The 110,214-nt window shown below is 68.0% G+C and carries 100 protein-coding genes, 2 tRNA genes, 1 pseudogene and 1 riboswitch (1 of these 104 only partly in view); of the genes and pseudogenes, 60 read left to right on the top strand and 43 right to left on the bottom strand.

Features of this window, described 5'->3' with window-relative positions; genetic code table 11:
• The 5 genes in view from FBY21_RS22890 to FBY21_RS22910 are tightly spaced (at most 32 nt apart) and all read left to right on the top strand, a layout consistent with a single transcriptional unit that may run on beyond the window.
• On the top strand, positions 1–113 hold the final stretch of the coding sequence (locus FBY21_RS22890) for an acyl-CoA dehydrogenase family protein (protein ID WP_142013879.1). 1,048 nt of this gene lie to the left of the window's left edge; the window shows 113 of its 1,161 coding nt (coding positions 1,049–1,161); its start codon lies off the left edge, out of view; it ends in the stop codon at positions 111–113.
• Between the two features lie 10 nt (positions 114–123).
• Positions 124–2,211 carry an acetate--CoA ligase family protein gene (locus FBY21_RS22895; RefSeq protein WP_142013883.1) on the top strand — a complete coding sequence of 696 codons (2,088 nt, stop codon included), beginning with the start codon at positions 124–126 and terminating at the stop codon, positions 2,209–2,211.
• A gap of 32 nt (positions 2,212–2,243) precedes the next feature.
• The gene (locus tag FBY21_RS22900) at positions 2,244–3,863 is read left to right on the top strand and encodes a 5-guanidino-2-oxopentanoate decarboxylase (protein WP_142013887.1); all 1,620 of its coding nucleotides are present in this window, start codon (positions 2,244–2,246) and stop codon (positions 3,861–3,863) included.
• Between the two features lie 15 nt (positions 3,864–3,878).
• Entirely contained in the window at positions 3,879–5,099 is a 1,221-nt protein-coding gene (locus FBY21_RS22905; RefSeq protein ID WP_142013891.1) for a pyridoxal phosphate-dependent aminotransferase, read from the top strand.
• Positions 5,096–5,806 (top strand): NAD(P)H-dependent oxidoreductase, encoded by a 711-nt coding sequence (locus tag FBY21_RS22910; protein WP_142013895.1) that lies wholly within the window; start codon positions 5,096–5,098, stop codon positions 5,804–5,806. The genes FBY21_RS22905 and FBY21_RS22910 overlap by 4 nt, the downstream gene beginning before the upstream one ends.
• Before the next feature lie 53 nt (positions 5,807–5,859).
• Here the strand turns inward: FBY21_RS22910 and FBY21_RS22915 are convergent, their stop codons facing one another.
• A complete protein-coding gene (locus FBY21_RS22915; protein WP_074970584.1) occupies positions 5,860–7,296 on the bottom strand; it encodes a TolC family outer membrane protein in 1,437 nt (478 codons plus the stop codon).
• A gap of 207 nt (positions 7,297–7,503) precedes the next feature.
• Positions 7,504–7,610: riboswitch (TPP riboswitch) on the top strand.
• 90 nt (positions 7,611–7,700) lie between these two features.
• Between FBY21_RS22915 and thiC the strand changes: the two genes are divergently transcribed.
• The gene (gene thiC / locus FBY21_RS22920; protein WP_107329283.1) at positions 7,701–9,584 is read left to right on the top strand and encodes a phosphomethylpyrimidine synthase ThiC; all 1,884 of its coding nucleotides are present in this window, start codon (positions 7,701–7,703) and stop codon (positions 9,582–9,584) included.
• Between the two features lie 131 nt (positions 9,585–9,715).
• Positions 9,716–11,005 (top strand): putative hydroxymethylpyrimidine transporter CytX, encoded by a 1,290-nt coding sequence (cytX, locus tag FBY21_RS22925; RefSeq protein WP_142016583.1) that lies wholly within the window; start codon positions 9,716–9,718, stop codon positions 11,003–11,005.
• Here the strand turns inward: cytX and FBY21_RS22930 are convergent.
• Positions 10,974–11,723, bottom strand: coding sequence for an RsiV family protein (locus tag FBY21_RS22930; RefSeq protein ID WP_142013901.1), 750 nt, complete (start codon positions 11,721–11,723; stop codon positions 10,974–10,976). The genes cytX and FBY21_RS22930 overlap by 32 nt on opposite strands.
• Before the next feature lie 180 nt (positions 11,724–11,903).
• Between FBY21_RS22930 and FBY21_RS22935 the strand changes: the two genes are divergently transcribed.
• The 9 genes from FBY21_RS22935 to FBY21_RS22975 all read left to right on the top strand — a co-directional run bounded on the left by FBY21_RS22935 (position 11,904) and on the right by FBY21_RS22975 (position 21,124).
• A complete protein-coding gene (locus tag FBY21_RS22935) occupies positions 11,904–12,521 on the top strand; it encodes an NUDIX domain-containing protein (protein WP_044401072.1) in 618 nt (205 codons plus the stop codon).
• Positions 12,512–12,967, top strand: a complete 456-nt coding sequence (locus tag FBY21_RS22940; protein WP_069560628.1) for a DUF1249 domain-containing protein — start codon at positions 12,512–12,514, stop codon at positions 12,965–12,967. Before FBY21_RS22935 ends, FBY21_RS22940 begins: the two co-directional genes overlap by 10 nt.
• Before the next feature lie 119 nt (positions 12,968–13,086).
• Positions 13,087–13,902 (top strand): 3',5'-cyclic-AMP phosphodiesterase, encoded by an 816-nt coding sequence (cpdA, locus tag FBY21_RS22945; protein ID WP_074970576.1) that lies wholly within the window; start codon positions 13,087–13,089, stop codon positions 13,900–13,902.
• 59 nt (positions 13,903–13,961) lie between these two features.
• On the top strand, positions 13,962–14,579 hold the full coding sequence (locus tag FBY21_RS22950; protein ID WP_142013904.1) for a YqiA/YcfP family alpha/beta fold hydrolase: 618 nt from the start codon (positions 13,962–13,964) through the stop codon (positions 14,577–14,579).
• A gap of 14 nt (positions 14,580–14,593) precedes the next feature.
• Positions 14,594–16,483 carry a DNA topoisomerase IV subunit B gene (gene parE, locus FBY21_RS22955; RefSeq protein WP_044401084.1) on the top strand — a complete coding sequence of 630 codons (1,890 nt, stop codon included), beginning with the start codon at positions 14,594–14,596 and terminating at the stop codon, positions 16,481–16,483.
• Positions 16,480–17,463 carry an esterase-like activity of phytase family protein gene (locus FBY21_RS22960; RefSeq protein ID WP_044401086.1) on the top strand — a complete coding sequence of 328 codons (984 nt, stop codon included), beginning with the start codon at positions 16,480–16,482 and terminating at the stop codon, positions 17,461–17,463. The genes parE and FBY21_RS22960 overlap by 4 nt, the downstream gene beginning before the upstream one ends.
• Positions 17,460–17,984, top strand: a complete 525-nt coding sequence (locus tag FBY21_RS22965) for a TIGR02281 family clan AA aspartic protease (RefSeq protein ID WP_044401089.1) — start codon at positions 17,460–17,462, stop codon at positions 17,982–17,984. Before FBY21_RS22960 ends, FBY21_RS22965 begins: the two co-directional genes overlap by 4 nt.
• 7 nt (positions 17,985–17,991) lie before the next feature.
• Positions 17,992–20,250 carry a DNA topoisomerase IV subunit A gene (gene parC, locus FBY21_RS22970; RefSeq protein ID WP_074970568.1) on the top strand — a complete coding sequence of 753 codons (2,259 nt, stop codon included), beginning with the start codon at positions 17,992–17,994 and terminating at the stop codon, positions 20,248–20,250.
• A gap of 157 nt (positions 20,251–20,407) precedes the next feature.
• Positions 20,408–21,124: a membrane integrity-associated transporter subunit PqiC gene (locus FBY21_RS22975; RefSeq protein ID WP_044401095.1), complete on the top strand. Its 717-nt coding sequence runs from the start codon at positions 20,408–20,410 to the stop codon at positions 21,122–21,124.
• 73 nt (positions 21,125–21,197) lie between these two features.
• On the opposite strand, the gene FBY21_RS22980 is transcribed toward FBY21_RS22975, so the two are convergent.
• Together FBY21_RS22980 and FBY21_RS22985 are read right to left on the bottom strand one after the other, a co-directional pair.
• Positions 21,198–21,746: a metal-dependent hydrolase gene (locus tag FBY21_RS22980; protein ID WP_142013908.1), complete on the bottom strand. Its 549-nt coding sequence runs from the start codon at positions 21,744–21,746 to the stop codon at positions 21,198–21,200.
• 23 nt (positions 21,747–21,769) lie between these two features.
• The gene (locus FBY21_RS22985) at positions 21,770–23,296 is read right to left on the bottom strand and encodes an AhpA/YtjB family protein (protein ID WP_142013911.1); all 1,527 of its coding nucleotides are present in this window, start codon (positions 23,294–23,296) and stop codon (positions 21,770–21,772) included.
• A 133-nt stretch (positions 23,297–23,429) separates the two neighbouring features.
• On the opposite strand from FBY21_RS22985, the gene serB reads away from it, so the two are divergent.
• Positions 23,430–24,644, top strand: a complete 1,215-nt coding sequence (serB, locus tag FBY21_RS22990) for a phosphoserine phosphatase SerB (protein ID WP_142013916.1) — start codon at positions 23,430–23,432, stop codon at positions 24,642–24,644.
• A gap of 62 nt (positions 24,645–24,706) precedes the next feature.
• On the opposite strand, the gene FBY21_RS22995 is transcribed toward serB, so the two are convergent.
• The 5 genes from FBY21_RS22995 to FBY21_RS23015 all read right to left on the bottom strand — a co-directional run bounded on the left by FBY21_RS22995 (position 24,707) and on the right by FBY21_RS23015 (position 32,119).
• A complete protein-coding gene (locus tag FBY21_RS22995) occupies positions 24,707–26,776 on the bottom strand; it encodes an EAL domain-containing protein (protein WP_044401107.1) in 2,070 nt (689 codons plus the stop codon).
• A gap of 63 nt (positions 26,777–26,839) precedes the next feature.
• Positions 26,840–28,654: a molecular chaperone gene (locus FBY21_RS23000; RefSeq protein ID WP_142013918.1), complete on the bottom strand. Its 1,815-nt coding sequence runs from the start codon at positions 28,652–28,654 to the stop codon at positions 26,840–26,842.
• A 191-nt stretch (positions 28,655–28,845) separates the two neighbouring features.
• Positions 28,846–29,709 carry an archaetidylserine decarboxylase gene (gene asd / locus FBY21_RS23005; protein WP_074970556.1) on the bottom strand — a complete coding sequence of 288 codons (864 nt, stop codon included), beginning with the start codon at positions 29,707–29,709 and terminating at the stop codon, positions 28,846–28,848.
• Between the two features lie 24 nt (positions 29,710–29,733).
• Positions 29,734–30,549, bottom strand: coding sequence for a thiosulfate sulfurtransferase (gene rhdA / locus FBY21_RS23010; RefSeq protein WP_142013921.1), 816 nt, complete (start codon positions 30,547–30,549; stop codon positions 29,734–29,736).
• A 46-nt stretch (positions 30,550–30,595) separates the two neighbouring features.
• Positions 30,596–32,119: an HDOD domain-containing protein gene (locus FBY21_RS23015; RefSeq protein WP_142013925.1), complete on the bottom strand. Its 1,524-nt coding sequence runs from the start codon at positions 32,117–32,119 to the stop codon at positions 30,596–30,598.
• A 117-nt stretch (positions 32,120–32,236) separates the two neighbouring features.
• Between FBY21_RS23015 and motA the strand changes: the two genes are divergently transcribed.
• On the top strand, positions 32,237–33,088 hold the full coding sequence (gene motA / locus FBY21_RS23020; RefSeq protein ID WP_074970550.1) for a flagellar motor stator protein MotA: 852 nt from the start codon (positions 32,237–32,239) through the stop codon (positions 33,086–33,088).
• A gap of 13 nt (positions 33,089–33,101) precedes the next feature.
• Positions 33,102–34,163 carry a flagellar motor protein MotB gene (gene motB / locus FBY21_RS23025; protein WP_142013928.1) on the top strand — a complete coding sequence of 354 codons (1,062 nt, stop codon included), beginning with the start codon at positions 33,102–33,104 and terminating at the stop codon, positions 34,161–34,163.
• A 52-nt stretch (positions 34,164–34,215) separates the two neighbouring features.
• Here motB and rsgA read toward each other — a convergent pair whose 3' ends face one another.
• Positions 34,216–35,247, bottom strand: a complete 1,032-nt coding sequence (gene rsgA / locus FBY21_RS23030) for a small ribosomal subunit biogenesis GTPase RsgA (RefSeq protein WP_044401129.1) — start codon at positions 35,245–35,247, stop codon at positions 34,216–34,218.
• A gap of 85 nt (positions 35,248–35,332) precedes the next feature.
• Between rsgA and FBY21_RS23035 the strand changes: the two genes are divergently transcribed.
• On the top strand, positions 35,333–36,115 hold the full coding sequence (locus FBY21_RS23035; protein ID WP_142013931.1) for a class I SAM-dependent methyltransferase: 783 nt from the start codon (positions 35,333–35,335) through the stop codon (positions 36,113–36,115).
• Between the two features lie 41 nt (positions 36,116–36,156).
• A complete protein-coding gene (gene orn, locus FBY21_RS23040) occupies positions 36,157–36,699 on the top strand; it encodes an oligoribonuclease (RefSeq protein WP_044401136.1) in 543 nt (180 codons plus the stop codon).
• A gap of 4 nt (positions 36,700–36,703) precedes the next feature.
• On the opposite strand, the gene queG is transcribed toward orn, so the two are convergent.
• On the bottom strand, positions 36,704–37,774 hold the full coding sequence (gene queG, locus FBY21_RS23045; protein ID WP_074970543.1) for a tRNA epoxyqueuosine(34) reductase QueG: 1,071 nt from the start codon (positions 37,772–37,774) through the stop codon (positions 36,704–36,706).
• Positions 37,775–37,843: 69 nt separating this feature from the next.
• Between queG and FBY21_RS23050 the strand changes: the two genes are divergently transcribed.
• From FBY21_RS23050 to FBY21_RS30380, 14 genes and pseudogenes are all read left to right on the top strand, one after another.
• The gene (locus FBY21_RS23050; RefSeq protein ID WP_074970541.1) at positions 37,844–39,343 is read left to right on the top strand and encodes an NAD(P)H-hydrate dehydratase; all 1,500 of its coding nucleotides are present in this window, start codon (positions 37,844–37,846) and stop codon (positions 39,341–39,343) included.
• A 26-nt stretch (positions 39,344–39,369) separates the two neighbouring features.
• The gene (gene tsaE, locus FBY21_RS23055) at positions 39,370–39,798 is read left to right on the top strand and encodes a tRNA (adenosine(37)-N6)-threonylcarbamoyltransferase complex ATPase subunit type 1 TsaE (RefSeq protein WP_243899028.1); all 429 of its coding nucleotides are present in this window, start codon (positions 39,370–39,372) and stop codon (positions 39,796–39,798) included.
• Positions 39,799–39,806: 8 nt separating this feature from the next.
• Positions 39,807–41,246, top strand: a complete 1,440-nt coding sequence (locus FBY21_RS23060; RefSeq protein ID WP_142013936.1) for an N-acetylmuramoyl-L-alanine amidase — start codon at positions 39,807–39,809, stop codon at positions 41,244–41,246.
• A 5-nt stretch (positions 41,247–41,251) separates the two neighbouring features.
• Positions 41,252–43,135, top strand: coding sequence for a DNA mismatch repair endonuclease MutL (gene mutL / locus FBY21_RS23065; protein WP_044401396.1), 1,884 nt, complete (start codon positions 41,252–41,254; stop codon positions 43,133–43,135).
• 1 nt (position 43,136) lies between these two features.
• Positions 43,137–44,111, top strand: coding sequence for a tRNA (adenosine(37)-N6)-dimethylallyltransferase MiaA (gene miaA, locus FBY21_RS23070; RefSeq protein WP_142013941.1), 975 nt, complete (start codon positions 43,137–43,139; stop codon positions 44,109–44,111).
• 97 nt (positions 44,112–44,208) lie between these two features.
• The gene (hfq, locus tag FBY21_RS23075; protein WP_003453015.1) at positions 44,209–44,463 is read left to right on the top strand and encodes an RNA chaperone Hfq; all 255 of its coding nucleotides are present in this window, start codon (positions 44,209–44,211) and stop codon (positions 44,461–44,463) included.
• A 12-nt stretch (positions 44,464–44,475) separates the two neighbouring features.
• Entirely contained in the window at positions 44,476–45,777 is a 1,302-nt protein-coding gene (hflX, locus tag FBY21_RS23080) for a ribosome rescue GTPase HflX (RefSeq protein ID WP_044401176.1), read from the top strand.
• Positions 45,778–45,874: 97 nt separating this feature from the next.
• The gene (gene hflK / locus FBY21_RS23085) at positions 45,875–47,035 is read left to right on the top strand and encodes an FtsH protease activity modulator HflK (protein WP_107329348.1); all 1,161 of its coding nucleotides are present in this window, start codon (positions 45,875–45,877) and stop codon (positions 47,033–47,035) included.
• Positions 47,035–47,901 (top strand): protease modulator HflC, encoded by an 867-nt coding sequence (gene hflC / locus FBY21_RS23090; RefSeq protein ID WP_142013944.1) that lies wholly within the window; start codon positions 47,035–47,037, stop codon positions 47,899–47,901. Before hflK ends, hflC begins: the two co-directional genes overlap by 1 nt.
• Before the next feature lie 105 nt (positions 47,902–48,006).
• A complete protein-coding gene (locus FBY21_RS23095) occupies positions 48,007–48,192 on the top strand; it encodes a DUF2065 domain-containing protein (RefSeq protein WP_044401399.1) in 186 nt (61 codons plus the stop codon).
• 34 nt (positions 48,193–48,226) lie between these two features.
• Positions 48,227–49,411: an ATP phosphoribosyltransferase regulatory subunit gene (locus FBY21_RS23100; protein ID WP_044401182.1), complete on the top strand. Its 1,185-nt coding sequence runs from the start codon at positions 48,227–48,229 to the stop codon at positions 49,409–49,411.
• A gap of 52 nt (positions 49,412–49,463) precedes the next feature.
• The gene (locus FBY21_RS23105) at positions 49,464–50,759 is read left to right on the top strand and encodes an adenylosuccinate synthase (protein ID WP_044401184.1); all 1,296 of its coding nucleotides are present in this window, start codon (positions 49,464–49,466) and stop codon (positions 50,757–50,759) included.
• Positions 50,760–51,792: 1,033 nt separating this feature from the next.
• Positions 51,793–52,053, top strand: a pseudogene (locus FBY21_RS30375) (HAMP domain-containing protein); the annotation flags it as partial.
• Positions 52,027–52,911, top strand: a complete 885-nt coding sequence (locus FBY21_RS30380; RefSeq protein WP_371320944.1) for a methyl-accepting chemotaxis protein — start codon at positions 52,027–52,029, stop codon at positions 52,909–52,911. The pseudogene FBY21_RS30375 and the gene FBY21_RS30380, both read left to right, overlap by 27 nt.
• A 55-nt stretch (positions 52,912–52,966) precedes the next feature.
• Here the strand turns inward: FBY21_RS30380 and FBY21_RS23115 are convergent.
• Together FBY21_RS23115 and FBY21_RS23120 are read right to left on the bottom strand one after the other, a co-directional pair.
• Positions 52,967–53,053, bottom strand: a tRNA-Leu gene (locus tag FBY21_RS23115).
• 108 nt (positions 53,054–53,161) lie between these two features.
• Positions 53,162–53,248: transfer RNA gene (locus FBY21_RS23120), tRNA-Leu, on the bottom strand.
• Positions 53,249–53,451: 203 nt separating this feature from the next.
• Here FBY21_RS23120 and rnr point away from each other — a divergent pair.
• The 8 genes from rnr to alr all read left to right on the top strand — a co-directional run bounded on the left by rnr (position 53,452) and on the right by alr (position 61,988).
• On the top strand, positions 53,452–56,241 hold the full coding sequence (gene rnr, locus FBY21_RS23125) for a ribonuclease R (protein ID WP_142013951.1): 2,790 nt from the start codon (positions 53,452–53,454) through the stop codon (positions 56,239–56,241).
• Positions 56,238–57,005, top strand: coding sequence for a 23S rRNA (guanosine(2251)-2'-O)-methyltransferase RlmB (gene rlmB / locus FBY21_RS23130; protein WP_044401189.1), 768 nt, complete (start codon positions 56,238–56,240; stop codon positions 57,003–57,005). The genes rnr and rlmB overlap by 4 nt, the downstream gene beginning before the upstream one ends.
• 222 nt (positions 57,006–57,227) lie before the next feature.
• Positions 57,228–57,647 (top strand): 30S ribosomal protein S6, encoded by a 420-nt coding sequence (gene rpsF / locus FBY21_RS23135; protein ID WP_044401190.1) that lies wholly within the window; start codon positions 57,228–57,230, stop codon positions 57,645–57,647.
• A 29-nt stretch (positions 57,648–57,676) separates the two neighbouring features.
• A complete protein-coding gene (rpsR, locus tag FBY21_RS23140; RefSeq protein ID WP_003452992.1) occupies positions 57,677–57,907 on the top strand; it encodes a 30S ribosomal protein S18 in 231 nt (76 codons plus the stop codon).
• Between the two features lie 34 nt (positions 57,908–57,941).
• A complete protein-coding gene (locus FBY21_RS23145; RefSeq protein WP_044401192.1) occupies positions 57,942–58,817 on the top strand; it encodes a hypothetical protein in 876 nt (291 codons plus the stop codon).
• Between the two features lie 21 nt (positions 58,818–58,838).
• Positions 58,839–59,285 (top strand): 50S ribosomal protein L9, encoded by a 447-nt coding sequence (gene rplI, locus FBY21_RS23150; RefSeq protein ID WP_044401193.1) that lies wholly within the window; start codon positions 58,839–58,841, stop codon positions 59,283–59,285.
• A gap of 144 nt (positions 59,286–59,429) precedes the next feature.
• Complete coding sequence (dnaB, locus tag FBY21_RS23155) at positions 59,430–60,824, top strand: replicative DNA helicase (RefSeq protein WP_044401194.1); 1,395 nt, start codon at positions 59,430–59,432, stop codon at positions 60,822–60,824.
• 87 nt (positions 60,825–60,911) lie between these two features.
• Positions 60,912–61,988 (top strand): alanine racemase, encoded by a 1,077-nt coding sequence (alr, locus tag FBY21_RS23160; protein ID WP_074970522.1) that lies wholly within the window; start codon positions 60,912–60,914, stop codon positions 61,986–61,988.
• Positions 61,989–62,006: 18 nt separating this feature from the next.
• Here the strand turns inward: alr and FBY21_RS23165 are convergent, their stop codons facing one another.
• Positions 62,007–63,893, bottom strand: coding sequence for a diguanylate cyclase domain-containing protein (locus FBY21_RS23165; protein ID WP_142016586.1), 1,887 nt, complete (start codon positions 63,891–63,893; stop codon positions 62,007–62,009).
• 234 nt (positions 63,894–64,127) lie between these two features.
• Here FBY21_RS23165 and FBY21_RS23170 point away from each other — a divergent pair, with 234 nt between their 5' ends.
• Positions 64,128–66,422 (top strand): YgiQ family radical SAM protein, encoded by a 2,295-nt coding sequence (locus tag FBY21_RS23170; RefSeq protein WP_142013956.1) that lies wholly within the window; start codon positions 64,128–64,130, stop codon positions 66,420–66,422.
• Positions 66,423–66,501: 79 nt separating this feature from the next.
• Here FBY21_RS23170 and FBY21_RS23175 read toward each other — a convergent pair whose 3' ends face one another.
• From FBY21_RS23175 to FBY21_RS23210, 8 genes are all read right to left on the bottom strand, one after another.
• On the bottom strand, positions 66,502–67,434 hold the full coding sequence (locus FBY21_RS23175) for a transglutaminase N-terminal domain-containing protein (RefSeq protein WP_142013960.1): 933 nt from the start codon (positions 67,432–67,434) through the stop codon (positions 66,502–66,504).
• Complete coding sequence (locus tag FBY21_RS23180) at positions 67,434–69,929, bottom strand: circularly permuted type 2 ATP-grasp protein (protein ID WP_142013963.1); 2,496 nt, start codon at positions 69,927–69,929, stop codon at positions 67,434–67,436. Before FBY21_RS23180 ends, FBY21_RS23175 begins: the two co-directional genes overlap by 1 nt.
• A 27-nt stretch (positions 69,930–69,956) precedes the next feature.
• On the bottom strand, positions 69,957–73,238 hold the full coding sequence (locus tag FBY21_RS23185; protein ID WP_142013967.1) for a DUF2126 domain-containing protein: 3,282 nt from the start codon (positions 73,236–73,238) through the stop codon (positions 69,957–69,959).
• A 355-nt stretch (positions 73,239–73,593) separates the two neighbouring features.
• The gene (locus FBY21_RS23190) at positions 73,594–74,715 is read right to left on the bottom strand and encodes an SO2930 family diheme c-type cytochrome (protein WP_142013971.1); all 1,122 of its coding nucleotides are present in this window, start codon (positions 74,713–74,715) and stop codon (positions 73,594–73,596) included.
• Complete coding sequence (locus FBY21_RS23195; RefSeq protein WP_074970510.1) at positions 74,712–75,953, bottom strand: parallel beta-helix domain-containing protein; 1,242 nt, start codon at positions 75,951–75,953, stop codon at positions 74,712–74,714. Before FBY21_RS23195 ends, FBY21_RS23190 begins: the two co-directional genes overlap by 4 nt.
• A 91-nt stretch (positions 75,954–76,044) precedes the next feature.
• A complete protein-coding gene (locus FBY21_RS23200; protein WP_142013975.1) occupies positions 76,045–76,497 on the bottom strand; it encodes a GNAT family N-acetyltransferase in 453 nt (150 codons plus the stop codon).
• Positions 76,498–76,500: 3 nt separating this feature from the next.
• Positions 76,501–76,875, bottom strand: a complete 375-nt coding sequence (locus FBY21_RS23205) for a thiol-disulfide oxidoreductase DCC family protein (RefSeq protein WP_074970506.1) — start codon at positions 76,873–76,875, stop codon at positions 76,501–76,503.
• Positions 76,876–76,947: 72 nt separating this feature from the next.
• Positions 76,948–77,535 (bottom strand): TIGR00730 family Rossman fold protein, encoded by a 588-nt coding sequence (locus FBY21_RS23210; protein WP_044401235.1) that lies wholly within the window; start codon positions 77,533–77,535, stop codon positions 76,948–76,950.
• 358 nt (positions 77,536–77,893) lie between these two features.
• Between FBY21_RS23210 and azu the strand changes: the two genes are divergently transcribed.
• The gene (gene azu, locus FBY21_RS23215; RefSeq protein ID WP_074970504.1) at positions 77,894–78,343 is read left to right on the top strand and encodes an azurin; all 450 of its coding nucleotides are present in this window, start codon (positions 77,894–77,896) and stop codon (positions 78,341–78,343) included.
• 189 nt (positions 78,344–78,532) lie between these two features.
• On the opposite strand, the gene FBY21_RS23220 is transcribed toward azu, so the two are convergent.
• Positions 78,533–79,558: a DUF1338 domain-containing protein gene (locus FBY21_RS23220; protein WP_142013978.1), complete on the bottom strand. Its 1,026-nt coding sequence runs from the start codon at positions 79,556–79,558 to the stop codon at positions 78,533–78,535.
• 80 nt (positions 79,559–79,638) lie between these two features.
• Positions 79,639–80,550, bottom strand: a complete 912-nt coding sequence (locus FBY21_RS23225; RefSeq protein ID WP_142013981.1) for a LysR substrate-binding domain-containing protein — start codon at positions 80,548–80,550, stop codon at positions 79,639–79,641.
• Between the two features lie 131 nt (positions 80,551–80,681).
• Here FBY21_RS23225 and FBY21_RS23230 point away from each other — a divergent pair, with 131 nt between their 5' ends.
• From FBY21_RS23230 to FBY21_RS23270, 9 genes are all read left to right on the top strand, one after another.
• On the top strand, positions 80,682–82,172 hold the full coding sequence (locus FBY21_RS23230; RefSeq protein WP_074970500.1) for an aldehyde dehydrogenase family protein: 1,491 nt from the start codon (positions 80,682–80,684) through the stop codon (positions 82,170–82,172).
• A gap of 33 nt (positions 82,173–82,205) precedes the next feature.
• Complete coding sequence (locus FBY21_RS23235; RefSeq protein WP_044401250.1) at positions 82,206–83,489, top strand: NAD(P)/FAD-dependent oxidoreductase; 1,284 nt, start codon at positions 82,206–82,208, stop codon at positions 83,487–83,489.
• 438 nt (positions 83,490–83,927) lie between these two features.
• Entirely contained in the window at positions 83,928–85,049 is a 1,122-nt protein-coding gene (locus tag FBY21_RS23240; protein ID WP_142013985.1) for a branched-chain amino acid ABC transporter substrate-binding protein, read from the top strand.
• A gap of 275 nt (positions 85,050–85,324) precedes the next feature.
• On the top strand, positions 85,325–86,239 hold the full coding sequence (locus tag FBY21_RS23245) for an ABC transporter permease subunit (RefSeq protein WP_044401255.1): 915 nt from the start codon (positions 85,325–85,327) through the stop codon (positions 86,237–86,239).
• A gap of 2 nt (positions 86,240–86,241) precedes the next feature.
• Entirely contained in the window at positions 86,242–87,519 is a 1,278-nt protein-coding gene (livM, locus tag FBY21_RS23250) for a high-affinity branched-chain amino acid ABC transporter permease LivM (protein ID WP_142013989.1), read from the top strand.
• Complete coding sequence (locus FBY21_RS23255) at positions 87,516–88,391, top strand: ATP-binding cassette domain-containing protein (RefSeq protein WP_074970495.1); 876 nt, start codon at positions 87,516–87,518, stop codon at positions 88,389–88,391. Before livM ends, FBY21_RS23255 begins: the two co-directional genes overlap by 4 nt.
• Complete coding sequence (locus FBY21_RS23260) at positions 88,388–89,104, top strand: ABC transporter ATP-binding protein (RefSeq protein ID WP_074970493.1); 717 nt, start codon at positions 88,388–88,390, stop codon at positions 89,102–89,104. Before FBY21_RS23255 ends, FBY21_RS23260 begins: the two co-directional genes overlap by 4 nt.
• A 96-nt stretch (positions 89,105–89,200) precedes the next feature.
• Positions 89,201–90,130: an ornithine cyclodeaminase family protein gene (locus tag FBY21_RS23265; RefSeq protein ID WP_142013992.1), complete on the top strand. Its 930-nt coding sequence runs from the start codon at positions 89,201–89,203 to the stop codon at positions 90,128–90,130.
• 1,022 nt (positions 90,131–91,152) lie between these two features.
• On the top strand, positions 91,153–91,917 hold the full coding sequence (locus FBY21_RS23270) for an SDR family oxidoreductase (RefSeq protein WP_142013995.1): 765 nt from the start codon (positions 91,153–91,155) through the stop codon (positions 91,915–91,917).
• On the opposite strand, the gene FBY21_RS23275 is transcribed toward FBY21_RS23270, so the two are convergent.
• The 6 genes from FBY21_RS23275 to FBY21_RS23300 form a co-directional block, all read right to left on the bottom strand.
• Positions 91,895–92,809, bottom strand: a complete 915-nt coding sequence (locus tag FBY21_RS23275; RefSeq protein WP_142013999.1) for a glycerophosphodiester phosphodiesterase — start codon at positions 92,807–92,809, stop codon at positions 91,895–91,897. The two genes, FBY21_RS23270 and FBY21_RS23275, sit on opposite strands and share 23 nt — an antisense overlap.
• A gap of 464 nt (positions 92,810–93,273) precedes the next feature.
• On the bottom strand, positions 93,274–93,846 hold the full coding sequence (locus FBY21_RS23280; RefSeq protein WP_142014004.1) for a HupE/UreJ family protein: 573 nt from the start codon (positions 93,844–93,846) through the stop codon (positions 93,274–93,276).
• A gap of 18 nt (positions 93,847–93,864) precedes the next feature.
• Positions 93,865–94,479 carry an urease accessory protein UreG gene (gene ureG, locus FBY21_RS23285; protein WP_044401282.1) on the bottom strand — a complete coding sequence of 205 codons (615 nt, stop codon included), beginning with the start codon at positions 94,477–94,479 and terminating at the stop codon, positions 93,865–93,867.
• Between the two features lie 9 nt (positions 94,480–94,488).
• On the bottom strand, positions 94,489–95,160 hold the full coding sequence (locus FBY21_RS23290; protein WP_074970679.1) for an urease accessory protein UreF: 672 nt from the start codon (positions 95,158–95,160) through the stop codon (positions 94,489–94,491).
• Between the two features lie 17 nt (positions 95,161–95,177).
• Positions 95,178–95,678 (bottom strand): urease accessory protein UreE, encoded by a 501-nt coding sequence (gene ureE / locus FBY21_RS23295; protein WP_074970484.1) that lies wholly within the window; start codon positions 95,676–95,678, stop codon positions 95,178–95,180.
• A 171-nt stretch (positions 95,679–95,849) separates the two neighbouring features.
• On the bottom strand, positions 95,850–96,485 hold the full coding sequence (locus tag FBY21_RS23300; protein ID WP_044401292.1) for a TetR family transcriptional regulator: 636 nt from the start codon (positions 96,483–96,485) through the stop codon (positions 95,850–95,852).
• Between the two features lie 177 nt (positions 96,486–96,662).
• On the opposite strand from FBY21_RS23300, the gene FBY21_RS23305 reads away from it, so the two are divergent.
• Both FBY21_RS23305 and FBY21_RS23310 read left to right on the top strand, forming a co-directional pair.
• Positions 96,663–97,769, top strand: coding sequence for a ferredoxin reductase (locus FBY21_RS23305; protein ID WP_142014006.1), 1,107 nt, complete (start codon positions 96,663–96,665; stop codon positions 97,767–97,769).
• Between the two features lie 11 nt (positions 97,770–97,780).
• Complete coding sequence (locus tag FBY21_RS23310; protein WP_142014009.1) at positions 97,781–98,863, top strand: fatty acid desaturase family protein; 1,083 nt, start codon at positions 97,781–97,783, stop codon at positions 98,861–98,863.
• A 2-nt stretch (positions 98,864–98,865) separates the two neighbouring features.
• Here the strand turns inward: FBY21_RS23310 and FBY21_RS23315 are convergent, their stop codons facing one another.
• Both FBY21_RS23315 and FBY21_RS23320 read right to left on the bottom strand, forming a co-directional pair.
• Positions 98,866–99,087, bottom strand: coding sequence for a hypothetical protein (locus FBY21_RS23315; RefSeq protein WP_142014012.1), 222 nt, complete (start codon positions 99,085–99,087; stop codon positions 98,866–98,868).
• Between the two features lie 210 nt (positions 99,088–99,297).
• Positions 99,298–99,771, bottom strand: a complete 474-nt coding sequence (locus FBY21_RS23320; RefSeq protein WP_142014015.1) for a hypothetical protein — start codon at positions 99,769–99,771, stop codon at positions 99,298–99,300.
• A gap of 275 nt (positions 99,772–100,046) precedes the next feature.
• Between FBY21_RS23320 and FBY21_RS23325 the strand changes: the two genes are divergently transcribed.
• A complete protein-coding gene (locus FBY21_RS23325) occupies positions 100,047–102,098 on the top strand; it encodes an AsmA family protein (protein WP_142014018.1) in 2,052 nt (683 codons plus the stop codon).
• Positions 102,099–102,113: 15 nt separating this feature from the next.
• Here FBY21_RS23325 and FBY21_RS23330 read toward each other — a convergent pair whose 3' ends face one another.
• From FBY21_RS23330 to FBY21_RS23355, 6 genes are all read right to left on the bottom strand, one after another.
• Positions 102,114–102,560, bottom strand: coding sequence for a GyrI-like domain-containing protein (locus FBY21_RS23330; protein ID WP_044401319.1), 447 nt, complete (start codon positions 102,558–102,560; stop codon positions 102,114–102,116).
• A gap of 83 nt (positions 102,561–102,643) precedes the next feature.
• Positions 102,644–103,180 (bottom strand): bacterioferritin, encoded by a 537-nt coding sequence (locus FBY21_RS23335; RefSeq protein ID WP_044401322.1) that lies wholly within the window; start codon positions 103,178–103,180, stop codon positions 102,644–102,646.
• Between the two features lie 114 nt (positions 103,181–103,294).
• Positions 103,295–103,636, bottom strand: a complete 342-nt coding sequence (osmE, locus tag FBY21_RS23340) for an osmotically-inducible lipoprotein OsmE (protein WP_142014022.1) — start codon at positions 103,634–103,636, stop codon at positions 103,295–103,297.
• Positions 103,637–103,784: 148 nt separating this feature from the next.
• Positions 103,785–104,129: an osmotically-inducible lipoprotein OsmE gene (gene osmE, locus FBY21_RS23345; RefSeq protein WP_044401327.1), complete on the bottom strand. Its 345-nt coding sequence runs from the start codon at positions 104,127–104,129 to the stop codon at positions 103,785–103,787.
• Positions 104,130–104,246: 117 nt separating this feature from the next.
• Complete coding sequence (locus FBY21_RS23350; RefSeq protein ID WP_107331835.1) at positions 104,247–104,459, bottom strand: hypothetical protein; 213 nt, start codon at positions 104,457–104,459, stop codon at positions 104,247–104,249.
• Between the two features lie 95 nt (positions 104,460–104,554).
• Entirely contained in the window at positions 104,555–105,820 is a 1,266-nt protein-coding gene (locus FBY21_RS23355; RefSeq protein ID WP_044401333.1) for an Hsp70 family protein, read from the bottom strand.
• Positions 105,821–105,951: 131 nt separating this feature from the next.
• Here FBY21_RS23355 and FBY21_RS23360 point away from each other — a divergent pair, with 131 nt between their 5' ends.
• Positions 105,952–106,221: a PsiF family protein gene (locus FBY21_RS23360; RefSeq protein WP_044401336.1), complete on the top strand. Its 270-nt coding sequence runs from the start codon at positions 105,952–105,954 to the stop codon at positions 106,219–106,221.
• Between the two features lie 25 nt (positions 106,222–106,246).
• On the opposite strand, the gene FBY21_RS23365 is transcribed toward FBY21_RS23360, so the two are convergent.
• Together FBY21_RS23365 and FBY21_RS23370 are read right to left on the bottom strand one after the other, a co-directional pair.
• Entirely contained in the window at positions 106,247–106,684 is a 438-nt protein-coding gene (locus tag FBY21_RS23365) for a YqaA family protein (RefSeq protein ID WP_074970468.1), read from the bottom strand.
• 40 nt (positions 106,685–106,724) lie between these two features.
• Positions 106,725–107,042: a hypothetical protein gene (locus FBY21_RS23370; protein ID WP_107331337.1), complete on the bottom strand. Its 318-nt coding sequence runs from the start codon at positions 107,040–107,042 to the stop codon at positions 106,725–106,727.
• A 250-nt stretch (positions 107,043–107,292) separates the two neighbouring features.
• On the opposite strand from FBY21_RS23370, the gene FBY21_RS23375 reads away from it, so the two are divergent.
• Positions 107,293–108,162 carry an oxaloacetate decarboxylase gene (locus FBY21_RS23375; protein WP_069560558.1) on the top strand — a complete coding sequence of 290 codons (870 nt, stop codon included), beginning with the start codon at positions 107,293–107,295 and terminating at the stop codon, positions 108,160–108,162.
• Between the two features lie 105 nt (positions 108,163–108,267).
• Positions 108,268–108,534 carry a DksA/TraR family C4-type zinc finger protein gene (locus tag FBY21_RS23380; RefSeq protein WP_044401346.1) on the top strand — a complete coding sequence of 89 codons (267 nt, stop codon included), beginning with the start codon at positions 108,268–108,270 and terminating at the stop codon, positions 108,532–108,534.
• A gap of 7 nt (positions 108,535–108,541) precedes the next feature.
• On the opposite strand, the gene FBY21_RS23385 is transcribed toward FBY21_RS23380, so the two are convergent.
• The 3 genes from FBY21_RS23385 to FBY21_RS23395 form a co-directional block, all read right to left on the bottom strand.
• Positions 108,542–109,132 carry a hypothetical protein gene (locus tag FBY21_RS23385; protein WP_044401348.1) on the bottom strand — a complete coding sequence of 197 codons (591 nt, stop codon included), beginning with the start codon at positions 109,130–109,132 and terminating at the stop codon, positions 108,542–108,544.
• A gap of 17 nt (positions 109,133–109,149) precedes the next feature.
• Positions 109,150–109,551: a DUF3592 domain-containing protein gene (locus FBY21_RS23390; RefSeq protein ID WP_142014025.1), complete on the bottom strand. Its 402-nt coding sequence runs from the start codon at positions 109,549–109,551 to the stop codon at positions 109,150–109,152.
• 132 nt (positions 109,552–109,683) lie between these two features.
• Positions 109,684–110,028: a DUF805 domain-containing protein gene (locus FBY21_RS23395; protein ID WP_107331331.1), complete on the bottom strand. Its 345-nt coding sequence runs from the start codon at positions 110,026–110,028 to the stop codon at positions 109,684–109,686.
• Positions 110,029–110,214: the final 186 nt, after the last annotated feature.

Raw genomic sequence — 110,214 nt, forward strand, 5'->3', positions numbered from 1 at the left:
GGCCGGTGGAGCGCATCTGGCGCAACGCGCGCATCGAGCGCATCTGGGAAGGCACCTCGGAGATCCAGCGCCACATCATTTCCCGCGAACTGTTGCGTCCGCTGCTGCGCTGAGGCCCGTGCCATGAAACGCGAAAACCTCCAGCGCCTGCTGGCGCCCCGTCACCTCGCCTTCATCGGCGGCCGCAGCATGGCGCGCGCGCTCAAGCGCTGCGCCGAAGGCGGCTTCGCCGGGCCGATGTGGCTGGTCAACCCGCAATACGACGAACTCGAAGGCGTGCCCTGCATACGCACCATCGCCGACCTGCCCGAAGGGCCGGACGCGGTGTTCGTCGCCACCAATCGCGAGCTGACCCTGCAGGCCGTTGTCGAACTGGCCGCCAAGGAGGCCGGTGGCGCCATCTGCTACGCCTCCGGCTTCGCCGAGACCGGCGCCGAAGGCGAAGCCCTGCAGCGCCGCCTGCTCGCCAGCGCCGGTGACATGGCCCTGCTGGGCCCCAACTGCTACGGCCTGCTCGACTACCTGCACGGCGCCGCGCTGTGGCCGGTGGCCCACGGCGGGCAGCGGGTGGAGAAGGGCGTGGCGGTGCTCACCCAGAGCGGCAACTTCGCCTACAACCTGTCCATGAGCGACCGCTCGCTGCCCATCGCCTACATGGCATCGGTGGGCAACCAGGCGCAGCTGGGCGTGGCCGAGCTGATGGACGTGCTGCTCGACGAACCGCGCGTGACCGCCATCGGCCTGCACCTGGAAGGGCTGAGGAACGTTCCCGGTTTCGCCCGCGCGGCCTACAAGGCGTTGCAGAAAGGCATCCCGGTGATCGCCCTGAAGACCGGCGTGTCGCAGATCGGCGCCGAACTGGCGCTCAGCCACACCAGCTCCCTGGCCGGCTCCGACGCCCTGTACGACGCGCTGTTCGAGCGCCTCGGGGTGATCCGCGTCAGCGGCCCGGTGAGCTTCATCGAAACCCTCAAGGCGGCCGCCTGCGGCAACCTGCCGGCCGGTCCGCGCCTGGCGGCGCTGGCCTGCTCCGGTGGCGACGCCGGGCTGATCGCCGACTACGCCGAGCGCAACGGCCTGGCCCTGCCCAAGTTGGTCGACGCCCAGCGCGCCGAGCTGGCCCAGGTGCTGCCGGACTACGCCAACATCGCCAACCCGCTGGACTTCACCACTGCCATCTGGGGCGACGGCCCGGCGCTGGAACGCATGCTCGACAGCGCCCTGCAGACCGACGCCGATGCCGCCCTGCTGGTGCTGGACTACCCCGGCGAGGAAACCGGCGAGCGCCCGCAATGCGACCTGCTGCTGGCGCTTTACTGCGCGGCGCTGGAGCGCCACGGCAAGGTGGGCTTCATCGCCTCTGCGTTGCCGGAGCTGCTGCCCAGGCCGGCCCGTGAACGGCTGCATGCCCACGGCGTCGCCGCGCTGCAAGGCGTGGAAGACGGCCTCGCCGCCTGGGGGCGCATCGCCCATTACCGCCAGCGCCGCGACGCGCTGCTGGCCCGTGGCGAAGCGGCGCTGGTGCCACTTTGCCCGCAGGCGCTGGAAGGCGAAGGCCGCTTGCTGGACGAGTGGCAATCCAAACAGGCGCTGAAGGCCTTCGGCCTGCCGCTGCCGCGCGCGGCGTTGAGCACCCCGATGCAAGCCCGCGAAGCGGCCGCCGATGTCGGCTTCCCATTGGCGCTGAAAGTGGTCAGCGCGCAGCTGCCGCACAAGACCGAAGCCGGCGGCGTGGCGCTCAACCTGCGTAACGAGGCCGCGCTGGAAGCCGCGCTGTTCGACATGCGCGCGAACATCGCCCGCCACGCGCCCGGCGTGCCCTTCGAGCAGGTGCTGCTGGAGCGCATGGCCAACCCGCCGTTGGCCGAGCTGATCGTCGGCATCAAGCGCGAGAACGGCTTCGGCCTGGCGCTGGTGCTGGGCGCTGGCGGCATCCTCGTCGAGTTGCTCAAGGACAGCCGCAGCCTGCTGCTGCCCACCACCGATGCGGCGATCCGCGATGCCTTGCTCAGCCTGCGCAGTGCGCCGCTGCTCACCGGCTTCCGCGGCCGCCCGGCGGTGGACCTGGAGGCGCTGGTGGAAGCCATTCGCGCGGTGGCCGACTACGCCTGCGAACACGTGGACAGCCTGCTGGAGCTTGATGTGAACCCGCTGCTGGCGGACGCCGAAGGCGCCGTGGCGGTGGATGCACTGATCCGCCTCGCCGAATGACCGTCACGCTTCAGCCCTTGGGGAGACCACCCATGCAACAGACCACACCTCTCACCGGCGGCCAGGCCCTGGTCCGCCTGCTGGCCAACTACGGGGTCGACACCGTGTTCGGCATCCCCGGTGTACACACCCTGGAGCTGTACCGGGGCCTGCCCGGCAGCGGCATCCGCCACGTGCTGACCCGTCATGAGCAGGGCGCCGGCTTCATGGCCGATGGCTATGCGCGGGTCAGTGGCAAGCCGGGCGTGGCCTTCATCATCACCGGGCCGGGGGTGACCAACGCCGCCACCGCCATCGGCCAGGCCTACGCCGACTCCATCCCGCTGCTGGTGATCTCCAGCGTCAACCACACCGCCAGCCTCGGCAAAGGCTGGGGTTGCCTGCACGAGACCCAGGACCAGCGCGCGATGACCGCGCCGATCACCGCGTTTTCCGCCGTCGCCCTGAGTGCCGAGGATTTGCCCGAGCTGATCGCCCGCGCTTTCGCCGTGTTCGACAGCGAGCGCCCGCGCCCGGTGCACATCTCCGTGCCGCTGGACGTGCTCGCCAACCCGGTCGCCCGCGACTGGACCCATGAGGTGGTGCGCCGTGCCGGCCGTGGCCAGCCTTGCGCCGCCGCGCTGCGGCAGGCTGTGGATAAACTCCAGGCCGCCCGGCGCCCGATGATCATCGCCGGCGGCGGTGCGCTGCAGGCCGCCGATGCCCTGGCCGCGCTGAGCGAGCGCCTGGCCGCGCCGCTGTTCACCAGCGTCGCCGGCAAGGGCCTGCTGGCCCCGGAAGCGCCGCTCGCCGCGGGTGCCACCCTGTGCACCCAGGCCGGTTGGGACATGATCGCCGAGGCCGATGTGGTGCTCGCCATCGGCACCGAGATGGCCGACACCGATTACTGGCGCGAGCGCCTGCCGCTGACCGGCGAGGTGATCCGCGTCGACATCGATTCGCGCAAGTTCAACGACTTCTACCCGTGCGCCGTGGCGCTGCTGGGGGATGCGAAGGCCACCGCCGAGGCGTTGCTCGCCGCGCTGCCGGCTGCCGCGCGGGATGCGGCCAGCGCCCGTGAGCGCATCGGCCGGCTGCGTGAGCAACTGGAGGCCAGCCACGCCCCGCTGCAGCGCATCCACCAGGCGATCCTCGAACGCATCGCCCAGGCGCTGCCGGACACCGCCTTCATCGCCAGCGACATGACCCAACTGGCCTACAGCGGCAACTACCTGTTCCCCAGCCGGGCGCCGCGCAGCTGGCTGCACCCCACCGGCTACGGCACCCTCGGCTACGGCGTGCCGGCCGGCATCGGCGCCAAGTTCGGCGCGCCGGAGCGCCCCGGCCTGGTGCTGGTGGGCGACGGCGGCTTCCTCTACACCGCCCAGGAGCTGGCCACCGCCACCGAGGAGCTGGACAGCCCGCTGGTGGTGCTGCTGTGGAACAACGATGCGCTGGGGCAGATCCGCGACGACATGCTCGACCTGGACATCGAGCCCATCGGCGTGCTGCCGCGCAACCCGGATTTCGCCCTGCTCGGCCGCGCCTACGGCTGCGAGGTGCGCCAGCCGCAGAGCCTGGACGCGCTGGAGCAGGACCTGCGCGAGGGCTTCCGCCATCCAGGGGTGACCCTGATCGAGCTGAAACACGCCTGCGCCCAACAGGCCCGCTGACCCAAGGAGCTGCCCATGCGCTACTCGAACTTCACCCAACGCATCGCCGGAGACGGTGCCGCCGCCTGGGACATCCATTACCGCGCCCTGGCGCGTATGGAGCAGGGCGACGACATCCTGCTGCTGTCGGTGGGCGATCCGGACTTCGACACGCCGGTGCCCATCGTGCAGTCGGCCATCGACAGCCTGCTGGCCGGCAACACCCATTACGCCGACGTGCGCGGCAAGCGTTCGCTGCGCGAAGCCATCGCCCGTCGTCACAGCCAGCGCAGCGGCCAGGCCGTCACCGGCGATGACGTGGTGGTGCTGGCCGGCGCCCAGTGCGCGCTCTACGCCGTGGCGCAATGCGTGCTCAACCCCGGCGATGAAGTGATCGTCGCCGAGCCGATGTACGTCACCTACGAGGCGGTGTTCGGGGCCTGTGGCGCCACTATCGTGCCGGTCCCGGTACGCTCCGAGCACGGCTTCCGCGTGCAGGCCGAGGACGTGGCCGCGCGGATCACCCCGCGTACCCGCGCCCTGGCGATCAACAGCCCGCACAACCCCTCCGGCGCCAGCCTGCCGCGCACTACTTGGGAAGCACTCGCCAAGCTGTGCGTGCAGCACGACCTGTGGATGATCTCCGACGAGGTCTACAGCGAGCTGTTGTTCGAGGGCGAGCACATCAGCCCCGCCAGCCTGCCGGGCATGGCCGAGCGCACGGCGACCCTCAACAGCCTGTCGAAGTCCCACGCCATGACCGGCTGGCGCGTGGGTTGGGTGGTGGGCCCGCGCGCGCTCTGCGGGCACCTGGAGAACCTGGCGCTGTGCATGCTCTACGGCTCGCCGGACTTCATCCAGGACGCTGCCTGCACCGCGCTGGAGGCGCGCTTGCCGGAGCTGGAGGCCATGCGCGAGGCCTACCGCCAGCGCCGCGACCTGGTGCTCGACTGCCTGGCCGACTGCCCCGGCGTGCGCGCCCTGCGGCCGGACGGGGGCATGTTCGTGATGGTGGACATCCGCGCCACCGGGCTCTCCGCCCAGGCTTTCGCCGACCGGCTGCTGGACGGCCACGGGGTCTCGGTGCTGGCCGGCGAGGCCTTCGGCCCCAGTGCGGCGGGGCACATCCGCCTGGGCCTGGTGCTGGGCGCCGAGCCCCTGCGCGAGGCCTGCCGCCGCATCGCACGTTGCGCGGCCGAGGTGCTGGAGCAGGGCGCGTCCTCTTCCAATGACCCAGCGCGACGGGAGTTCGCATGAATGTATTGATCGTCCACGCCCACAACGAACCGCGCTCCTTCTGCGCCGCGCTGTGCCGACTCGCCGAGCAGACGCTGCGGGAGCAGGGGCACGCGGTGAAGGTGTCGGACCTTTATGGGATGAACTGGAACCCGGTGGCCAGCGAGGCGGACTTCCTCGAACGGCGCAACCCGGACTACCTGGTGTACGCCCTGGAGCAGCGCGAGGCGGTGACGGCCCAGACCCTGGCCGCCGACATCCGCGAGGAGCTGGACAAGCTGCTGTGGGCGGACCTGGTGATCTTCAACTTCCCGGTCTACTGGTTCTCCGTGCCGGCCATCCTCAAGGGCTGGTTCGACCGGGTGCTGGTCTCCGGCATCTGCTACGGCGGCAAGCGCTTCTACGACCAGGGCGGGCTGGCGGGCAAGCGCGCCTTGCTGACCCTGACCCTGGGCGGGCGCGACCACATGTTCGGCCCGGGTGCGATCCACGGCCCGCTGGAGGATATGCTGCGACCGGTCCTGCGCGGGACGCTGGCCTACACCGGCATGACGGTGCTGCCGCCGTTCGTCGCCTGGCACGTGCCCTATGTGAGCGACGACGTGCGGGCCGGTTACCTGCAGGCGTACCAGGCGCGGCTCGCCGGGATCGAGCAGGACACACCGCTGGTCTTCCCCCGCCTCGACCAGTTCGACGCGCGGCTGTACCCCTTGCCCGCAGAGGGCTGAATGGCTCAGGAACGAAAAAGCCCGGCATGTGCCGGGCTTTTTCATGGGGCCTGTCAGTTGGCCTTGTTGCGCAGGCTGGCTTCCGCCGCCTTGGCCAGGTCCGGGGGCAGGAAGTCCTTGTCCGGGTCGTAGTCCGCCTTGAGGAAGCCGGCCAGGGCTTCCAGGTCGGCCGGGCTCAAGGTGCCGGCGGCCTGCTTCAGGCGCAGGTTGTCGAGGATGTAGTCGTAGCGGGCGTTGTTGTAGTCGCGCACCGAGCTGTACAGCTGACGCTGGGCGTCCAGCACGTCGACGATGTTGCGGGTGCCGACCTGGTAGCCGATTTCGGTGGCTTCCAGGGCGCTCTGGTTGGAGATGATCGACTGCTTGCGGGCCTTGACCTGCTCGACGTCGGTGTTCACCGCGCGGTGGTAGTTGCGGGTGTTCTGCACCACCTGGCGGCGCAGGCTTTCGCGCTGCTGCTCGGTCTGGCTCAGGCGCTGGTAGGACTCGCGCACCTGGGAGCTGGTCAGGCCGCCGCTGTAGATCGGGATGTTCAGCTGCAGGCCGATGGTGCGCTGCTCGACATCGCTGCCGTAGCGCACGGGGCTGGTGCCGCTGTTGGTGAAGCCGAGGCTGTCGTTGTCACCCTTCTGATACTGGGCGACGGCATCCAGGGTCGGGGCGTGGCCGGATTTGCGCTGGCGCAGGGTTTCCTCGGCGGCATCCACGGCGTGGTTGCTGGCCTGCAGGTTGAGGTTCTGCTGGGCGGCGGTGTCGACCCAGGCCTTGGCGTCGTTCGGGCTGGGCACCACCACCGGCAGGGTGTGCTGGATGCCTTCGATGGCGCCGTATTCACGGTTGGTCAGGGTGGTCAGCGCCTGGAAGGCGTCTTCCACGTTGCGCTCGGCGATCATCCGGTTGGCGCGGGCGGTGTCGTAGCCGGCCTGTGCTTCGAGCACGTCGGTCTTGTCCGAGAGGCCCACGTCGAAGCGCTCGTTGGCCTGGTCGAGCTGGCGCTTGAAGGCCGCTTCCTCGGCCTTGGTGGAGGCGAGGTTGTCCTGGGCGCGGAGCACGGCGAAGTAGCCTTCGGCGGTCTGCAGGATCAGGTTCTGCTGGGTCGCGGAGAACTCCAGGGACGCCTGTTCGGTGCTGGCCTCGGCGGCCTTGAGCTGGAACCAGCGGTCAGCGCGGAAGATCGGCTGGCTGAGGCTGGCCTGGTAGACGATGCCGCTGCGCGAGCTGGTGGCCGAGGGCTGGTCCAGCTTGGTTCGGGTGTCGTTGGCGCTGGCGCCGCCATTGATCTGCGGCAGCAGGCCGGCACGTGCCTGGGGCACGGCCTCGCGCTGGGCTTCGAAGTTGGCGCGGGCGGCGGCGAGGTCGGCGTTGTTGTCGACCGCGTCCTTGTACACGGTTACAAGGTCCGTCTTGGCTGACAGCGGGGCGTTGGCTGCCCAGGCGGTTCCGGCGAATGCGGAGGCCACGGCAACAGCCAGTGAGAGTCTGCGCAGCATGATCAATCCTGGATTCAGTGGGGTCGGGCAAGGCTACGGGTGCCGTGGTACGCGGTCAAGACAACCGCCAGGCGGGCTGAGTGTAGTTTGCCGGACGTTATGTTGCCTGCCCGGAACAATACTGTTTTCAGCGGATTTCCTGACGCGCGGGTCATTTATTTACCGGCGCGGGCTTGGTTTGTGGCGGCGGGCTTGATTAGACTGCGCGAGTTCTTGTCGGGGTGCCTCGAATCGGAGGCTGAGATCGGAAAGTTCCGGATCCCGTTGAACCTGATCAGGTTAAGGCCTGCGTAGGGAACAAGATGTGCCTCTCCCGCCTTGCACTCCGGAGAGGTCCCTCTCGGCACCGGCCCCGGTGCACTCTGCCTTTCAGGTTCGCTCCGACATCACCCAGGAGCCTGCCGATGACCGCAAAACAACAACGAAACCTGAGCGAGAGCGCCCAGGTCGATCAGCAATCCGTCCAGCCGTTTCCCCGTTCCCACAAGGTCTATGTACAGGGCTCGCGCCCCGATATCCGCGTGCCCATGCGCGAGATCGCCCTGGACGTGACCCCCACCGCCTTCGGTGGCGAGATCAACGCGCCGGTGACCGTCTACGACACCTCCGGCCCCTACACCGACCCCGCCGTGCAGATCGACGTGCGCAAGGGCCTGGCAGACATCCGCAGCCCCTGGATCGATGACCGCAACGACACCGAACGCCTGCCGGGCCTGACCTCCGAGTTCGGCCAGCGCCGCCTGGCGGACGCCGAGCTGTCGGCCATGCGCTTCGCCCACGTGCGCAACCCGCGTCGGGCCAAGGCCGGGCACAACGTCACGCAGATGCACTACGCGAAGAAGGGCATCATCACGCCGGAGATGGAGTTCGTCGCCATCCGCGAGAACATGAAGCTGGCCGAGGCCCGCGAGGCCGGCCTGCTGAAGGAGCAGCACCCGGGGCACAGCTTCGGCGCTGCCATTCCGAAGGAGATCACCCCCGAGTTCGTTCGCGAGGAAGTCGCCCGCGGCCGCGCCATCATCCCCGCCAACATCAACCACGTGGAGCTGGAGCCGATGATCATCGGCCGCAACTTCCTGGTGAAGATCAACGGCAACATCGGCAACTCGGCCCTGGGCTCCTCCATCGAGGAAGAGGTGGCCAAGCTGACCTGGGGCATCCGCTGGGGCTCGGACACGGTGATGGACCTGTCCACCGGCAAGCACATCCACGAGACCCGCGAGTGGATCATCCGCAACTCGCCGGTGCCCATCGGCACCGTGCCGATCTACCAGGCCCTGGAGAAGGTCGGCGGCATCGCCGAGGACCTGACCTGGGACCTGTTCCGCGACACCCTGATCGAGCAGGCGGAGCAGGGTGTGGACTACTTCACCATCCACGCCGGTGTGCTGCTGCGCTATGTGCCTCTGACCGCCAAGCGCGTCACCGGCATCGTTTCCCGCGGCGGTTCGATCATGGCCAAGTGGTGCCTGGCGCATCACCAGGAGAATTTCCTCTACACCCACTTCGAGGAAATCTGCGAAATCATGAAGGCCTACGACGTGTCCTTCTCGCTGGGCGACGGCCTGCGCCCCGGCTCCATCGCCGACGCCAACGACGCGGCCCAGTTCGGTGAGCTGGAGACCCTCGGCGAGCTGACCAAGGTGGCCTGGAAGCACGACGTGCAGACCATGATCGAAGGCCCCGGCCACGTGCCCATGCACCTGATCAAGGAGAACATGGACAAGCAGCTGGAATGCTGCGACGAGGCGCCGTTCTACACCCTCGGCCCGCTGACCACCGACATCGCCCCCGGCTACGACCACATCACCAGCGGCATCGGCGCTGCGATGATCGGCTGGTTCGGTTGCGCCATGCTCTGCTACGTCACGCCCAAGGAGCACCTGGGCCTGCCGAACAAGGATGACGTGAAGACCGGGATCATCACCTACAAGATCGCCGCCCACGCCGCCGACCTCGCCAAGGGCCACCCCGGGGCGCAGATCCGCGACAACGCCTTGAGCAAGGCGCGCTTCGAGTTCCGCTGGGAGGACCAGTTCAACCTCGGCCTGGACCCGGACACCGCCCGCGCGTTCCACGACGAGACGCTGCCCAAGGAGTCGGCCAAGGTGGCGCACTTCTGCTCCATGTGCGGGCCGAAGTTCTGCTCCATGAAGATCACCCAGGAAGTGCGCGACTACGCCAAGGAGAACGGGCTGACCGACGAACAGAAGGCCATCCAGGCCGGGTTCGCCGAGCAGTCCGGGCGGTTCCGCGAAGAAGGCTCGGTGATCTACAAGCAGGTCTGACCGAGCCGGGCCCGGCGTGCCCCAGGCATCGCCGGCGCCCCGATCCACCCTCTTTCGCAAGCCGGGCCTGATGCCCGGCTTCGCGGTTTGTGGGCCAATCCTTGCCACCGTCCAACCAGGGCATCCGCCACGTGAACACCTCGCCTCGCTACTCGCCGTCCATCCCGGTCGCTTTCGACCAGCGCGTTCTCGGCACGCGCGACCTGTTTTCCTTCTGGTTCTCCCTGGGCCTCGGCCTGATGGTGCTGCAGACCGGTGCGCTGCTGGCGCCCGGCCTGGGTGGGAGCGATGCGCTGCTGGCGATCCTCCTGGGCACCGGCGTCGGTGTGCTGCTGCTGGGGGCTGCGGCGCTGATCGGCAGCGACACCGGGCTGTCGAGCATGGCGGCGATGAAGCTCAGCCTCGGCTCGGCCGGCGCGTCCCTGCCGGCGCTGCTCAACCTGCTGCAACTGGTGGGCTGGGGTGCCTTCGAGATCATCGTCATGCGCGATGCCGCGAGCCTGCTGGCCAGCCGCAGCTTCGGCGAGCAGGGCGCCTGGACCTCGCCGCTGCTCTGGACGCTGGTCTTCGGCGGCCTGGCGACCCTGCTGGCAGTGGCCGGCCCGTTGGCTTTCGTGCGGCGCATCCTGCGGCGCTGGGGCATCTGGCTGCTGCTGGGGGCCTGCCTGTGGCTGACCTGGGACCTGCTGCGCCGTGCGGACCTGGGCGCCATCCTGGCCAAGGCTGGCGACGGTTCGATGGGCTTTGCCCTGGGCTTCGACATCGCCATCGCCATGCCGCTGTCCTGGCTGCCGCTGATCGCCGACTACACGCGCTTCGGGCGGCGGGGCTCGGGGGTGTTCGTCGGCTCGGCCCTGGGCTTCTTCGTCGGCTGCCTGTGGCTGATGAGTCTGGGCGTGGCCTACACCCTGGCGTTCGCCGAGGGCAGCGATGCCAACGCCCTGCTGCTGGCCCTGGCCGGTGCCGGGATGGGCATTCCGCTGTTGCTGGTGCTGCTGGACGAGTCGGAGAAGGCCTTTGCCGACATCCATTCGGCGGCCGTTTCGGCGGGCATCCTGCTGCCGCTGAAGGTGGAGCAGCTGGCCCTGGCCATCGGTGTGCTGTGCACCCTGATCGCGGCCTTCGCGCCGCTGGCGGAGTACCAGAACTTCCTGCTGCTGATCGGCTCGGTGTTCGCGCCGCTGTTCGGCGTGGTGCTGGTGGATCACTTCATCCTGCGCCAGCGCCGTGCGGAGCTGGCGCCGCGCCGTGTGCTGCGCTGGGACACCCTGGTGGCCTGGGGCTGCGGTGTGGCGCTGTACCACCTGCTGGCCGCCCGCTGGCCGGAGCTGGGGGCGACCCTGCCGGCGCTGCTGGCGGCCGGCGTGCTGCAGTGGGGGCTCGGGCGGATCAGCCTCGGCCGGGGAAATACTCCGGCTTGAGGATGCCGTTGAGCTGCGGGTAGGGGATGGTCAGCTCCGGGTGTCCGCTGGCGTAGGGGGCGATGCTGTAGACGTCGTACTTCAGCAGCATCGCGCCACGGGCCAGAGCCACGTGCTCGGTGCGCTGGAAGGGCCAGGTGCTGGCGAAGTCGGCATCCTGGTCCAGCTTGTTGGCCGCCAGCCAGCGCTGGTGCGCCGCTTCCGCCAGCTTCCAGAAGGCTTCTTCCTGGCCGGGCAGCAGCATGTCGCGCAGGGTCAGCGCCTGCTCGCGCTTGCGGTCGTAGGTGATGAGGCCGCGCCCCGGCATGCCGTGGGCACCGCCGGTGGCCAGGTAGCTGGAGAGTTCGATGATCGTCAGTTGGTCATGCTGCTCGCGTACCTTGGTCTGCAGGTAGCTGGCCCAGCCGGGCTCGGCGCGGGCGAGGAAGTCCCGTTCGTAGGAGGCCAGCGAGGCCGGCAGCGGTGTGCCGGGGGCGTCCTGGGTCATCTGCAGCAGCCGGCGGGTGACCAGGCTTTCCAGCGCCGGTGCGTCGGGGAAGTGCACCACGTCGATGTTCACCAGCGGGCAGCTCTCGCCCTGGCAACCAGGCTTGAGGTGTTCCCAGGCCTGGCGTTCGACCTTCAGGCCGGTGTCGGGCGCAAGGCTCTGGCAGGCGCCGAGCAGGAGGGTGAAGGCGGCGAGCGCCAGTTTTTTGCGCAGGGAGAGGGAATCGGTCATCGGATCGGCTGTCTGCTGGACGGTGCGGTTTTCGACTGTTCCCGGCGCCATGAGTTCGCGGCGCCGGGCAGGAGGGGACGCATGATCCCAGTCCCCGGCCCGCCTGCAAAGAGGCTGCGCAAAGCCGAAACGGCGGAGTAGGATGCGCGGACGCAGAACCACCCGAAAGAGCGAGATGCAATGACAGACACCTTCAAACCCGGCCCTGATGCGATCGACGTGATTGAGCGCGAGGTGTGTTTCCGCGGCTTCTACCGCCTGGACCGCCTGCGCCTGCGTCATCGGCAGTTCTCCGGGCAGATGGGCCCGGAGCTCAGCCGCGAGCTGTTCGTGCGCCACGATGCCGTCTGCGTGCTGCCCTACGATCCGCAACGCGACGAGGTGGTGCTCATCGAGCAGTTCCGTGTCGGCGCCATGGAGAAGAGCCAGAACCCCTGGATGCTCGAACTGGTGGCCGGCCTCATCGACAAGGCCGAGGAACCGGAAGAGGTGGCCCGACGCGAAGCCGTCGAAGAGGCTGACCTGACATTGACTTCCCTCTGGCCCATCACCGCCTACTATCCTTCACCCGGTGGCTCCGACGAATTCGTGCATTTGTACGTAGGCCGTTGCACCGCAGAGGGTGCCGGTGGCGTACACGGCCTGGCGGAGGAGGGGGAGGACATCCGTGTCCACGTGCTGTCCTTCGCCGATGCCCTGGCCGCCCTGCGCGAGGGGCGCATCATCAACGCTGCCGCCATCATTGCCCTGCAATGGCTGGCGCTGAACCGCGACGAAGTACGGGGGATGTGGACGTGAACCTGTTGCGCGACCGCTACCGGGTGGACCTGGCCGGGCTGCAAGCCGCCTGTGAGGCCAACTACGCCCGGCTGATGCGGTTGCTGCCCCAGATGCGCGAGGCCCAGGCCTCGCGCCGCGTGGCCCTGAGCCAGGGCGAGCACCTGCTTGGGGTGTTGGCGCTGGACGTGGTGGAGGCATGCCCCTACACCACCACGCTGAAGGTGCGCCAGGAGCTGCCGCTGCCCTGGCTGCCGTCCCCGCAGCTGGAGGTCCGCGTGTACCACGACGCGCGCATGGCCGAGGTGGTCGCCGCCGAGAACGCACGGCGCCTGCGCAGCTTCTATCCCTACCCCAATGTCGACATGCACCAGCCGGACGAGAAGAGCCAGCTGAACCTCTTCCTGGGTGAGTGGCTGTCCCACTGCCTGGCCTGTGGTCACGAAGTCGAACCCGTCGTCTTGTAGGAAACTTCTTTCCGCCCATCTCCCGGGGCGCGCTAACTGTGAACCATTCCCGGTTCTCGGGTTTACCGCGTCACGCTTGTGCCACCATAATTCGTGGCATTCACCCCCAGGAGACTGTCTTGTCCAGCGCGAACCGCCACGCCGCTGCTCCTTCGGTCCTGCTCGTGCAGTTGTCCGACAGCCACCTCTTCGCCGAAGAAGAAGGACGGCTGCTGGGCATGAATACGCACGATAGCCTGAGCCGCGTCATCGACCAGGTGCTGGAGGAACAGCCCGCCATCGACCTGGTGCTGGCCACGGGTGACCTGTCCCAGGACGGCAGTCCCGAGTCCTACGTCCATTTCCGTGATCTCTGTGCCCGCATTCCCGCGCCGTGCCGCTGGTTCCCCGGCAATCACGACGAGGTCCAGGTGATGGAGCAGGTGTGCCGCGACAGCGACCTGCTGCAACCGGTGATCGACTTCCCCGCCTGGCGCGTGGTGCTGCTGGATTCCACCATCGGCGGTGCCGTGCCCGGGCATTTCCCGCCCGCCCAGCTGGCCCTGCTGGAGCAGGCGCTGAGCGAAGCCGGCGATCGCCATGTGCTGGTGAGCTTCCACCACCACCCGGTGCCCATCGGCTGCCGCTGGATGGACCCCATCGGCATCCGCAACCCGGACGCCCTGTTCGAGGTGCTGGCGCGCTTCAGCAATGTGCGCGGCGTGCTCTGGGGCCATGTGCACCAGGAGTTCGACCAGCTGCGCGACGGCGTACGCCTGCTGGCCTCGCCTTCCACCTGCGTGCAGTTCGCGCCGGGGAGCGAGGAGTTCCAGGTCGGCGGCGAGGCCCCGGGCTATCGCTGGCTCAGGCTGCACGGCGATGGCCGCCTGGAGACCGGCGTATCGCGGGTCACCGGAATCGATTTCGAAGTGGACTACAGCGTCAAAGGTTATTGACCTTGGCGCCGAGGCACGGCAAGAAGTACGACTGCCAGCCACACACTCCAGGACGCCACGTGCCCACCGCCGCCCCCGCCATCCTCTATATCCACGGCTTCAACAGCTCACCCGACTCCCGCAAGGCCCTCCAGCTCAGTGCCCTGATGCAGCGCATGGGGCTGGCCGAGCGGCTGCGCGTGCCGGCCCTGCACCATGGCCCGCGCCAGGCCATCGAACAGCTGGAGACGGCCCTCGCCGAGCTGGGCCGGCCGGTGCTGGTCGGCAGCTCACTGGGCGGCTACTATGCGACCCACCTTGCGGAGCGGCACGGGCTCAAGGCCATCCTGATCAACCCGGCGGTGAACCCGCACCGGCTGTTCGAGGGCCGCCTCGGGCCGCAGAAGAACTATTACAGCGGCGAGGAATGGGAGCTGACCCAGGCCCATGTGGACGCCCTGGCAGCGCTGGAAGTGGCACCTCCGCAGGACGCCAGCCGCTACCAGGTCTGGCTGCAGACCGCCGACGAAACCCTGGACTACCGCGAAGCCGAGCGCTTCTACCGTGCCTGTGCCCTGCGCATCGAGGCCGGCGGCGACCATGGGTTCCAGCGCTTCCCCGCCCATTTGCCGGCCCTGCTGGCGTATGCCGGTTTCCCCGCCCAGCAGTGGCGGGACATCGATTTTTCCGACCTTTGAACGAAAGGGAATCCATGGCCACTTACAACGCGGATGCCATTGAAGTCCTCTCCGGCCTGGACCCGGTGCGCAAGCGCCCGGGCATGTACACCGACACCAGCCGGCCCAACCACCTGGCCCAGGAAGTCATCGACAACAGCGTCGACGAAGCCCTGGCCGGCCATGCCAAGAGCGTCCAGGTGATCCTCCACGAGGACAACTCCCTGGAAGTGATCGACGACGGCCGCGGTATGCCCGTCGACATCCACCCCGAGGAAGGGGTGCCCGGCGTCGAGCTGATCCTCACCAAGCTCCATGCCGGCGGCAAGTTCAGCAACAAGAACTACCAGTTCTCCGGCGGCCTCCACGGCGTGGGCATCTCGGTGGTGAACGCCCTGTCCACCCGTGTGGAGGTGCGCGTCAAGCGTGAGGGCAACGAATACCGCATGGCCTTCGCCGATGGCTTCAAGGCCAGCGACCTGGAAGTCATTGGCACCGTCGGCAAGCGCAACACCGGCACCAGCGTGCACTTCTGGCCGGACGCCAAGTACTTCGACTCCCACCGCTTCTCCGTCAGCCGGCTGAAGCACGTGCTCAAGGCCAAGGCCGTGCTCTGCCCGGGCCTGCTGGTCACCTTCGAGGACAAGGCCGCCGGCGAGCGCGTCGAATGGCACTACGAGGACGGCCTGCGCTCCTACCTGGTGGACGCCGTCAGCGAATACCTGCGCCTGCCCGACGAGCCATTCGTCGGCAGCCTGGCCGGTGACAAGGAAGCGGTGGACTGGGCCCTGCTGTGGCTGCCCGAGGGCGGCGAGTCGCTGCAGGAGAGCTACGTCAACCTGATCCCTACGGCCCAGGGCGGCACCCACGTCAACGGCCTGCGTCAGGGCCTGCTGGACGCCATGCGCGAGTTCTGCGAGTTCCGCAACCTGCTGCCACGCGGGGTCAAGCTGGCCCCCGAGGACATCTGGGAGCGCATCGCCTTCGTCCTCTCGATGAAGATGCAGGACCCGCAGTTCTCCGGGCAGACCAAGGAACGCCTGTCTTCCCGCGAGGCGGCCGCCTTCGTCTCCGGCGTCGCCAAGGACGCCTTCAGCCTCTGGCTCAACGCCCACCCCGAGCTGGGCCTGCAACTGGCTGAACTGGCCATCAGCAACGCCGGCCGCCGCCTCAAGGCGGGCAAGAAGGTCGAGCGCAAGAAGATCACCCAGGGCCCGGCGCTGCCCGGCAAGCTGGCCGACTGCGCCGGCCAGGACCCGATGCGTGCCGAGCTGTTCCTGGTGGAAGGTGATTCCGCCGGCGGCTCCGCCAAGCAGGCCCGGGACAAGGAATTCCAGGCGATCATGCCGCTTCGCGGGAAGATCCTGAACACCTGGGAAGTCGACGGCGGCGAAGTGCTCGCCAGCCAGGAGGTCCACGACATCGCCGTGGCCATCGGCATCGATCCCGGCTCCAGCGACCTGTCCCAGCTGCGCTACGGCAAGGTCTGCATCCTCGCCGACGCCGACTCCGACGGCCTGCACATCGCCACGCTGCTCTGCGCCCTGTTCGTGCGTCACTTCCGCCCGCTGGTGGAAGCCGGCCACGTCTACGTCGCCATGCCGCCGCTGTACCGCATCGACCTGGGCAAGGAGGTCCACTACGCCCTCGACGACGCCGAGCGCGACGGCATCCTCGACCGCATGGCGGCCGAGAAGAAGCGTGGCAAGCCCCAGGTCACCCGCTTCAAGGGCCTGGGCGAGATGAACCCGCTGCAGCTGCGCGAAACCACCATGGACCCGAACACCCGGCGCCTGGTGCAGCTGACCCTCGACGACGGCAGCCTGACCCACGAGATGATGGACATGCTGCTGGCCAAGAAACGCGCCAGCGACCGCAAGAGCTGGCTCGAATCCAAGGGCAACCTGGTCGAGGTCCAGGTGTGAGGGCGGGCCTGTTCCTCGCCCTGCTGCTGTCCGCCCCGTCGTTGTGGGCCGCTGCCCCGGTGGAAGAGCTGCGGCTGGTGGCCGAGTACCCGGTGGCGGGCATGGACGGCGGCAACCTGTCCGGCCTGGCAGTCTGCGGCAAGGCGCTGCAGAGCGTGTCCGACCGGGTGGATGACCGTCTGTTCGTGCTGGAACCGGTGGATGGCGTCCTGCAGGCGCGCGCGGAAGCCTTCGAGGCGCCGCCGCCGCCGCCCAGCGGCCTGCCCTGGGGCGTGCGCACGCGCACCTGGTTCATGAACCTGTTCCGTGGCAACGAACTGGACCTGGAAGGCATCACCTGTGATGCCGCCGGCAACCGCTACCTGCTCAGCGAAGCCCATGCCGCCGTGCTGCAGGTTCGCCCGGAAGGCACCGCCGACTGGCTGCGCCTGCCGGACAGCCTGGTCCGCCAGGCCCGCGCCAGCGGCATGCTGCTGCACTTCAATGCGCTGCTCGAAGGGATCGCCATCGACCCCGCCGGGGAGCGCCTGTGGCTGGCCGCCGAACGCGAGCGCCGTGGGCTGATGGTGGTGCACCGCAAGCAGTCCACCTGGTCGTGCTCCGGGGGCTGCGTGATCTTCAGCGAGGCCGGCGAGGACACCCCGCCGCCGACCCTGGGGCGTGCGGTGCCGATGGCCAAGGACTTCGCCGACCTGTCGCTGTACAAGGGCAAGCTGTTCACCCTGGAGCGCCATGCCCATAAGGTCTGCCGCCGCGATCCGGCCAAGGGCCTGGTGGAGCGCTGCTGGTCGTTCGCTGCCGAAGCCCTCACCGAGCCCCGTCGCTATGACGTGGACTGGGGCATGGCCGAGGCGCTGGTGGTCGACGCCGACGGCGCCTGGATCGGCGTCGACAACGGCTCCAGCGTGCGCGCCGACGGCGAGTCGCGCCCGATCGTGTGGCGCTTTGCCAAGCCGACCGGAGGCTGGGAAGCACCATGACCCAGCAGGCGCCGGGCAAGCGTGTGGGCCGGGTGATGCTGGTGCTCGCCTGGGGCATTGCCATGCTCCTGGCCACACACTTCTTCGGACGCTGGGAAGACGGCAAGCGCAATCCCAACCAGGCGCCCACCTCCACCCGTGGCGATGGCTATGTGGAAGTGCGCCTGGCCAGTGGCAGCCAGGGGCATTACCTCGCCAATGGCCGTATCGATGGGCAGGCCGTGACCTTTCTGCTGGACACCGGCGCCACCGCCGTTGCCGTACCTGAAGCGCTGGCCCGGCGCCTGGCGCTCAAGCGCGGCGAGCCCATCACCCTGAGTACCGCGAATGGCCGCACCACCGGCCATCGCACCCATCTGGACGAGCTGCAGCTGGGCGACATCCACCTTGCCCAGGTGCCCGCCATCATCGCCCCCGGCATGGATGGCGACGAGGTGCTGCTCGGCATGAGCGCCCTCAAGCAACTCGAATTCACACAGCGCGACGGCACCCTGGTGCTGCGCCAACACCTGACACCGTGAGGCACGCATGAGCGAAACCCTCGATCTCTCCCTGGAAGGCGTGGAACGCCGTTCCCTGGCCGAGTTCACCGAGCAGGCCTACCTGAACTACTCCATGTACGTGATCATGGATCGCGCCCTGCCGCACATCGGCGACGGCCTGAAGCCCGTGCAGCGGCGCATCATCTACGCCATGAGCGAGCTGGGCCTGGATGCCGACTCCAAGCACAAGAAGTCCGCCCGTACCGTGGGCGACGTGCTCGGCAAGTACCACCCCCACGGCGACTCCGCCTGCTACGAAGCCATGGTGCTGATGGCCCAACCCTTCAGCTACCGCTACACGCTGGTGGACGGCCAGGGCAACTGGGGTGCGCCGGACGATCCCAAGTCCTTCGCCGCCATGCGCTACACCGAAGCGCGGCTGTCCCGTTATGCCGAGGTGCTGCTCTCCGAACTGGGCCAGGGCACCGTGGACTGGGGCCCCAACTTCGACGGCACCATGCAGGAGCCCCTGACCCTTCCGGCGCGCCTGCCCAACCTGCTGCTCAACGGCACCACCGGCATCGCCGTGGGCATGGCCACCGACGTGCCGCCGCACAACCTGCGGGAAGTGGCCAGTGCCTGCGTGCACCTGCTGGACGAGCCCTCGGCCACGGTCGAGCAGCTCTGCGAACACGTGCTCGGCCCGGACTTCCCCACCGAGGCGGAGGTCATCACCCCGCGTGCCGACCTGCTGAAGATCTACGAAACGGGCCGTGGCTCGGTGCGCATGCGCGCCGTGTACCGCGTCGAGGACGGCGACATCGTCGTCACCGCGCTGCCCCATCAGGTCTCCGGCGCCAAGGTGCTGGAGCAGATCGCCGCGCAGATGCAGGCCAAGAAGCTGCCCATGGTGGCCGACCTGCGCGATGAGTCGGACCACGAGAACCCCACCCGCATCGTCATCATCCCGCGCTCCAACCGCGTGGATGCCGACGAGCTGATGCAGCACCTGTTCGCCACCACCGACCTGGAGTCCAGCTACCGGGTCAACATGAACGTCATCGGCCTCGACGGGCGTCCCCAGGTCAAGGACCTGCGCACCCTGCTCACCGAGTGGCTGACCTACCGCGTCGGCACTGTGCGCCGCCGCCTGCAGTTCCGCCTGGACAAGGTGGAGAAGCGCCTGCACCTGTTGGATGGCTTGCTGATCGCCTTCCTCAACCTCGACGAGGTGATCCACATCATCCGCACCGAGGACCAGCCCAAGCCAGTGCTGATGGAGCGCTTCCAGCTCAGCGAAGCCCAGGCCGACTACATCCTCGACACCCGTCTGCGCCAACTGGCCCGCCTGGAAGAGATGAAGATCCGTGGCGAGCAGGACGAGCTGCTGAAGGAACAGAAGAAGCTGCTGGCCCTGCTGGGCAGCGACGCCAAGCTGAAGAAACTGGTGCGCGAGGAGCTGATCAAGGACGCCGAGACCTACGGCGATGCGCGCCGCTCGCCGATCGTCGCCCGTGCCGAGGCCCGCGCCCTGTCGGAAACCGAACTGATGCCCACCGAGCCGGTCACCGTGGTGCTCTCGGAGAAGGGCTGGGTGCGCTGCGCCAAGGGCCACGACATCGACGCCACCGGGCTTTCCTACAAGGCGGGCGACGGCTTCAAGGCCTCTGCGCCGGGCCGCTCCAACCAGTTCGCGGTGTTCATCGACTCCACCGGCCGCAGTTACTCCCTGGCGGCGCATTCGCTGCCGTCCGCCCGTGGCCAGGGCGAGCCGCTCACCGGCCGCCTGACGCCGCCGCCGGGGGCCACCTTCGAATGCGTACTGCTGCCGGACGACGACGCGCTCTACGTGATCGCCTCGGACGCGGGCTACGGCTTCGTGGTCAAGGGCGCCGACCTGCAGGCCAAGAACAAGGCCGGCAAGGCGTTGGTCAGCCTGCCGGAAGGTTCGCGGGTGATGGCGCCGCGTCCTCTCGGCAGCCTGGAGGAGGACTGCCTCGCCGCCGTGACCACCGAAGGGCGCCTGCTGCTGTTCAAGGTTGCGGACCTGCCGCAGCTGGCCAAGGGCAAGGGCAACAAGATCATCGGCATCCCCGGCGAGCGCGTTGCCAGCCGCGAGGAATACCTGGCCGACCTGGCCGTGCTGCCCGCTGGCGCCACCCTGGTGTTGCAGGCCGGCAAGCGCACGCTGTCGCTCAAGGCCGACGACCTGGAGCACTACAAGGGCGAGCGCGGACGGCGTGGCAACAAGCTGCCCCGTGGCTTCCAGCGGGTCGATGCACTGCAGGTGGAGCTGCCGGGCTGACCGCCCGGCGGCGCCTTGGCGCCTGCCATTCGACGCGCGAGGCTGGAGTCGTCCGCCGCATTGGCGGATGATAGTGCCCCCTGACGGCCCCGCCATGGCGGGCGCCCCGAGATGAATTCGAACAGGGCCGCCGCGTGCGGCCCGGAAGAGCAGACAGATGAACGTCGTACGACTTCCACTCCTGGCGCTGCTGACCAGCCTCCTGGGGCTGGCGGGTTGCGTCCACACCCCACCCGCGCCGCTCTACCAGCTGGAGACCGGCAACTCCGAGCTGCCCTCCCAGGCTGCCGGCATGGCCGTGCTGCTGGGCCCAGTGTCCGTGGCGGACTACCTGCAGCGCGAAACCCTTCTGCAACGCCAGCCCGACGGCAGCCTGACCGCCTCCACCGAGGGGCGCTGGGCCGGCAGCCTGGCCGGCGACATCGACCAGCTTCTGCTGCGCCAACTGGCCTGGCGCCTGGACAGCCAGCGCCTGGTGCTGGCCCCTGCCAACCCGGGTTTCACCCCGGATGCCCAGGTGCTGCTGAGCATCAACCGCCTGGACTCCGGCCCCCAGCGCCCGGCGGTGCTGGAAGCCCAGTGGCGGGTGCTGGACAAGGCCGGCCAACTGCGTGACAGCCGCCTGGTGCGCCTGGAGCAGCCCCATGACGGTTCGGCGGGCGATCAGGTTCGCGCCCAGAGCCAGTTGCTGCAGCAACTGGCCGAGCAACTCGCGGGCGCCGTGAAACCCCTGGAGGGCCAGGCCTCCGCGCCCGCTGCCGGGGAGACGCGCAAGCCCAGTCCCGCGCCCGCGCGCAACAGCCGGGAGCCGGCGCAACCGAAGATCCCGATGGCGGCTCCGGTGCGTACCGATGTGGAGGTGTTCCGCTTCTAGCGGTGTGCCGTTCCACCTGTGAAAACGCCGCGCATCCCCAGGGAGCGCGGCGTTTTTCATTTCAGCCAGGCGTTCAGGCGTGGTCGCGTTGCGGCGAGCGCAGCAGCAGGTGGCGCAGGGTGAAGCCGGACAGCGCGACAGCCAGGCAGGGCAACCAGACCCAGTGGGCTTCCGAAGCCAGCACGGCCAGGCCGCGGGCGCTGAAGAAGCCCTTGATGAAGGGCGAGACCTCGATGGGGCGCCAGGGCAGGAAGTAGCGCTCCTGGCTCCATGGCCAGAACCAGGCGACACCCAGGCCGCCGTTGGTGAGTGCGTCCAGGGCGCTGTGGCTGAGGGCCGCCAGGCCGACGAACAGGCCCGACTTCAGGGGACCGCAGCGCAGCGGGCGACAGAGCAGGGCGGCCAGTGCGGCGCAGAGCGCGGCGAACAGCAGCGAATGGCTGAATCCCCGGTGGCCGAAGGCATCGGCATAGGCGATGCCCAGCTTGAAGGCGAGCACGTCGGCGTCCGGCAGGCAGGCGGCAATCAGGCCGGCCAGCAGCAGGCGCGGGGGAATGACCCGGCTGCCCAGGGCGATGCCCACGGCGAGCACCGGCAGGGGATGGGTGATCAGTGTGGTCATGTTGCCGTTCCGTGGCGCCCGGCTCAGTGCCGGGCTTCGTGCATGCGGGCCAGCTGGCGTTCCAGCAGCGAAGGGTAGGGTTCCAGCAGGCGCTCGACGCAGCAGGCGCCTTCGGGGCTGGCGATGGCGCGCACACGCGCTCGCTGGCGCACCAGCGCGTCATCGGCGATGGCGCGGTCCACCAGCAGCAGGTTGCGGCTGTGCTGGCTGAGGGCGAGGGCGGCCTGGGTCACGTCGTCCAGCAGCAGGTCGCCTTGGCTCATGCCGGCCAGGCTGTCGCCGAGGGTCAGGCCCAGCTGCAGCTGGAGGGTGATGCCGCTGTCGGCCACCTCGATCTGCAGGGCGTGGCCCAGGGCACGCAGCAGCTCGCCGCAGCACAGCGCATGGGTGAGGTGGTCCTCGCCGCTGTCGAGGCTGTGGAACAGCATCAGGCTGCTGCCGTCGTTGAGGGTGTGCAGCTCGCCCTGGTAGAGGGTGGCAGCCTGGTCGAGGCAGTCGCGGTAGCGTTGCAGCAGGTCCAGCAGGCGCGAGCGCGGCAGGCGGCGCAGCTGGTCCTGGGCGCCCAGTTGCACTGCGAGCACGGCGCTGCGCTGGGGCACGCTGGGTTGCACCGGTGCGGGTGGCTCGACGGCCGGCGCACGGGGAGGCTCCTCCACCGGACGCAGTTCGGCGAAGGGGTCGTCATTGTCCGGGGTGAACAGGCGGCTGGGCAGCTCGTCCTCGACGTCGTAGCGGGTGTCGCGCAGGTCGCGGACCTCGAAGCCGTCTTCTTCGTCTTCCAGGCCCGGCTCGGGCTGGAGGTCTTCATCTTCGAGTTCCGGGTAGTCCGGCTCGGGCTCGGGTTCCGGCTCGGGCTTCTCCGGCACCAGGCGGGCCTGGAGCTGGCGAGCGAGGTCGCCCAGCTCGTCCTGGCGACCGGCACCGGGGGCGGGGTCGTCCGGGTCACGCAGCCACACCCGCAGTTGCAGCAGCGGCGTGGACAGGTGGCGACCCAGGCGCAGGCTGAGGGACAGCGTCAGGGCCAGCAGGATGAGGCTCAACAGGCCCATGCTCTGCAGGCTGATGGTCATCGGCTGCTGGAACTGCTGCATGTCCAGGCTCAGGCGCAGGTGCCCGGCGATGACTTCCTGGAAGGTGATGGGGGTGGAGTACAGCCCGGTGGTTTCGCCCAGCAGGCCTTGCTTGGGCCGCGAGCCGGCCTCGGCGAGGATGCGGTTGTCCACGCTGTAGATGGCGGCGTGGGCCACCAGCGGGTTCTTCACCAGGTTGTTGAGCAGGACGTTGAGGCTGAGGATGTCGTTGGACACCAGCAGCTCGGTGGCGGACGCGGCCGTCTGCGCGGTGAGGCTCTGGCCGAGGGCGTCGGCCTGCTGCTGCATGGCCTGGCGGAACTGCATGCCCATCACCCAGGCGTAGATCACCAGCGCCAGGGCAACCAGGAGCAGGCTGTGGCTGGCGATGCGCAAGGCGATCGGCACACGGCGCTGGCGCAGGGCGTTGAAGATCAGCAGGAAGAAGTTGTCGGGTTTGACGGACGTGGGCCGGTTCACAGAGCTCGGCTCTTCTCGGACGGAATTGGGGCGCAGTATAGCGAGCGCCCCCCGCAGGGCAAAGCGGCCGGCATGCTCGCCGGGCCGGGAAAGTGGGTAGAATGTGCGCCTTTTCCACTGCAGGAGGTGCGCCTTGCGCGAAATAGTCCTGATCAACATCACCGGTGAGGATCGGCCCGGTCTGACCGCGGCGATCACCGGCGTCCTGGCGCAGGGTGGCGTCAACATCCTCGACATCGGCCAGGCCGTCATCCACGACACCCTGTCGTTCGGCATCCTGGTGGAGATCCCCGGGACCGAGCAGGCCTCGTCGGTGCTGAAGGACGTGCTGTTCACCGCCTACAAGCTGGACCAGCAGGTGCGCTTCACGCCGGTGTCGGAAGCCGACTACCAGACCTGGGTCGGCGGCCAGGGCAAGGCCCGCCACATCGTCACCCTGCTGACCCGCAAGGTCACCGCCGAACAGCTGCAGCGTGTCAGCGCCATCACCGCGAAGTACGACCTGAACATCGACCACATCGACCGCCTGTCCGGGCGCATGCCACTGGACATGCCCGACAGCCAGGGCAAGGGCTGCATCGAGTTCTCCGTGCGCGGTGAGCCGGCCGACCCGGCAGCGCTGCGGGCCGAGTTCCTCAGCGTGGCCCAGGAGCTGAACGTCGACATCGCCTTCCAGCGCGATTCGGTGTTCCGCCGCAACCGCCGCCTGGCGGTGTTCGACATGGACTCGACGCTGATCGAGGCGGAGGTCATCGACGAACTGGCCAAGGCGGCCGGGGTGGGCGATCAGGTGGCCGAGATCACCGAGCGTGCGATGCGCGGCGAGCTGGATTTCCGCGCCAGCTTCAAGGAGCGCCTGGGGCTGCTCAAGGGGCTTTCCGAAGACGTGCTGCAGGAAATCGGTGCCTCCCTACGCCTGACCGAGGGCGCCGAGACGCTGTTCGCCGAGCTCAAGCGCCTGGGCTACAAGACCGCGATCCTCTCCGGGGGCTTCACCTATTTCGCCAAGCAGCTGCAGGTCAAGCTGGGCATCGACTACGTGTTCGCCAACGAGCTGCAGATCGTCGACGGCAAGCTGACTGGCGTGGCGGTGGAGCCCATCGTCGACGCCCAGCGCAAGGCTGACCTGCTGCGCGAGCTGGCCGAGCGCGAGGGGTTGCGCCTGGAGCAGACCATCGCCGTGGGCGACGGCGCCAACGACCTGCCGATGCTGGGCCTGGCCGGCCTGGGCGTGGCCTTCCGTGCCAAGCCGCTGGTCAAGCAGTCGGCCAAGCAGGCCATCTCCACCCTGGGGCTGGACGGCATCCTCTACCTGCTGGGGTTCCGCGACCGCGACGGCCAGGACTGAGTCCGGCCATCCAGGTATGAAAAAGCCGCCCGAGGGCGGCTTTTTCGTGTGTGGCTGAAGGCTTACTCGTCTCCGGAGGAGAAGTCGTAGTCCATCGACTGGCTGGGGCCCTGCAGGTAGTAGCCCTGGATGTAGTTGACCCCGGCCTGCCAGAGGGTGGCCAGCACGCTGGCGCTCTCGACGAAGGGCACGATGGTCAGCTTGGCCTGGGCGTGCAGGCTGGCCAGCAGGGTCTTCAGTGCTTCCTGGTTCTCGGCCTTGCCCAGGTCCTGGGTGAAGGAACCGTCGACCTTCACGAAGTCGATGTTCAGGTGCTTGAGGGTGTTGAAGGGGTTCAGCGCGCAGCCGAACTGGCTCAGCGCCACCTTGCAGTGAAGTTCTGCCAGGCCCTGGGTCAGGGCCTTGGCCTGCTTCAGGTAGGCGATGGCGTCGGGCTCGCTGAACTGGAAGATCAGCGCGTCGGAAGGCAGGCGCGCGGCCTTGAGGGCGACGCTCAGCCAGGGCAGCAGGGTCTGGTCTTGCAGGCTGGAGCCGGACAGGTGCACGAACAGGCGGGTGCTGTGACCCTTGGCGCGGTGCTCGGACAGCAGCTTGACCGAGTTGAGGATCACCCAGCGGTCGATCTTCTCGGCCAGACCGGCTTCCCGCGCGGCGCCGAGGAACTCGGCCGGCGGCACTTCCTCGCCCTGGGGGCTGAGCAGGCGCAGCAGCACTTCGTAGTGCTCGTGGCTGTCGCCACGCAGGCTGATGATGGGCTGGAACAGCAGGCGGAAGCTGTTGGTTTCCAGCGCCTGCTGGACCATGGCCACCAGGTTGCCGCGGCTGGCGGCGGCGGCCAGTTCGCTGGCGGGGTCGTACAGGCGCACGTCGTTGCCGTCGGTGATTTCATCGGCACAACGGTGGGCGCGGTCGATGACCTCTTCCGCACGCGGCGTGGTCTCGTTGAGGCCGGCGACGCCGATGGACAGGGTCAGCTGGGCGGTGCGGCCGCTGACGTCGAACAGGTGGCCTTCGACTTTCTTGCGCAAGGCCTGGAGGCCGTCGCGAGCCTGCTCCGGGCTGAGGCCGGGTTGCAACACGCTGAAGACGTCGTCGCTGAAGCGGGCGAGCTGGGCGTCGGCCGGGAAGTGGGTGCGCAGCAGGTTGGCCAGGTCGGTCAGCACCAGGTCGCTGCCACCGATGCCGATGTCCGCCTGCAGGGCGGAGTAGCGGTCGACACGGATGTAGGCGAGGCTCGCGGGCTGCCCGGCGTTGACGGCGCGCTCGGCGGCGGCATCCATCAGCTCGGTGAAGTGGTTGCGGTTGAAAAGGCCGGTGACCAGGTCCTGGCTGCTGATCTCGCGCAGCTTCTCTTCCAGTTCGGCGCTGGCGACTTCGGCGCGGATCACCACCTGGATGCAGGGTTCGCCATCGTAGGTGGCGGGGGAGAAGCTCATGCGGGCCTGGAACGCCTGGCCGTCGACCTTGCAGCCGGAGCAGGTGAGTTCGCTGTTGCCTTCGCCGTCTCGGTAGTTCTTGAGGAAGTCCTTGAACGCGGCCTGGTCGTCGCCGGTGATCAGGTCGATCATCGGCATGCCTTCAAGCTCGTCGGCATCTTCATAGCCGAACATCTCGACGTAGGCGCGGTTGGCATAGATGTGCATGCCGTCGTGGACGTAGGTGATGGCGTCCACGGAGCTGTCCAGCAGCAGCTGGCAGCGCTTCTCGGCTTCGCGCAGGCTCACCTCGGCGGCGCGGCGGGCGCGACGTTCCTCGAGGTTGGCCAGTTCGCGATTGGCCACCAGCACCAGGCGCTCATCCTCTCCTTGGGGCACCGCATCCTGGGCGCCGAGGGCCAGGGCTTCGGTGACGAGGTCCGGGTCGTTGTCCTGCACCAGCTGGATGAAGGGGATGTCCTTGGACTGGCGGCGGATCGCACCGAGGGCTTCGCCGGGGGAGAGGTTCTCGCTCTCGGGGGCTGCGATGAGCAGGTCCCAGGTCTGCTGGAGGGCTTCGGCGAGGTCTTCGCTGGACACCAGGCGATGGACACGGGTGGCGCGTCCGGCGTTACGGAAAAGGCTGACCAGGCGCTCGGCTTCGTTCTGCGAGTCTTCCAGGATCAGCAGACGGATGGTTTTCTTCTCGATTGCCATGGCGTGTGCTTAGACCGCGCCGAACGGGCGCTAAATGGCGACAAATGGGAGTGGCTGGGGAATCTACAGCGACTTCCAGAGCGAGTCAAAGTCTTCGTCCCCACCCGATCCGCGCTCTCCCGAAGCTGTGACAGGCTTCCCGTGCTGCTCCGTCGGCTGCTCGAACGGACGGTATTCGAACTGGCTGAAGCTGCCGGTCGAGGTCTGTCGGCTGGTGAGGACGGCACGGCGTTCGTCGCCGTGGATGTTGATCTGCACCTTGTTGCCTTCCTGGAACGGCAGGCGCGGCGTGATCAGGGTCGCCGGGCGGGAGATGGCCGAGATCTCGGGGAGCAGCAGTGCCCGCAGGTACTGGCTGTGCTGGTCGGCCTTGCGCAGCAGCTGCAGGCCGCACGGCTGGGCGTGGGGAGCGATCAGCTCGATGCCCATCTGGGTGCCGCCGCCGCGTACCTGGCGGATCCAGCGCACCACGGCAACGCTCCAGCCCTGGCTGGGGGCGTCCTGCACGCCGAGCAGTTCGCCGGCCTGGAGCTGGCTGGGGACCTCCTTGGGCCAGCTGAGGCAGTAGCCGCCGGGGCTGTGGTTGACGATGGTCAGTTCGAAGGTCGGGTAGTTCTCGCCGCTGGCCGTGGGTTCTGGCTGGGTGCTGGTATCGCCGGGTGTGACCGGCTTGCTGTACTGGATTTCCTCGTAGGGCAGGCCTTCGTCCCAGTTCTGCGGCTGGGCGTCGAAGGCGGTGTTCCAGACGTCGCCTTCGTCCTTGTTGATCGCCTTGAAGACCGCTTGGCCGGCTTCCTTGATCTTCAGGATCGCGCCGAACGGCTGCTTGCCGGAGAGGAAGAAGTGCAGGGCGCTCATGCCAATGCAGAGGGTCAGCGCGCCGCGCCCGGGCGTGCGCTGGAAGGTGCGCTCGGAGATGTCGCCCCAGGCGGAGCTGAGGTGCTGCAGGAGGTCGACGCTGATGCCTTCCGGTACCAGCAGGCGCGCCTGGGCGCGGTCCTCGGTAGCGAGGGTCAGGTAGTGCTTGATCGCATCCACCAGCGGCAGCGGGTCGATGCCCAGCAGGCCTGCCATTTCACTGGCCTGGAACAGCGATTTGTAGCGGGGCGGGCCGTCGACCTGCGGCGCGACGGCGAACAGGCTGGAGGCCAGTTCGGCGCCTTGCAGGCGCACCAGTGCGCTCCAGGGCTCCAGCACTTCGGCGAGCTTTGCGATGTTGTTCTGGCGCATCTGGTTGCAGCGGGCGCAGCCCAGCAGCAGGGCGACCAGGTAGGTCTGTTCGACGCTCAGGCCTTCGGTGTGGCGGGCCAGGCCGTCGCGCACGACGACGCGGTGAACCTGCCGGCTGCTGGCCAGTTGGTAGAGCTGGTGCAGTTCCAGCCACAGGCCTTCCGGAACCGGGCAGTACAGCTGGCTGGCGCGGATGAGGGCGGAGTTGAGGCTGTGCATGGCGCGCTGCAGGGCGATGGTCAGCAGTTGCTGGCCGTCGCGGGCCTGGCGCTGGGCTTCCTGCACGACGATCTGCTTGTAGCCGATGGCCAGGTGGTTCTGCAGGGCCTGGCACAGGTTGGCCACCTTGCGCGGACGTTCATCGAGGACGATGGCCTGGTTGAGGAAATGGCGTTCGAGGTGCTGGCAGACGAAGTACACCTCGGGACGGATCAGCTCCAGCAGGTGCAGGCGGTTGTCGCTGGGGGTGATGAGCTGGTTCAGCTCCACCAGCGCCTGGTAGAGCTGACGGGCAGTCTCGCCGATGTTGGCCTTGGGCAGCAGGGAGATCCAGCGCTTGATATCGCGGGGCGTAGCTTCACAGAGGGACAGGCTCTGCTTGCTCGGAGTCGGAACACGCAATAACAGGTGGGGACTCTGCTTGTCCATGTAACTCGGGTACTCCAACAGCAACGGGCCAGGCGTGTGGGAACGGTCTCTCGCACTCTAGCAGCATCATCGGGTCGCCGCAGCCTAACGAGAGGCCGGTGGCGGTATCGCGCGGACGGGCATGTCGAGCGGGCTTTGGGACGTTGGACCAGGCCAGGTGGCCGCGCGTTCAACGTCCCAGGGCCTGGCGGTCAGGCTTCCTTCGGCAGTGCCAGGAGCTGGCCCATGCTCACCGCGCTACCGGCGGCCAGGCCTTCGGCCCAGCGGATCTGCTCGGGCCCGAAGAGCACGATGGCGGTGGAGCCGAGCTTGAATCGACCCAGCTCGGCGCCTTTTTCCAGGCTGATCGGGGCGCGTGCGGCTTCGTCGTAGCGGAAGGTCTTCAGCTCGCGCTTGGGCGGCGTCACCAGGCCGGCCCAGACGGTCTCGATGGAGGCGACGATCATCGCGCCCACCAGTACCACGGCCATCGGCCCGCGCTCGGTGTCGAACAGGCAGACCACGCGCTCGTTGCGGGCGAACAGCTCCGGTACGTTCTCGGCGGTGCTCTGGTTCACGGAGAACAGGCGCCCCGGCACGTAGACCATTTCACGGAGGGTGCCGGCCAGCGGGGCGTGCACGCGGTGGTAGTCGCGGGGCGACAGGTAGATGGTGGCGAAGTCACCGCCCATGAAGGGCGCAGCACGTTCGGCGTCACCGCCCAGCAGCTCCAGCACGCTGAAGCTGTGGCCCTTGGCCTGGAAGATGCGGCCGTGCTCGATCGGGCCGAGCTGGCTGACCGCGCCGTCGGCGGGGCAGAGGATGGCGCCGGGGGTGCTGTCCAGCGGGCGTGCACCGTCCTTGAGTGCGCGGGTGAAGAAGGCGTTGAAATGCTCGTAGGCAGTGAGGTCCTCGACCAGCGCTTCGTTCATGTTCACCTGGTAGCGGCGGGCGAACCAGGCGGTGAAGGCGTTCTTGAACCAGCGGATGCGGCATTCGGCCACGCACCCGGCCAGGCGCGAGAGCAGGTGATGGGGGAGCAGGTACTGGCTGATGATGAACAGGCGTTCTTTCATGGTCTTTCCTTGGGTTCCGGGGCCTCAGGCCTCGACGGGCGTGTCCGGGTGGTTGCCCCACTCCGACCAGGAGCCGGCGTAGCCCTTCACGCGGGGGTAGCCGAGCGCCTTGGCCACCAGGTAGGTGAAGCCGGAGCGGTGGTGGGTCTGGCAGTGGGTGATCACTTCCTTGTCGGGGGTGATGCCCAGCCGGTTGAGGATTTCAGGCATGTCGCGGCGGATACGCAGCGCGCGCGACGGGTCCATGCCGGCGGTCCATTCGAAATTGATCGCGCCGGGGATGTGTCCGCCCTTGGCGGCCAGCACCTTGGTGCCGGCGTACTCGGCGGGGTTGCGCGCATCCCAGATCGCCAGGTCGGCTGCGCCGAGGCGGCTCTGCAGGTACTCGCGGGTGGCGGTCGGGGCGTCGTGCAGCACCAGGGGCAGCGGGCCGCCGGCGGGTGTGGGGGTATCGCCGGACGTGGCGTGGCCGTCGGCGAGCCAGGCATGCAGGCCGCCATCGACGTAGTGGTAATGCGGGTGGCCGATCACATCCAGCAGCCAGATGAAGCGCCCGGCCCAGCCGCCGCCTTCGTCGTCATAGACCACGTAGACCGCGTCGGGACGATGGCCCAGTTCACCGAACAGTGCCTCAAGGTCAGCCTTGGCCGGCAGCAGGCCGGGGGCAGGTGGCTGGCCCAACTGGGTGCGCTTGGGGTCGACGAAGCGGGCGCCGGGGATGTGGCCCTCGGCATAGCGGGCGGCGCTGGTGAGATCCACCAGGATCAGCTCAGGGGCATCCAGGCGTGCGGCCAGGTCGGCGGGCTCGATGACCAATGGCAGGCCGGCAAAGGCAGGCATGACGGGCTCCGGTAAGGGCGGAAAGCGGGAGATTGTAGCGGAAAGGTCAGCGCCCGCGACTGGCAAAGCCAAGCAGGGCGCGCTCGATGCATTGCATGGTCTTTCCGAAGGCCTGCAACCCGATGTCGGAGAACGGCTGGCCGCCCTGATCGGCAACCACCAGCAGCACCACCCGCCCATTGGCCGCCACGGAGCGCAGCAACAGGTGATCGGCCGGGAACAGGGCCTTGAGGTTGCCGGGGATGAAGGCGGAGTACTGCGCCGCGTTCTCCGGGCTCAGGCGCAGTTGGCCCGGCTGGGCAAGCAGGCGCTTGAGGACCTGGCTCTGGGCCGGGTCCAACTGCAGGCCGGCTGCCTCCTTGGGCAGGCCGCCGCTCTGCTGGACCATCAGGCGCGTCTGGGTCTTGTCCACCAGCAGGAGCAGGCTGCGGCGCATGCCGCAGGCGGCAAGTGCGTCGCGGGCGCAGGCGGTGAGCTGGACGATATTGGCGAAGGTGCTCGGCTCTTGCAGCAGCTGGGTGCAGAGGGTGCGCCATTCCTGCAGGGCGGCCGGGGGCGGCGGTGCCGGTTTGGCCGCATCGACCGGCCAGCGGCTGGTGCCCCACGGCCAGATGAGGCCTTGCGCCGGGTGCCAGAGCTCGGGCGTGGCGTGGTGGCGAGCACTTTCCACGGCCTGCTGGTGGACGAGCTGCTGCACGTCTGCCAGGGGCAGTTGCATGTAGAGCCCTGTCAGGCGCTGCCAGCGCAGGCTGTGGTCGCAGGTCCAGGAGTTGTGGGCCGAGATGGCCAGACCGTTGGCCAGCAGCACGGTGTTGGCGGGCTGGGTCAGCCAGCGGCGCAGGTCGGTATCGGCATCCAGTAATTGCTGCTGGTGCAGCGGATGCTCGTTGTCGCGCGCAATGTGCAGCGCCTTGACCAGCATGCGCTGCTGGGTATTCAGCAGGCGGTAGCCTTCAGTGATCCACTCCGGCAGTCGCCAATGCTCTGCAAGGGCCTGGCACAGGCGCAGGACGGGAACGCCGAGCAGGTCGCGCTCGACCTTGCGGGCGGGTTCGCCGCGCACCAGTACGCGCTTTTCCCAGGCGCTGAACAGCTCGGGATAGAGTGCCAGCAGCGGCCAGAGCGGCGAGAGGAAGAGCAGGCTGTTCCAGTGGATCTCCTGCCACAGCCTGGCCAGTCGGGCGGCGAACAGGCCGTTGGCCTGCTGGGATGCGTGCTGACTGATCAACAGGATCTGGCGGAGGGGCAGGGGAATGTCGTGTTCGGCAACGGCGGGCAGGCGATTGAGCAACTCTTCGGAGCGCTTCAGGCCGAGGCGAGTCAGGGCTACCTCGAGGCTTTCCGCCGGGCCGCCCAGTGCTGTCGCCGTGCGGTTCGCCTCGCGCATCAGGCTGAGGGCAAGGGCGGGGCTGTCCTGGATCATGTCGGCGATGTCGCGCAACGAACGGCGGCTGTCCCCCAGGGCCCGACGCACACGCTCGTGGCTGGCGGCAGGGATCGGCAGGCGAACACCGTCGAGCTGCTTGATCCAGCCTTCGAGGCTTGTGGGGACGGGCTTTGAGGTCTTCATGAGGTTTGTGCCGAACTGGCTTTTCGCCTTAACTGGCTATAGTCTGGCGCATAAGTTCCGATAATTAGAAGGGCTGTATTCGCGGCCCTGTTTTCACCCGGAAACTCCCTTCTCTCTATGGCAAAGATAATCGGCATCATCGTCGTCTTCGCCGCCGTGCTCGGTGGCTATGTCCTTTCACACGGCCAGATCGCCGCGCTGATCCAGCCCTTCGAGGTGCTGATCATCGGCGGTGCGGCGCTGGGCGCCTTCCTCCAGGCCAACCCCGGCAGCACCTTCATGCACGTGCTGAAGAAGTCGCTGAAGATGTTCAGCTCGCGCTTCACCCATGCGTTCTACCTCGAAGTGCTGCGCCTGCTCTACGAAATTCTCAACAAGAGTCGCCGTGAAGGGATGATGGCCATCGAGGCCGACATCGAGGACCCCAACGCGAGCCCGATCTTCAGCAAGTACCCGGCCATCCTCAAGGATGCGGGGATGGTGGCCTACATCAGCGACTACCTGCGCATCATGTCCTCCGGGAACATGGCCCCCCACGAGCTGGAAGGCCTGTTCGACATGGAACTGAACAGCCTGAAGGAAGAGCTGGAGCACCCGGCCCATGCCGTCAACCGGATCGCCGACGGCCTGCCGGGCTTCGGCATCGTGGCGGCGGTGCTCGGCATCGTGGTGACCATGGCGTTGTTAGGGCAGGTTGCCCAGGCAGAACTCGGTAAGCACGTGGCGGCGGCCCTGGTGGGGACCTTCCTCGGTATTCTCGCGGCGTACGGTTTCTTCGGTCCGCTGGCGGTCAGCCTTGAGCACGACGCGAAGGAAGAACTGAACCTGTACGAGGCCATCAAGGCCACCCTGGTGGCTTCCGCATCAGGGATGCCGCCGTCCCTGGCTGTCGAGTTCGGGCGCAAGGTCCTGTTCCCGGCGCACCGCCCGAGCTTCAGCGAGCTCGAACAGGCCGTCCGCGGCAGCTGATTGAAGACCGAGCATGGACAACAACCAGCCGATCATCGTCAAGCGCGTCAAGAAGAGCGCGGCCGGCCACCATGGGGGCGCCTGGAAGATCGCCTTCGCCGACTTCGCCACGGCGATGATGGCGTTCTTCCTGGTGCTCTGGCTGATGTCGTCAGCCACGCCTGAACAGAAGAAGGCGATCTCCGGCTACTTCCAGGACCCGATCGGCTTCACTGAGAGCGCCAGCCCCTACGTCATCGATCTGGGCGGTACCCCGACTCCCGCACCCGACCGCACCCTGAACCCCGAGCTGAAGGACGCCCCCGACGCCCAGGAACAGTCCGTCGACTCCTCCAGCAACGAGCAGATCCAGACCCGCCAGGTCGACCCGACCCAGGCAGAGAACCTGGCCGAGCAGGTTGAGCGCGAGCGCCTCGAGATGCTGCTGCAGGAGCTGCAGAACAAGGTCGAGGAGAACCCCGAACTGCGCAAGTTCAAGGACCAGATCCTCTTCGAGATCACCCAGGACGGCCTGCGCATCCAGATCATGGACGCTGCCAACCGGCCGATGTTCGACCTGGGCAGCGCGCGGCTGCAGCCGTACTTCGAGGACATCCTGTTGATCCTGGCCGAGACCATCAAGGCCGTGCCGAACAAGATCAGCGTCAGCGGCCACACCGACGCCAAACCGTTCGCCGGCAATGGCGAGTTCGGCAACTGGGAGCTGTCCGCCAACCGTGCCAACGCGGCGCGGCGCACCCTGGTTGCGGGCGGTTACCCGGATGAGCAGGTGGCGCGCGTGGTGGGTTATGCCTCGTCGGCCCTGTTCGACCGCAAGGACCCGCTCAACCCGGTGAACCGTCGCATCGACATCATCGTCCTGACCAAGCGTGCCCAGCGCGACATCGAGGGTGAACCCCAGCAAAGCAAAGAGGGCGCACCCGCCAATGCTCCGGCATCAGCGCCCGGCGCTGCTGCACCCGCCGGTGGGCAGCCGGCTTCAGGGACGGAACCCATGCAGCCCAAGGAGCTGCAGCAGAAGCTGAACATCTTCGAGGATGGGGTGCTGAAGATGGATTCGCAGAAGCAGCCCTGACCGGGCTCGCCGCTTGAATGAGAAAGGCCACGCATTGCGTGGCCTTTCTGCATCAGTACTCCGGCTCGGGGAGGCTGGCGATGATGTGCCGGTAGCTGCCCATCCGCTGTGGATGGATGCGGCCTTCCTCCAGTGCCTGGAGCAGCGCGCAGCCCGGCTCGCGGTCGTGCTTGCAGTCGCGGAAGCGGCAATGGCCGAGCAGGTCGCGGAATTCGATGAAGCCGGCTTCCACGTCATCACGGCTGACATGGCCGAGGCCGAACTCGCGGATGCCGGGGGAGTCGATGAGGTTGCCGCCTCCGGGGAAGTGGAACAGCCGGGCGGTGGTGGTGGTGTGGGTGCCCTTGCCGGTGAGTTCCGACAGCGCGCCGACGCGGGTATCCACGCCGGGCAGCAGGCTGTTCACCAGGGACGATTTACCCACGCCGGACTGGCCGACGAAGACGCTGGTGTGGCCGTCCAGGCGCGCACGCAGGTCATCCATGCCGCCTCCGCCATGGGCCGAGACCTCCAGCAACGCGTAGCCCAGTTGCCGATAGGCCTCCAGCAGGCTGTCGAGCATCGCGCCGTTCTGGTCATCCACCAGGTCGCACTTGTTCAGCAGCAGCAGCGGCTGGATGCCGGCGTGCTCGGCAGCCACCAGGTAGCGGTCGATCAGATTGGCGTGGGGCGTGGGCAGCGGCGCGAAGACGATGACGATCAGGTCGACGTTGGCCGCCACCGGTTTGAGCAGGCCACGCATGTCCGGACGGCACAGCTCGCTGGTGCGCGGCAGTTGCGCGACGATCACGCCGCTGCCCTGGTTGCCGGGGCGCCAGACCACGCGGTCGCCGGTTACCAGGGCGGGCAGGTTGGCGCGCAGGTGGCAGCGGACGACCTGGCCGGCGAGCTCGCCTTCCAGGGCTTCGACTTCTACCTGGACGCCGAAGTGGGCGATGACCAATCCGGTCTGCTCGGGGCCGAGGTCGCCGCCTTCCAATTCATCGACCAGGCGCGATTCGCGCTTGGCAGCGCGGGCGGCGCGTTCTTCCTGGATTTTTTCGATGCGCCAGCTTTGACGGCGGCTGAGGTGGCGTTTGGCCATGGGCTTCCGGGTCGGTAGAGTTTCGTGCGGGTTGGGCGCGGCGAGTCTAGCATGGGCGGCTGCTGAACACGGTTGGGAGAGGTGGATGAAGTCGGGGTTGGGCCTGTTCGGTCGGCCGTTGGGGCGTGCGCTCCTGGCACACGGGGCGGCGGTCGTGCTGCTGGCGCTGCTGGTGTATGCACTAGCCTGGCTGTTGGGGCAGCGCCTGCCTTTATGGGCGCTGGCGCTGCTGGAGGGTGGCCTGGCGGCGGGCATTGGCCAAAGGCTCGGGTTGTCCCGCTGGTGGGTGTGGATCAATCTGGCGTTCCTGCCGGCGCTGTTGCTGGTCCAGCACCTGGCGCTGCCGCCCTGGCTGTTCCTGCTGGGTTTCGTTCTGGTAGCGCTGGTGAACTGGAACAGCGTGTTCGAGCGCGTGCCGCTCTACCTCAGTGGCGACCGTGCTGTTCAGCTGTTGGGCGACTGGCTGGATGGGCAGCCACAGGCACTGCGCTTCGTCGACCTGGGTTGTGGCACCGGCGGCCTGCTGGTGCGCTTGGCGCGGCGCTTCCCGGAGCGGCACTTCGTCGGCGTGGAGACCGCGCCGCTGCTGTTCCTGCTCGCCTGGCTGCGCTGCCTGCCGCTGCGCAATTGCAGCGTGCGCTACCAGAGCCTGTGGCGCGCCGACCTGGCGACATTTGACCTGGCCTACTGTTTTCTCTCGCCAGAGCCCATGCCGCGTCTGTGGGAGAAGGCCCTTGGGGAGATGCGCAGCGGCAGCTGGCTGGTCAGCAACACCTTCGAGGTGCCGGGCGTGGCGCCACAGCATTCCCTGCCCGTGATGGTCGGGCGCCAGACGGTGCTGCTTTTCTGGCCGATGGGGCGTGCGTAATCCGCTAGAATTGCGCTCTGTCCCTAGAGAGCATTTCCGACATGCAGAACCCTCAGAACCTCATCTGGATCGACCTGGAAATGACCGGGCTGGATCCGGACAACGACGTCATCATCGAAATGGCCACCATCGTCACCGACAGCCACCTCAATGTGCTGGCCGAGGGGCCGGTGCTGGCCATTCACCAGAGCGACGAGATCCTTGCCGGCATGGACGAGTGGAACACCCGCCAGCACGGCCAGAGCGGCCTCACCCAGCGGGTTCGCGAGAGCCGCATCAGCACCGCCGAGGCGGAGGCGCAGACCCTGGCCTTCCTCGAACACTGGGTGCCCAAGGGCAAGTCGCCGATCTGCGGCAACAGCATCTGCCAGGATCGCCGCTTCCTCTATCGGCAGATGCCGAGCCTGGAGGCCTACTTCCACTACCGCAACCTCGACGTGTCCACCCTCAAGGAGCTGGCCGCGCGCTGGGCGCCTCACGTTCGCGATGGGGTGAAGAAGAGCAGCAGCCACCTGGCCCTGGACGATATCCGCGACTCCATCGCGGAGCTGCGTCACTACCGCGATCACTTCATCAAGCTGTGATCCCTCAGGCCTCGCTCGCACCGTGGCGGGCGAGGGCCCACCTCACGTGCTCGCGCACCAGCTCGGACGGGTGATCCCGCCGGGCGCGCAACGCCTCCAGGACCGGCACGGTGCTCGGGGCATTGCCCAGGCCCACGGCCAGGTTGCGCAGCCAGCGCTCGTAGCCGGCCCGGCGTAGCGGGGAGCCTTCCGTACGGCTGAGGAACTCCTCTTCCGTCCAGGCGAACAGGCTGGCCAGTTCGGTGTTGTCCAGGTTGTGCCGCGGCTGGAAGTCGCCCTGGTCGCTGGGGCGGGCGAAGCGGTTCCAGGGGCAGACGATCTGGCAGTCGTCGCAGCCGAACACGCGGTTGCCGATCAGCGGGCGCAACGCTTCCGGGATGGAGCCTTTCAGCTCGATGGTCAGGTAGGAGATGCAGCGGCGCGCGTCCAGCTGGTAGGGCGCGACGAAGGCGGCGGTGGGGCAGATGTCCATGCAGGCCGTGCAGCGACCGCAATGTTCGCTGCCGTGGGGCGCGTCCACGGGCAGCGGCAGGTCGACGAACAGTTCGCCGAGAAAGAAGTAGCTGCCGGCCTTGCGGTTGAGCACCAGGGTGTTCTTGCCGATCCAGCCGAGGCCTGCCTGCTCGGCGATGGCTTTCTCCAGCACGGGGGCGCTGTCGACGAAGGCGCGATGACCGAAGGGGCCGATGGCCGCCTGGATGCGGTCGGCCAGTTGCTGCAGGCGCTTGCGGATCAGCTTGTGGTAGTCCCGGCCCAGGGCGTAGCGGGAGACGTAGGCCTTTTCGGGCTCGGCCAGTACCTGGGTCATGCGCGTGTCGCCGGGCAGGTAGTCCATGCGCAACGACACCACCCGCAGGGTGCCGGGCACCAGTTCGTCCGGGTGCGAGCGTTTGCTGCCGTGGGCGGCCATGTAGTCCATCTCGCCGTGGTGGCCTGCCTCCAGCCAGCGTTGCAGGTGCGCCTCGTGCTCGCCGAGGTCGACATCGCTGATGCCCACTTGCTGGAAGCCGAGCTCGCGCCCCCATGTCTTGATGGCGTCGGCCAGTTCGTCGAGTTGCTGCGGGGAAAGGGGCATCGGGAGAGAGGGAAACAGTGGCGAGGTGCGTATAATTCTGCCAGACCCCTGCCTGAACTACCGAATCGCATGTCCGATCCTGTCGATGATCTGCCGCTGTCGCTTTATTCCTCCGAGCAGGTGCGCGCACTCGATGCCCGCCTGATCGCCGCGGGTACCCCCGGCTTCGAACTGATGCAGCGGGCTGCCCATGCCGCCTGGCGGGCCCTGCGTCGCCATTGGCCAGAGGCTGGCGAAGTGACTGTACTGGCCGGTCGCGGCAACAACGCCGGGGATGGCTACCTGCTGGCGGCCCTGGCGGCTCGTGCAGGTTGGCAGGTGCGCGTCCTGGCGGTTGGGGAGCCCCAAGCGCTGGCGGGTGATGCGGCGCTGGCCCGGGATGAGGCCCAGGCAGCAGGTGTTCCGATCATTGCCTGGCACGCCGAGGAGCCCCTGCGCGGCGTGCTGGTGGATGCGTTGCTCGGCACTGGCCTCTCCGGACCGGTGCGCGCGCCTTATGACGTAGCCATCCGCCAGATCAATGGCAGCGGCCTGCCGGTGCTGGCCGTTGATATTCCCTCGGGACTCAGTGCGGACACCGGCCAGGTGCTTGGGGTGGCGGTTGTCGCGACGATGACGGTGACGTTCATCGGCCTCAAGCTCGGCCTGTTTACCGGCCAGGCTCCTGATCATGTGGGGGCGTTGGTTTTCGATGACCTCAAGGCGGATCCGGAAGTGGTCGCCGCTCATCCGGTCCTGGCCCGCAGGCTGGCGCTCGGCGGCCTCCCATCCCTGCTGCCGAGGCCGCGCACAGCTCACAAGGGGCGCTACGGGCAGGTGCTGGTCGTGGGCGGCGAGCGTGGTACCGGCGGTGCAGCGTTGCTCAGTGCCGAGAGTGCTTTGCGCAGCGGGGCGGGGATGGTCTCCCTGGCGACCCGGGGCGAACACCTGGCCGCTGCCCTGGCGCGGGTGCCTGAAGTGATGAGCGTGGCCGTCGAGTCGACGGGTACGCTGCGGCCGCTTGTGGAACGTGCCGATGTGCTGGTGGTGGGGCCGGGGCTCGGGCAGGGCCCCTGGGGGTGGGCCTTGCTGAGCGTTGCGTCGGCCGCTGCACTGCCCCAGGTCTGGGATGCCGACGCACTGAATCTGCTGGCTGCGGGTGCTGTTCAACTGCCGTCCGATTGCGTGATCACGCCCCACCCCGGCGAGGCGGCGCGCCTGCTGGGTGTAGAGGTCGGCCAGGTTCAGGCTGATCGACCCGCCGCTGCCTTGGCGTTGGCCCGGCGTTACAGCGCCGTGGTGGTGCTCAAGGGGGCTGGCAGCCTGGTGGCCTCGCCCGATGGCCGCCTGGCGCTCTGTGACCGGGGGCATCCGGCCATGGCCACCGCCGGGCTCGGGGATGTCCTGGCGGGGCTGGTTGGCGCCTTGCTGGCACAGCACCTGTCACCCTTCGAGGCCGCTGCCCTGGCCACCTGGCTGCATGCCGTGGCCGGGGAACGCCAGGGGCTCAAAGGACGCGGCCTGGCGGCCAGCGATCTGATACCTACCATTCGTCAGTTGATCGAGGAGTATTCGCCGTGCCTGAGCTGAAGCTGTTCGCCCAGGGAGAAGACGCCATGACCGCCCTTGGGGCCCGGTTGGGGCATGTCAGCGGTGGGCGGGGGGTGATCTACCTTCATGGCGACCTGGGCGCGGGCAAGACGACCCTTTCGCGCGGCTTGCTGCGGGGACTTGGGCATGCCGGTGCGGTCAAGAGCCCGACCTTCACCCTGGTGGAGCCCTATGAGATCGATGGGGTCGCGGTCTATCACTTCGACCTGTACCGCCTGGTCGACCCCGAGGAGCTGGAATTCCTCGGTATCCGCGACTATTTCGAGGGCGATGCGTTGTGCCTGATCGAGTGGCCCGAGCGGGGTCAGGGCGTTTTGCCAAAGGCGGACCTTGACATTACCATTAGCGCCCATGCAGGCGGCCGCTCGCTGCATTTCTCGCCGCATACCGCGCGCGGCGAAGCCTGGTGTGCCGCCTTGGCCACGGGAGAATGAAGACGAGTATGGGGTGGAGTATGCGCTCGCGCGCACTGTTTGCCGGGATCGGTCTGCTGCTGGCAGCCTTTGCCACCAATATCCTGGCTGCCACCGAGGTCCGCAGTGTGCGGCTCTGGCGTGCTCCCGACAACACCCGCCTGGTCTTCGACCTGTCCGGCCCGGTGCAGCACAGCGTGTTCACGCTGACCGCGCCGGATCGCATCGTCATCGACATCAATGGCGCCCAGTTGGGCACTCAGCTGGACAAGCTGTCCATCGCCAACACGCCGATCAAGAGCGTCCGCTCGGCCCAGCGCTCGCCGACCGACCTGCGGGTGGTGATCGACGTGGCGCCCGGCGTCACGCCCAAGAGCTTCACCCTGGCGCCCAACCAGCAGTATGGCAATCGCCTGGTGGTCGACCTGTACGACCAGCCCTCTGCCGCCGAAGAGGCCAGCGCCCCGCAGGTAGCGACGGCGCCCAGCACGCCGCAGCCGCCGGTTTCCCCCACTCAGCCGTCCACCGGCAAGCTGCCGCCGGTTTCCGGTGGCAAGCGCGACATCATCGTTGCCATCGACGCCGGTCACGGCGGCGAGGACCCGGGCGCCCTCGGGCCCAAGGGGCAGCACGAGAAGGATGTGACGCTGGCCATCGCCAAGGAGTTGCAGCGCCAGATCAACCAGGAGCGGGGCTTCCGCGCCGAGCTGGTGCGTACCGGCGATTACTTCATTCCGCTGCGCAAGCGCACCGAGATCGCCCGCAAGAAGGGCGCCGACCTGTTCGTCTCGATCCACGCGGACGCGGCGCCGAGCCGCAGCGCGTTCGGTGCCTCTGTCTTTGCCTTGTCCGACCGGGGCGCCACGTCCGAGACGGCCCGCTGGCTGGCGGACAACGAAAACCGTTCCGACCTCATCGGCGGTGTGGGCAGCGTCAGCCTTGATGACAAGGACCGCATGCTGGCTGGCGTGCTGCTGGACCTGTCGATGACGGCCACGCTGTCCTCCAGCCTGAACGTGGGGCACAAGGTGCTGACCAACATCGGGCGCGTCACGCCGTTGCACAAGCGCCGGGTCGAGCAGGCCGGCTTCATGGTGCTGAAGTCCCCGGACATCCCGTCGATTCTGGTGGAGACCGGTTTCATCTCCAACCACCAGGAATCCCAGAAGCTGGCCTCCGCCGGGCACCAGCAGGCGCTGGCGCGCTCCATCCAGAGCGGCATCAAGCAGTTCTTCGTGCAGAACCCGCCGCCGGGTACCTACATCGCCTCGCTGCGTGATGCGGGCAAGATCGCCGCCGGTCCGCGTGAGCACATCGTCGCGTCCGGTGAGAGCCTCGCGCTCATCGCCCAGCGCTACCAGGTCAGCCTGGTGGCGTTGCGCAACGCCAACGGTTTGAAGAGCGACACCATCAAGGTCGGCCAGACCCTGAGCATCCCGGCCACCACGGCTCTGGCGGCCCAGCCATGAGCGACATGGCAGAACTGCGCCGCATCCACCTGCTCAGCCCGCGCCTGGCCAACCAGATCGCCGCCGGCGAGGTGGTCGAGCGCCCGGCTTCGGTAATCAAGGAGCTGCTGGAAAACAGCCTGGATGCCGGTGCGCGTCGGATCGACGTGGAGGTCGAACAGGGCGGTGTGAAGCTGCTGCGGGTCCGGGATGACGGTTGCGGCATCCCCTCCGACGACCTTCCCCTGGCCCTGGCGCGCCACGCCACCAGCAAGATCCGCGACCTGGATGACCTGGAACGGGTCATGAGCCTGGGTTTCCGGGGCGAAGCACTGGCTTCCATCAGCTCCGTGGCACGGCTGACCATGACCTCGCGCACGGCAGATGCCGACCAGGCCTGGCAGGTGGAGACCGAAGGGCGCGACATGGAAGCGCGCGTTCAGCCTGCCGCCCACCCGGTGGGAACCTCGGTGGAGGTGCGCGACCTGTTCTTCAACACGCCGGCGCGGCGCAAGTTCCTGCGGGCCGAGAAGACCGAGTTCGAGCATCTGCAGGAGGTCATCCGGCGTCTCGCCCTGGCGCGGTTCGATGTGGCCTTCCACCTTCGCCACAACGGCAAAACGGTATTCGCGCTGCATGAGGCCCGTGACGAGATTTCCCGCGCGCGGCGCGTTGCCAGCGTGTGCGGCTCGGCTTTCCTGGAGCAGGCGCTGCCCATCCAGGTGGAGCGCAACGGCCTGCACCTGTGGGGGTGGGTGGGGCTGCCGACGTTCTCCCGCAGCCAGGCGGACCTGCAGTATTTCTACGTGAACGGTCGGATGGTGCGGGACAAGCTGGTGGTGCATGCGGTGCGCCAGGCGTACCGCGATGTGCTGTACAACGGTCGCCATCCGACCTTCGTGCTGTTTCTGGAGCTGGACCCTGCGGCGGTGGACGTGAATGTGCACCCCACCAAGCACGAGGTGCGTTTCCGCGAGGGGCGCACCGTCCACGACTTTCTCTACGGAACCTTGCATCGCGCCCTGGGCGAGGTGCGTCCCGAAGACCAGCTCGCCGCGCCTGCGGCGGTCGCGCCCGTGGTTCGCCCTACCGGGCTGGAAGCGGGCGAGTTCGGTCCCCAGGGGGAGATGAGCCTGGCCGCCAATGTGCTGGAACGCCCTGTGGCCGAGCCTGCCTGGCGACCGACAGCCTCGTCTGGCGGTTATGCGCCGCCGTCCCGGCCTGCCGGCCCTGTAGGGACGGCCGAGGCCCAGGCGGCTTACCGCGAGTATTTCGCGCCGTTGCCGGATTCGGCGCCCGTGAGTCTGCCGGAAAGCCAGGGCGATATTCCGCCGCTGGGCTATGCGCTGGCACAGCTCAAGGGCATCTACATCCTTGCGGAAAACGCACAGGGGCTTGTGCTGGTCGACATGCATGCGGCTCACGAGCGCATCACCTATGAGCGCCTGAAGATCGCCATGGCCAGCGAGGGGCTCAAAGGACAGCCGTTGCTGGTGCCGGAATCCCTGGCGGTGAGCCAGCGCGAAGCAGACTGCGCCGAAGAGCACGCGGCCTGGTTCCAGCGGCTTGGCTTCGAGCTGCAGCGACTGGGGCCGGAGACCCTGGCGATCCGCCAGACACCGGCATTGCTGAAGCAGGCCGAAGCTTCCCAACTGGTGCGGGACGTGCTGTCGGATTTGCTCGAATACGGGACCAGCGACCGCATTCAGGCGCACCTGAACGAGCTGCTGGCGACCATGGCCTGCCATGGCGCGGTGCGTGCCAATCGGCGGTTGACCGTGCCGGAGATGAATGGTCTGCTCCGCGACATGGAGCAGACTGAGCGCAGCGGCCAGTGCAACCACGGGCGCCCCACCTGGACCCAGTTGGGCATGGACGACCTCGACAAGCTCTTCCTGCGGGGCCGTTGAGATGGGGGAGCGTTTACCGCCCGCCATCTTCCTGATGGGGCCGACTGCTGCGGGGAAGACCGATCTGGCCATCGAGTTGGCCCAGGCGCTGCCCTGCGAGTTGATCAGCGTTGATTCCGCCCTGGTGTATCGCGGCATGGATATCGGCACCGCCAAGCCGGATCGTGCCACGCTGGCAGCCTACCCGCATCAATTGATCGATATCCTCGACCCTGCCGACGCCTACTCAGCTGCGGATTTTCGCGCGGATGCGCTGGCGGCCATGGCGGATGCCACCGCCCGGGGCCGCATACCGTTGCTGGTTGGCGGCACGATGCTCTACTACAAGGCGTTGCTGGAGGGGTTGGCGGACATGCCCAGCGCGGATCCGGCCATACGGGCTGAGCTGGAAGGCCGTGCTGCGCGGGAGGGATGGGAGGTCTTGCATCAGGAGCTGGCAGCTGTCGATCCCGAGTCGGCGGCGCGCATCCATCCCAATGATCCCCAGCGCCTGACCCGGGCGCTGGAGGTGTACCTCTCTGGCGGTGTTTCCATGAGTGAGCTGCGGCGTCGACAGGCGTCGCAAAATCACGACGCCGGCCCCGCTGGGGCGGGGCATTTGCCTTATACTGTCGCGCAGCTGGCGATTGCTCCTGCGGATCGCCAGGTTTTGCATGCACGAATTGCGCAACGATTTCGTCTGATGCTGGAACAGGGGTTCGTCCAAGAGGTCGAAAACCTGCGCGAAAGACGTGACTTGCACGCAGGATTGCCGTCTATAAGGGCTGTGGGTTACCGCCAGGTATGGGAATACCTCGAGGGCAACCTGACCCGGGCCGAAATGGAGGAGCGAGGCATCATTGCCACGCGCCAGTTGGCCAAGCGACAGTTCACCTGGTTACGCAGTTGGGCCGATTTGCACTGGCTCGACAGCCTGGCTTGCGACAATCTGCCGCGCGCCTTGAAATACCTGGAGTCGGTCTCCATATTGGGCTAAGACCTCGCCAGTTACCGTCTATCCTTGGGGGTAGGGCGGCCAACTTTCTCGTCATTTGACAACTCATACGAATTAGATCCCTACAGGAGTGCGGCATATGTCAAAAGGGCATTCGCTACAAGACCCTTACCTGAATACCTTGCGTAAGGAACGCGTACCGGTTTCCATCTACCTGGTCAACGGCATCAAGCTGCAGGGCCAGATCGAATCCTTCGACCAGTTCGTGATCCTGCTGAAGAACACCGTCAGCCAGATGGTCTACAAACACGCCATTTCCACCGTTGTACCGAGCCGCCCTGTCCGCCTGCCCAGCGCCAGCGAACAAGAGCAGCCTGAGCCCGGTAACGCCTGATAGGAGTCTGCTTTGTTTTTCGAACGCCCAGGTGGAGGTGAACGTGCCGTCCTTGTTCATTTGGAAGGCCATGATCCTGAGGCGCGAGAAGACCCGCAGGAATTCCAGGAACTGGCTCGATCGGCTGGTGCGGATACGGTGGCCTTCATCTCCGTTTCCCGTCACCAGCCGACCGCCAAATACCTGATCGGCAGCGGCAAGGTCGAGGAGCTTCACGATCTGGTCAAGGCTGAGCAGGCTGAGCTTGTCATCTTCAATCACACCCTCACACCCAGCCAGGAGCGCAACCTCGAGCGCGCCTTCGAGTGCCGGGTGCTGGACCGCACCGGTCTGATCCTCGATATCTTCGCCCAGCGCGCCAGGACCCATGAAGGCAAGCTGCAGGTGGAGCTCGCGCAGCTCGAACACATGAGTACCCGCCTGGTTCGCGGCTGGACCCACCTGGAGCGCCAGAAGGGCGGTATTGGCCTGCGTGGTCCCGGTGAGACCCAGCTGGAAACGGACCGTCGCCTCCTGCGCGTGCGCATCCGCCAGATCAAGCAGCGCCTCGAAAAGGTCCGCAGCCAGCGTGAGCAGGCCCGGCGTGGCCGCAAGCGAGCGGATATCCCTTCCGTGTCACTCGTGGGATATACCAACGCGGGTAAGTCCACGCTTTTCAATGCCCTGACCACCTCAGAGGTCTATGCGGCAGACCAACTGTTTGCCACGCTGGACCCCACGCTGCGCCGGCTCGAGCTGGCCGATCTGGGGCCGATCGTGCTGGCAGATACCGTGGGTTTTATCCGCCATCTTCCGCACAAGCTCGTCGAGGCTTTCCGGGCTACCCTTGAGGAGTCCAGCAACTCCGACCTGCTGCTGCATGTGATCGATGCTCATGAGCCTGAGCGGATGGCGCAGATCGAACAAGTGCTGGCCGTGCTGGGGGAAATCGGTGCCGATGGATTGCCGATGCTGGAGGTCTACAACAAGATCGACCTGCTGGAATCCATGGAGCCGCAGATCCAGCGAGACGAGCATGGCAAGCCCGAGCGTGTCTGGTTGTCTGCCCGCGAGGGCAAAGGGCTTGAGCTGCTTGAGCAGGCGATTGCCGAGTTGTTGGGGGAGGACCTCTTCGTAGGGACCCTGAAGCTACCGCAGCGTTTGGGGCGACTGCGGGCGCAGTTCTTCGCACTGGGGGCCGTGCAGAGCGAGCAGCACGACGAGGCTGGCGATACATTGCTGGCAGTCAGGTTGCCGCGTGTCGAGCTGAACCGGCTTGTCAGTCGCGAAGGCTGGCAACCCCAGGCGTTCATCGAGCAACACACTTTGCAATAAGGCCGCGGAATGGCTTTTTGCCGCAGATAGCGGGCTTTCGGTAGCATTGGCGGACGTGCCTTGGGCGCGTCTTTGCTTTATCAGTATGGAGAGCGCTATGGCTTGGAACGAGCCGGGTGGCAACTCGAACAATCAGGATCCCTGGGGTGGCCGCCGTGGCGGTGACCGCAAGGGACCGCCGGATCTGGACGAAGCCTTCCGCAAGCTGCAGGACAGCCTTAATGGCCTGTTCGGGGGCGGCAAGAAACGAGGCGGCGATGAAAACCGTGGCGGTGGCTTCGGTTTGCTGGGTATCGCCCTGTTCATCCTTGTACTGGGCTGGCTCTACAGCGCGGTGTACGTGGTCGATGAACAGGAGCAGGCGGTGGTGCTTCGCTTCGGCAAGTACTACGAGACCGTTGGGCCTGGCCTGAACATCTATTTCCCGCCGATCGATCGCAAGTTCCAGGAGAACGTCACCCGCGAGCGAGCCTACAGCAAGCAGGGGCAGATGCTCACCGAGGACGAGAACATCGTCGAAGTGCCGCTCACTGTGCAGTACAAGATCAGTGACCTGCAGAAGTTCGTGCTGAACGTCGATCAGCCCGAAGTGAGCTTGCAGCACGCCACCGAGAGCGCCCTCCGTCATGTGGTGGGCTCGACCGAGATGGACCAGGTGCTGACCGAAGGCCGTGAGCTGATGGCCAGTGAGATCAAGGAGCGCCTGCAGCGCTTCCTCGACACCTATGGCACCGGCATCACCGTCACCCAGGTCAACGTCCAGAGTGCGGCCGCGCCCCGTGAGGTGCAGGAAGCATTCGATGACGTGATCCGTGCCCGTGAAGATGAACAGCGCGCCAAGAACCAGGCAGAGGCCTACGCCAATGGCGTGATCCCTGAAGCCCGTGGTCAGGCCCAGCGCATCATCGAAGAGGCCAACGGTTACCGTGAAGAGGTCATCTCCCGTGCCAAGGGTGAGGCTGATCGCTTCACCAAACTAGTGGCTGAATACCGCAAGGCGCCCGATGTCACGCGCCAGCGCCTGTACCTCGACACCATGCAGGAAGTCTTCAGCAACACCAGCAAGGTCCTGGTAACGGGTGACAAGGGGCAGAACAACCTGCTGTATCTGCCGCTGGACAAGATGATCGACAACCGCGGTGGTGCCAGTGCGGCAATACCGGCGCCGGCCACCTCGAGCGGTGCGGCCAGCGACCTGGGTTCGCGCGTCACCACCGATCTGCAGCAGCGCGATCTGCGTTCTAGGGAGAGTCGCTGATGGGTAACAAGTCGCTGATCGCCCTGATCGGGGCTGTCGTGCTCGGGCTGGTGGCCTGGAGCAGCTTCTACATCGTGGCCCAGACCGAACGAGCGGTTCTCCTCCAGTTCGGCCGTATCGTCGAGGCGGATGTCCAGCCCGGCCTTCACGTGAAGATCCCCTACGTCAACCAGGTGCGGAAGTTCGATGCGCGCCTGCTGACCCTGGATTCGCCTACCCAGCGTTTCCTGACCCAGGAGAAGAAAGCGGTGATGGTGGATGCCTATGCCAAGTGGCGGGTCTCCGATGCCGAGCGCTTCTACACCGCTACGTCCGGCCTCAAGCAGATTGCGGACGAGCGACTCTCCCGTCGTCTCGAGGCCGGCCTGCGCGACCAGTTTGGCAAGCGCACCCTGCATGAAGTGGTATCCGGTGAGCGCGATGGCCTGATGGCCGATATCACGCGTTCGCTGAACACCATGGCCAGCAAGGAGTTGGGTATCGAGGTCGTGGACGTTCGCGTGAAGGCCATTGACCTGCCTCGCGAGGTGAACCGCAGCGTTTTCGAGCGCATGAGCACCGAGCGCGAGCGGGAAGCGCGTGAGCATCGCGCCAAGGGTAGCGAGTTGGCAGAAGGTATCCGCGCGGATGCCGACCGTCAGCGCCGTGTACTGCTGGCCGAGGCCTACCGGGAGTCCGAAGAGCTTCGCGGTGATGGTGATGCCCAGGCGGCTGCCATCTATGCCAAGGCCTACAGCCAGGAACCGGAGTTCTATTCCTTCTATCGGAGCCTGCAGGCTTACCGCGAGAGCTTCGCCAAGAAGAGCGATGTGATGGTGCTGGATCCGCACAGCGAGTTCTTCCAGTTCCTGAACAAGGCTAAGTGAGGATGCGCCCCGGCGGACGAACCTGACCGCCGGGGTGACCCTCCGGGAAAACGTGTTATGATGGGCCAGCCGGGAAATCCCGGCTTTTTTGCGTCCGCGGGAATCATGTGGCAGGAAATCGGCATAGCGATCTGTTTTGTGCTGGTGCTGGAAGGCATCCTGCCCTTCCTCTATCCGCGCCGTTGGCGCGCCGCGGTGCTTGGGTTGGCGAGTCTAAAGGATCGCCATCTCCGCCTCATGGGCCTCGCCAGCATGTTGCTGGGGACCGGCCTCCTGTATCTGCTTCACTGAAGGCTTGCCGCCCGGCTAAGAGGGGAGTGGCGAAATGGCAACGGTAGATCGCTGGCTGCTGCCAGATGGAATCGAAGAAGTACTGCCGCCCGACGCGGCGCGCATCGAGGCAGCCCGCCGCCAGGTACTGGACCTGTTCCAGCGCTGGGGCTACGACTTCGTGGTAACCCCGCACATCGAATTTCTCGAATCCCTGCTCACGGGCGCCGGGCAGGATCTTGAATTGCGTACGTTCAAGGTCACGGACCCGCAATCGGGACGGCAGATGGGCTTCCGCGCCGACATCACGCCCCAGGTTGCGCGCCTGGACGCCCATACCCTGCGTCGCGAAGGGCCCAACCGGCTGTGCTATGCGGGCAGTGTCCTGCATGCCAAGCCGCGCGCACTTTCCACCTCCCGCAGCCCGATCCAGCTGGGTGCCGAGCTGTATGGCGATGCCAGCCCGGCCAGCGATGTCGAAGTCATCAGCCTGATGCTGGAGATGCTCGAGCTGGCCGATGTGCCGGACGTGCACATGGACCTTGGTCATGTCGGTATCTACCGTGGTCTTGCCCGTGCTGCCGAGTTGTCCGGCGAAGCTGAGCAGCGTCTTTTCGACGCCCTGCAACGCAAGGCGGTCGATGAGGTGGCCGAGCTGACCGAAGGCCTCCCTGCACACCTGGCCGGGATGCTTCGCTCCCTCGCCGAGCTCTGCGGTGATCGCCAGGTTCTTGAGCTTGCCCAGGGCGTCCTGGTGGATGCGCCCGAAGAGGTCCATGTCGCGCTCGATGAACTCGTCGCCATCGCGGATGAGCTGGAGCTGCGTTATCCGGAGCTTCCGCTGTACTTCGACCTGGGTGAGCTGCGTGGCTACCACTACCACACGGGCGTGGTCTTCGCGGCATTCGTACCGGGTGAAGGGCAGTCCATTGCCCAGGGTGGCCGCTACGACGACATCGGCGCCGACTTCGGGCGTGCGCGCCCCGCAACGGGCTTCTCCACCGATCTGAAGACCCTGGTGACCCTGGGGCGCATGCAGCTGGATGATGCGCCCGCCGGAATCTGGGCACCGGATGTCCATGACGTCTACCTCTGGCAGGCAATCAAGCGCCTGCGTGGCGAAGGCCAGCGCGTCGTTCAGGCGCTGCCGGGCCAGGATGTGGGCAGTGCGCAGGAAGTGGCATGCGATCGCCAGCTGATCCTGCAGGATGGGCGCTGGCAGGTTGCGCCCCTGGTTTAAGGTTTTCCCGCCGGCGCGCGCCGGCATCGAGCTTCCGAAGAGGACAAGTGTTATGGGTAAGAATGTCGTGGTCCTGGGCACCCAGTGGGGTGATGAGGGCAAAGGCAAGATCGTCGACCTGCTGACCGACCAGGCTGCAGCTGTCGTGCGCTACCAGGGCGGCCACAACGCAGGTCACACCCTGGTGATCGATGGCGAGAAGACCGTCCTGCACCTGATTCCGTCCGGCATCCTGCGCGAGAACGTGCAGTGCATGATCGGCAACGGCGTGGTTGTGGCGCCGGACGCGCTGATGCGCGAGATCACCAAGCTCGAGGAGAAAGGCGTACCGGTTCGCGAGCGCCTGCGCATCAGCCCCTCCTGCACCCTGATCCTCCCGTACCACGTGGCCCTCGACCAGGCGCGCGAGAAGGCGCGTGGTGACGCCAAGATCGGCACCACCGGTCGTGGCATTGGCCCGGCCTACGAGGACAAGGTTGCTCGCCGTGGCCTGCGTATCGGCGACCTGTTCCACCGCGAGCGTTTCGCCGCCAAGTTGGGTGAGCTGCTGGACTACCACAACTTCGTCCTGCAGAACTACTACAAGGAGCCGGCCGTCGACTTCCAGAAGACCCTCGACGAAGCCCTGGGCTATGCCGAGCTGCTGAAGCCGATGATCACCGACGTCGCCGCCCGCCTGCACGAACTGCGCAAGCAGGGCGCCTACATCATGTTCGAGGGCGCCCAGGGCTCCCTGCTGGACATCGACCACGGCACCTACCCCTACGTGACCAGCTCCAGCACCACCGCTGGCGGTACCGCCACCGGCTCCGGCTTCGGCCCGCTGTACCTGGACTACATCCTCGGTATCACCAAGGCCTATACCACCCGTGTCGGCTCCGGCCCGTTCCCCACCGAGCTGTTCGACGACACCGGTGCATACCTGGCCAAGCGTGGCCACGAGTTCGGTTCCACCACCGGTCGTGCCCGTCGTTGTGGTTGGTTCGATGCCGTCATCCTGCGCCGCGCCATCGAGATCAACAGCATCTCCGGCCTGTGCCTGACCAAGCTGGATGTGCTGGATGGCCTCGAAACCATCCGCATCTGCACCGGCTACAAGGACCAGAACGGCAACCTGCTGGACGACGCGCCGACCGATGCCGACAGCTACATCGGCCTGCAGCCGCTGTACGAGGAAATGCCGGGCTGGACCGAGTCCACCGTCGGGGCCAAGTCCCTCGAAGAGCTGCCCGCCAACGCCCGCGCCTACATCAAGCGCGTGGAAGAGCTGGTGGGGGCGCCCATCGACATCATCTCCACTGGCCCGGATCGCAACGAGACCATCGTCCTGCGCCATCCCTACGCCTGAGTGCGATGAACGAGAAAGGGCCGCTGATGCGGCCCTTTTTCTTTGCGAGACAGCGACCGTTCGTCGACCCCTTCTCCTTCCCCTCCACGCGTCCGCCCCGTCGCAGCCACACTCCATGGGCCGGGTTTCAAAAATTTGCGGCATGCCCCTTGCTGAGGACCTATATAAATCCCGGAAGTCGCCGTTAACCCAGAACGGTCGTTGAGGAGTAATCGTCGTGTCCGCCATCCTTTCCCTCCTGCAGAGCCGCCTGTTGCGGCCTGTATTCATCGCCCTAGGAATCGCCCTGCTGGTGCAGGTGGTGGTGGCTGTTGCACTGACCCGGGGCACGGTCGACGCCTTGGTCACGGACCTTGGCAAGCGCCTGGGGGATGACACCCAGCGTCTGTCCGGAGAGCTGGCCCAGGCGGGGCAGGAGGTGTCGGGAAGCCTTTCCAGCCTCTCCACCCAGACCCGTGAACGCCTGAGTGCCTCCCTTTCCGAGCGGTTGAAGGCCGAGCAGGGGCAGCTGCGCGAATCCCTCGAGCAGAGCCTGAAGGCATCCGCCAACGACCTGGCCCAATTGCTGGCGGCCGTAGCACCCCGCGCCATGTGGGACAGTGATATCCCTACCCTTTCCGAATTCGCTCGGCGCGCCCAGCGCAACCCCAATGTGCTGTTCGTGATCTACGACGATGCGCAGGGCCAGCACCTGACCCGCTACCTCAATCGCGAGAACGAAGTCATCAAGGTTCTGCTGGACAAAGGTCAGGGTGAGCGCGCGCTGGACAAGGTCCTGGATGCAGCGGCCCACGACCCCTCTGTCTACCTGGTCGAGGCCTCCATCAGTCCCAACGGAGTGGAGATCGGCAAGGTACGCCTAGGCGTTTCCACCGCCTCCGTCGAAACCCAGTTGAAAGCCCTGGACAGCCGCTTCAGTGCCCTCATCGCCAGCAGCGGTGACCTCGTGGCCCAGAGCCTTGCGGGGGCGGCTACCGGCAGCACCGCCGTGCTCACGGCGCGCTTGAAGTCTGCCCAGGACGCAGCCAGCAGCATGAGCACCGGTGCCCAGAACACCGTCGAGGGCGCCGCCCACGAGTTGCGGTGGCGCATCGGTCTGGCGCTCGTGCTGGTCGGTCTGGGCGTGCTGCTGGTCCTGGCGGTGGTGCTGGGGCATCGGGTGGTCAATCGCCTGCGCCTGCTCATATCCGCGTTGAATGACCTGGCGGCGGGCGAGGGCGACCTGACCCGGCGCGTGCAGATCGACAGCCGTGACGAGGTGGGGGAGATGGCGGGTGCGGTTAACCGCTTCATCGACAAGCTCCAGCCGATCGTCCGTGAAGCGGGCGAGGTGGCGGTGCGCACCGGTTCGGAGATCCGCTCCCTTGCGGAACGCAGCCGGGCGGCTGAGGCTGCCGCTGATCGGCAGCGCAACGAAGTCGCCGGCAGCCTGGAGGCTCTGGGCCAGATGGCGGCCGAGGCCCAGGCCGAGAGCCATGCCATGCAGACCGCGCTCCAGCAGGTCGGCGAGATTCGCCAAGCCACCCAGGACAGTGCAGCGATCGCCCGCAAGGTAGGTGGGCTGATCGAAACCCTGGAGGAGCGGGTCCAGAACGGTTCCGAAGTCATCGAGCGCCTGGCGCGGCAAAGCGAGCAGATCGAAGTCGTGCTCTCGGTGATCCACGGTATTGCCGAGCAGACCAACCTGCTCGCGCTCAACGCCGCGATCGAGGCGGCGCGCGCAGGGGAAAGCGGTCGCGGATTCGCCGTGGTCGCCGATGAGGTCCGGGCGCTGGCCAGCAAGACCCAGCAATCCACCGGTGACATCCAGGCTCATATCGGTGCGCTGCAAAAAGGTGCGCAGGAGGCGGTGGCTGCCATCTCCCAGGCCCGAGCGCGGGCTGCCGAGGGGATCGACGCCCTGCGGGACAGCGAGCGCCTGCAGCAGAGCGTCCAGCAGGCGGTCGAAGGTGTGCACGAGGCGGTACGGACTGCGGCGCGCGCGGCTGAGCATCAGGCCGAGGGAGCGGGGGCGGTACGCGGGCGGGTCGATGTCATCCACGCCGAGGCGCGCCTTGCAGCCGAGGCTGTCGCGGCCACGGCCAGCAGCGGGCGCGTGCTGGATGGCCTGGCGGCTCAGCTCAAGTCCAGTCTCGGGCAGTTCAAGGCGTGATGAGGGAAGGCCAGAAAGCACAAAGCCGAGCATTGCTCGGCTTTGTCTTGAAGAGTGGTGCCCAGGAGAAGACTCGAACTTCCACGGTGTTGCCACCGCTAGGACCTGAACCTAGTGCGTCTACCAATTCCGCCACCTGGGCACATTGCGATGATTGCTCATCGACTTTTGCTGCACTTGATCGACCGTGTCGACAGGGAGTGCTGCGTCCCTATTTTGAAACCCGACGCATTGTCGTGTTTCTGAAGAGTGGTGCCCAGGAGAAGACTCGAACTTCCACGGTGTTGCCACCGCTAGGACCTGAACCTAGTGCGTCTACCAATTCCGCCACCTGGGCACTGCGTGCGATGATTGCTCACCGTCTTCACACTACAACGTCAGCAACGTTGTGGGCGCGAACTATACGGTTCGGGTTTTTGCTTGTAAACCCCTGACCCCGAAAAAAATTATTCTCTGGCGAAAGCTGACCGACGATTGGATTTCGCGCTTCAATAGCTACATGACAAGCCGACCTATGAATGAAAAGGTGATTCCCAACTGATGGCCGATTGGCAAAACCTCGATCCCGAGGCCGCACGCGAAGCGGAAAAATACGACAACCCCATTCCCAGCCGTGAACTCATCCTGCAGCGCCTCGACGAACGTGGCGCGCCCGCCAGCCGCGAGCAGCTGGTGGAAGAGTTCGGCCTGACCACGGACGACGAGCTGGAAGCCCTGCGGCGCCGGCTGCGTGCCATGGAACGTGATGGCCAGCTTATCTATACGCGCCGTGGTGCCTATGCACCGGTGGACAAGCTCGACCTCATACGCGGCCGCATCAGCGGCCACCGGGACGGCTTCGGCTTCCTGATCCCCGACGACGGCAGCGACGACCTCTTCCTCAGCCCCGCCCAGATGCGCCTCGTGTTCGACGGCGACCGCGCCCTCGCGCGTGTTTCCGGCCACGACCGCCGTGGCCGCCGTGAAGGTGCGCTGGTGGAAGTCATCGAGCGCGCCCACGAGACCCTGGTGGGCCGCTTCTTCGAAGAGAGCGGCATCGGCCGCGTGGTCGCCGACAATCCCAAGATCCAGCAGGAAGTGCTGGTGGCTCCCGACAAGCGGGGCGGTGCACGCCACGGCCAGTTCGTCCAGGTGCGCATCGAGCAATGGCCGAGCGCCTTCCGCCTTGCCCAGGGTGAAGTGGTGGACGTACTGGGCGACTACATGGCGCCCGGCATGGAGATCGAAGTCGCCCTGCGCAGCTACGACATCCCCCACGAGTGGCCCGAGGCCGTCGAGAAGGAGGCTGCCAAGCTCAAGCCCGAAGTGGCCGAGAAGGACAAGCAGAAGCGCGTCGACCTGCGTGACCTGCCCCTGGTCACCATCGACGGCGAGGACGCCCGTGACTTCGACGATGCGGTCTACGCCGAGGCTCGCAAGGGCGGCGGCTGGCGCCTGTTCGTCGCCATCGCCGACGTTTCCCACTATGTGAAGGTCGGTTCGGCGCTGGATGAAGAAGCCGCCAAGCGCGGCAACTCCGTCTACTTCCCCGAGAAGGTCGTGCCGATGCTGCCGGAGGCCCTCTCCAACGGCCTCTGTTCGCTGAACCCCCAGGTCGACCGGCTGGCCATGGTCTGCGAGGTCACCCTGTCCCGGGCTGGCAAGATGACCGGCTACGAGTTCTACGAAGCCGTCATCCACTCCCATGCACGGCTCACCTACACCAAGGTCAGCCAGTTGCTGGAGACGCCCGACTCCCCGGAAGGGCAGCAACTCGCCGAGCAGATGCCGCACCTGGTCCCGCATCTGCAGCAGCTCTACAAGCTCTACAAGGTGCTCCTGGCCGCACGCCACAAGCGTGGCGCCATCGACTTCGAGACCCAGGAGACGCGCATCGTCTTCGGCGCTGATCGCAAGATCGCCGAGATCCGTCCGACCCAGCGCAACGATGCCCACAAGCTGATCGAGGAATGCATGCTCTGCGCGAACGTCGCCACCGCGCGCTTCATGCAGGACCATGACATTCCCTCGCTCTACCGTGTGCACGACGGCCCGCCGGCCGAGCGCCTGGAGAAGCTGCGCCTGTTCCTCGGCGAACTGGGCCTGACCCTCAATAAAGGCAAGGGCGAACCGACGCCGAGCGACTACCAGGCGCTGCTGGAAACCATCCGTGATCGTCCGGACTACCACCTGATCCAGACGGTCATGCTGCGCTCCCTCAGCCAGGCGGTGTACAGCGCCGACAACCAGGGCCACTTCGGCCTCAACTACGACGCCTACACCCACTTCACCTCGCCGATCCGTCGCTACCCGGACCTGCTGGTGCACCGTGCCATCCGCAGCGTGATCCGCTCCAAGCGCGAAACCGAGCACGTCCGTCGTGCCGGCGCCGCCGCCATGCCCAAGGCGCGCATCTACCCATACGACGAAGCGGCTCTCGAGCGCCTCGGCGAGCAGTGCTCCATGACCGAGCGCCGTGCCGACGAAGCCACCCGCGATGTCACCAACTGGCTGAAGTGCGAGTACATGCGCGAGCGGGTGGGCGAGACCTTCCCCGGCGTCATCTCCGCCGTCACCGGCTTCGGTCTGTTCGTCGAACTCACCGACATCTATGTGGAAGGCCTGGTGCACGTCACCGCCCTGCCTGGCGACTACTACCACTTCGACGCGATCCATCACCGCCTCGCCGGTGAGCGCAGCGGCCGCAGCTTCCGCCTGGGGGATCAGGTGGAAGTGGTCATCGCCCGGGTCGACCTGGACGAGCGCAAGATCGACTTCGAGCTGTCCGAGAACGTGCTGACTGCGCCGGTCGGCCGCAAGAAACGCGGGGCCGACAAGGCCGCGCCGGTTGCTGAGCCTCGTACCGCCAAGGGGGCCAAGACCCGCAGCCGCGGAAGCAAGCCCTCTGCCCAGGCGAAGAAGGCCGCGCGAGCGCCTCAGCCCGAGCAGATGGCCCCCGGCGTCGCCGTGGCACCTCGTCGTGCCAAAGCCGGCAAGGTCCAGGCGCTGCCGCCGGTGGCACCCGAAATCCTTGCCCAGGCCGAGGAAATGCTTGGCAACACCGACGTCAAGCGCAGTCGCGCCCTGAAGCAGGCGTTGCTCAGCGAGGCCCGGCAGGGCGGCGAGAAACCGCGCGAAGGCAAGGGTAAGGCCGGCAAGGGTTCGTCCCGCGCCGCGCCCTTCGGCGCCGACGGCCAGGACCCGGCCGGCAAGGCCCGGCCTGCCAAGGCGGGGGGTGACAAGTCGAAGAAGGCCAAGCCCGCCGCCAAGGCGAGCAAGCCAGGCAAGCATCGCAAGGGGCCGCCCAAGCCCAAGGCCGCCGGTAGCGGCAAGAACAAGGTCAAGTCATGAGTGAGTTGGAAAAGGTCTACGGCGTGCACGCCGTGGAAGCGTTGTTGCGTCACCACCCCAAGCGCGTGAAGCAGCTGTGGCTGGCCGAGAGCCGGCAGGACCCGCGCATCCAGGCCCTACTGGGCCTGGCCGGGCAGGCCCGCGTACCGGTCGGCAACAAGGACCGGCGCGAGCTGGATGAATGGGCCGAGGGTGTCCACCAGGGCGTCGTCGCCGAAGTCAGCCCCAGCCAGGTGTGGGGCGAGAACATGCTTGACGAACTGCTGGAGCGCAGCGAGGGCCCGCCCTTGCTGCTGGTACTGGACGGCGTCACCGATCCGCACAACCTCGGCGCCTGCCTGCGCACCGCCGATGCCGCCGGCGTGCAGGCGGTCATCGTGCCGAAGGACAAGTCCGCCACCCTCAACGCCACGGTGCGCAAGGTCGCCTGCGGTGCGGCGGAGGTGGTGCCCCTGGTGGCCGTCACCAACCTGGCCCGCACCCTGGAGAAACTGCAGAAGAAGGGCCTGTGGACGGTCGGCACTGCTGGCGAGGCCGAGCAGGTCATCTACCAGCAGGACCTCACCGGCCCCACCGTGCTGATCATGGGGGCCGAAGGCAAGGGCATGCGCCGCCTGACCCGCGAGCATTGCGACTACCTCGTCAAGCTGCCCATGGGCGGCAGCGTCAGCAGCCTCAACGTCTCCGTCGCCACCGGCATCTGCCTGTTCGAGGCGGTGCGCCAGCGCACCGCCGGCAAGCCTTCCGCCGCCAGCGGCCGCTAGCGAACCGCGCCGGGGCGTGCCACTTCGGCCGTCCCGGCGCGTCCTTCGTGGCTGTTCAAATATTCACCAGTTTTTCTTGCGTGGCCCTGCGCCCTTCTCTAGAATGGCGCCCCTTGCCGCGACGGCAGGCGTTCGTACGCCCGATGTCCAGCAAGCCAAAACGAAACATTCACTCCTTGCCTGACCACGATGTTGGCAGGCTACAACCCGTAAGGAGCATTTATGCGTCATTACGAAATCATCTTCCTGGTTCACCCGGACCAGAGCGAGCAGGTTGGTGGCATGGTCGAGCGCTACACCAAGCTGATCGAAGAAGACGGCGGCAAGATCCACCGTCTGGAAGATTGGGGCCGTCGTCAACTGGCCTACGCCATCAACAACGTTCACAAGGCTCACTACGTGATGCTGAACGTCGAGTGCAGCGGCAAGGCCCTGGCCGAGCTGGAAGACAACTTCCGCTACAACGACGCCGTCCTGCGCAACCTGGTCATCCGTCGCGATGAAGCCGTTACCGGCCAGTCCGAGATGCTCAAGGCCGAGGAAAACCGCAACGAGCGCCGTGAGCGTCGTGAGCGCGTTGAGACTGAAAGCGCCGCTGAAGGCGATGACAGCGACAACGACAGCGACAACGCTGACGAGTAATCCCCGGACCTTATTGAGGAGCCAAGTTCATGGCACGTTTCTTCCGTCGTCGTAAGTTCTGCCGTTTCACCGCTGAAGGCGTGAAAGAGATCGACTTCAAGGATCTCAACACCCTGAAGGCCTACATCTCCGAAACCGGCAAGATCGTTCCCAGCCGTATCACCGGTACCAAGGCCAAGTACCAGCGTCAGCTGGCCACCGCTATCAAGCGCGCCCGCTACCTGGCCCTGCTGCCCTACACCGACAGCCACGGCCGTTGATCCCGGACTGCCGGCAAGCTGAGAGATAGATCGCATGCGCGCACTGGCTGAATTCACCATGCGGGGCCGCATGCAGGCGACACTGGCCGTAGCCGGTTCCGCCGCTGTTCCACTGTTGTTCTGGCTGAGTGCGGCCGCAGGTGGCCTCGTGCTGCTGCGGCGCGGCTTCAGCGATGCCTTCGGCATCCTGGCCTGGGCGGTCCTGCCGGCGTTCTGCTGGTGGTACCTGGGCGAACCGAGCACCCTTCTGGTCCTGCTCGGGACGCTGGTGCTGGCGCAGATCCTGCGCGCCACCACCTCCTGGAACCATGTACTGCTGGGCAGCCTGGTGATCGGGGTGGTGTTCGCCCTGGTGCTGGGCCATACCCATGGCGAATTGATCAGCGCCCTCTCGACCGAGATTTCCAAGGTCATGGCGCAGTTCAAGAGTGGCAGTCCCGCGTCGGGCGAAGAGGCCGACGCGTTGCAGGCGATGATGTTGCCGCTCCTTACCGGAGTGATGGCCTCCTCGCTGCAGATGACCAGCCTGCTCTGCCTGGTGCTTGCGCGTTACTGGCAGGCGGCGCTGTACAACCCGGGCGGTTTCGGCCGCGAATTCCGGAGTCTGCGCCTGTCGCCCGTCGTCGCGGTGTTGCTGTTGCTGGGTGCCATGCTGGCACCGCAACTGTCGCCCGAGGCGGCGATGTTCGGCCCGCTGTGCAGCGTGCCGCTGCTGGTCGCCGGTATCGCATTGGGGCATGGCCTGATCGCCCAGAAACAGCTGTCGGGCGGTTGGCTGGTGGTGTTGTACGCCGCCGTGCTGATGCTCGGGAACTTGATCTGTCTGTTGGCTGTGATCGACAGCCTGTTTGATTTTCGCGGCCGCCTTGCGCGCAAGAACGGCGCCGGCCCCGCGAACGGTGAAGGTTAAAAGTTAAGAGGTTAATGCCAAATGGAAGTCATCCTGCTGGAAAAAATCGCCAACCTGGGCAACCTGGGCGACAAGGTGAACGTAAAGTCCGGTTACGGCCGTAACTACCTGCTGCCGCAGGGCAAGGCCACCGCTGCTACCGCCGAGAACGTTGCTGCGTTCGAAGCCCGCCGCGCTGAACTGGAAAAACTGGCTGCCGACAAGAAGGCTTCTGCCGAAGCCCGCGCTGCCCAACTGTCCGAGCTGGAAGTGACCATCACTGCCACCGCTGGTGACGAAGGCAAGCTGTTCGGTTCCATCGGTACCCACGACATCGCTGACGCCCTGACCGCCGCTGGCGTTCCGGTTGCCAAGGCCGAAGTCCGCCTGCCGAACGGCACCATCCGCCAGACCGGCGAATACGACGTGGCCGTGCACCTGCACACCGACGTCGAAGCCGCGGTCAAGCTGATCGTCGTAGCCGCCTAAGCGACGCGCCCGGTGGGTCCTCGCTTGAGGGCCATCCAGGCGGAGCAGGCTTGCACTCCGGTGCGGCCGGCTCAACAATCGGGCACGTCATTGCGCAAGCGGTGACGTGCCCGTTGTCTTTCTACCCCCTTCCATTCCGAGCCCATGAACGAGATCAGCATTCCCGAGCAGTTCGACCTGGAAACCTCAGCCCTCAAGGTGCCGCCGCACTCCATCGAGGCCGAGCAGGCGGTTCTGGGTGGCCTCATGCTGGACAACAACGCCTGGGAGCGGGTGCTGGACCAGGTGTCCGATGGCGACTTCTACCGCCACGACCACCGACTGATCTTCCGCTCCATCTTCAAGCTCGCCGAGCGCAACATGCCCTTCGACGTCGTCACCCTGTCCGAGCAACTGGACAAGGAAGGGCAGCTGTCCCAGGTCGGTGGCCTGGCGTACCTCGGCGAACTGGCCAAGAACACCCCCTCGGTGGCCAACATCAAGGCCTACGCGCAGATCATCCGCGAGCGCGCCACCCTGCGGCAGCTGATCGGCATCAGCAACGAGATCGCCGACAGCGCCTACGCCCCCCAGGGCCGTACCGGCGAGGAGATCCTCGACGAGGCCGAGCGCAAGATCTTCGAGATCGCCGAAGCCCGTCCCAAGACCGGCGGCCCGGTAGGCATCAACGACATCCTGGTCAGGGCCATCGACCGCATCGACGAACTGTTCAACAACGGCGATGCCATCACCGGCCTGACCACCGGCTTCGACGACCTCGACCAGCAGACCAGCGGCCTGCAGCCGGCAGACCTGATCATCGTCGCCGGCCGTCCCTCCATGGGTAAGACCACCTTCGCCATGAACCTGGTGGAGAACGCCCTGATGCGCAGCGACAAGGCGATCCTGGTGTATTCCCTGGAGATGCCCTCGGAATCCATCGTGATCCGTATGCTCGCCTCCCTCGGCCGCATCGACCAGACCAAGGTCCGTGCCGGCCGCCTGGACGACGACGACTGGCCGCGGCTCACCTCCGCGGTGAACCTGCTCAACGACCGCAAGCTGTTCATCGACGACACCGCCGGCATCTCCCCCTCGGAAATGCGCGCCCGTACCCGCCGCCTGGCCCGCGAGCACGGCGAGATCGGCCTGATCATGGTCGACTACCTGCAGCTCATGCAGATCCCCGGTTCCAGCGGCGACAGCCGGGTGAACGAAATCTCCGAGATCTCCCGCTCGCTCAAGGCCCTGGCCAAGGAATTCAACTGCCCGGTGATCGCCCTGTCCCAGCTCAACCGCTCCCTGGAACAGCGCCCCAACAAACGCCCGGTCAACTCCGACCTCCGCGAATCCGGGGCCATCGAGCAGGACGCCGACATCATCATGTTCGTGTACCGCGACGAGGTGTATCACCCCGAAACCGAGTACAAGGGCGTCGCCGAGATCATCATCGGCAAGCAGCGTAACGGCCCCATCGGCACCGTGCGCCTGGCCTTCCTCGGCAAGTACTCGCGCTTCGAGAACCTCGCTCCCGGCAGCTACAACTTCGAAGACGAGTAGACCGGCTCGCAACATCCGTCGTGGATCAATGAACACGGGCGCCCTGCAGGTATCATGGGCGCCCGTTTTCGTTCATGAGCCACGCCCATGCGCCCGCTGATCGCCGCCGTCGACCTTTCCGCCATCCGCCACAACCTCGCCGTCGCCCAGCGCTGCGCGCCCGGACGCCAGGTGTTCGCGGTGGTCAAGGCCAACGCCTACGGCCACGGCGTACGCGAAGTGGTGAGCGTACTGCGTGGCGTTGCCGACGGTTTCGCCGTCGCCTGCCTGGAGGAAGCTGCCGAAGTCCGCGCCCTGGACGATCGCGCCCGCATCCTGCTGCTGGAAGGCTGCTTCGAAGCGCGTGAAGTGATGATCGCCGCCCAGCTCGGCCTCGACCTGGTGATCCAGAGCGAGCGCCAGGCCCGCGCCCTGCTGGCGTCGGACATCGGCCGTCCGCTGAACGTCTGGCTCAAGCTCGACACCGGCATGCACCGCCTGGGTTTCGACGGTGACAGCCTGCGCGCCTGGCATGCCCACCTGCAGGGCGACGCACGCATCGCCGAGCTCAACCTAATCAGCCACTTCGCCTGTGCCGACGAGCGCGGCCACAGCCTCACCGAGGTGCAACTGGAGCGCTTCCTCGACGTCCTCGACCTGGATTTCCACCAACGCAGCCTGGCCAACTCGGCCGCCGTGCTCAGCGTCCCGGCCGCCCACATGGACTGGGTCCGCCCCGGCATCATGCTCTACGGCGCCAGCGCCATCAGCGACCTCAGCGCCCGCGAACTGGGGCTCAAGCCGGCCATGAGCCTGACCGCCGAACTGATCGCCGTGCGCGACGTGGCCGCCGGCGAGAGCGTTGGCTACGGCGCCACCTGGGTCGCCCAGCGCCCCTCGCGGATCGGCACCGTCAGCTGCGGCTACGCCGACGGCTACCCGCGCCACGCCCCCAGCGGCACCCCTGTGGTGATCCACGGCCAGCGCGTCCCGCTGGCCGGGCGGGTGTCGATGGACATGCTCGCGGTGGACCTCACCGACCTGCCGGAGGCCCGCGAAGGGGATGCCGTGGAACTCTGGGGGGCGCAATTGCCGGTGGATGAAGTGGCCGCCGCCTGCGGCACCATCGGCTACGAGCTGCTGACCAAGGTCACCGCCCGCGTTCCCCGTCGCTACCTCAGCTGACGGGGAGGGCACACAGGCTCAGGTCAGCCCGGTGGGCACCTTCAGCACGTCCAGGCGCAGGCAGGCCTCGCCGGACAACTCACCGTTGTCGCCGAAGATGGCGAAGCCCGAACGCCCCCGGTCCTTCACCTGGTAGAGCGCCTGGTCCGCCGTCTTGTACAGGCCGGCGAACTGCCGGGCGTGGTTCGGGAAGAGCGCCACGCCGATGCTGATGGTCACCGTCAGCTCGTGCTGGCCGTAGCTCACCGGCTTGGACAGCTCCGCCAGCAGGCGCTCGGCGATCTCCCGTGCGTGGGGTTCGGCATCCGGCCCGCAGATCAGCACCGCGAACTCGTCCCCGCCCAGCCGCGCCACGCTGTCGCCGCCGCGCACATGCTCGCGCAGGCGGTGGCCGATGGCCCGCAGCATCGCGTCCCCGGCGTCGTGGCCATGACGGTCGTTGATCGGCTTGAAGTGGTCCAGGTCGATCAGCATCAGCGCCACCGTCTCCTCACGGCGCCCCGCATTGGCCAGGGCCTGCTCGGCGCGGTCGATCAGGTGGCGGCGGTTGGGCAGGTCCGTGAGGCTGTCGTGGAAGGCCGCGTGCTCCAGCTCGCGCTCCCGCTCGCTGAGGCGCTGGTTGGCCGCCGCCAGTTCCGCCGTGCGCCGGGTCACCGCCGCCTGCAGCTCGTCCGAGCTGGCCTGCATCTGCGCCAGCCGCGCGGTCTTCTCGCGGTCGGCCAGCTCCAGCGCGGCCGCCTTCTCCTGCTTGAGCATCTGGATGCGGTAGGCCAGGGCGAAGGAGAACAGGATGGACTCGGCCGCCACCGCGATGGGGAACATGTAGGCCGTGAAGTTGGTGGGCTGCACGATTCCCGCCGCCCGCATCACCAGCACGGCGGTGCTGATCAGCACCGTGCCGTAGCCCACCAGGTAGAAGCGCGCTGGGAAGAAGCCCTGGTAACAGCGCACCCCCGCGCTGACCAGTGCAGTGGGCACCGTGACGATGGGCGTCAGGGCGATCAGCAGGGCGCCCTCGGCGCGGTAGCCGAAGGCGTTGATCAGGATGGCGATGGCATAGAGCACGCAGCCGGTGTTGAACGCCCGATCCGCCCACACCAGCCCGCGCCGTGTGTAGAGCAGCTCCTGGGTGAAGCGCATGACGAAGATGCCCCACAGCGAGGGCAGGGTGATGCGGTCCAGCCAGAACGGCACCGGCCAGTCCCCCCAGAAGTACTGGAAGCCGTGGCCGGTCATGCTGAGGATGAACACCAGCGCGCAGCCGGTGGCCAGCACGTACCAGAAATAGGCCTTGTCCCGCAGCGCCACGAGGATGAACAGGTTGTAGAGGAACAGCGCCAGGATCACCCCGTAGATGATGCCGAAGCCCATGTTCTCGGTGGCGCGCAGGTCCTGCAGGTCCTGCAGCTGCCAGACCTTGAGGGGGAAGGAGTTGCCGGCCGGGTCGTAGCTGCGGAAGTAGAACGTCAGCCCCTGCTCGTCGATGGGCGGCAGGCGGAACACCATGCGCCGGTAGTCATGGTCGCGACCCTCGGCGAAGGGCACGCTCTCGCTGGTGACGCGCTCCTGCCAGCCGCCCTGGCCGTCCGGCAGGAACAGGCTCACCCGGTACACGGTGATGCCCGAGTTCTCCAGCCACCACCGCGCCGGAGCATCCGGCGCGCGGGCCAGTTGCACCTTCACCCACCACTGGCTGCGGCTCTGCCCCACCGAAGCACGCCCCTCGGCCGGCACGAAGCGCGCCTGCACCGCCGGGTCGGCCATGTCGGCGATGGTCAATTGGCCGCTGGGGTCTTCGAGGAGTTCGATGGAACCGTTGAGGGTGCGGCCGCTGCTATCGGGTTGCAGGGTGAAGGGGGCTGCGCCGGCGTGCGTGCACAGACCAAGAACACCCAGCAGAACCATCAGGGGGATGAGTCGAGATAACACCGCACGCTCCTGTGTGCCCGTTACCGGTGGAAGCGGGCGATCTTGTTATCGGCGGGAGTATAGCCATTGGACATCAACGCTTCATGACAGGAGCACGAATCGTGCCGTCATCTGTCCGAAGCACCCTCAAAAAACCAAGCGTGGGAGTCGGGCTTGTACATTTTTTGTGCTATATTCCGCGCCCCCGTGAAAGCCAGCTGATCAAAAAACATGCAAGCCGCCAAGCCGCTGTTCGACTACCCCAAGTACTGGGCCGAGTGCTTCGGGCCCGCCCCCTTCCTGCCCATGAGCCGGGAAGAGATGGATCAGCTGGGTTGGGATTCCTGCGACATCATCATCGTCACCGGCGATGCCTACGTCGATCATCCTTCGTTCGGCATGGCCATCATCGGCCGCCTGCTGGAGGCCCAGGGCTTCCGCGTGGGGATCATCGCCCAGCCCGACTGGCGCTCGAAGGACGACTTCATGAAGCTCGGCGAGCCGAATCTGTTCTTCGGGGTCGCCGCCGGCAACATGGACTCCATGATCAACCGCTACACCGCCGACCGTAAGATCCGTTCCGACGACGCCTACACCCCCGGCGGCGTCGCCGGCAAGCGCCCCGACCGCGCCAGCCTGGTCTACAGCCAGCGCTGCAAGGAAGCCTACACCCACGTCCCGGTGGTGCTCGGTGGCATCGAAGCCTCCCTGCGCCGCATCGCCCACTACGACTACTGGCAGGACAAGGTGCGCCGCTCCATCCTCATGGACGCCACCGCCGACATCCTCCTCTACGGCAACGCCGAGCGCGCCGTGGTCGAGATCGCCCAGCGCCTGTCCCGTGGCGAAGCCATCGAACGCATCACCGACGTGCGCGGCACCGCCTTCGTCCGCCGCGACACCCCCGAAGGCTGGTACGAAGTGGACTCCACCCGCATCGACCGCCCGGGCCGCGTCGACAAGATCATCAACCCCTACGTCAACACCCAGGACACCGAAGCCTGCGCCATCGAGCAGGCCAAGGGGGAGATCGAGGACCCGAACGAAGCCAAGGTCGTGCAGATCCTCGACAGCCCGCGCATGACCCGCGACAAGACGGTGATCCGCCTACCGTCCTTCGAGAAGGTGCGCAACGACCCGGTCCTCTACGCCCACGCCAACCGCGTGCTGCACCTGGAGACCAACCCGGGCAACGCCCGCGCACTGGTGCAGAAGCATGGCGAGGTGGACGTGTGGTTCAACCCGCCACCCATCCCCATGACCACCGAGGAAATGGACTACGTGTTCGGCATGCCCTACGCGCGCGTGCCGCACCCGGCCTATGGCAAGGAGAAGATCCCCGCCTACGAGATGATCCGTTTCTCGGTGAACATCATGCGTGGCTGCTTCGGTGGCTGCACCTTCTGCTCCATCACCGAGCACGAAGGCCGCATCATCCAGAACCGCTCCCACGACTCGATCATCCGCGAGATCGAGGAAATGCGTGACAAGGTGCCGGGCTTCACCGGCGTGGTCTCCGACCTCGGCGGCCCGACCGCCAACATGTACCGCATCGCCTGCAAGGACCCGGAGATCGAGCGTCACTGCCGCAAGCCGTCCTGCGTCTTCCCCGGCATCTGCGAGAACCTCAACACCGACCACAGCTCGCTCATCGAGCTGTACCGGAAGGCGCGCGCACTGCCCGGCGTGAAGAAGATCCTCATCGCCTCCGGCCTGCGCTACGACCTGGCCGTGGAGTCCCCCGAGTACGTCAAGGAGCTGGTGACCCACCACGTCGGCGGCTACCTCAAGATCGCCCCGGAGCACACCGAGCGCGGCCCGCTGGACAAGATGATGAAGCCCGGCATCGGCAGCTACGACCGCTTCAAGCAGATGTTCGAGAAGTACTCGAAGGAAGCGGGCAAGGAGCAGTACCTCATCCCGTACTTCATCGCCGCCCACCCCGGCACCACCGACGAAGACATGATGAACCTCGCCCTGTGGCTCAAGCGCAACGGCTTCCGTGCCGACCAGGTGCAGGCCTTCTATCCCTCGCCCATGGCCACCGCCACGGCCATGTACCACTCGGGCAAGAACCCCCTGCGCAAGGTCACCTACAAGAGCGACGGCGTCACCATCGTCAAGAGCGAGGAGCAGCGCCGCCTGCACAAGGCCTTCCTGCGCTACCACGACCCGAAGAACTGGCCGCTGCTGCGCGAGGCCCTGCAGCGCATGGGCCGCGCAGACCTGATCGGCAACGCCAAGCACCAGCTGATCCCCACCTTCCAGCCCCAGGCCGACGAGTACCACAGCGCCCGCCGCAAGAACTCCACCACGGCCGGCACACGCAAGGCCGGCAGCACAGGCAAGGTGCTCACCCAGCACACCGGCCTGCCGCCCCGTGGCAGCGATGGCAGCAAGCCCTGGGACAAGCGCGAGCAGGCCAAGGCGGCAGCCCAGGCCCGCAAGCGCGCCGAGGAGAAGGCCGCCGGGCCCGGCAAGGGCGGCGGCAAGAAGCCCGCAAAGCGCCCCGTCGCGCCGCGCTAAATGAAAACGCCAGCCTTCGGGCTGGCGTTTTTGTGTGTGCGCTCCAGCGGATGAGCCTCCCGGCTGCCGGGCGTGGAGACTAGACCGCCATCTCCCACAACGGCATCACCGTCACCCGCACCTCCGGGTCATGGCTGCCGCCCCCGAGGATCACCCCCCGCAGCGGCGAGACGTCCGAGAAGTCCCGGCCCCAGCCGAGGGTGATGTGCTCCAGGTCCGGCAGCATGTTGTTGGTCGGGTCGAAGTCCACCCAGCCGTGCCGGGGGCAGTACACCGACACCCAGGCGTGGGAGGCGTCGGCGCCGATCAGCCGGGGTTGCCCCGGTGGTGGCTGGGTCAGCAGGTAGCCGCTGACGTAGCGTGCGGCCAGGCCCCGCGAGCGCAGGCAGGCCAGCATCAGGTGGGCGAAGTCCTGGCACACGCCACGGCGGCGCTCCAGCACTTCCACCAGGGGCGTCGCCACCTGGGTCGCGTCGGCGTCGAAGTCGAACTCGCGGAAGATCTTCTCCATCAGCGCCGCCACGCCCCGCAGCAGCGGTCGGCCAAGGGGGAAGCAGTCCTCGGCGTAGTCGGCGAACTGGCGCTTCAGGCGCACGTAGGGCGACTCGCTGCGGAAGCGGCAGGCCTCCAGCGTGTCCGCCGGCAGCGGCCGCCCGGTGTAGGCCAGGCCGGCCAGCACCTGCTCCCAGGCCGGCGAGGCGTCGAGGTCGAAGGGGCCGCGGGGCAGTACCTCCACCAGCAGCCGCGCGTTGACCTGCAGTTCGTCGTGGGGGCGCTCGAAGGCCAGCCGGGTCAGCGGGTTGCCGAACACGTCCAGCCCGTCGCTGCGGGTCGAGGGCGCGGGGTGGATCTCCAGGGACTGGCCATGGCAGCGCTGCCAGGGGCATTCCCGGGGCCACAGGTGCAGCTGCTGCTGGGACAGCGACACCGGCGAGGCGTAGCGGTAGAGGGTGTCGTGGAACACCTGGTAGCGCGCGCCCTGGGGCGCGAGGGAGAGGGCGGGGGCGTGCATCAGGTGGACACCGTTTGCTGGCTGACGTCATCGACATGGGCAAAATAGCGCAGCCCGAGGCGGTCGGAGAGCTGGCCGGCGAGGGTGGCGATCTCCTGAAGCAGGCCGGCCAGCCCTTCCAGCACCTCGTCGACGCTGTCGGCGCCGAACAGCGGGTTCTCCAGGCTGCCCAGGTCGAAGGCCAGCAGGCGCCCGATCAGCCCGCTGAGTACCAGCTCCTGGGGCGCCCCGAAGGTCTCGTGCACGCGCGCCAGGGAGCGTTCCAGCGCCTGCAGCTGGAAGCGCAGGGCGTGGGGGTTCTGTTCGTGCAGCAGCAGCAGGTCCAGCACCGGGATCAGCTGCGGCGAGGCTAGGTAGCGCGAGCGGTAGGTGATGGTGCTGTTGCCCAGCTCCAGCAGCCAGTCCAGGGTGCCGGCCTCCCAGGCCGCGCCACCGCGCAGGACGCCGGCGATGGCCTCGGCGAAGAACTGCACCCGCTCGATGCGCCGGCCGATCATCAGGAAGCGCCAGCCGTCGTCGCGGGTCATGTCGTCCAGGGCGAAGCCCGACAGTGCCGCCATCGACATCAGCAGCCGCCCGAGGAAGTCCAGGGCATCGCCTAGGTCCACCTGGTGCGGGTCGAGGGCATTCACCTCGCGTTGCAGCTCCAGCAGCGCGTGCCAGTTCTCCCGCGACAGGCGCCCGCGCACCTGGGCGGCGGACCAGTGCAGCCGGCGCAGGTTGGCGCGCAGGCTGAAGGGCCACTCCTCGCTCAGCAAAGCGTCCAGCAGGCGCCGCTCCAGGGGCGCCTCGCCGGCCGGCAACTGCCCCAGCTGGCCGGCCAGGTGCAATGCGCTGTGCAGCGCCTGCTCGTCGCCGTCGGCGTCCACGTAGCGGGTCAGCACCACCCGCAGCAAGCGCGCCGAGTCGTCGCAGCGCTCGGCGTAGCGGCCGAACCAGAACAGGTTCTCCACCAGCCGCGAGGGCAGGTACGGGTCCTGGCGCACCAGGTCGCGCACCCCCAGTTCGCGCGGGCGCAGCGGTTCCCCGGTCACCGGGCGGTCGGCCAGCACCCAGGTGTCCTTGCTGGCGCCGCCACGCTGCATGGACACCACCTCGGCATCCGCCTCCGAGGCCACCCGCGTCAGCCCGCCGGGCATCACCCAGTAGCCGCCGTCGGCCGTGGCCACCGCGAACACCCGCATGCCGATGGCGCGGGCCTGCAGGGTGCCGCCGTGGTCCGGCTGCCACACCGGGGCCAGCGACAGCTGCGCCTGGTGCTGCGCCACGTAGGCGTGGGGGCGTGCCCGCAGGCGCTGGTGCAGGGCCTCGCGCTCGGGGGCCGAGAGGGTGTGGCCGAAGACCGGTTCGAAACTCTGGGAAGGGAAGGCCGGCTTGATCACCAGCCCCTCCAGCCCGGTGAGGATGTCCCCCAGCGCGCCCGGCTCGCCGCACCAGCGGGTGCCCACGGTGGGCAGCAGCAGCTCCTCGCCGAACAGGCGGCGGTTCACCCCCGGCAGGAAGCCCAGCAGCCCCGGTGATTCCAGCACGCCGCTGCCCAGGGCATTGGCCACCAGCACCCGGCCTTGGCGCACCGCCTCCAGCAGGCCAGGCACGCCCAGGGCCGAGTCGGTGCGCAGCTCCAGCGGGTCGCAGAAGTCGTCATCCAGGCGGCGCAGTACGGCGTGCACGCGCTTCAGGCCGCCCAGGGTCTTCAGGTAGAGGGTGGCGTCGCGCACCGTCAGGTCGCTGCCTTCCACCAGGGGGAAGCCCAGCTGGCGGGCCAGGTACAGGTGCTCGAAGTAGGTCTCGTTGAAGCGTCCGGGGGTCAGCAGCACCACCAGCGGCGTCTCGCCATCGCTGGGGGCCTGGCGCAGCAGGGTGTCCTGCAGGGCGCGGAAGTAGCCGGCCAGGTACTGCACCCGCAGGTCGCGGTACAGCTCCGGCAGGGCGCGGGAAACGATCTGCCGGTTCTCCAGCGCATAGCCCGCGCCGGAAGGGGCCTGGGTGCGGTCGGCCAGCACGTGCCACTGGCCGTCGGCATCGCGCGCCAGGTCCACCGCGTAGCTGTGCAGGAAGCGCCCGCCCGCCGGGCGGATGCCCTGGCAGGGCCAGAGGAAGCTGGTGTGGCCGAACACCAGCTCGCTGGGCAGCAGGCCCTCGCCCACCAGGCGCTGCTCGCCGTAGAGGTCGGCTAGCACCGCGTCCAGCAGGCGTGCGCGCTGGGCCACGCCGGCGGCGATGGGGGCCCATTCCGCCGCGCTGAGCAGGTTCGGCAGCAGGTCCAGCTCCCAGGGGCGGTCGGTGCCCTTGGGGTCGGCGTAGACGTTGTAGGTGACGCCGTTCTCCTGGATCTGCCGCACCAGCAGCTCCTGGCGCTGGCGCAGCTGGGCCGCGCCGCTGCGCGCCAGTTGCTGGTGCAGGCGCTGCCAGTGGGGGCGCACACGCCCCTCCGCCTCCAGCAGCTCGTGGTAGGCGGTGGGGCTGTAGGGGTAGTGGGCGAGCAGGTCAGGCATCGGGGACTCGGTTCAGGGTGGCCCGGATCAGCGGCGGCGCAGGTCCAGGGTCATGGGCAGTTCGTCGCTCCTCGCCGGGGCGGTGACCTCCAGCGTGCCGGGGGTGTGCCCGTGGCGGAAGAAACGCGCCAGGCGCCGGCTTTCCGCCTCGTAGGCGTTGACCGGCACGCGCTCGTAGTTGCGCCCGCCCGGGTGGGCCACATGGTACTGGCAGCCGCCCAGGGAGCGCTGCATCCAGGTGTCGACCAGGTCGAACACCAAGGGCGCGTGCACGCCGATGGTGGGCTGCAGGCACGCGGCCGGCTGCCAGGCGCGGTAGCGCACGGCACCGATGTACTCGCCGACCCGGCCGGTGTTCTGCAGCGGCACCGGTTCACCGTTGCAGGTCAGCACGTAGCGGTCCGGGGCCAGGCCGCCGAGGCGCACCTGCACCCGCTCCAGGGATGAGTCGACGTAGCGCACGGTGCCGCCGATGGCGCCTTCCTCGCCGAGCACGTGCCAGGGCTCCAGGGCCTGACGCAGCTCCAGCTCGATGCCCTTCACGGCGAAGTCGCCGTACCGCGGGAAGCGGAACTCGAAGTGCGGGTCGAACCAGTCGCTGCGCACCGGGTAGCCGGCCTCGTTCAGCTCCTGCACCACGTCCTCGAAGTCCTGGCGGACGACGTGCGGCAGCATGAAGCGGTCATGCAGGTCGGTGCCCCAGCGGGCCAGCTTCGGCGGCGCGTAGGGCGCCTCCCAGAAGCGCGCCACCAGCCCGCGCAGCAGCAACTGCTGGGCCAGGCTCATGCGTGCGTGGGGCGGCATCTCGAAGGCGCGCAGCTCCAGCAGGCCCAGGCGGCCGCTGGCGCTGTCGGGGGAATAGAGCTTGTCGATGCAGAACTCGGCACGGTGGGTGTTGCCGGTCACGTCCACCAGCAGGTTGCGCAGCAGCCGGTCCACCAGCCAGGGCGGGCAGTCGCTGCCGGGTGCGGGCATCTGCGAGAAGGCCACTTCCAGCTCGTAGAGCGCATCGTTGCGCGCCTCGTCCACCCGGGGCGCCTGGGAGGTGGGGCCGATGAACAGGCCGGAGAACAGGTACGACAGCGACGGGTGGTTGTGCCAGTAGCTCACCAGGCTGCGCAGCAGGTCCGGACGGCGCAGGAAGGGCGAGTCCGCCGGGGTGGCGCCGCCGAGGACGAAATGGTTGCCGCCGCCGGTGCCGACATGGCGGCCGTCGACCATGAACTTCTCGCTGGCCAGCCGCGTCTGCCGGGCTGCCTCGTAGAGGAACTCGGTGCGCTCCTCCAGCTCGTCCCAGCTGCTGGCCGGGTGGATGTTTACCTCGATCACGCCCGGATCCGGGGTGACGCGGAAGCATTCCAGGCGCGGGTCGCGAGGAGGCTCGTAGCCCTCCAGCAGCACCGGGCAGGCCAGGGCCCCGGCGGTGGCCTCGATGGCGGCCACCAGTTCCAGGTAGGCCTCCAGCTCCCCCAGCGGCGGCATGAACAGGTACAGCCGGCCCTCGCGGGGCTCGGCGCAGAGGGCGGTGCGGGTGATGCCGCCGGCGGACTGGTGCGGGCCTGGCGGCTGCTGTGCCGGCGTGGCAGTCCAATGGCGCGGCTGGGTGCGCAGCTCGGTGGCTCGGCGCAGCGGGGGGAAGGCCTGGCTGGGGTCGGCGGCCTGCACGTAGGGGTAGTCCGCCTCGCTGACCCAGGGCTGCGAGTCCAGCGGCAGGCGATAGCCCAGCGGCGAGTCGCCAGGGATCAGCCGGCAGTGTTCGTCCCGCAGGAACCAGGGGCCGGTCTGCCAGGCGTTGCCAGCCGGGCTGCGTGCCAGCGGCAGCACCTGCCCGACCACGCTGCCCAGGCCGCGCTCGAACACCCGGCGCAGGCGTTCACGCTCCAGCGGGTCGGCCAGGCGCGGGTCGTCCGGGGTGACGTTGATCGGCAGGCGGCGCTCGCGCCACAGGTAGTAGAGGGCGTCTTCATAGGCCGGGAACAGCGCCGAGTCCGGCAGGCCCAGCTGCTGCGCCACGCCGGCCAGGAAGCGCGCCGCCAGCTCGGCGTCGGCGCCGTAGTCGCGGCGTTCGTCGGCTAGCAGGGCGCGGTCCTGCCAGACCGGCTCGCCGTCCTTGCGCCAGAAGCAGTTCAGCGACCAGCGCGGCAACTGCTCGCCGGGGTACCACTTGCCCTGGCCGAAGTGCACCAGGCCCTGGGGCGCGTAGTGGTCGCGCAGGCGGTGGAACAGCTCGGCCGCCAGGCGACGCTTGTTGGGGCCGAGGGCGGCGGTGTTCCACTCCGGGTCGTCGGGGTAGTCGATGGCGACGAAGGTCGGCTCGCCGCCCATGGTCAGGCGCACGTCGCGGGCTTGCATGTCGCGGTCGATGCGCCGGCCGAGGTCCTGGATGGCCTGCCATTGCGCGTCGCTGTAGGGGCGGGTGACCCGGGGCGCTTCCCAGACCCGCTCCACGCGCATGCTGTGGCTGAACTCGCATTCGCATTCCTCCAGCATCCCGCTGATGGGCGCGGCGGAGGAGGGCTCGGGGCTGCAGGCGAGCGGGATGTGGCCTTCACCGGCGAACAGCCCGGAGGTGGGGTCCAGGCCGATCCAGCCGGCGCCGGGCAGGTACACCTCGCACCAGGCGTGCAGGTCGGTGAAGTCCACCTCGGTGCCGCTGGGGCCGTCGAGGGCCTTCTGGTCGGCGGTGAGCTGGATCAGGTAGCCGGAGACGAAGCGCGCCGCCAGGCCCAGGTGGCGCAGCAGCTGCACCAGCAGCCAGGCGGAGTCGCGGCAGGAGCCGGAGCCCTTCTCCAGGCTCTCCTCCGGGCTCTGCACCCCCGGCTCCAGGCGGATCAGGTAGCGGATGTCGTTGGCCAGGCGCTGGTTCAGCTCCACCAGGAAATCCACCGTGCCCCGGGGCGTGCGGTCCACGCCGGCCAGGTAGTCGGCGAACAGCGGCGTGGCCGGCAGGCGGATCAGGTAGGGCGCCAGTTCGCGGGCTTCGTCGGCGGTGTAGTCGAAGGGCGCCAGCTCGGCGTAGGGCTCGAGGAAGAAGTCGAAGGGGTTGAACACCGCCATCTCGGCCACCAGATCCACTTCGACCTTGAGTTCGCCGGTCTTCTCCGGGAACACCAGGCGCGCCAGGTAGTTGCCCTGGGGGTCCTGCTGCCAGTTGATGAAGTGCTGCTCGGGCAGCACCTTCAGGCTGTAGCCGAGGATGCGGGTGCGGCTGTGGGGTGCCGGGCGCAGGCGGATCACCTGCGGGCCGAGGGCGATGGCCCGGTCGTAGCGGTAGTGGGTGACGTGATGCAGAGCGACGTGGATCGACACGGCGTGCCTCCTGCGAGCCTGGGCGATGAGCCTGCTGCGCAAGTCTCATGCCAGCGGCCAGGGTCCTGTTTTGGGGTGGTCGACGGCGCTTGCGGCACCGCATTGGGGCCGCAACCGCACCGTTTCGAGCGGCCTGCACGAAAATGGTTCGTGCCGCCCTCGGGTCGGGTCCGCGGGTGAGCTTAGACAGGGAAGATGACCGGCGCGCAGGCCGAGGCAGCCGTGCCCGCCCCATCGCGGATGAATCCGCTCCCACAGGGCGCGGCATGGGTAGCCCGGGCTTCAGCCCGGGAGGCCCGAGTCAGTCGGTAGGGCGGACGTCGCTCTTCACGTCTACCGACGGCGCGGCGCGGATCTAGCCCTGGCAGTTGCCCGGCAGGCTGGCGATCCAGCGTTGGAGGATGTCCAGGCCCTCGCGGTGGGTAGTGGAGCGGCCCAGCTCCGGCATCATCACGCTGGGGTCGGTGCTTTCGACGCGGTAGGTGAGCACCGAGGCGTCGGGCTGGCCGGGGTGGATGTCCACCAGGCGGTCGCCGGAGCCCTTGCCTGCCGCCACCGGCTGCTTGCACAGGCCGTAGTTGATGCCCATCGCGGCCGCCGCATCGAGGAATAACCCGGAGGTGCGCGCCGGCCCCTTGGGGTTGTGGCAGTGGCCGCAGTTGGCGTCCAGGTAGCTGCGGGCCTGGTGCTCCAGGGGCTCGTCAGAGCGCGGGTGGCCGAACAGCGCGTTGCGCGGCAGGTCGGCGACCGGCCCCGGTACGCCGGCGAGAAAGCCCCGGGCCTGCCAGCGTTCCAGCTGGTTGGCGTTGCCGTCGACGTAAACCAGCTCGCGGTTCAGATGGCGAACCTTGGGTCCGAGCGGGCGCACGCCCTCGCCGTGGCGCTCTTCGTGGCAGCCAGCGCACTGGTTGGCGTCGGGCACCTGGTAGTCCACCGCCAGGGGCTGCCCGGCGTCGTCCTGCAGGGTCAGGTCCAGGCTGGCGCCGGCCCATTCCAGGGTCGCTTCGCGCTGGGCCTCGTCCCACACGTAGGGCAGGGCCACCCAGCCGTCCTTCTGGCGCAGCAGGATGCGCGTCTCCACCAGCCGCACCTGGTCCAGGGCCAGGCCCTTGGCCGGGTCGCGCTCGTCGCGGGTGTTCTTCAGCAGGCGGCCCTGGGCGTCCTTCGGGTAGTAGAAGGTCTTGGTCAGCACCGTGCCCACCGGGTAGTCGAAGTGGTCCTCGCCGTACTGCGCGGCCTGGCCCGCCGGCATCCAGACGGTGCGCAGCTTGTGCGCGTAGTCGGTGAACAGCGGGGTGTTCAGGTCGTAGGGCAGCACCTCGGCGGCGGGCGTGAGGTGCCCGTCGCGCAGGTGCAGCATGCCCCACTGGCTGAGCGTCTCCGGGTAGGCATCGCCTTCGGGCATGAAGCGCGGCGCCTGCTCCCGGCCGCAACCGGCGAGGAGCAGCAGCGCCAGCAGGAGCGCGCGCCCCTTCATGCGCCAGGCGCCTTGGCCGGGGTGCCGAGGACGATTTCCGGCAGGCGCGGCAGCGTGCAGCGGTGGGCGCTCATGTCGGTGCTGATGTTCTTGTAGCCGTTGGGGCCGTCGACGTTGATCAGCGTGGCCTCGCCGTTGTCGACGCAGATGCCCAGCTCCGCCGGCAGCTTGCCGTCCACCCGCTTGGCGGGGTTCACGTAGCCGTCCCAGAGGATGTCCGGCAGGCGGCCGTTGAGGCCGAACTTGGCCAGCTTGAGGGCCTTGAGTTCGAGGTTGTCGGGGCTGTCGCCGCCCGGTCCGAAGCGGTTGCCGTGGATGTAGATGCGCTCGGGGTAGGGGTCGAAGCTCTCCGAGGTGGAGAGGTTGGTGTAGCCGGTGCTGAAGTAGCTGCTGACGATGACGTTGGCGGTGCGGTGGCCGCCGATATCGTTGTCGAAGATCTCCACGTCGTCGTTGGAGTTGATCACCACGCCGGAGCCCGCCGGCACGCTGGCCACCGGGGTGCCCTTGTGGCCGAAGTTGTCGTGGTCGTTGTCCTTGACCTGGTTGCGGTAGACCCGGGTGCCGTGCCCCGGCTGCTGCAGGTTGGGCATGTTGAACACGAGGATGCCGCCGGTGTTGCCGGTGGCGACGTTGTCGTAGACGTCGGCGCCGATGGTGTTCTCGATCTCGATGCCGGCGACGTTGCGCTCGGCGCGGCTGTTGCGCACCACCACGTTGCGCGACTGGCCGACGTAGATGCCGGCGTCGGAGGCGCCGATGGCCACCGCGCCTTCGATCAGGGTGTTCTCGGTCTGCACCGGGTAGATGCCGTAGGCGCCGTTCTCGGTGGCCGGGCCGTTGGTCCATTCGGTGCGCACGTTGCGGATGACGATGTTCTTGCCGCCCACCACCTTGAGCGCATCGCCCTTGGTGTCCTCCAGGGCCAGGTCCTCGATGGTGAAGTCCGAGGCATCCACCAGCAGCCCTTCGGCGCCGGCCTTCTGGCCCTTGAAGTTGAGGATGGTCTTGTCCATCCCGGCGCCCTTCAGGGTCACGCCGCTGACCTTGAGGCTGAGGCTGCGGTCGAGCTGGTAGGTGCCGGCGGGAATCTCGATGACGGTGCCCGGCTTGGCCTTGATCAGCCTGGCCTGCAGGTCCTTCTGGAAGTCCGCGTGGGTGGTGGGTGCCTTGTCCTGCTCGCCGCAGGCGGCCAGGACGAGTGACAGCGCAAGGAGGGAGAGAGGGGCGATACGCATGGCAGGCTCCGTCATTGTTTTTATTGAGTTGGCACTATAGTGCTAAAAACAATGTGTAACCAGTTCTTTCAGGAGCCTGCCGCCCGGCGGTTCAGCCGGGCAGACGCAGACGCAGGTGCAGGATGGGGAAGGGGCGGCCGGAGCCGTCCAGCTCGGAGCGCTGCTCCAGCTCGAAGCCCAGGTGGTGGTAGAAGCCCACGGCCTGCGGGTTCTGCTCGTTCACATCCACCGCGCGGGCGCCGTCCACGTCGATGGCGTGTTGCATCAGGCGGCGCCCCAGGCCCTGGCCGTGGCAGGCCGGGTCGACGAAGAGCATCTCCACCTTGCCCTCGGCGGTGCCGACGAAGCCGTGCAACTGGCCGGCCGCATCCCGTGCGGCGGTGAGCCGTACGCAGTCCAGGTAGGTGTCGCGCACCAGGGGGCGGAAGAAGTCGATGTCGTCTTCGCCAAGGAAGTGATGGGTGGCGCGCACGGCGGCTTCCCAGATGGCTGCCAGGCGCTGGCGGTCGGCGTCGGTGAGGGGGGAAAGGGTTTCCAGGTCCATGGGTCACCAGTGTCCTTTGCGTCGGTTCCAGTGGTAGAGCAGGCGGGCGAAGGCCTTGTAGCCCAGCTGCGCCAGCGAATGGACAAGAGGCAGTGACAACAGGCGGGCCTTCCAGCGCTCCTTCGGCGAGTGGCGCCAGAGCACGATGAAGGCGTCCACGCCCATGCGCTTCACGCCCTGTTCATCCACCACGTGCAGGCGCTCGCGCACGTATTCCAGCGATTCGCCGATCTCTGCGACGGCGTCGTTGTCCTGGTGGATGTCGGCCCATTGCACCTGGCAGGCGGTGGTCTTGTCCTTCTGCCCTTCGATGCCTGCCCGGCACACCGGGCAGGCGCTGTTGTAGTAGACCTTGATGCGGTCCTGGTCATCGGCCATGGGGCACTCCCTGCGCGGGCCGGATCGGCCCGGGCGCCAGGGTGCTGCAGCGCCCCACGGGCTGTCCAGCGGTCAGTGCGGCTTGCGGTCCACCCACTTGGGCGCGACGGTGGGCTGCCAGGCTTCCAGGCGGCCGAGCAACTGGTCGGGGGTGCCGCCGACCTGCAGCATGCCGCGGTGCTGGTCACGCACGAAGCGCTCTTCCACCAGGTGGTCGAGGAACTCGGTGAGCTTGCCGTAGAAGCTGTTCACCTCCAGCAGGCCCAGGGGCTTGCTGTGGTAGCCGAGCTGGCCCCAGGTCCACACCTCGAACAGTTCCTCCAGGGTGCCCAGGCCGCCGGGCAGGGCGATGAAGGCGTCGGCCAGTTCGGCCATGCGGGCCTTGCGCGCGTGCATGCCGTCGACCACTTCCAGGCGGCTCAGGCCCTTGTGGCCGATCTCCGCCTCTTCCAGGCTGCGCGGGATGATGCCGATCACCTCGCCGCCAGCAGCCAGGGCTGCATCGGCCACGGTGCCCATCAGGCCCACGGCGCCACCGCCGTACACCAGGGTGATGCCGCGCTCGGCGAGGGTACGGCCCAGGTCGCTGGCCGCGCGTTGGTAGATGGGGTTGGCGCCGGGGCTGGCGCCGCAGAATACGCAGACGGAGCGCAAGGTCATGATCGGTTCCTGGCGAAAAAAAGCGCGCAAGATTACCGACTTCGCACCCGTCCCGGAAGCGGCGCATGGGCGCAGCTTCCGAACGGTAGGGACGCGCCGGGTTCAGTCGGCGCAGGTGCCGCTGGCGCCAGCGGCGTAGGCGGCGAGCAGGCTCTGCAGGAAGTTCATGGCAAGGCTCCGTTGGGATGACGTGCACAGCCTAGGGGCGCTCGCCGTGGCCTGCACGACAAGGCTTTGCATCGCCCTCATAGGCGGTTGCCAATCGTGCGGCCCGTTGCCGCAGGTTATGGGAACTGGCGCTCGAGTCAGGCAGTCTTCCGTGTCGGGCGCTTTGCCCAAACCTGCCAAGGAGAAACCCATGATTCGCAAGCTCGTCGTTGCATCCGTGCTGGCCCTGGCCAGTGCTCCGCTGCTCGCTGCTGAATGCTCCGTGGATGTCGAGGCCACCGACCAGATGACCTTCAATACCAAGGAAATCAAGGTCAGCAAGAGCTGCAAGAGCTTCACCGTGAACCTCAAGCACGTGGGCAAGCTGCCCAAGAACGTGATGGGTCACAACTGGGTGCTGACCAAGACCGCTGACGCCCAGCCGGTTGCCACCGAAGGCATGGCCGCCGGTGTCGACAAGGACTACCTGAAGGCCGACGACGCCCGCATCATCGCCCACACCAAGCTGATCGGTGGCGGCGAGAGCACCAGCGTCTCCTTCGACGTGTCCAAGCTGGCTGCGGGTGAAAGCTACGAGTTCTTCTGCTCGTTCCCCGGCCACGTGGCGATGATGAAGGGCAACCTGGCCCTGGTCGACTGATCACTCAGGCAAGGCAAGAAGGCCGCTCATCGAAGCGGCCTTTTTCATGGGTGTTTTTTGTCCACCAGGCGGGGTCACGGCGAGCGCCAATGGTGGATGGAAAGAGCGCCATCCACCTACGCCCGACCGGCGACGCGCGGTGTGCAGGGGCGAGCTCTGCTCGCGAACTCCCGGGCAGGGAGGCCCGTATCAGGCCCCGACCTGCCCCGCCGTCATCTTGAAGATGCCCTGGGCATTGCTGCTGTCGAAGGCCAGGTCCAGGCGGCCGGTGCTGTCGTCCACCCGGCGCTGGATGAACTCCACGAAGGACCCCGGCACCTCCCGCTGCACCGGGCGGCCGCTGGCGTCCAGCAGCTCGCGCCGGACCTGCACGGCGCGGTAGGCGGTCTGCAGGACGCGGCCGGAGGCAGAGATCTCGATGCTCGGCTTCATCGGCCGGCCCTTGGCGTTCTGCTCGGCCACCAGCGCCTCCAGGTCGGCGACGCGGTCGGTCAGGTGGTTGAACATGTTGCCCTCGGTGGCGATCCAGGCCATCTCCACGCTTTCCTCCCGCAGGCGCAAGTAGTCCGCTTCGTGCGGGGTCGGGTGCTGGCGGTCGAAGGCGGCGTGGAGCGCCGGGAGCAGCTCGCGGGCCTGGGCCGGGCTGCACTGGCGCTCCCGCCAGAGCTGGTCGAGCACCGCCAGGTGCGTGGGCGAGAGCGGATCGCGGCTCTGTCCCACCACGCGGATCACGGCCTCGCGGAAGCCTTCGCTGAAGCGTCCCGGGTGCAGTTCGGAGACGAAGAACTGGGCGATGTCCTCCGGCAGGTCGAGGTGGCGGTAGGCGTGCCCGGTCATGTTCAGGCGGGTCAGCGGGTAGGTGCGCACGTCGGTGAAGCCCAGGGGCTCCAGCAGGCGGTTGAAGGCCTGGCGACCGCGCGGCAGCGCGCCGTTGTCCGGCCAGTCGACGGTGCGGATGGCGCCGTGGTCGAAGCACACCTGGCGCCTGGCGGCGCGCTGTTCCTCGACGTAGGTGCGGCCGATGGGCACCGCCTCCACCAGCTTGTGGAACAGGCACAGGTTGAGCGCCTCGGCCAGCCAGGCGCGGTGCACCCGCCGGTCATCGAAGGGGAAGGCGGCCAGGCCCTCGGGCACTTCCACGTGGGTGCGCACCCAGTGGGCGGCGTCGGGGCCGATCACATGGGCAACCAGGTCGAACAGGCGGTCGGTGGACATCGGCGGCTTCCAGCGGCGAGGACGATGGCGTTATCCAAGCAGCCGGGCGGGGGCGCGGCAAACGAAAAAATCCGCTGCATTCATTCCGTTTTTTCCTGATGGGGCGGTTCCAGCTGCTCGCGCATCCAGCGCACGAAGTCGCGCACCTTGGGCACCTCGGCGGTGTGTTCGGGGTAGGCCAGGTAGTAGGCATTGCGGCTGGGCATGGCGTGGTCCCAGGGGATCGCCAGCTTGCCCTCGGCCAGCTCTTCTTCCACCAGGAAGCGCGGCAGCAGGGCCACGCCGCAGCCGGCCTGGGCGGCGCGGATGCACATGTAGGAGGTGTCGAAGCGCGGCCCGTGGTAGCTGTGCTCGGTGTGCCGGCCCTGGCTCTGGAACCACTCGTGCCAGGCTTCCGGGCGGGTGGCGTTCTGCAGCAGCACCAGGCGGGTGAGTTGGGTGGGGTCGGTGAAGGTCGCCTCGGGCAGGGTGGAGGGCGCGCACACCGGCACCACTTCCTCGCTGAACAGGCGGATGCACTCGGCGCCGGGCAGCGCGCCCTGGCCGAAGAACAGCGCCACGTCGGCGCGGCCCTGCACCAGTGCATCCGGCTCCAGCTCGTTGCGCACGTCCAGGTGGATGTTCGGGTGGCGCAGGCGCCAGCCCTTCAGGCGCGGGATCAGCCAGCGCGCGCCGAAGGTGGGCGGCGTCGCCACCCGCAGCACCTCGGTCTCGCCGCCGTAGGACAGCATGTAGTGGGTCGACATCTCCACCTGGGTGAGGATCTTGCGCACCTCGGCCAGGTACAGCGCACCCGCCGGGGTCAGCTGCAGGCGCCGGCGCACGCGGCGGAACAGCAGGTGCTGGAGCATGTCCTCCAGCTGCGCCACCTGCTTGCTCACGGCGCTCTGGGTCAGCGCCAGCTCTTCCGACGCGCGGGTGAAGCTCAGGTGCCGGGCCACGGCCTCGAAGCATTGCAGGGCGGTGAGGGAGGGCATGTGGCGCTTGAGCATGGGGCGGGTCCGGGCGGCTGGGGTTCATGAGCAAACGGAATGATATGTGGAGCAAAGGTCGTTTGTTGGCAAGCCCCCGGAGCGGCTAATACTGGCGCCGACCTTTCATCCCGTGCTTTCCAGGAGTTCCCATGGTTGCCGCATTGCTCGATCGCCTCGGCGTCGCCCCCGGCCTCTACCAGCAGGGCGATCACGCCGTGCACACCCCCATCGACGGCAGTGTCATCGGCCAGGTGCGGCTGCAGGGCCGTGACGAGGCGCGGGCCTGCATCGAGCGGGCCGACGCCGCCTTCCAGGCCTGGCGCCAGGTGCCGGCGCCGCGCCGGGGCGAGCTGCTGCGCCGCTTCGGCGAGGCGCTGCGGGCGCACAAGGCGGACCTCGGCGAGCTGGTCTCCTGGGAGGCCGGCAAGATCGCCCAGGAAGGCCTGGGCGAAGTGCAGGAGATGATCGACATCTGCGACTTCGCCGTCGGCCTGTCGCGCCAGCTCTACGGGCTGACCATCGCCTCCGAGCGGCCGGGCCACCACATGCGCGAGACCTGGCACCCGCTGGGCGTGGTCGGGGTGATCAGCGCCTTCAACTTCCCGGTGGCGGTGTGGTCGTGGAACGCCGCGCTGGCGCTGGTGTGCGGCAACAGCGTGGTGTGGAAGCCCTCGGAGAAGACCCCGCTCACCGCCCTGGCCTGCCAGGCGCTGTTCGAGCGCGTGGCCGCTGAGTTCACCGAGGCCCCGGCGCACCTCTGCCAGGTCCTGCTGGGTGCCCGCGAGGCCGGCGAGGCGCTGGTGGACGACCGTCGCGTGGCGCTGGTCAGCGCCACCGGCAGCACCCGCATGGGCCGCGAAGTGGCGCCCCGGGTGGCTGCGCGCTTCGGCCGCAGCATCCTCGAACTGGGCGGCAACAACGCGATGATCCTCGCCCCCAGCGCCGACCTCGACCTGGCGGTGCGGGCCATCCTCTTCAGCGCCGTCGGCACCGCCGGCCAGCGCTGCACCACCCTGCGCCGGCTGATCGCCCACGAGTCGGTGAAGGCCGAGATCGTCGAGCGCCTCAAGGTCGCCTATGCCCGCGTGCGCATCGGCCACCCGCTGGAGGGCAACCTGGTCGGCCCGCTGATCGACCGGGGCAGCTTCGAGGCCATGCAGGCCGCGCTGGACAAGGCCCGCGCCGAAGGCGGCACGGTGTTCGGCGGCGAGCGCCAGCTGGCCGAGCGCTACCCCGGCGGCTACTACGTGTCGCCGGCCATCGTCGAGATGCCGGGACAGACCGAGGTGGTGTGCCACGAGACCTTCGCGCCGATCCTCTACGTCATCGGCTACCGCGACTTCGACGAGGCGGTGGCGCTGAACAACGCCGTGCCCCAGGGCCTGTCGTCCTGCCTGTTCACCACCGACGTGCGCGAGGCGGAACGCTTCCAGTCGGCGGTGGGCAGCGACTGCGGCATCGCCAACGTCAACATCGGCCCCAGCGGGGCGGAGATCGGCGGCGCCTTCGGCGGCGAGAAGGAAACCGGCGGTGGCCGCGAATCCGGCTCCGACGCCTGGAAGGCCTACATGCGCCGGCAGACCAACACCGTGAACTATTCCCACGAGCTGCCGCTGGCCCAGGGCATCACCTTCGATTGAGCGGGTCGCTACACCGGCCCTGAGGAGTCGTGCATGTCCCTGCGTTCGTCCTGTCTCTGGGAGTCCGTGACACCGGCGTTGCCCGAGGCCGCCGCGCTGTCCGGCGAGGTCCGGGCCGACGTCTGCGTCATCGGTGGTGGCATCACCGGCCTGAACGCCGCCCTGCGCCTGCTGGAGGCGGGGCGCCGGGTGTGCGTGCTGGAGGCCCATGAAGCGGGCCACGGCGGCTCCGGGCGCAACGTCGGGCTGGTCAACGCCGGCCTGTGGATTCCGCCGGACGACATCGTCGCCGGGCTCGGCGAGGCGGTCGGCGAGCGCCTCAACCGCACCCTCGGCGGCGCCCCGGCCCAGGTGTTCGAGGTGATCGAACGCTACGGCATCGACTGCCAGCTGCGCCGCGAAGGCACCCTGCACATGGCCCACAACGCCCGTGGCCAGGCCGACCTCGCCAGCCGCTGTGCCCAGTGGCAGCGGCGTGGCGCCCCGGTGGAACTGCTCACCGGCCAGGCCTGCCGCGACGCCACCGGCACCGACCGCATCGCCGCGGCCCTGCTGGACCGCCGCGCCGGCACCCTCAACCCCATGGGCTACACCCGTGGGCTGGCGCGGGCGGTGGTGGGGCAGGGCGGCCAGTTGTTCCACCACAGCGCGGTGAACCGGCTGGAGCGCCAGGGCTCGCTCTGGTGCGTCGCCACCGAGCGCGGCACCGTGATGGCGCCCCAGGTGGTCATCGCCTCCAACGCCTACACCGAAGGGGAGTGGACCGAGCTGCGCCGCCACTTCTTCCCCGGCTTCTATTACCAGGTGGCCTCGGCGCCGCTGACCGGTGAGGCTGCCGCGCGCATCCTGCCGGGCGGGCAGGGCTCCTGGGACACCCGCCAGGTGCTCAGCAGCATCCGCCGCGACGCTGAGGGCCGCCTGCTGCTGGGCAGCCTGGGCAATGGCGCGCAGAAGCCGCTGTGGTTCCTCAAGGCCTGGGCCGACCGCATCCAGGGCCACTACTTCCCCTACCTGGGCAAGGTGGAGTGGACCCACACCTGGACCGGCTGCATCGCCTTCACCCCGGACCACCTGATGCGCCTGTTCGAGCCGGCCCCCGGGCTGGTGGCGGTCACCGGCTACAACGGCCGGGGCGTCACCACCGGCACCGTGGTCGGGCGCGCCTTCGCCGACTACCTGCTGGGCGCCTCGCCGGATGCCCTGCCGATGCCCTTCCAGCCGATGACGCCGGTGGCCGCCGTGGGCCTGCGCAGCGGCCTGTACGAGCTGGGCTTCTCCCTCTACCACGCCGGGCAATGCCTGCGGGTGGTCATCTAATGGGCCACCGCCCCGACCGCCCGGCCGGGCGCGGTGCGGCCCCTTCGCGACAGCGGCACGCCGAGCCGGGCCTTCGCCCGGCCTGCGACGCCGTGTCCATCACACTGTCGGCAATCCGGACCGCCGCCCGGGCGGTCATGCACTAGCCTGTATTGGTGCGCGAGCCCGCCGCCCGCGCACCAGGCGTGTGCACTTCGGTGACAGTGGCAGTTACCAGGGGTTGCGCTTGCGGCGCCGGGGGTTGCTATTGCCTGGCGAGTGCCCGGAAGGAGGGGTGCTGCCGGGTTGCACCTTTGTCCGGAGGCGGGTTGCACGTTGCCGTTCCAGACGGTTCGGAGGGCTGTACGACGTTTTTTCAGGACGCGCAAAAACGAGTGGCACGGCGCTTGCTGAAGTAACCGCTGCCAACACATAACCCCCCTCAGGAGCACAACTCCCATGCCTCACAAGTCTTTCAAGAAAGGTGTTCTGGCTGTTGCGGTTTCCAGTGTTATGAGTCTGTCTTCCCTGGCATTTGCCGACGTGGTGATCGGCGTGGCCGGTCCGCACACCGGCGCCAACGCCTCCTTCGGCGAGCAGTACTGGCGTGGCGCGAGCCAGGCCGCCGAGGACATCAATGCCGCCGGTGGGGTCAACGGCGAGAAGATCAAGCTGGTCAAGGCGGACGACGCCTGCGAACCGAAGCAGGCCGTGGCCGTGGCCAACCGCCTGGTGGACCAGGACAAGGCCATCGGCGTGGTCGGGCACTTCTGCTCCTCCTCCACCATCCCGGCGTCGGAGGTCTACGACGAGGCGGGCATCATCGCCATCACCCCCGGCTCCACCAACCCGCAGGTCACCGAGCGCGGCCTGTCCGGCATGTTCCGCATGTGCGGCCGTGACGACCAGCAGGGTATCGTCGCCGGCGACTACATCGTCGACGTGCTCAAGGCCACCAAGGTGGCGATCGTCCACGACAAGGACACCTACGGCCAGGGCCTGGCCGACGCCACCAAGGCGCAGCTGGCCAAGCGCGGCGTGAAGGAGGTGCTGTACGAGGGCCTGACCCGTGGCGAGAAGGACTTCAACGCCCTGGTCACCAAGATCCGCGCCAGCGGGGCGGAAGTGGTCTACTTCGGCGGCCTGCACCCCGAGGCCGGCCCGCTGGTCCGGCAGATGCGCGAGCAGGGCCTGACCGCCAAGTTCCTCTCCGGCGACGGCATCGTCACCGACGAGCTGGTCACCACCGCCGGCGGCCCGCAGTACGTCAAGGGCGTGCTGATGACCTTCGGCGCCGACCCGCGCAAGATCGCCGACGGCGCCGCCGTGATCGAGAAGTTCCGCGCCAACGGCTTCGAGCCGGAAGGCTACACCCTCTACTCCTACGCCTCCCTGCAGGCCCTGGCCGCAGCCTTCAACGGGGCCGGCGCCAACGACGCGGCCAAGGCGTCCGCCTGGCTGAAGTCGCACCCGGTGCAGACCGTGATGGGCAAGAAGGAGTGGGATACCAAGGGAGACCTGAAGGTGTCCGACTACGTGATCTACGAGTGGGATGACCAAGGGAAGTACCACCAGCAGTAAGCGCCGGCCGGGAACGGCCGCGCGCCGGCCCGGCGGTGTCCACGACGCCGCCCGGCCTTCGAGCGACCGATCCCCGGCGTAATGGCTCGGCCGGCCCGCCAGGCGCCACCCGCACCTGGCCGGCCGGTGTGTTCCGGGTCCCGCTCGAATCCCACCTGCTTGTGCCGCGCAGGCGACTGCCCGACGTAACACGGCGATTCAGTGGCACCCGTCCGATTTCACTCGCGGGGGCTGGCCGAACCCAAGGCCCGTCCTCCAGAAGACGAGACTGATCAATGGACGGCATCTTCCTGCAACAGCTGATCAACGGCCTGACCCTCGGGTCGGTCTACGGGCTCATCGCCATCGGCTACACCATGGTTTACGGCATCATCGGCATGATCAACTTCGCCCACGGCGAGGTGTACATGATCTCCGCCTACCTCTCGGCCATCGGCCTCGCGCTGCTGGCCTTCTTCGGGCTCGAGTCCTTCCCGCTGCTGATCCTCGGCACCTTGCTGTTCACCATCGCAGTGACCGGCATCTACGGCTTCGTGATCGAGCGCATCGCCTACAAGCCGCTGCGCAACTCCACGCGCCTGGCGCCGCTGATCTCCGCCATCGGCATGTCGCTGATCCTGCAGAACTACGTGCAGCTGGCCCAGGGCGCCCGCCAGCAGGGCGTGCCCACGCTGCTGGACGGCGCGCTGAAGTTCCACGTCGGCGAGGGCTTCGTGCAGCTCACCTACACCAAGGTGTTCATCCTGGTGGCCGCGTTCATCGGCATGGGCGTGCTCACCTACGTGATCCAGCGCACCAAGCTCGGGCGCATGTGCCGCGCCACCCAGCAGGACCGCAAGATGGCCTCGATCCTCGGCATCAACACCGACCGGGTGATCTCCTACGTGTTCGTCATCGGCGCCGCCATGGCCGCGCTGGCCGGCGTGCTGATCACCATGAACTACGGCACCTTCGACTTCTATGCCGGCTTCATCATCGGCATCAAGGCGTTCACCGCCGCGGTGCTCGGCGGCATCGGCTCGCTGCCCGGGGCGATGCTCGGCGGGATCATCCTCGGGGTCGCCGAGGCGCAGTTCTCCGGGATGGTCAACACCGACTACAAGGACGTCTTCAGCTTCTCCCTGCTGGTGCTGATCCTGATCTTCCGTCCCCAGGGCCTGCTCGGCCGCCCGCACGTCGCCAAGGTGTAAGCATGTCTTCTGCCTCCAAGATCGATATCAAGAAGAGCCTGGTGGACGCCATCGTCGCCGGCCTGCTGGCGCTGATCGTGTTCGGCCCCATCGTCGGGGTGGTGCTCGACGGCTACAGCTTCAACCTGCAGCCGGAGCGCGTCGCCTGGATGGTCGGCGCCGTGGTGGTCGGCCGCTTCCTCCTCAGCCTGTACCTGCAAAGCGCCGGCGGCACCGGCCTGCTGGAGCGCTTCGAGCGCGGCGGCTCCGGCGTCCATGTGCTGCCGCCGGACCACCGCAGCGCGATGCGCTGGGTGCTGCCGCTGGTGATCGTCGCCGCGGTGATCTTCCCCTTCTTCGCCAGCAAGTACCTGCTCACCGTGGTCATCCTCGGGCTGATCTACGTGCTGCTGGGCCTGGGGCTGAACATCGTGGTCGGCCTCGCCGGCCTGCTCGACCTCGGCTACGTGGCCTTCTACGCCATCGGCGCCTACGGCCTGGCGCTGGGCTACGAGCACCTGGGGCTGGGCTTCTGGAGCGTGCTGCCGCTGGCCGCCCTGGCCGCTGCCCTGGCCGGGGCCATCCTCGGCTTCCCGGTGTTGCGCATGCACGGCGACTACCTGGCCATCGTCACCCTCGGCTTCGGTGAGATCATCCGCCTGGTGCTGAACAACTGGCTGAGCTTCACCGGCGGCCCCAACGGCATGTCGGTGCCGTCGCCGACCTTCTTCGGCCTGGAGTTCGGCCGGCGGGCCAAGGACGGGGGGACGCCGATCCACGAGTTCCTCGGCATCGCCTACAACCCCAACCTGAAGTTCCTGTTCATCTACGTGGTGCTGTTCCTGGTGGTGCTGCTGGTGCTCTACATCAAGCACCGCCTCACCCGCATGCCCGTCGGGCGGGCCTGGGAGGCGCTGCGCGAGGATGAGATCGCCTGCCGCTCCCTGGGCCTCAACCATGTGCTGGTGAAGCTCTCCGCCTTCATGCTCGGCGCCTCCACCGCGGGCCTCGCCGGGGTGTTCTTCGCCAGTTACCAGGGCTTCGTGAACCCCTCGTCCTTCACCTTCTTCGAGTCGGCGCTGATCCTCGCCATCGTGGTGCTCGGCGGCATGGGCTCCACCGTCGGCGTGGTGATCGCCGCGTTCGTGCTGACCATTGCCCCGGAGATGCTGCGCAGCTTCGCCGACTACCGGGTGCTGATGTTCGGCATCCTCATGGTGGTGATGATGATGTGGCGGCCGCGCGGGCTGATCCGCATCAGCCGTGCCGGTTTCGCCCCGCGCAAAGGAGTCGCGCCATGAGCCAGGACACCATCCTCAGCGTGCGCAACCTGATGATGCACTTCGGCGGCATCAAGGCCCTCAACGACGTCAGCCTGGACATCCAGCGCCATTCCATCTCGGCCCTGATCGGCCCCAACGGCGCCGGCAAGACCACGGTGTTCAACTGCCTCACCGGCTTCTACAAGGCCACCGGCGGCAGCATCCTGCTGGACGCCCGGGGTACCTCCACCGACGTCATCCAGGTGCTCGGCGAGCCCTTCCAGCCCACCGACTTCGTCAACCCGGCGCGCTTCGGCAGCCGCCTCTACTACAAGATGTTCGGCGGCACCCACCTGGTGAACCGCGCCGGGCTGGCGCGCACCTTCCAGAACATCCGCCTGTTCCGGGAGATGTCGGTGGTGGAGAACCTGCTGGTGGCCCAGCACATGTGGGTCAACCGCAACCTGCTGGCCGGTGTGCTCAACACCCCGGGTTTCCGCCGCGCCGAGCAGGAGGCCCTGGACCACGCCTTCTACTGGCTGGAGGTGGTGGACCTCACCGACTGTGCCAACCGCCTGGCCGGCGAACTCTCCTACGGCCAGCAGCGCCGCCTGGAGATCGCCCGCGCCATGTGCACCCGGCCGCAGCTGATCTGCCTGGACGAACCCGCCGCCGGCCTCAACCCGGCGGAAACCGAGGCGCTCAGCCGGATCATCCGCACGCTGCGCGACGAACACCAACTGACCGTACTGTTGATCGAGCACGACATGGGCATGGTGATGAGCATTTCCGACCACATCGTGGTGCTGGACCACGGCGTGGTGATCGCCCAGGGCGGCCCCGACGCGATCCGCAACGACCCGAAGGTGATCGCCGCCTACCTGGGCGCCGACGAGGAGGAGGTCGCATGAGTGCCCCCCTGCTCGAATTCAAGGACGTCGACGTCTTCTACGGGCCCATCCAGGCCCTGCGCCAGGTCAGCCTGCACATCAACGAAGGGGAGACGGTGAGCCTCATCGGCGCCAACGGGGCCGGTAAGTCCACCCTGCTGATGTCGATCTTCGGCCAGCCCCGCGCGGCTGCCGGGCAGATCCTCTACCAGGGCGTCGACATCACCCGCAAGTCGCCGCACTACGTGGCCTCCAACGGCATCGCCCAGTCCCCCGAGGGGCGCCGCGTGTTCCCCGACATGAGCGTGGAGGAGAACCTGCTGATGGGCACCATCCCCATCGGTACCGCCCACGCCGACGAGGACATGCAGCGCATGTTCGACCTCTTCCCCCGGCTCAAGGAACGGCGCAACCAGCGGGCCATGACCATGTCCGGCGGCGAGCAGCAGATGCTCGCCATCGCCCGTGCGCTGATGAGCCGCCCCAGGCTGCTGCTGCTGGACGAGCCGTCCCTCGGGCTCGCGCCCATCGTGGTCAAGCAGATCTTCCAGACCCTGCGGGAGCTGGCGAAGAGCGGCATGACCATCTTCCTCGTGGAGCAGAACGCCAACCATGCGCTGAAGCTCTCCGACCGCGCCTACGTGATGGTCACCGGGGAGATCCGCATGAGCGGCACCGGCGAAGAGCTCCTGGGCAACCAGGAGGTGCGCAACGCCTACCTCGGCGGCCACTAGCCCGCCGTCACCCACGCCGCCACCCGGGCCACCGGGGGCGGCTGCCCCTGGAACGCGGCCACCGACAGGGTGGCCGTGCCGGCAAAGGAGCGCGTCATGTCCAGCATCCGTTTCTTCACCAATGCCGAGGTCGCGGCGACCCTGGCCTATCCCGCACTCATCGAAGCCCTGCGCCAGGGCCTGGCGCAGCCCGCCGAGGCGCCGGTGCGCGCCTGCCACGCCCTGCCGCAGGACGCCTCGCTGCTGTGCATGCCGGTGTGGCGCACCGGGCAGGGCGTCGGCGTGAAGCTGGTGACGGTGTTCCCCGGCAACGGCGCCCAGGGCCTGCCCGCCGTGGCGGCGGTGTTCGCCCTGTTCGACGACGTCACCGGGCAGCCCCTGGCGCTGCTCGAAGCCTCCGAACTCACCGCCCGGCGCACCGCCTGCACCTCGGCCCTGGCGGCCGACCACCTGGTGCGCCCCGACGCCGAGCGCCTGCTGGTGGTGGGCACCGGCACCCTGGCGCGGCACATGGTGCGGGCCCATGCCTGCGTGCGCGGCTACCGCCGCATCGAACTCTGGGGCCGTGACGCGGCCAAGGCGGCGGCGTTGGCCACCGCACTGCGCGACGAGGGCTACCCGGTGCAGGCGGTCGGCGACCTGGCCAGCGCCGTGGCCACGGCGGACTGCATCAGCTGCGTCACCACCTCCCGCGAGCCGCTGGTGCGGGGCGAATGGCTGCGCCCCGGCACACACCTCGACCTGGTCGGCGCCTTCCTGCCGAGCATGCGCGAGACCGACTCCGCCGCCGTGGGCCGCGCCCGCGTAGTGGTGGACACCCGCGAAGGCGCGCTGGAGGAAGCCGGCGACCTGCTGTTCGCCATGGCCGACGGCGCCTTCGACGCAGACCGCCTCGACACCGAACTGCGCGACCTGCTCGCCGGACGCGGCGCCCGACGCGATGCCACGGAGATCACCCTGTTCAAGTCGGTGGGCTACGCCCTGGAAGACCTGGTGGCCGCGCGGGTGCTGCTGGCCAGCGCCTGAGCCAGGCGCTCCACCGGCCCACCAGGCGGGGTCACGGCGAGCGCCATTGGTGGATGGAAAAAGCGCCATCCAAGGCGCACAGAGCCTGTCCGTAGGATGCGGTGAGCTCAGCGAACCGCATCGATGCCCCGTACGTGGCGGCCATGCAGGGTGGGCCGGGCGGCGTTCCGCTTCAGCCCACCAGCGGTGGTCAGTGTGGGCTGAAGCCCACCCTACGGCACTGAGTCAGTGGCCTGGGAAGCCGCTGTTTTCCCAGGCGCTCCATTCACCCTACGCCCCGACCGGCGACGTGCCGGTGTGTAGTTCGTAGGATGCGGTGAGCTCGGCGAACCGCATCGATGCCCGTCCGTAGCGGCCATGTAGGGTGGGCCGGGCAGCCCACCAGCGGTGATCAGCGTGGGCTGAAGCCCACCCTACGGCATCGCACGCTTCCTGGACGAATGAGTGCGTCCCTACAGGCTCAGGCGGGCGCCTCGCACTGCGCACAAAATCTGTGGACCGGGCTGTTGAAAACATGTGGGCAGCTGGCTGCCAGGCCCGACCGGCGGTCGTCCGCGGCGCTTGCTCGGGATTCGTACAGCCAGGCTTTTTTTAAGCAGAACAGTTGCTTGCGCGTGGGCCTTGAAGTGCCCTGGCAGTTATCCCCGCGGCCTGTGGATAACTGTGTGGGCAAGCTCTGGAGCCCTGGCCGGCAGCCCCTGCCGCCGGGGCGCCGGGCAGGCTGCTCGAAAAATCACCAGAAGCGCCGGCAGGATTCCCTGGAGGCCTCGTGGTTGCTGGCGTTCACGAATGAAGGCGAACGGCCGGGCCGGCGCGCTAAGGCCCGCTGGAGTTGTCCCCACGATCTGTGGAACAGCCTGTGGCCTGCCTGTGGAAAACCTGGGGGCGGATGGCGCTATCCCACGCCCTGCAAGGGCCCGTTGGCGACCGCCTGGAAATCCGCCACGGGCTAGGATAACCCGCCCGCTTTCTGGCACTGTGGGCGCCCCGTGACATAGCCCGCCCCAGCGAGGAGAGATTCCATGACATCCACCCTGTTCATCACCGGCGCCACCTCCGGGTTCGGCGAAGCCTGTGCCCGTCGCTTCGCCCAGGCGGGCTGGAAGCTGGTCATCACCGGTCGCCGCGAAGACCGCCTGAAGGCCCTGGCCGCCGAACTCTCGGCCCACACCGAAGTGCTGCCGCTGACCGTGGACGTGCGTGACCGCCAGGCCATGGAAGCCGCCATCGCCGGCCTGCCCGCCCAGTTCGACCGCCTGCAGGGGCTGATCAACAACGCCGGCCTGGCCCTGGGCACCGATCCGGCGCCCAAGTGCAGCCTGGATGACTGGGACACCATGGTGGACACCAACATCAAGGGCCTGCTCTACAGCACCCGCCTGCTGCTGCCGCGCCTGATCGCCCACGGCCGGGGCGCCGGCATCGTCAACCTCGGCTCCATCGCCGGCACCTACCTCTATCCGGGCAGCCACGTGTACGGCGGCACCAAGGCCTTCGTCCGGCAGTTCTCGCTGAACCTGCGCAACGACCTGGTGGGCACCGGGGTGCGCGTCACCGACATCGAGCCGGGCCTGTGCGAGAGCGAGTTCTCCCTGGTGCGCTTCGGCGGCGACCAGGCGCGCTATGACGCGACCTATGCCGGGGCCGAGCCGATCCAGCCGCAGGACATCGCCGAGACCATCTTCTGGGTGATGAACCAGCCGGCCCACATCAACATCAACACCCTGGAGCTGATGCCGGTGAGCCAGACCTGGGCCGGCTTCGCTATCGATCGTTCAGCGAAGTGAGGCGGGTCGACCGCCCCAGCAACTGCAGGGCGCGGTCGGGGTAGTCGGTGATCAGCGCCTGGGCGCCCATGTCCAGCAGGCGCTGCATCACCGGTTGTTCGTTGATGGTCCACATCTGCACGTTCAGCCCGCGCTCGCGGGCGCTGCGCATCATCGACGGCGTGGCGAGCTGCATCCCGGCGTGTTCCTCGGGGATCTGCAGGGCCTCGTAGGAGGGGCTCAGCAGGCGTTCCAGGCCGAGGCTCTGCAGCACCACCAGCAGCTTCACCGAGGTCGGCCCGGCCGAGGTGGCCACACCGGGGCAGACGCTGCGGAAGTGCGTGAGGCTGCGCTCGTAGAAGCTGCCGACGATGACCCGGTCGCGCTGCCCGGCCTGCTGCAGGGCGCTGCACAGGCGTTCTTCCAGCCCCACGTCGGGCACCTTGATCTCGATGACCTTGGCCACCTGCGGGAAACCCTGCAGCACCGCGTCGAGGGTGGGGATGCGCACGCCCTGGCCCCGGTAGGGGTGGCTCTCGCCGCCGTCGGCGGTCCAGCGGTAGCCGGCGTCCAGCGCCTGCACCTGGGCGAGGCTGAGGGCGGCCACCGCGCCGCTACCCTCGGTGGTACGGTCCACGGTGGCGTCATGCAGCACCACCACCTGGCCATCGGCGGTCAGGCGCAGGTCCATCTCCAGCATGTCCACCCCCAGCGCGGCCGCGCGCTCGAAGGCGAACAGGGTGTTCTCCGGCCACAACCCTCGGCCGCCGCGATGGGCGATCACCAGCGGGTGGTCCCCCAGCCCGGCGAGCACCGCCGGCCGCTCCACCGGGCGGCTGGTCAGTGCCATGCCCAGCAGGGCGATGGCCAGGAGGCAGAGCGGAACGAGGCAGAACCGGGCAAAGCGTTTCATGGGGCTTCCATTTCGATGAAGACGGGCGTGCCGAATCAGACCCGGCGACTATGACAAAGACATGAAAGCGCCGCGAGTGGCGAGGTGTCCCAGGGGCCCCGCGTGTGGGGGGCGGGGCCGGGGCTGCCCACATAAACGGTGGGCCAGCCTGTGGATATCTTCTGGGCAGATTGCTGCAGGCCCTGCGTTTTGTGGGCTGCAACCCGCCGGACAATTTTTCGCCAGTCTGGGATGGCACAGGGCAGGAGGAGGCTTCGGGAATGGGCGGCGAGGCGCGCGGGGTTGACGAACCGGGCAAACGGAGCCGGCAGACCCTAGGGTCTCCCCGCGCGACTCGCCATGGAGCGAGGCCTGGCAACCCTAGTGGGTCAAGTTGCAGGGGGGCAAGGCCGGCCCAGCGCGTTCTGAAGTTTCCGGCCTGCTGAACAGCAGGCGCCGTGTCTTGGACACGGCACCTCGTGGACTCAGCCCGCCAGCAACCAGGCCCCGGCGACGGCCGAGGCGCCGCCGGCGATGCGCACCAGCGGCGCGGCGGCCAGGGGCAGGGTGCGCACCAGGGCGTAGCCGATGGCATGCAGGGCGGCGGTGGCGGCGACGAAGCCGGCGGCGTAGCCCCAGGGGCTGGCCAGCTCCGGCAGCTCCAGGCCGTGGGCAACGCCGTGGGCCAGGGCGAACAGGGCGGTCATGGCCACGGCGACGGCCATCGGCGGGCGCACGGCCACGGCCACCAGCAGGCCGAGGGCGAGCACGGAGGCTGCGATGCCGGTCTCCATGAAGGGCAGCTGCAGGCCCTGGAAGCCCAGCAGGCCGCCGAGCAGCAGGGTGGCGACGAAGGTCAGCGGCAGGGCCCAGCGGGCACGGCCCTGCTGCTGGGCGGCCCAGAGGCCGACGGCGAGCATGGCCAGCAGGTGGTCGAGGCCGGTCACCGGGTGGGCGACGCCGGCCATCAGCCCGGAGTGGTCATGCCCGGCGTGGGCGAAGGCCAGTGCCGGGGTGCAGAACAGGGCGAGGGCGAAGAGGGATTTGCGCAGGTTCATGGGGGCTCCTTGTGGGGGTCAGGCTGCGCCGAGCAGGCCCTGTTTTTCGATGAAGGCGATGATGTCGTCCAGGCCCTGGCCGACCTTCTGGTTGCTGAACACGAAGGGCCGCTCGCCGCGCATCTTGCGGGCGTCGCGTTCCATCACCTCCAGCGAGGCACCGACCATGGGCGCCAGGTCGATCTTGTTGATCACCAGCAGGTCGGACTTGCAGATGCCGGGGCCGCCCTTGCGCGGCAGCTTGTCGCCGGCGGAGACGTCGATCACGTAGAGGGTCAGGTCCGACAGCTCGGGGCTGAAGGTGGCGGAGAGGTTGTCGCCGCCGGATTCCACCAGGATCAGGTCCAGGCCCGGGAAGCGGCGATTGAGCTGGTCCACCGCCTCCAGGTTGATGGAGGCGTCCTCGCGGATGGCGGTGTGCGGGCAGCCGCCGGTCTCCACGCCGATGATGCGCTCGGGCTCCAGAGCCTCGTTGCGCACCAGGAACTGGGCGTCTTCCTGGGTGTAGATGTCGTTGGTCACCACGGCGATGTTGTAGCGCTCGCGCAGGGCACGGCAGAGGGCGAGGGTGAGGGCGGTCTTGCCGGAGCCGACGGGGCCGCCGATGCCGACGCGCAGGGGTTGGCTGTTCATGGTGCTCTCCTAGGAACGGAACAGGCGGCTGTACTGGCGCTCGTGCGCCATGCTCGCCAGGGCCAGGCCGAAGGCGGCGCTGCCCCGTGGGTGGGAAGGGGGTGTGCGGGCGGCCAGGCTCGCGGCCTGGAGGCTCGGCAGCAGGTGCGAGGTGAGGCGCTGGGCGGCCTGCTGGCCCAGGGGCAGGGTCTTCATCAGCACCGCCAGCTGGTTCTCCAGCCAGCCCCAGAGCCAGGCGCCAAGGGCCTCGTCGGGGCGGATGCGCCAGGCGCGGGCGGCCAGCGCCCAGGCGACGCCGAGGGTGGGTTCGCCCTGGCGGGCCAGGGCGTCGCGGGCCGGGGCATCCAGCTCGGGCAGGCCCTCCAGCAGCTGTTGCAGGGAGTAGCCCATCTGCCGGCATTCCAGGTGCAGTTCGCGGGTCTCGCGGCTGGCGCGCTGCTCGGCGCCCAGTTGCAGCAGGCGTGCCCAGTCCTCGTCGGCGGCGGCCTGGCAGAGGTCGAGCAGCATGGGCGCTTCGAAGCGGGCGAGGTTGAGGCGCAGCTGGTCGTCCAGCCAGCGCCGGGCGCTTTCGGTGTCGTGCACCTGGCCCTGGTCCACGGCCATCTCCAGCCCCTGGGAATAGCTGTAGCCGCCGATGGGCAGCTGGGGGCTGGCCAGGCGCAGCAGTTGCCAGGCGCCCAGCGAGGGGGCGGCTTCGCTCACGGGCGCACTCCGAACTGGTGCAGGCGCGGGGCGTAGTTGAAGTCGGCTTCCAGCTGGTGGGAGTGGTGGTGGCCGCCACCGTAGGCGCCGTGCTCGGGCTGGAAGCCGGCTTCCACGGCGGTCACCGTGGCACCGAGCTGTTCGAGCATGGCCTTGAGCACGTAGTCGTCCAGCAGGCGCAGCCAGCCGTCGCCGATCTGCAGGGCGACGTGGCGGTTGCCCAGGTGGTAGGCGGCGCGGGTCAGTTCGAAGGCGTTGGCGCAGGTGACGTGGAGCAGGGCCTCGGGCCGGGCACGGACGCGCACGACGCGGCCATCCCCGGCCAGCAGGCAGTCGCCATCGCGCAGGGGCGGCTGGCCCCGTTCGAGAAACAGCCCGACGTCTTCACCGGCGACGGTGAAGCAGCGCAGGCGGCTCTTGCTTCGCGCTTCGTAGGTGAGCAGCAGTTCTTCGTCCCACTGCTCGCGGGGCGGGAGGCGTTCCTGGATGACCAGCATGGGCAGTTCCGGCAGTGTGCAATGCCGGTGCCTGAGCAAGGGGCTTGCCAAGACAGCGAAACGCCCGAGGCGCGGGCCTGTGGCGCGTGGGTGCGCAAGGACGCGGCGCTCGGGTGCGCACTATTGGTGCGTGGCGTGGGTCGAAATGGTGCGCTGACGCTTCGGTCAGCTTCAGGCCCGGCCGAGGCCGTGCCAGTGCTTGCCGCCGATCATGATGAAGCGCAGCTGCTGGGTGATCTTCGCCGCCGGGGTGAGGTGCGCCGGCAAGTCGCGGGCGGGAGGGTCGATCAGCTCGGGCAGGGTGGCGAAGACGGTTTTCACCACGAGGTCGGAGACCACGTCGAGGGCGTCGTCGTCCAGGTGCGGCATGCGGTTGATCAGCTTGAGGTCGGCGGCCAGGTCGTCGGTGATGCGCTCGCGCAGGGCGGCGATGGCCTGGCGCACCGGTTGCGAGCCGCCGTACTGCTCGCGGGCGAGGAACAGGAACTGGCCACGGTTGGCGGCGACGGCGTCGAGGAAGATGCGCACCGAGGCGTCGATGATCCCGCCCATCTCGAATTCGTTGTGGCGCACCACGCGGATGGTGGCGCGGAAGGTCTCGCCCACTTCCTCCACCAGGGCCAGGCCGAGCTGGTCCATGTCGGCGAAGTGGCGGTAGAAGCCGGTGGGCACGATGCCGGCGGTGCGGGCGACTTCCCGCAGGCTCAGGCTGCCGAAGCCGCGTCCGCTGTCCATCAGCTGGCGTGCCGCGTCCATCAGGGCGTGGCGGGTCTGCTGTTTCTGTTCCGAGCGGGGCGTCGTGGACATGGAGCGAAGTCGAGGCCGAAGAATGGGCCGCACTCTAGGGGCTGTCACCGCATTGGTGCAAGTTGCGCGGCGCCCGGTGGGGCTGGAGAGCGGGCGTCGGATTTTTCAGTGAACGACTGTTGACTGGAATTCCCGCCTTCAGGCAGCCTAGTGCACGACTGTTCACTGGATAGATCCATGGCCCTCATCCCCTTTTCCCTGGCCCGCCGACTCGGCGCGTGGCTGGCTCCGTTGCGTGCGCTGGTGCGCCGGGCCTGGCTGCGCGAGTCGGAGGTGGATTTCTTTCTCGCCCGGCTGCACCCGGTGCTGCGCCTGAACCGGGTGTTCGCCCGCGTCGAGGGGCGTCGCTGGGTGGCCCAGGACATGCTGGCGCTGACCCTGCGCTGCAACGGCAACGCCCACCACTGGCGGGCCGGCCAGCACGTGCAGCTGCACCTGGCGCTGGACGGCGTGCGCCTGGCGCGCAGCTACAGCCTGACTGCCGTGCACGGCGATGGCCGTGTCGAGCTGGCGGTGCGCCGCCAGCCGGGCGGGCGCCTGTCCGGCCACCTGCTGGAGCGGGTGGAGGTGGGGCAGGTGCTGGAGCTGGGCCAGGCCGAGGGCGAGCTGAGCTGGCCCGACGGGCAGGGCGATGTGCTCCTGCTGGCCGCCGGCAGCGGCATCACGCCGCTGCTCGGCCTGCTGCGGGAGGCGCTGGCGCGGGGCTTCTCCGCACCGGTGACGCTGCTGCACTACGTGCGCGAACGGGGCCAGCGGGCCTTCGTCGATGAGCTGCTGGCCCTGGCCCGGCGCTACCCGAACTTCAACGTGCGCTGGGGCCTCAGCGGCGATGCGCCGGCGCCCGGTGAACTGGCCGGGCGCTTCCAGCCGGAGCACCTGGCCGGGCTGGCGCCTCGGGACCTGTTGGTCTGCGGCCCCCACGGCTTCGTCGACACGGTGCGTCAGTGGTGGCAGGCCGCGCCCCGCGCCGGTCGCCTGCAACTGGAGGCCTTCAGCCTCCCGCGCACGGCGCCGTCTTCGGCCAGCCAGACCGTGCGCCTGGGCTTCGCCCGCTCCCGCGTCGACGGCGAGGGCGACACCCACGGCAGCCTGCTGGAACAGGCCGAGGCCCTGGGCCTGCGGCCGGCCCACGGCTGCCGCCAGGGCGTATGCGCGCAGTGCACCTGCCGGCTGCTCAGCGGTGCGGTGCGTGACCTGCGCAGCGGCGCCATCCAGCACGAGCCCGACCAACCCATCCGCCTCTGCGTCAGCGCCCCGGTGGGCGACGTGACGCTCGACCTGTGACGAGGACTGCCATGCGCCACGACCGCCCCCTCGATGCCGAGGCCGCCCGTGCCTTCGGCGAAGAACTGGACACCCTGCGCCAGCGCACCCTGGCCGACCTGGGCGAGACCGACGCCCGCTACATCCGCCGCGTGCGCAGCATCGCCCGGGCCTGCTGCTGGAGCGGCCGGGCCCTGCTGATGCTGGGCTGGTTCCCGCCCACCTGGCTGCTGGGCAGCCTGCTGCTGGGGTTGGGCAAGATCATCGAGAACATGGAGCTGGGCCATAACGTCATGCATGGCCAGTACGACTGGATGAACGACCCGGAATTCGCCGGGCGCACCTACGAGTGGGACATCGTCGGGCCGGCCGACTTCTGGCGGCACACCCACAACCACATCCACCACACCTACACCAACGTGCTGGGGCACGACGACGATGTCGGCTACGGGCTGGTGCGGCTGTTCCCCGAGCAGCGCTGGAAACCGTTCTTCCGCTGGCAGCCGCTGTGGGTGACGCTGCAGGCGCTGCTGTTCCAGTTCGCCGTGGCGGTGCAGCACCTGCGCCTGGACAAGTACCTCAAGGGCCGCATGACCCTGGAGGAACTGCGCCCGCGCCTGCGCACCTTCAACGCCAAGGTGCTGCGCCAGCTGGTCAAGGACTACGGGGTGTTCCCGCTGCTGGCGCTGCTGCTGGGCGCCAATGCCTGGGCGGTGCTGGCGGGCAATGCGCTGGCGAACCTGATCCGCAACCTGTGGACCTTCACGGTGATCTTCTGCGGGCATTTCACCGAGCGGGCGGCAGTGTTCCCGCCGGAAGTGCTGGAAGGGGAGACCCGTGGCCAGTGGTACCTGCGTCAGCTGCGGGGCTCCAGCAACCTGGAGGGCGGCCCGTTGCTGCACTTCATGACCGGCAACCTCAGCCACCAGATCGAGCACCACCTCTTTCCCGACCTCCCGGCCCGCCGCTACGGCCAGCTCGCGGTGGAGGTGCGGGAGATCGCCCGGCGCTACGGGCAGGAATACAACACCGGGCGCCTGTCCCGGCAGTTTGCCACCGTGCTGCGGCGTATCTGGGTCTACCGCCGGCCGGAAACCGCGCTGCCGGTGGCCTGACCTCAGGCGACGCCGTGGGCGCGCAGCAGGCGGTCCGAGCCGCCTTCTGCCAGCCACTGGTCGGGGGCGTGCTGAACCCGGTTGCCGGCCAGCGGCTCCACCACCGGCCGTTCGGCCGCGCCATCGCGGGCTTCACCGAGCACGGGCGGGTGTTCGGCGGGCAGGGCAAAGGCGGCGCTGGACAGGACGCTGAGGAAGAGGGCAGCGAGGGCGTGGGCTTTCATGATCGGACTCCTCTGCAAGGGGGGAAAGACACGTTGCCTAGGGTACGGATCGGGCGCCGGGGGAGAAGTGAAGGTGGGCGATGGTGGTCATTGATGGAGGTGATGGCATTGATCCTGATAACCAGCTTGGTCCCGTAACACCTGATTGGGCACCGCCAACAAAAAGCCCGGCCTGTGCCGGGCTTTGACTGCCGTTACCGCTGGCCCGCATCAGGCCACGCGGTTGGAGCGATCAGCACCGCCTTCAGCGACGCGGAAGCCCTGGGTGCGGTCCGAACCGTCCTCGGCGACGCGGAAGCCTTGGGTGCGGTCCGAGCCGTCTTCGGCAACGCGGAAGCCCTGGGTACGAGCCGAGCCGTCTTCAGCGACGCGGAAGCCCTGGGTACGAGCCGAACCGTCTTCGGCGACGCGGAAGCCTTGGGTGCGGTCCGAGCCGTCCTCGGCGACGCGGAAGCCCTGGGTGCGAGCCGAACCGTCTTCAGCGACGCGGAAGCCCTGGGTGCGCGCCGAACCGTCTTCAGCGACGCGGAAGCCCTGGGTGCGGTCCGAGCCGTCTTCGGCGACACGGAAGCCCTGAGTACGGGCCGAGCCATCTTCGGCAACGGTGTAGGACACGGCGGATTGGACGACCGGTACAGCGAACAGGCCGGCGAGGAAGAGGACGGCGAGGGCTTGGCTTTTCATGGTGGTTCTCCTGGAAGTGGGGGGGCCGTTGTGGCGACGGGGCCTATGTTCCGCAGCGGCACGCTGGTCAGGAAGTGAACAACCGCGATAGTCGCCATCGACATCGCTGATGGTTGGAAATACCTTGTCGAATCAGTGCCTTGCGCCCCTTGGGCGGCGCGCTGCGAGCGTGATCCGAGTGACGGGGCGGCTCGTTTGCGGAGTCATCCGGCGCGTTTGCCAGTCGGATGGAAAAGGCCGTAGTGGCTCGCTGATACCGAACACGGGAGATAGGCATGACGCGCGGACGCAGAATCCTCGCTTGGACCCTTGGCAGCCTGGTGGCCGTGCTGGTCGGGTTGGGGGTGTTCATCGCCACCTTCGACTGGAACCGCATCAAGGCGCCCCTCAATGAGCGGGTGTCCGCAGCCCTTGGGCGGCCGTTCGCCATTCGCGGAGACCTGAGCGTGAGTTGGCAGCGCGAGCCCACCGAGCCCGGCCTGCGCGCCTGGGTGCCCTGGCCCCATGTGAAGGCCGAGGACCTGGTGCTGGGCAACCCGGACTGGGCCGGCGAAGGCCCCTTCGCCAGCCTGGCGCGGGTGGAGCTGAGCCTGTCCCCGCTGCCCCTGCTGTGGAAGACCGTGAGCATTTCCCGCATCGACCTCACCGAGCCCCGAGCGGACCTACGGCGCCAGGCCGACGGGCGCAACAACTGGACCTTCGACACCCCGCAGCAGGACGGCGACGCACCGTCGGCGTGGACGCTGGACATCGGCGCCATCGGATTCGACCAAGGCGAGGTGAAGGTGGACGACGCTCCCACCCAGACCCGTCTCACCCTGCAGGTGGACCCGTTGGGCCAGCCCATTCCGTTCAGCGACATCGTCGGCGAGCAGGTCGCCGGCAAGGCGGCGGAGCAAGGCGCCACGCCTCAGGACTACGCCTTCGGCTGGAGTGCCAAGGGGCGCTACAAGGGCCAGGCCCTGACGGGCACCGGCAAGGTCGGCGGCCTGCTGGCGCTGAAGGATGCCCGGCGGCCGTTCCCGCTGCAGGCCGATGTGCGCATTGGCGCGACCCGTATCGCGGTGGCCGGCACCCTCACCGATCCGACCCACCTGGGGGCGTTGGACCTGCGCCTGGCGCTGTCCGGCGACAGCCTGGGCAATCTCTACCCGCTCACCGGCGTGACCCTGCCGGACACCCCGGCCTATTCCACCGATGGCCGCCTGGTGGCGCAGTTGCGCGACGCCGGTGGGGCGCAGTTCCACTACCAGGGCTTCAACGGCGCCATCGGCGACAGCGACATCCACGGCGACCTGCATTACCTGGCAGGGCAGCCCCGGCCGAAGCTCTCCGGCGCGCTCACCTCCAACCAGCTGCGCTTCGCCGACCTGGCGCCGCTGATCGGCGCCGATTCCAACGCCGAGAAGAAGGCCCGTGGCGTCACCCGCCAGCAGCCGGCGGACAAGGTGCTGCCGGTGGAGGAGTTCCGCACCGAGCGCTGGCGGGTGATGGATGCCGATGTGCGCTTCACCGGCAAGCGCATCGTCCACAGCGACAAGCTGCCCTTCAACGACCTCGAGGCCCACCTGGTGCTGGACGACGGCACGCTGAGCCTGGAACCCCTGCGCTTCGGCATGGCCGGCGGCACCCTGGAGTCCAGCGTGCGCCTGGAGGGCGGCCGCGTGCCCCTGCAAGGCCGCGCCCGCCTCAGTGCGCGGCACTTCAAGCTCAAGCAGCTGTTCCCCACCTTCGAGCCGATGCGCACCAGCTTCGGCGAGCTGAACGGCGACGCCGACCTGGCCGGCAGCGGCAACTCCGTGGCGGCGTTGCTGGGCAGCGCCAACGGCAACCTCAAGCTGTTGATGAACGACGGCGCGGTCAGCCGTGGGCTGATGGAGATCGCCGGCCTCAACCTGGGCAACTACCTGGTGGGCAAGCTGTTCGGTGACGACGAGGTGAAGATCAACTGCGCCGCCGCCGACCTGCAGGTGACGCGGGGGCTGGTGACGCCCCGGCTGTTCCTGCTGGACACCGAGAACGCCCTGGTGCAGGTGGACGGCAGCGCCAACCTGGCCAGCGAACGGCTGGACCTGACGGTGAGCCCCGAGTCCAAGGGCTTGCGCATCTTCTCCCTGCGCTCGCCGCTCTACGTGCGCGGCACCTTCAGGAAGCCCGATGCCGGGGTCAAGGCGGTGCCGCTGCTGGCGCGGGGTGCGGGCATGGTGGTGCTGGGGGCGGTGGTGGCACCGGCGGCCGGCCTGCTGGCGCTGGTGGCGCCCAGCGAGGGCGGCAGCAACGCCTGCCAGGGCCTGTTGGCCAGGCCCCAGGCCAAGCCCTCGCGCTAGGCGAGGGCGGCGGGGTCAGAACACCGGCACCCAGAGCAGGGTTTCCGACTTCGGGTCGTGGGGGCCGTGGAAGCCGTCGCCGTATTCCTCGAAGCAGATGCCGGGGCTGGCCTCCAGTCCGCGCTCGGCGAGCAGGAAGTCGTGGATCACCTGGAAGCTGAGGGCGATGTCCGGCGTGCTGCCGACGTGGGTGAACACGGCGTAGCGACCGGCGGGGACGTCGATCAGGGTCATGCCGTCTGGCACCGGGGTGCCGGGCTTGACCGGGTAGCCGGCCAGGTAGCCCAGCTCGCCGTTGGGGCGGTGCAGGCAGAGCCCGCAGGGCACGCCATCGCGGCCGCTGATCTCCTCGCTGCGGGGCAGGAAGCGCTCCCACAGCTGGCCGATGTCCTCGGGCGGGGCGTCCGGACGTTCCAGTCCGATGACCTGAAAGGCGGGGCGTTCGATGATGCGCGCGCGCATGGCCGTGTCCTCTTCGGCAGTCTGCTCGGCAGACTGTGCGGCCAGCGCGCGCCGGGATCAAGGGGCATGATGGCCCCGGGCGATCATTCCTTGAGGTCTTCGAGGATATCGGCCATGTCGTCGGCGTGTTCCTCCTCCTGGGCGAGGATCTCCTCGAACAGGCGGCGGGTGGTCGGGTCCTTGTCGCCGAGGAACTGCACGATCTCGCGGTAGCTGTCGATGGCGATGCGTTCGGCGATCAGGTCCTCGGTGACCATCTCGCGCAGATTGCGGCCGGCCACGTACTGGGCGTGGGAGCGCGCCTCCAGCCCGGCGGGGTTGAAGTCGGGCTCGCCGCCCAACTGCACGATGCGCTCGGCCAGCTGGTCGGCGTGCTGCAGCTCCTGCTGGGCATGTTCGAGGAACTCGGCGGCGGCGATGCTCGCCTTGAGGCCGGTGGCCATGTAGTAGTGGCGCTTGTAGCGCAGGTGGCAGACCAGCTCGGTGGCCAGGGCTTCGTTCAGCAGGCGCAGCACGGTGGGGCGGTCGGCGTTGTAACCCTCGGTCACGGCGCCATCCAGCACGTTCTGGCGGGCGCGCTGGCGCAGGGTGTTCACATCGGTCAGTTGCACGTCACTCATCACGGTTCTCCTTCACGGGTTCTCGGGCCGTGGCGCGACTCTGGGGTCGCAGGCGCAGCGGCCTCCCTGGTGTGTGAGTGCGGCGAAGCGGGAAAAGTTTAGGAAATCTGTGCCTCAGAACAGCCCGTCACGCTCCACCGTCTCGCGCTGGCCGCAGGTCATGAAGCCGCTGTGCTGCACGCGGCCATTGGCGCCGAAGCTGACGTGGTAGGCCTGCTGGTGGCCCTGGTGGTTGAGGATGTAGTTGTTGCACGAGCCGGGGTGGATGCTGCGCTGGACGATGGAGGACGGGCGTCCGCCGATGGCCAGCACCTGCTCCTTGCTCATGCCTGCCTTGACCTGGCGCACCAGGGGCTCGTTGCGGAAGGTGAGGTAGTCGGTGGGGTTCTCGATCTTCGTCGCACAGCCGGCCCCCGAGGCCAGAGCGGCTGCAAGCAGGAGCGCGCGTGAATGCATGCACAGTCCCCGTCATGTTCGGCTGTTGATAACAGCGCTTGGACAGCAGGGAGCGCCCGCAGTTCGCCCGGATCGGGGCGGCGGGTGTGCGTCAGTCGGCAAATACGGCACGGGGCCATCCCGGGGCGGGGCCCCGGGAGGCGCGGCATCAGCGCTTGGCGGCCTCGGCCTCGTTGCGCTCGTGCTGTTCGCAGGTCATGAAGCCCTTGCCATCGACCCGGCCGTTGGCGTCGAAGCTGACGTAGTAGGGCTGCTGGTGGCCTTCCTTGTTGAGCACGTAGTTGTTGCAGGTGCCGGGGTGCACCACGCGACGCACTTCGCTGGAGGGCGGGCCGCCGAGGGTGAGCACCTGCTGGCGGTCCATGCCGTCTTCCACCTGCTTCACCAGCGGCTCGTTGCGGTAGGTGACGTAGTCGGTGGGGTTTTCCAGCTTGGTGGCGCAACCGGTCACGGCGGCCAGGGCCAGGGCGGCGGGCAGGATGTGCTTGTACATGAAGGTGTCCTCGTATGGGGCGCGGTGGGCCTACGGGACTTTCGAGCACGGGCTCGCTTGGAGAGTTCGAGGAATATTTGCACGGCGCCCCGGCGGATCGGCAGGGGCGGCGCGGGTTCAGCGGGTGGCGTCTTCGGCGGCGTCCAGGCGGGCCTGGTTCTGGGCGTTGGCCTGGTCGATCTGCTGCTTGAGCTGGTCGGCCTGCTGTTGCAGCTGGCGGGCCTGGTCGGCCTGTGCCTTGGCCTGGGCCGCGCCGGTGGCGGCGGTTTCGCCGAGGCCGCAGCCGCTGAGCAGCAGGGCGGCCAGGGTGAGGAGAAGCGGTGTGCGCATGAGGGTGTCTCCGGTGACGAGGCCCTCACGGTGCCCCCGCCGCCCGGCGCCGGCAAGCGGGGCCGGCGCGAATGGGCGCGGGGGCCGACCTGCGGTCAGCCGTAGCGTTTGCGCGCTTCGATGGCCAGGCCGCTGCCGATGCTGCCGAAGGCGTTGCCTTCGACATGGCGGGCGTTGGGCAGCAGGTCGGCGACGCAGCGGCGCAGGGCGGGGATGCCGCTGGAGCCGCCGGTGAAGAACAGCGTGTCCACCTGCTCCAGGGCGACACCGGCCTGGGCCAGCATGGCCGTGACGCTGGCGCGGATGCGCTCCAGCAGCGGGCCGACGGCCTCCTCGAAGCCGGCGCGGTCCAGCGGCGCCACCAGGCCGGGCTCGACGCGGCCAAGGTCGATGGGGCGTTCCAGGGCTTCGGTCAGCTCGATCTTGCTGTCTTCCACCTGCATGGCCAGCCAGTGGCCGGCACGCTGCTCGATGAGGCGGAACAGGCGGTCGATGCCGGTGGTGTCGACGATGTCGTAGCGCATGTTCTTCAGCGCCAGCTGGGACTTCTGCGCGTAGACGGCGTTGATGGTGTGCCAGGTGGCCAGGTTGAGGTGCACGCTGGTGGGCATCAGCGCGTCGCTCTTCATGCGGCTGCCGTAGCCGAACAGCGGCATCACCCCGGCGAGGGAGAGCTGCTTGTCGAAGTCGGTGCCGCCGATGTGCACGCCGCCGGTGGCGAGGATGTCGCCCTGGCGGTCGGCCACGTCGCGGCGCGCAGGCGACAGGCGCACCAGGGAGAAGTCGGAGGTACCGCCGCCGATGTCGACGATCAGCACCAGCTCCTCGCGCTGGATCTCGCGCTCGTAGTCGAAGGCGGCGGCGATGGGTTCGTACTGGAAGGAGACGTCCTTGAAGCCGAGCTTGTGGGCGACGGCCACCAGGGTGTCCTGGGCCTCGCGGTCGGCCTCGGGGTCGTCGTCGACGAAGAACACCGGGCGGCCCAGCACAACCTGCTCGAAGGGGCGGTCGGCGGCGGCTTCGGCACGCTTCTTCAGCTCGCCGATGAAGATGCCCAGCAGGTCCTTGAAGGGCAGGGCGCTGCCCAGCACGGTGGTCTCGCTCTTGAGCAGCGGCGAGCCCAGCAGGCTCTTGAGCGAGCGCATCAGGCGGCCTTCGTAGCCTTCCAGGTATTCGTTCAGGGCCTGGCGGCCGAAAGCGGGGCGACGCTCTTCGGTGTTGAAGAAGATCACCGACGGCAGGGTGACCTTGGCGTCCTCCAGGACGATCAGCGGCTCGCAGTCCGGGCGCCACCAGCCGACGGTGGAGTTGGAGGTGCCGAAGTCGATGCCCAGGGCGCGGGCGGGGAGGGTGGTGCTCATGGTACGAACGGTCCGGGGGTGGAAAAACGGCCGCGCACTATACGCGAGGCGAGGGCGGGTTGCGCGCCCGGCCCGGCGCAGTCCGTCGCACCGTCTAGACTTGCCGGCACCACCGCCCTGGGAGTCACGCCATGAAGACGCTCCGCCTGCCCCTGCTCGTCCTCGCCCTGCTGGCCAGCCTGCCGACCCTGGCCGCCACCCCGCAGGAGAAGATGAAGTCCTGCAACGCCGACGCCACCGCCAAGGGGCTCAAGGGCGACGAGCGCAAGGCGTTCATGTCGCAGTGCCTGAAGATCACCCAGCAGGAACGCATGATCAATTGCAACAAGACGGCCTCGGACAAGGCGCTCAAGGGGGACGAACGCAAGGCCTTCATGAGCGAATGCCTGAAGAAGCCGTAGGCCGCTCACGGCCCGTCGCGACGACTTATCCCCAGCCCAGCGCCAGGGCCGCCACCACGGCGTAGCGGCCGGCCTTGGCCAGCAGCACCAGCAGCAGGAACACGCCGAGCGATTCGCGCATCAGCCCGGCTACCAGGGTGAGCGGGTCGCCGACGATCGGCAGCCAGGACAGCAGCAGGGTCCAGCGGCCGTAGCGCAGGTAGTGCCGACGGGCCCGCTCGATGGCGGATTCCGATACGGGGAACCAGCGCTTCTGGCGGAAATCCGCCAGGTAGCGCCCCAGCAACCAGTTCACCAGCGAACCCAGCACGTTGCCGACGGTGGCCACCAGCAGCAGCGCCCAGGTCGGCTGCGCGCCGTTGAGCAGCAGGCCGAGCAGCACGGCCTCCGACTGCAGGGGCAGCAGGGTGGCGGCGCCGAAGGCGGCGAGGAACAGGCTGGTGTAGGCGAGGAGGTCGGTCATGCGGGCGGGGAGCGAGGGCCGGCGGGCCCTCGCGGGGGGATCAGCGGGTGCCGTTCAGCTTCACCACGTCACCGGAAACGGTGGTGGTGTAGCCGGTCAGGACCCAGGCCCAGAACCAGTCTTCCTGGACCTGGGTGTTGATCATCGCGTCGCCGCCCTTGGCCTTGATGGCGGCCTGCTGGGCGCGGACGAAACGGTTGTTCTGCTGCACGGGGATGAAGCCCACGACCAGCAGGCCGGTGGCGCTGGCCTGGCTATGGCCGATCACGGTGTACTGGCTGCTGTCGAGGTTCTGGGTCTTCATCGGGGTGCCGGTGCAGCCGGCGAGTACCAGGGCGGACAGCAGGCCTGCGGCCATCTTGATGCGGTGTTTCACGGGTATCTCCTTGGGTTGGGCTCCGGCGATTCGTTCGCTGGGGTGCGCAATCTAGCGGAGCGGCGGGGCCCAGGTGAACTGCTTTCTGCGGGGGCATCGCTTCCGTTAAGGAAGCTGAAAGACGGAGGCGCGTAGAATGCGCCCACGGCCTATCCGCCGGTCGGTGTGACCTGGGGGTGCGATACTTGCATCCTTCTCGTCGATCAACCTTGCCTGCTGTCTGGACATCACAATGAGAAGAGCCTCCCACCATGAATTGCGCACGGCGTTCCGTGCGTTGCTGAACTCCTCCGCCTGCTACCACACCGCTTCGGTGTTCGACCCCATGTCCGCGCGCATCGCCGCCGACCTCGGTTTCGAGGTGGGCATCCTCGGCGGTTCCGTCGCCTCGCTGCAGGTGCTGGCAGCGCCGGACTTCGCCCTCATCACCCTCAGCGAGTTCGTCGAGCAGGCCGTGCGCATCGGCCGCGTGTCCCGCCTGCCGGTGATCGCCGACGCCGACCACGGTTACGGCAACGCCCTCAACGTGATGCGCACGGTGGTGGAGCTGGAGCGCGCCGGCATCGCCGCGCTGACCATCGAGGACACGCTGCTGCCGGCCCAGTTCGGCCGCAAGTCCACCGACCTGATCAGCGTCGAGGAAGGCGTCGGCAAGATCCGCGCGGCCCTCGAGGCGCGGGTCGACCCGGACCTGGCGATCATCGCCCGCACCCACGCCGGGGTGCTCGGCACCGACGAGGTGATCGCCCGCACCCAGGCCTACCAGGCCGCCGGTGCCGACGGCATCTGCATGGTCGGGGTGGAGGACTTCGAGCACCTGGAGGCCATCGCCGCCGGGCTCCACGTGCCGCTGATGCTGGTCACCTACGGCAACCCCAAGCTGCGCGACAACCAGCGCCTGGCCGACCTGGGTGTGCGCATCGTGGTCAACGGCCACGCCGCCTACTTCGCCGCCATCAAGGCCACCTACGACTGCCTGCGCGAGCAGCGCCACATCGACACCAGCGCCCCGGAGCTCAGCGCCACCGAGCTGACCCACAAGTACACGCTGCCCGAGGACTACATCGTCTGGGCGCGGGAGTACATGAACGTGAAGGAATAGCCCGGAGCGACCTCCACTTGTCGCCCACCGGCCCACGGCCTTGCAAAAGGCCGCCGGCCGCCCGCATAACTCCAGGGTCATCGACAGCGAGAACGGGAGGTCGGGATGGCCAGTGGCTGGGCGGGAGACGGCGCGGTGCAGGAGCAGATCGACAGCACCATCGAAGACGCCGTGCAGCGGGCACGCAGCCAGTTGCCCAAGGGCGAGAGCCTTACCCATTGCGAAGAATGCGACGCCGTGATTCCCCAGGCACGCCGCGAGGCGGTGCCGGGCGTGCGCCTGTGCGTGAACTGCCAGGCCGAACACGACCGCGAGAACGCCGCCTACGCCGGCTACAACCGGCGCGGCAGCAAGGACAGTCAGTTGCGCTGAGGGCGCGTCAGAACAGCGCGCCGAGGTAGGCCGCGCCGCCGGCGCCCGCCTGCAGGCCGACGTTGGCACCGCCCATCACCAGGGCGCCACGGGCCGACTTGAGCAGTTGCTGGGTCAGCATCGGCGACACCGAGAGGCTGGTCAGCGGGCTGGCGTTCATCAGCATCACCGCCGCCAGCAGCTTGGCGTCCAGGCCGAACAGCATTGCCGTGCCGGAGACCCCGGCGAGCACGCCGGCGCCCACTTCCATGTACAGGCAGGGCCCGGTGATCTCATCGCGGGTCAGGTCGCGGTCCTTGATGTCGTCGGCGACGAACACCGCGCCGTCGCTGGGGAAGGCTTCCGCCGCCCCGGCACCGCCGATGCTCTTGCCCTTGATCTTCACGTCCACCTTGCCGAAGCGCGGCAGCTTGGCGCCGATACCGAGGCCGGCGCCGATGCCGCCGTAGCGGAACGGCAGGTCCTGGCCCTGGGGCGAGCGCAGGGTGATGGAGCCGCCGCCCCCGGCGACGAAGGCGATGGTCAGGCCACCGCCGCTGGCGGTGACGTACTGCCAGCGGCTGGGGTTGGCGGGGAAGGGGATGGGCATCTGCGACATGGGTACGTCCTTGTGGGTCAGGGGCGGCGGCCGAAAAGGGTCATCAGGCCGGTGGCGGTGAACACCGCACCGAGTACGCCGAGCAGGGCGGCGGTGCCCCACAGCGCGCCGAAGTCATCCACCACGGCACTGCCGGTGGGGTCGTTGGCCTGGTAGTGGACCTTCACCGGCTGGCCGACCTGGTAGCCGAAGATCAGCCCGCCCTGGGGGTAGGAAATCCGGGCGCCGGTGCTGTCGGTAAAGGCGATCTCCGGGTGCGAGCCGCCGGCGTTCAGGGCGACCACGGCGCCGTCGGCGATCAGGGCCGACTGCAGGAAACCCATGCGGGAAGAGGCGTTGATGGCCATGGCGGCCAGCAGGGCCAGGCCGAGGAGGGCGAAGAGACCGCCCTTGAAGAGGGATACCTGGGGTTCCGACATCCTGTGGGTTCCTGAACGTCCGTTTCTGAAAGCAAGAAAGCAAAACGGGCGGTTGCCCGCCCGTTGCAGCGACTGCCGTGGGACAGTCGCGTCGCCCGAGGGTTCCCGTTCAGGCGGGAACCCCGGCCTGGATCAGGCCTTCGGGTTGGGACCGTAGGCGTTCTGGCCCGGGTCGCTGTCCTTGGCCAGCAGGTAGATCACGTACAGACCGACCAGCGGGATCAGGGCGATCAGCATGAACCAGCCGCTCTTGCCGATGTCGTGCAGGCGGCGGGCGGTGACGCCCAGGGCCGGCAGCAGGACAGCCAGGCTGTACAGGTTGGCCAGCGGCAGCAGCTTCTCGCTGATCACGCCGAAGATCACGGTCAGCGCGATGGAGATGACGAGGTTCACCAGGGTGAACATCCAGTACTCCTTGCGGCGCGCACGGCCATTGAAATCAAAATATTGCTTGAGGCACTTCAAATACCATTCCATTGCGGAACTCCCTTTCTTCGCCGCCTGGCGGCTGTTCGTGTCGATTGATGCCAGGCGTTTGGACATGGCTGGCAGAGGCTGCATGGGTCATGCAGGGACGCGACTATAGCGTTTCGTAACAAGCCGTTGCGTGTGCCGGTTCACGGGGCCGGCAAATTGCCACCCAGTCAATTTCAGGCGGCGTGG

It is taken from the genome of Pseudomonas sp. SLBN-26 (genome assembly GCF_006715895.1).
Lineage (GTDB): Bacteria > Pseudomonadota > Gammaproteobacteria > Pseudomonadales > Pseudomonadaceae > Metapseudomonas > Metapseudomonas otitidis.

What these genes read in the sequence shown, in the direction of transcription:
- FBY21_RS22975 (WP_044401095.1), top strand. Translation starts at nt 20,408, where the DNA reads ATGAACGTCGTACGACTTCCACTCCTGGCGCTGCTGACCAGCCTCCTG.
- FBY21_RS23320 (WP_142014015.1), bottom strand. Translation starts at nt 99,771, where the DNA reads ATGAAAAGCCAAGCCCTCGCCGTCCTCTTCCTCGCCGGCCTGTTCGCT.
- FBY21_RS22895 (WP_142013883.1), top strand. Translation starts at nt 124, where the DNA reads ATGAAACGCGAAAACCTCCAGCGCCTGCTGGCGCCCCGTCACCTCGCC.
- FBY21_RS23000 (WP_142013918.1), bottom strand. Translation starts at nt 28,654, where the DNA reads ATGGACAAGCAGAGTCCCCACCTGTTATTGCGTGTTCCGACTCCGAGC.
- queG (WP_074970543.1), bottom strand. Translation starts at nt 37,774, where the DNA reads ATGCCCCTTTCCCCGCAGCAACTCGACGAACTGGCCGACGCCATCAAG.
- FBY21_RS22965 (WP_044401089.1), top strand. Translation starts at nt 17,460, where the DNA reads ATGACCCAGCAGGCGCCGGGCAAGCGTGTGGGCCGGGTGATGCTGGTG.
- parC (WP_074970568.1), top strand. Translation starts at nt 17,992, where the DNA reads ATGAGCGAAACCCTCGATCTCTCCCTGGAAGGCGTGGAACGCCGTTCC.
- motB (WP_142013928.1), top strand. Translation starts at nt 33,102, where the DNA reads ATGGACAACAACCAGCCGATCATCGTCAAGCGCGTCAAGAAGAGCGCG.
- FBY21_RS23315 (WP_142014012.1), bottom strand. Translation starts at nt 99,087, where the DNA reads ATGAAAGCCCACGCCCTCGCTGCCCTCTTCCTCAGCGTCCTGTCCAGC.
- FBY21_RS23170 (WP_142013956.1), top strand. Translation starts at nt 64,128, where the DNA reads ATGCAAGCCGCCAAGCCGCTGTTCGACTACCCCAAGTACTGGGCCGAG.
- FBY21_RS23355 (WP_044401333.1), bottom strand. Translation starts at nt 105,820, where the DNA reads ATGAGCACCACCCTCCCCGCCCGCGCCCTGGGCATCGACTTCGGCACC.
- FBY21_RS23350 (WP_107331835.1), bottom strand. Translation starts at nt 104,459, where the DNA reads ATGCGCACACCGCTTCTCCTCACCCTGGCCGCCCTGCTGCTCAGCGGC.
- FBY21_RS22980 (WP_142013908.1), bottom strand. Translation starts at nt 21,746, where the DNA reads ATGACCACACTGATCACCCATCCCCTGCCGGTGCTCGCCGTGGGCATC.
- FBY21_RS23200 (WP_142013975.1), bottom strand. Translation starts at nt 76,497, where the DNA reads ATGGACCTGGAAACCCTTTCCCCCCTCACCGACGCCGACCGCCAGCGC.
- orn (WP_044401136.1), top strand. Translation starts at nt 36,157, where the DNA reads ATGCAGAACCCTCAGAACCTCATCTGGATCGACCTGGAAATGACCGGG.
- FBY21_RS23240 (WP_142013985.1), top strand. Translation starts at nt 83,928, where the DNA reads ATGCCTCACAAGTCTTTCAAGAAAGGTGTTCTGGCTGTTGCGGTTTCC.
- FBY21_RS22905 (WP_142013891.1), top strand. Translation starts at nt 3,879, where the DNA reads ATGCGCTACTCGAACTTCACCCAACGCATCGCCGGAGACGGTGCCGCC.
- rlmB (WP_044401189.1), top strand. Translation starts at nt 56,238, where the DNA reads ATGAGTGAGTTGGAAAAGGTCTACGGCGTGCACGCCGTGGAAGCGTTG.
- FBY21_RS23260 (WP_074970493.1), top strand. Translation starts at nt 88,388, where the DNA reads ATGAGTGCCCCCCTGCTCGAATTCAAGGACGTCGACGTCTTCTACGGG.
- FBY21_RS23225 (WP_142013981.1), bottom strand. Translation starts at nt 80,550, where the DNA reads ATGCTCAAGCGCCACATGCCCTCCCTCACCGCCCTGCAATGCTTCGAG.
- hfq (WP_003453015.1), top strand. Translation starts at nt 44,209, where the DNA reads ATGTCAAAAGGGCATTCGCTACAAGACCCTTACCTGAATACCTTGCGT.
- FBY21_RS23305 (WP_142014006.1), top strand. Translation starts at nt 96,663, where the DNA reads ATGGCCCTCATCCCCTTTTCCCTGGCCCGCCGACTCGGCGCGTGGCTG.
- FBY21_RS23275 (WP_142013999.1), bottom strand. Translation starts at nt 92,809, where the DNA reads ATGAAACGCTTTGCCCGGTTCTGCCTCGTTCCGCTCTGCCTCCTGGCC.
- FBY21_RS23380 (WP_044401346.1), top strand. Translation starts at nt 108,268, where the DNA reads ATGGCCAGTGGCTGGGCGGGAGACGGCGCGGTGCAGGAGCAGATCGAC.
- alr (WP_074970522.1), top strand. Translation starts at nt 60,912, where the DNA reads ATGCGCCCGCTGATCGCCGCCGTCGACCTTTCCGCCATCCGCCACAAC.
- FBY21_RS23265 (WP_142013992.1), top strand. Translation starts at nt 89,201, where the DNA reads ATGTCCAGCATCCGTTTCTTCACCAATGCCGAGGTCGCGGCGACCCTG.
- osmE (WP_142014022.1), bottom strand. Translation starts at nt 103,636, where the DNA reads ATGCATTCACGCGCGCTCCTGCTTGCAGCCGCTCTGGCCTCGGGGGCC.
- FBY21_RS22910 (WP_142013895.1), top strand. Translation starts at nt 5,096, where the DNA reads ATGAATGTATTGATCGTCCACGCCCACAACGAACCGCGCTCCTTCTGC.
- FBY21_RS23330 (WP_044401319.1), bottom strand. Translation starts at nt 102,560, where the DNA reads ATGCGCGCGCGCATCATCGAACGCCCCGCCTTTCAGGTCATCGGACTG.
- FBY21_RS22930 (WP_142013901.1), bottom strand. Translation starts at nt 11,723, where the DNA reads ATGACCGATTCCCTCTCCCTGCGCAAAAAACTGGCGCTCGCCGCCTTC.
- FBY21_RS23220 (WP_142013978.1), bottom strand. Translation starts at nt 79,558, where the DNA reads ATGTCCACCGACCGCCTGTTCGACCTGGTTGCCCATGTGATCGGCCCC.
- FBY21_RS23360 (WP_044401336.1), top strand. Translation starts at nt 105,952, where the DNA reads ATGAAGACGCTCCGCCTGCCCCTGCTCGTCCTCGCCCTGCTGGCCAGC.
- FBY21_RS23035 (WP_142013931.1), top strand. Translation starts at nt 35,333, where the DNA reads ATGAAGTCGGGGTTGGGCCTGTTCGGTCGGCCGTTGGGGCGTGCGCTC.
- FBY21_RS23195 (WP_074970510.1), bottom strand. Translation starts at nt 75,953, where the DNA reads ATGCGTATCGCCCCTCTCTCCCTCCTTGCGCTGTCACTCGTCCTGGCC.
- FBY21_RS30380 (WP_371320944.1), top strand. Translation starts at nt 52,027, where the DNA reads ATGGCGGGTGCGGTTAACCGCTTCATCGACAAGCTCCAGCCGATCGTC.
- FBY21_RS22900 (WP_142013887.1), top strand. Translation starts at nt 2,244, where the DNA reads ATGCAACAGACCACACCTCTCACCGGCGGCCAGGCCCTGGTCCGCCTG.
- FBY21_RS23310 (WP_142014009.1), top strand. Translation starts at nt 97,781, where the DNA reads ATGCGCCACGACCGCCCCCTCGATGCCGAGGCCGCCCGTGCCTTCGGC.
- FBY21_RS23395 (WP_107331331.1), bottom strand. Translation starts at nt 110,028, where the DNA reads ATGGAATGGTATTTGAAGTGCCTCAAGCAATATTTTGATTTCAATGGC.
- tsaE (WP_243899028.1), top strand. Translation starts at nt 39,370, where the DNA reads ATGACCGCCCTTGGGGCCCGGTTGGGGCATGTCAGCGGTGGGCGGGGG.
- thiC (WP_107329283.1), top strand. Translation starts at nt 7,701, where the DNA reads ATGACCGCAAAACAACAACGAAACCTGAGCGAGAGCGCCCAGGTCGAT.
- FBY21_RS23180 (WP_142013963.1), bottom strand. Translation starts at nt 69,929, where the DNA reads ATGCCTGACCTGCTCGCCCACTACCCCTACAGCCCCACCGCCTACCAC.
- parE (WP_044401084.1), top strand. Translation starts at nt 14,594, where the DNA reads ATGGCCACTTACAACGCGGATGCCATTGAAGTCCTCTCCGGCCTGGAC.
- FBY21_RS23100 (WP_044401182.1), top strand. Translation starts at nt 48,227, where the DNA reads ATGGCAACGGTAGATCGCTGGCTGCTGCCAGATGGAATCGAAGAAGTA.
- FBY21_RS23270 (WP_142013995.1), top strand. Translation starts at nt 91,153, where the DNA reads ATGACATCCACCCTGTTCATCACCGGCGCCACCTCCGGGTTCGGCGAA.
- FBY21_RS23390 (WP_142014025.1), bottom strand. Translation starts at nt 109,551, where the DNA reads ATGTCGGAACCCCAGGTATCCCTCTTCAAGGGCGGTCTCTTCGCCCTC.
- rplI (WP_044401193.1), top strand. Translation starts at nt 58,839, where the DNA reads ATGGAAGTCATCCTGCTGGAAAAAATCGCCAACCTGGGCAACCTGGGC.
- FBY21_RS23230 (WP_074970500.1), top strand. Translation starts at nt 80,682, where the DNA reads ATGGTTGCCGCATTGCTCGATCGCCTCGGCGTCGCCCCCGGCCTCTAC.
- FBY21_RS23375 (WP_069560558.1), top strand. Translation starts at nt 107,293, where the DNA reads ATGAGAAGAGCCTCCCACCATGAATTGCGCACGGCGTTCCGTGCGTTG.
- FBY21_RS23190 (WP_142013971.1), bottom strand. Translation starts at nt 74,715, where the DNA reads ATGAAGGGGCGCGCGCTCCTGCTGGCGCTGCTGCTCCTCGCCGGTTGC.
- asd (WP_074970556.1), bottom strand. Translation starts at nt 29,709, where the DNA reads ATGAAAGAACGCCTGTTCATCATCAGCCAGTACCTGCTCCCCCATCAC.
- rnr (WP_142013951.1), top strand. Translation starts at nt 53,452, where the DNA reads ATGGCCGATTGGCAAAACCTCGATCCCGAGGCCGCACGCGAAGCGGAA.
- FBY21_RS23335 (WP_044401322.1), bottom strand. Translation starts at nt 103,180, where the DNA reads ATGAGTGACGTGCAACTGACCGATGTGAACACCCTGCGCCAGCGCGCC.
- mutL (WP_044401396.1), top strand. Translation starts at nt 41,252, where the DNA reads ATGGCAGAACTGCGCCGCATCCACCTGCTCAGCCCGCGCCTGGCCAAC.
- ureE (WP_074970484.1), bottom strand. Translation starts at nt 95,678, where the DNA reads ATGCTGGTCATCCAGGAACGCCTCCCGCCCCGCGAGCAGTGGGACGAA.
- motA (WP_074970550.1), top strand. Translation starts at nt 32,237, where the DNA reads ATGGCAAAGATAATCGGCATCATCGTCGTCTTCGCCGCCGTGCTCGGT.
- FBY21_RS23385 (WP_044401348.1), bottom strand. Translation starts at nt 109,132, where the DNA reads ATGTCGCAGATGCCCATCCCCTTCCCCGCCAACCCCAGCCGCTGGCAG.
- ureG (WP_044401282.1), bottom strand. Translation starts at nt 94,479, where the DNA reads ATGAACAGCCAACCCCTGCGCGTCGGCATCGGCGGCCCCGTCGGCTCC.
- FBY21_RS23300 (WP_044401292.1), bottom strand. Translation starts at nt 96,485, where the DNA reads ATGTCCACGACGCCCCGCTCGGAACAGAAACAGCAGACCCGCCACGCC.
- livM (WP_142013989.1), top strand. Translation starts at nt 86,242, where the DNA reads ATGTCTTCTGCCTCCAAGATCGATATCAAGAAGAGCCTGGTGGACGCC.
- FBY21_RS22935 (WP_044401072.1), top strand. Translation starts at nt 11,904, where the DNA reads ATGACAGACACCTTCAAACCCGGCCCTGATGCGATCGACGTGATTGAG.
- FBY21_RS23175 (WP_142013960.1), bottom strand. Translation starts at nt 67,434, where the DNA reads ATGCACGCCCCCGCCCTCTCCCTCGCGCCCCAGGGCGCGCGCTACCAG.
- FBY21_RS23365 (WP_074970468.1), bottom strand. Translation starts at nt 106,684, where the DNA reads ATGACCGACCTCCTCGCCTACACCAGCCTGTTCCTCGCCGCCTTCGGC.
- rpsF (WP_044401190.1), top strand. Translation starts at nt 57,228, where the DNA reads ATGCGTCATTACGAAATCATCTTCCTGGTTCACCCGGACCAGAGCGAG.
- miaA (WP_142013941.1), top strand. Translation starts at nt 43,137, where the DNA reads ATGGGGGAGCGTTTACCGCCCGCCATCTTCCTGATGGGGCCGACTGCT.
- rhdA (WP_142013921.1), bottom strand. Translation starts at nt 30,549, where the DNA reads ATGCCTGCCTTTGCCGGCCTGCCATTGGTCATCGAGCCCGCCGACCTG.
- FBY21_RS23370 (WP_107331337.1), bottom strand. Translation starts at nt 107,042, where the DNA reads ATGGCCGCAGGCCTGCTGTCCGCCCTGGTACTCGCCGGCTGCACCGGC.
- FBY21_RS23095 (WP_044401399.1), top strand. Translation starts at nt 48,007, where the DNA reads ATGTGGCAGGAAATCGGCATAGCGATCTGTTTTGTGCTGGTGCTGGAA.
- FBY21_RS23325 (WP_142014018.1), top strand. Translation starts at nt 100,047, where the DNA reads ATGACGCGCGGACGCAGAATCCTCGCTTGGACCCTTGGCAGCCTGGTG.
- FBY21_RS22915 (WP_074970584.1), bottom strand. Translation starts at nt 7,296, where the DNA reads ATGCTGCGCAGACTCTCACTGGCTGTTGCCGTGGCCTCCGCATTCGCC.
- FBY21_RS23235 (WP_044401250.1), top strand. Translation starts at nt 82,206, where the DNA reads ATGTCCCTGCGTTCGTCCTGTCTCTGGGAGTCCGTGACACCGGCGTTG.
- FBY21_RS23255 (WP_074970495.1), top strand. Translation starts at nt 87,516, where the DNA reads ATGAGCCAGGACACCATCCTCAGCGTGCGCAACCTGATGATGCACTTC.
- FBY21_RS23280 (WP_142014004.1), bottom strand. Translation starts at nt 93,846, where the DNA reads ATGAACCTGCGCAAATCCCTCTTCGCCCTCGCCCTGTTCTGCACCCCG.
- FBY21_RS23015 (WP_142013925.1), bottom strand. Translation starts at nt 32,119, where the DNA reads ATGAAGACCTCAAAGCCCGTCCCCACAAGCCTCGAAGGCTGGATCAAG.
- FBY21_RS23210 (WP_044401235.1), bottom strand. Translation starts at nt 77,535, where the DNA reads ATGACCTTGCGCTCCGTCTGCGTATTCTGCGGCGCCAGCCCCGGCGCC.
- azu (WP_074970504.1), top strand. Translation starts at nt 77,894, where the DNA reads ATGATTCGCAAGCTCGTCGTTGCATCCGTGCTGGCCCTGGCCAGTGCT.
- FBY21_RS23165 (WP_142016586.1), bottom strand. Translation starts at nt 63,893, where the DNA reads ATGGTTCTGCTGGGTGTTCTTGGTCTGTGCACGCACGCCGGCGCAGCC.
- FBY21_RS22995 (WP_044401107.1), bottom strand. Translation starts at nt 26,776, where the DNA reads ATGGCAATCGAGAAGAAAACCATCCGTCTGCTGATCCTGGAAGACTCG.
- dnaB (WP_044401194.1), top strand. Translation starts at nt 59,430, where the DNA reads ATGAACGAGATCAGCATTCCCGAGCAGTTCGACCTGGAAACCTCAGCC.
- FBY21_RS23050 (WP_074970541.1), top strand. Translation starts at nt 37,844, where the DNA reads ATGTCCGATCCTGTCGATGATCTGCCGCTGTCGCTTTATTCCTCCGAG.
- rpsR (WP_003452992.1), top strand. Translation starts at nt 57,677, where the DNA reads ATGGCACGTTTCTTCCGTCGTCGTAAGTTCTGCCGTTTCACCGCTGAA.
- hflC (WP_142013944.1), top strand. Translation starts at nt 47,035, where the DNA reads ATGGGTAACAAGTCGCTGATCGCCCTGATCGGGGCTGTCGTGCTCGGG.
- osmE (WP_044401327.1), bottom strand. Translation starts at nt 104,129, where the DNA reads ATGTACAAGCACATCCTGCCCGCCGCCCTGGCCCTGGCCGCCGTGACC.
- FBY21_RS23060 (WP_142013936.1), top strand. Translation starts at nt 39,807, where the DNA reads ATGGGGTGGAGTATGCGCTCGCGCGCACTGTTTGCCGGGATCGGTCTG.
- FBY21_RS23205 (WP_074970506.1), bottom strand. Translation starts at nt 76,875, where the DNA reads ATGGCCGATGACCAGGACCGCATCAAGGTCTACTACAACAGCGCCTGC.
- hflK (WP_107329348.1), top strand. Translation starts at nt 45,875, where the DNA reads ATGGCTTGGAACGAGCCGGGTGGCAACTCGAACAATCAGGATCCCTGG.
- FBY21_RS23245 (WP_044401255.1), top strand. Translation starts at nt 85,325, where the DNA reads ATGGACGGCATCTTCCTGCAACAGCTGATCAACGGCCTGACCCTCGGG.
- FBY21_RS23145 (WP_044401192.1), top strand. Translation starts at nt 57,942, where the DNA reads ATGCGCGCACTGGCTGAATTCACCATGCGGGGCCGCATGCAGGCGACA.
- FBY21_RS23105 (WP_044401184.1), top strand. Translation starts at nt 49,464, where the DNA reads ATGGGTAAGAATGTCGTGGTCCTGGGCACCCAGTGGGGTGATGAGGGC.
- rsgA (WP_044401129.1), bottom strand. Translation starts at nt 35,247, where the DNA reads ATGGCCAAACGCCACCTCAGCCGCCGTCAAAGCTGGCGCATCGAAAAA.